101 protein-coding genes are annotated in these 114345 nt (G+C 69.2%); 47 read left to right on the top strand and 54 right to left on the bottom strand.

Features of this window, described 5'->3' with window-relative positions; all coding sequences use genetic code 11:
* Positions 1-161: 161 nt before the first annotated feature.
* Entirely contained in the window at positions 162-1973 is a 1812-nt protein-coding gene (gene mdoH, locus FHS55_RS05295; protein ID WP_183188673.1) for a glucans biosynthesis glucosyltransferase MdoH, read from the bottom strand.
* Positions 1974-2187: 214 nt separating this feature from the next.
* Here mdoH and FHS55_RS05300 point away from each other — a divergent pair, with 214 nt between their 5' ends.
* The 4 genes from FHS55_RS05300 to FHS55_RS05315 are packed head-to-tail and all read left to right on the top strand — an operon-like array spanning position 2188 to position 5454.
* Complete coding sequence (locus FHS55_RS05300) at positions 2188-3111, top strand: zinc-dependent alcohol dehydrogenase (RefSeq protein WP_246339885.1); 924 nt, start codon at positions 2188-2190, stop codon at positions 3109-3111.
* A gap of 8 nt (positions 3112-3119) precedes the next feature.
* A complete protein-coding gene (locus FHS55_RS05305; protein ID WP_183188675.1) occupies positions 3120-3521 on the top strand; it encodes a 6-pyruvoyl trahydropterin synthase family protein in 402 nt (133 codons plus the stop codon).
* Between the two features lie 8 nt (positions 3522-3529).
* Positions 3530-4621, top strand: a complete 1092-nt coding sequence (locus FHS55_RS05310; RefSeq protein ID WP_183188676.1) for a glycosyltransferase family 4 protein — start codon at positions 3530-3532, stop codon at positions 4619-4621.
* Complete coding sequence (locus FHS55_RS05315) at positions 4618-5454, top strand: class I SAM-dependent methyltransferase (RefSeq protein ID WP_183188677.1); 837 nt, start codon at positions 4618-4620, stop codon at positions 5452-5454. Before FHS55_RS05310 ends, FHS55_RS05315 begins: the two co-directional genes overlap by 4 nt.
* 34 nt (positions 5455-5488) lie before the next feature.
* Here the strand turns inward: FHS55_RS05315 and FHS55_RS05320 are convergent, their stop codons facing one another.
* From FHS55_RS05320 to FHS55_RS05335, 4 genes are all read right to left on the bottom strand, one after another.
* A complete protein-coding gene (locus FHS55_RS05320; protein ID WP_183188678.1) occupies positions 5489-6061 on the bottom strand; it encodes a cytochrome b in 573 nt (190 codons plus the stop codon).
* Positions 6048-6773 carry a RibD family protein gene (locus tag FHS55_RS05325; RefSeq protein WP_183188679.1) on the bottom strand — a complete coding sequence of 242 codons (726 nt, stop codon included), beginning with the start codon at positions 6771-6773 and terminating at the stop codon, positions 6048-6050. Before FHS55_RS05325 ends, FHS55_RS05320 begins: the two co-directional genes overlap by 14 nt.
* Before the next feature lie 315 nt (positions 6774-7088).
* On the bottom strand, positions 7089-7601 hold the full coding sequence (locus FHS55_RS05330; RefSeq protein WP_183188680.1) for a hypothetical protein: 513 nt from the start codon (positions 7599-7601) through the stop codon (positions 7089-7091).
* Between the two features lie 88 nt (positions 7602-7689).
* Positions 7690-8880, bottom strand: a complete 1191-nt coding sequence (locus tag FHS55_RS05335; RefSeq protein WP_183188681.1) for an MFS transporter — start codon at positions 8878-8880, stop codon at positions 7690-7692.
* Between the two features lie 155 nt (positions 8881-9035).
* Between FHS55_RS05335 and FHS55_RS05340 the strand changes: the two genes are divergently transcribed.
* The gene (locus FHS55_RS05340) at positions 9036-11930 is read left to right on the top strand and encodes an ATP-binding protein (RefSeq protein ID WP_183188682.1); all 2895 of its coding nucleotides are present in this window, start codon (positions 9036-9038) and stop codon (positions 11928-11930) included.
* Positions 11931-11951: 21 nt separating this feature from the next.
* Here FHS55_RS05340 and FHS55_RS05345 read toward each other — a convergent pair whose 3' ends face one another.
* The 9 genes from FHS55_RS05345 to FHS55_RS05385 all read right to left on the bottom strand — a co-directional run bounded on the left by FHS55_RS05345 (position 11952) and on the right by FHS55_RS05385 (position 21452).
* Positions 11952-12683, bottom strand: coding sequence for a DUF1028 domain-containing protein (locus tag FHS55_RS05345; protein ID WP_183188683.1), 732 nt, complete (start codon positions 12681-12683; stop codon positions 11952-11954).
* A 16-nt stretch (positions 12684-12699) separates the two neighbouring features.
* Complete coding sequence (locus FHS55_RS05350) at positions 12700-13428, bottom strand: ABC transporter ATP-binding protein (protein WP_183188684.1); 729 nt, start codon at positions 13426-13428, stop codon at positions 12700-12702.
* On the bottom strand, positions 13425-15269 hold the full coding sequence (locus FHS55_RS05355) for an ABC transporter permease subunit (RefSeq protein ID WP_183188685.1): 1845 nt from the start codon (positions 15267-15269) through the stop codon (positions 13425-13427). Before FHS55_RS05355 ends, FHS55_RS05350 begins: the two co-directional genes overlap by 4 nt.
* Positions 15262-16098, bottom strand: a complete 837-nt coding sequence (locus tag FHS55_RS05360; protein ID WP_183188686.1) for a branched-chain amino acid ABC transporter permease — start codon at positions 16096-16098, stop codon at positions 15262-15264. Before FHS55_RS05360 ends, FHS55_RS05355 begins: the two co-directional genes overlap by 8 nt.
* A 117-nt stretch (positions 16099-16215) precedes the next feature.
* Positions 16216-17349 carry a substrate-binding protein gene (locus FHS55_RS05365; protein WP_425485795.1) on the bottom strand — a complete coding sequence of 378 codons (1134 nt, stop codon included), beginning with the start codon at positions 17347-17349 and terminating at the stop codon, positions 16216-16218.
* A gap of 102 nt (positions 17350-17451) precedes the next feature.
* Positions 17452-18282, bottom strand: a complete 831-nt coding sequence (locus tag FHS55_RS05370; protein WP_246339932.1) for a nitrilase family protein — start codon at positions 18280-18282, stop codon at positions 17452-17454.
* Between the two features lie 270 nt (positions 18283-18552).
* Positions 18553-19164, bottom strand: a complete 612-nt coding sequence (locus tag FHS55_RS05375) for an ANTAR domain-containing protein (protein ID WP_183188689.1) — start codon at positions 19162-19164, stop codon at positions 18553-18555.
* A gap of 39 nt (positions 19165-19203) precedes the next feature.
* The gene (locus FHS55_RS05380) at positions 19204-20361 is read right to left on the bottom strand and encodes a transporter substrate-binding protein (RefSeq protein ID WP_183188690.1); all 1158 of its coding nucleotides are present in this window, start codon (positions 20359-20361) and stop codon (positions 19204-19206) included.
* A gap of 188 nt (positions 20362-20549) precedes the next feature.
* Complete coding sequence (locus FHS55_RS05385) at positions 20550-21452, bottom strand: LysR family transcriptional regulator (RefSeq protein WP_183188691.1); 903 nt, start codon at positions 21450-21452, stop codon at positions 20550-20552.
* A 117-nt stretch (positions 21453-21569) separates the two neighbouring features.
* Between FHS55_RS05385 and FHS55_RS05390 the strand changes: the two genes are divergently transcribed.
* Genes FHS55_RS05390 through FHS55_RS05405 form a run of 4 tightly spaced genes read left to right on the top strand, consistent with a single transcriptional unit; the run spans position 21570 to position 25711 of the window.
* The gene (locus FHS55_RS05390; RefSeq protein WP_183188692.1) at positions 21570-22769 is read left to right on the top strand and encodes an acyl-CoA dehydrogenase; all 1200 of its coding nucleotides are present in this window, start codon (positions 21570-21572) and stop codon (positions 22767-22769) included.
* Between the two features lie 29 nt (positions 22770-22798).
* Positions 22799-23977: a CoA transferase gene (locus FHS55_RS05395; protein WP_183188693.1), complete on the top strand. Its 1179-nt coding sequence runs from the start codon at positions 22799-22801 to the stop codon at positions 23975-23977.
* Positions 23978-24023: 46 nt separating this feature from the next.
* Positions 24024-24779, top strand: coding sequence for an electron transfer flavoprotein subunit beta/FixA family protein (locus FHS55_RS05400; protein WP_183188694.1), 756 nt, complete (start codon positions 24024-24026; stop codon positions 24777-24779).
* A gap of 2 nt (positions 24780-24781) precedes the next feature.
* Entirely contained in the window at positions 24782-25711 is a 930-nt protein-coding gene (locus tag FHS55_RS05405) for an electron transfer flavoprotein subunit alpha/FixB family protein (protein ID WP_183188695.1), read from the top strand.
* Positions 25712-25756: 45 nt separating this feature from the next.
* Here the strand turns inward: FHS55_RS05405 and FHS55_RS05410 are convergent, their stop codons facing one another.
* A complete protein-coding gene (locus FHS55_RS05410) occupies positions 25757-27139 on the bottom strand; it encodes a sigma-54-dependent transcriptional regulator (protein WP_183188696.1) in 1383 nt (460 codons plus the stop codon).
* Complete coding sequence (locus FHS55_RS05415) at positions 27136-28980, bottom strand: sensor histidine kinase (RefSeq protein ID WP_183188697.1); 1845 nt, start codon at positions 28978-28980, stop codon at positions 27136-27138. Before FHS55_RS05415 ends, FHS55_RS05410 begins: the two co-directional genes overlap by 4 nt.
* Positions 28981-29188: 208 nt before the next feature.
* Here FHS55_RS05415 and FHS55_RS05420 point away from each other — a divergent pair, with 208 nt between their 5' ends.
* A complete protein-coding gene (locus FHS55_RS05420; RefSeq protein ID WP_183188698.1) occupies positions 29189-30526 on the top strand; it encodes a dicarboxylate/amino acid:cation symporter in 1338 nt (445 codons plus the stop codon).
* Between the two features lie 145 nt (positions 30527-30671).
* Here the strand turns inward: FHS55_RS05420 and FHS55_RS05425 are convergent, their stop codons facing one another.
* A complete protein-coding gene (locus FHS55_RS05425; protein WP_183188699.1) occupies positions 30672-31844 on the bottom strand; it encodes a TDT family transporter in 1173 nt (390 codons plus the stop codon).
* Positions 31845-31991: 147 nt separating this feature from the next.
* On the opposite strand from FHS55_RS05425, the gene FHS55_RS05430 reads away from it, so the two are divergent.
* A complete protein-coding gene (locus tag FHS55_RS05430; RefSeq protein WP_183188700.1) occupies positions 31992-32870 on the top strand; it encodes a LysR family transcriptional regulator in 879 nt (292 codons plus the stop codon).
* Between the two features lie 30 nt (positions 32871-32900).
* On the opposite strand, the gene FHS55_RS05435 is transcribed toward FHS55_RS05430, so the two are convergent.
* The 3 genes from FHS55_RS05435 to FHS55_RS05445 all read right to left on the bottom strand — a co-directional run bounded on the left by FHS55_RS05435 (position 32901) and on the right by FHS55_RS05445 (position 36904).
* On the bottom strand, positions 32901-34610 hold the full coding sequence (locus FHS55_RS05435) for an ABC transporter permease subunit (protein ID WP_183188701.1): 1710 nt from the start codon (positions 34608-34610) through the stop codon (positions 32901-32903).
* Positions 34611-34632: 22 nt separating this feature from the next.
* Complete coding sequence (locus tag FHS55_RS05440; protein WP_183188702.1) at positions 34633-35640, bottom strand: ABC transporter substrate-binding protein; 1008 nt, start codon at positions 35638-35640, stop codon at positions 34633-34635.
* A gap of 172 nt (positions 35641-35812) precedes the next feature.
* Positions 35813-36904, bottom strand: a complete 1092-nt coding sequence (locus FHS55_RS05445; protein ID WP_183188703.1) for an ATP-binding cassette domain-containing protein — start codon at positions 36902-36904, stop codon at positions 35813-35815.
* A 215-nt stretch (positions 36905-37119) separates the two neighbouring features.
* On the opposite strand from FHS55_RS05445, the gene FHS55_RS05450 reads away from it, so the two are divergent.
* Complete coding sequence (locus FHS55_RS05450) at positions 37120-38148, top strand: SDR family oxidoreductase (protein WP_183188704.1); 1029 nt, start codon at positions 37120-37122, stop codon at positions 38146-38148.
* Between the two features lie 6 nt (positions 38149-38154).
* Here the strand turns inward: FHS55_RS05450 and aguA are convergent, their stop codons facing one another.
* From aguA to acnA, 5 genes are all read right to left on the bottom strand, one after another.
* The gene (gene aguA / locus FHS55_RS05455; RefSeq protein WP_183188705.1) at positions 38155-39246 is read right to left on the bottom strand and encodes an agmatine deiminase; all 1092 of its coding nucleotides are present in this window, start codon (positions 39244-39246) and stop codon (positions 38155-38157) included.
* Between the two features lie 21 nt (positions 39247-39267).
* Positions 39268-40158, bottom strand: coding sequence for an N-carbamoylputrescine amidase (gene aguB / locus FHS55_RS05460; protein WP_183188706.1), 891 nt, complete (start codon positions 40156-40158; stop codon positions 39268-39270).
* A 32-nt stretch (positions 40159-40190) separates the two neighbouring features.
* Complete coding sequence (locus FHS55_RS05465; RefSeq protein WP_183188707.1) at positions 40191-40532, bottom strand: DUF2794 domain-containing protein; 342 nt, start codon at positions 40530-40532, stop codon at positions 40191-40193.
* Positions 40533-41044: 512 nt separating this feature from the next.
* Positions 41045-41884 (bottom strand): DUF1223 domain-containing protein, encoded by an 840-nt coding sequence (locus FHS55_RS05470; RefSeq protein ID WP_183188708.1) that lies wholly within the window; start codon positions 41882-41884, stop codon positions 41045-41047.
* 175 nt (positions 41885-42059) lie between these two features.
* The gene (acnA, locus tag FHS55_RS05475; RefSeq protein ID WP_183188709.1) at positions 42060-44744 is read right to left on the bottom strand and encodes an aconitate hydratase AcnA; all 2685 of its coding nucleotides are present in this window, start codon (positions 44742-44744) and stop codon (positions 42060-42062) included.
* 215 nt (positions 44745-44959) lie between these two features.
* On the opposite strand from acnA, the gene ccmA reads away from it, so the two are divergent.
* The 9 genes from ccmA (at position 44960) to FHS55_RS05520 (ending at position 53464) form a co-directional block, all read left to right on the top strand.
* A complete protein-coding gene (ccmA, locus tag FHS55_RS05480; protein ID WP_183188710.1) occupies positions 44960-45586 on the top strand; it encodes a heme ABC exporter ATP-binding protein CcmA in 627 nt (208 codons plus the stop codon).
* 10 nt (positions 45587-45596) lie between these two features.
* Positions 45597-46268 (top strand): heme exporter protein CcmB, encoded by a 672-nt coding sequence (ccmB, locus tag FHS55_RS05485; RefSeq protein WP_183188711.1) that lies wholly within the window; start codon positions 45597-45599, stop codon positions 46266-46268.
* Positions 46269-46639: 371 nt separating this feature from the next.
* On the top strand, positions 46640-47194 hold the full coding sequence (locus tag FHS55_RS05490) for a F0F1 ATP synthase subunit delta (protein WP_183188712.1): 555 nt from the start codon (positions 46640-46642) through the stop codon (positions 47192-47194).
* Between the two features lies 1 nt (position 47195).
* The gene (gene atpA, locus FHS55_RS05495) at positions 47196-48725 is read left to right on the top strand and encodes a F0F1 ATP synthase subunit alpha (protein WP_183188713.1); all 1530 of its coding nucleotides are present in this window, start codon (positions 47196-47198) and stop codon (positions 48723-48725) included.
* A gap of 25 nt (positions 48726-48750) precedes the next feature.
* A complete protein-coding gene (locus FHS55_RS05500) occupies positions 48751-49632 on the top strand; it encodes a F0F1 ATP synthase subunit gamma (RefSeq protein ID WP_183188714.1) in 882 nt (293 codons plus the stop codon).
* Between the two features lie 35 nt (positions 49633-49667).
* A complete protein-coding gene (gene atpD / locus FHS55_RS05505; RefSeq protein ID WP_183189224.1) occupies positions 49668-51104 on the top strand; it encodes a F0F1 ATP synthase subunit beta in 1437 nt (478 codons plus the stop codon).
* Positions 51105-51228: 124 nt separating this feature from the next.
* A complete protein-coding gene (locus tag FHS55_RS05510; protein WP_183188715.1) occupies positions 51229-51645 on the top strand; it encodes a F0F1 ATP synthase subunit epsilon in 417 nt (138 codons plus the stop codon).
* A 295-nt stretch (positions 51646-51940) separates the two neighbouring features.
* The gene (gene tenA, locus FHS55_RS05515; protein ID WP_183188716.1) at positions 51941-52630 is read left to right on the top strand and encodes a thiaminase II; all 690 of its coding nucleotides are present in this window, start codon (positions 51941-51943) and stop codon (positions 52628-52630) included.
* An 87-nt stretch (positions 52631-52717) separates the two neighbouring features.
* Positions 52718-53464: a GntR family transcriptional regulator gene (locus FHS55_RS05520; RefSeq protein WP_183188717.1), complete on the top strand. Its 747-nt coding sequence runs from the start codon at positions 52718-52720 to the stop codon at positions 53462-53464.
* A 137-nt stretch (positions 53465-53601) separates the two neighbouring features.
* On the opposite strand, the gene infA is transcribed toward FHS55_RS05520, so the two are convergent.
* Positions 53602-53883, bottom strand: coding sequence for a translation initiation factor IF-1 (gene infA / locus FHS55_RS05525; RefSeq protein ID WP_183188718.1), 282 nt, complete (start codon positions 53881-53883; stop codon positions 53602-53604).
* A gap of 76 nt (positions 53884-53959) precedes the next feature.
* Positions 53960-55516, bottom strand: coding sequence for a DEAD/DEAH box helicase (locus tag FHS55_RS05530; RefSeq protein WP_183188719.1), 1557 nt, complete (start codon positions 55514-55516; stop codon positions 53960-53962).
* A gap of 241 nt (positions 55517-55757) precedes the next feature.
* Here FHS55_RS05530 and FHS55_RS05535 point away from each other — a divergent pair, with 241 nt between their 5' ends.
* Entirely contained in the window at positions 55758-56501 is a 744-nt protein-coding gene (locus tag FHS55_RS05535) for a class I SAM-dependent methyltransferase (RefSeq protein WP_183188720.1), read from the top strand.
* Between the two features lie 25 nt (positions 56502-56526).
* Here FHS55_RS05535 and metW read toward each other — a convergent pair whose 3' ends face one another.
* Both metW and metX read right to left on the bottom strand, forming a co-directional pair.
* On the bottom strand, positions 56527-57159 hold the full coding sequence (gene metW, locus FHS55_RS05540) for a methionine biosynthesis protein MetW (RefSeq protein WP_425485796.1): 633 nt from the start codon (positions 57157-57159) through the stop codon (positions 56527-56529).
* 35 nt (positions 57160-57194) lie between these two features.
* Entirely contained in the window at positions 57195-58385 is a 1191-nt protein-coding gene (gene metX / locus FHS55_RS05545) for a homoserine O-acetyltransferase MetX (protein WP_183188722.1), read from the bottom strand.
* Positions 58386-58519: 134 nt separating this feature from the next.
* Between metX and FHS55_RS05550 the strand changes: the two genes are divergently transcribed.
* From FHS55_RS05550 to FHS55_RS05560, 3 genes are read left to right on the top strand one after another with little or no spacing between them, the layout of a single operon-like run.
* Positions 58520-59482, top strand: coding sequence for a chorismate mutase (locus FHS55_RS05550; protein ID WP_183188723.1), 963 nt, complete (start codon positions 58520-58522; stop codon positions 59480-59482).
* Positions 59483-59520: 38 nt separating this feature from the next.
* Positions 59521-60660 carry a histidinol-phosphate transaminase gene (gene hisC, locus FHS55_RS05555; RefSeq protein WP_183188724.1) on the top strand — a complete coding sequence of 380 codons (1140 nt, stop codon included), beginning with the start codon at positions 59521-59523 and terminating at the stop codon, positions 60658-60660.
* Positions 60650-61585 carry a prephenate/arogenate dehydrogenase family protein gene (locus tag FHS55_RS05560; protein WP_183188725.1) on the top strand — a complete coding sequence of 312 codons (936 nt, stop codon included), beginning with the start codon at positions 60650-60652 and terminating at the stop codon, positions 61583-61585. The genes hisC and FHS55_RS05560 overlap by 11 nt, the downstream gene beginning before the upstream one ends.
* 46 nt (positions 61586-61631) lie before the next feature.
* Here FHS55_RS05560 and FHS55_RS05565 read toward each other — a convergent pair whose 3' ends face one another.
* From FHS55_RS05565 to FHS55_RS05575, 3 genes are all read right to left on the bottom strand, one after another.
* Positions 61632-62006, bottom strand: coding sequence for a VOC family protein (locus tag FHS55_RS05565; protein WP_183188726.1), 375 nt, complete (start codon positions 62004-62006; stop codon positions 61632-61634).
* Positions 62007-62065: 59 nt separating this feature from the next.
* Positions 62066-62764 (bottom strand): helix-turn-helix transcriptional regulator, encoded by a 699-nt coding sequence (locus tag FHS55_RS05570; protein WP_183188727.1) that lies wholly within the window; start codon positions 62762-62764, stop codon positions 62066-62068.
* Positions 62765-62886: 122 nt separating this feature from the next.
* Positions 62887-64380 (bottom strand): CoA-acylating methylmalonate-semialdehyde dehydrogenase, encoded by a 1494-nt coding sequence (locus FHS55_RS05575; protein ID WP_183188728.1) that lies wholly within the window; start codon positions 64378-64380, stop codon positions 62887-62889.
* Between the two features lie 139 nt (positions 64381-64519).
* Here FHS55_RS05575 and FHS55_RS05580 point away from each other — a divergent pair, with 139 nt between their 5' ends.
* Positions 64520-65482 (top strand): LysR family transcriptional regulator, encoded by a 963-nt coding sequence (locus FHS55_RS05580; RefSeq protein ID WP_246339935.1) that lies wholly within the window; start codon positions 64520-64522, stop codon positions 65480-65482.
* Here FHS55_RS05580 and FHS55_RS05585 read toward each other — a convergent pair.
* Positions 65460-66482: a Bug family tripartite tricarboxylate transporter substrate binding protein gene (locus FHS55_RS05585; protein ID WP_183188729.1), complete on the bottom strand. Its 1023-nt coding sequence runs from the start codon at positions 66480-66482 to the stop codon at positions 65460-65462. The two genes, FHS55_RS05580 and FHS55_RS05585, sit on opposite strands and share 23 nt — an antisense overlap.
* 185 nt (positions 66483-66667) lie before the next feature.
* The gene (locus tag FHS55_RS05590) at positions 66668-67357 is read right to left on the bottom strand and encodes a GntR family transcriptional regulator (protein ID WP_183188730.1); all 690 of its coding nucleotides are present in this window, start codon (positions 67355-67357) and stop codon (positions 66668-66670) included.
* Between the two features lie 112 nt (positions 67358-67469).
* On the opposite strand from FHS55_RS05590, the gene FHS55_RS05595 reads away from it, so the two are divergent.
* The 3 genes from FHS55_RS05595 to FHS55_RS05605 all read left to right on the top strand — a co-directional run bounded on the left by FHS55_RS05595 (position 67470) and on the right by FHS55_RS05605 (position 70948).
* Positions 67470-68366: a dihydrodipicolinate synthase family protein gene (locus FHS55_RS05595; protein ID WP_183188731.1), complete on the top strand. Its 897-nt coding sequence runs from the start codon at positions 67470-67472 to the stop codon at positions 68364-68366.
* A 239-nt stretch (positions 68367-68605) separates the two neighbouring features.
* Positions 68606-69919, top strand: a complete 1314-nt coding sequence (locus FHS55_RS05600) for an NAD(P)/FAD-dependent oxidoreductase (protein WP_183188732.1) — start codon at positions 68606-68608, stop codon at positions 69917-69919.
* Positions 69920-69946: 27 nt separating this feature from the next.
* Positions 69947-70948, top strand: a complete 1002-nt coding sequence (locus tag FHS55_RS05605) for a 4-hydroxyproline epimerase (RefSeq protein ID WP_183188733.1) — start codon at positions 69947-69949, stop codon at positions 70946-70948.
* Between the two features lie 69 nt (positions 70949-71017).
* Here FHS55_RS05605 and FHS55_RS05610 read toward each other — a convergent pair whose 3' ends face one another.
* Positions 71018-71485, bottom strand: a complete 468-nt coding sequence (locus tag FHS55_RS05610; protein WP_183188734.1) for a MerR family transcriptional regulator — start codon at positions 71483-71485, stop codon at positions 71018-71020.
* A gap of 68 nt (positions 71486-71553) precedes the next feature.
* Here FHS55_RS05610 and FHS55_RS05615 point away from each other — a divergent pair, with 68 nt between their 5' ends.
* A complete protein-coding gene (locus tag FHS55_RS05615) occupies positions 71554-73881 on the top strand; it encodes a heavy metal translocating P-type ATPase (protein WP_183188735.1) in 2328 nt (775 codons plus the stop codon).
* A gap of 31 nt (positions 73882-73912) precedes the next feature.
* On the opposite strand, the gene FHS55_RS05620 is transcribed toward FHS55_RS05615, so the two are convergent.
* The gene (locus tag FHS55_RS05620; protein ID WP_183188736.1) at positions 73913-75523 is read right to left on the bottom strand and encodes a bifunctional aminoglycoside phosphotransferase/ATP-binding protein; all 1611 of its coding nucleotides are present in this window, start codon (positions 75521-75523) and stop codon (positions 73913-73915) included.
* 130 nt (positions 75524-75653) lie between these two features.
* Between FHS55_RS05620 and FHS55_RS05625 the strand changes: the two genes are divergently transcribed.
* Positions 75654-76712: a threonine aldolase family protein gene (locus FHS55_RS05625; protein WP_343056005.1), complete on the top strand. Its 1059-nt coding sequence runs from the start codon at positions 75654-75656 to the stop codon at positions 76710-76712.
* On the opposite strand, the gene FHS55_RS05630 is transcribed toward FHS55_RS05625, so the two are convergent.
* Positions 76713-78098, bottom strand: a complete 1386-nt coding sequence (locus FHS55_RS05630; protein WP_183188738.1) for an aminotransferase-like domain-containing protein — start codon at positions 78096-78098, stop codon at positions 76713-76715.
* Between the two features lie 394 nt (positions 78099-78492).
* Here FHS55_RS05630 and FHS55_RS05635 point away from each other — a divergent pair, with 394 nt between their 5' ends.
* The 9 genes from FHS55_RS05635 to FHS55_RS05675 are packed head-to-tail and all read left to right on the top strand — an operon-like array spanning position 78493 to position 86381.
* The gene (locus FHS55_RS05635; protein ID WP_183188739.1) at positions 78493-78975 is read left to right on the top strand and encodes an MSMEG_0572/Sll0783 family nitrogen starvation response protein; all 483 of its coding nucleotides are present in this window, start codon (positions 78493-78495) and stop codon (positions 78973-78975) included.
* A 35-nt stretch (positions 78976-79010) separates the two neighbouring features.
* Positions 79011-80081: a Nit6803 family nitrilase gene (locus tag FHS55_RS05640; RefSeq protein WP_210286874.1), complete on the top strand. Its 1071-nt coding sequence runs from the start codon at positions 79011-79013 to the stop codon at positions 80079-80081.
* Positions 79999-81141 (top strand): MSMEG_0568 family radical SAM protein, encoded by a 1143-nt coding sequence (locus FHS55_RS05645; protein ID WP_183189225.1) that lies wholly within the window; start codon positions 79999-80001, stop codon positions 81139-81141. The genes FHS55_RS05640 and FHS55_RS05645 overlap by 83 nt, the downstream gene beginning before the upstream one ends.
* Positions 81138-81713: an MSMEG_0567/Sll0786 family nitrogen starvation N-acetyltransferase gene (locus FHS55_RS05650; RefSeq protein ID WP_183188740.1), complete on the top strand. Its 576-nt coding sequence runs from the start codon at positions 81138-81140 to the stop codon at positions 81711-81713. Before FHS55_RS05645 ends, FHS55_RS05650 begins: the two co-directional genes overlap by 4 nt.
* A 1-nt stretch (position 81714) precedes the next feature.
* A complete protein-coding gene (locus tag FHS55_RS05655; RefSeq protein WP_183188741.1) occupies positions 81715-82719 on the top strand; it encodes a sll0787 family AIR synthase-like protein in 1005 nt (334 codons plus the stop codon).
* Positions 82716-83885, top strand: coding sequence for an MSMEG_0565 family glycosyltransferase (locus FHS55_RS05660; RefSeq protein WP_183188742.1), 1170 nt, complete (start codon positions 82716-82718; stop codon positions 83883-83885). The genes FHS55_RS05655 and FHS55_RS05660 overlap by 4 nt, the downstream gene beginning before the upstream one ends.
* Entirely contained in the window at positions 83878-84165 is a 288-nt protein-coding gene (locus FHS55_RS05665; protein ID WP_183188743.1) for an MSMEG_0570 family nitrogen starvation response protein, read from the top strand. Before FHS55_RS05660 ends, FHS55_RS05665 begins: the two co-directional genes overlap by 8 nt.
* A 30-nt stretch (positions 84166-84195) precedes the next feature.
* Complete coding sequence (locus tag FHS55_RS05670) at positions 84196-85461, top strand: MSMEG_0569 family flavin-dependent oxidoreductase (protein ID WP_183188744.1); 1266 nt, start codon at positions 84196-84198, stop codon at positions 85459-85461.
* Positions 85458-86381 (top strand): Pnap_2097 family protein, encoded by a 924-nt coding sequence (locus tag FHS55_RS05675; protein WP_246339887.1) that lies wholly within the window; start codon positions 85458-85460, stop codon positions 86379-86381. Before FHS55_RS05670 ends, FHS55_RS05675 begins: the two co-directional genes overlap by 4 nt.
* 6 nt (positions 86382-86387) lie before the next feature.
* Here the strand turns inward: FHS55_RS05675 and FHS55_RS05680 are convergent, their stop codons facing one another.
* Complete coding sequence (locus FHS55_RS05680) at positions 86388-87959, bottom strand: DHA2 family efflux MFS transporter permease subunit (protein WP_183188745.1); 1572 nt, start codon at positions 87957-87959, stop codon at positions 86388-86390.
* Positions 87960-87966: 7 nt separating this feature from the next.
* Entirely contained in the window at positions 87967-89145 is a 1179-nt protein-coding gene (locus FHS55_RS05685) for an HlyD family secretion protein (protein WP_183188746.1), read from the bottom strand.
* Positions 89146-89355: 210 nt separating this feature from the next.
* On the opposite strand from FHS55_RS05685, the gene FHS55_RS05690 reads away from it, so the two are divergent.
* Positions 89356-90444 carry an MBL fold metallo-hydrolase gene (locus FHS55_RS05690; protein ID WP_183188747.1) on the top strand — a complete coding sequence of 363 codons (1089 nt, stop codon included), beginning with the start codon at positions 89356-89358 and terminating at the stop codon, positions 90442-90444.
* 62 nt (positions 90445-90506) lie between these two features.
* Here the strand turns inward: FHS55_RS05690 and yghU are convergent, their stop codons facing one another.
* The 5 genes from yghU to FHS55_RS05715 all read right to left on the bottom strand — a co-directional run bounded on the left by yghU (position 90507) and on the right by FHS55_RS05715 (position 94499).
* Positions 90507-91382 carry a glutathione-dependent disulfide-bond oxidoreductase gene (gene yghU, locus FHS55_RS05695; protein WP_183188748.1) on the bottom strand — a complete coding sequence of 292 codons (876 nt, stop codon included), beginning with the start codon at positions 91380-91382 and terminating at the stop codon, positions 90507-90509.
* A gap of 67 nt (positions 91383-91449) precedes the next feature.
* The gene (locus FHS55_RS05700) at positions 91450-92709 is read right to left on the bottom strand and encodes an FAD-dependent oxidoreductase (RefSeq protein WP_183188749.1); all 1260 of its coding nucleotides are present in this window, start codon (positions 92707-92709) and stop codon (positions 91450-91452) included.
* A 108-nt stretch (positions 92710-92817) separates the two neighbouring features.
* A complete protein-coding gene (arfB, locus tag FHS55_RS05705; RefSeq protein ID WP_183188750.1) occupies positions 92818-93252 on the bottom strand; it encodes an alternative ribosome rescue aminoacyl-tRNA hydrolase ArfB in 435 nt (144 codons plus the stop codon).
* An 11-nt stretch (positions 93253-93263) separates the two neighbouring features.
* Complete coding sequence (locus FHS55_RS05710; RefSeq protein ID WP_183188751.1) at positions 93264-93752, bottom strand: cyclic nucleotide-binding domain-containing protein; 489 nt, start codon at positions 93750-93752, stop codon at positions 93264-93266.
* A gap of 60 nt (positions 93753-93812) precedes the next feature.
* Entirely contained in the window at positions 93813-94499 is a 687-nt protein-coding gene (locus FHS55_RS05715; RefSeq protein WP_183188752.1) for a response regulator transcription factor, read from the bottom strand.
* A 243-nt stretch (positions 94500-94742) separates the two neighbouring features.
* Here FHS55_RS05715 and FHS55_RS05720 point away from each other — a divergent pair, with 243 nt between their 5' ends.
* On the top strand, positions 94743-95264 hold the full coding sequence (locus FHS55_RS05720) for a L,D-transpeptidase family protein (RefSeq protein WP_183188753.1): 522 nt from the start codon (positions 94743-94745) through the stop codon (positions 95262-95264).
* A gap of 7 nt (positions 95265-95271) precedes the next feature.
* On the opposite strand, the gene FHS55_RS05725 is transcribed toward FHS55_RS05720, so the two are convergent.
* Entirely contained in the window at positions 95272-95955 is a 684-nt protein-coding gene (locus FHS55_RS05725) for a YggS family pyridoxal phosphate-dependent enzyme (RefSeq protein WP_183188754.1), read from the bottom strand.
* 175 nt (positions 95956-96130) lie between these two features.
* On the opposite strand from FHS55_RS05725, the gene FHS55_RS23790 reads away from it, so the two are divergent.
* From FHS55_RS23790 to holA, 4 genes are all read left to right on the top strand, one after another.
* A complete protein-coding gene (locus tag FHS55_RS23790; protein WP_183188755.1) occupies positions 96131-97891 on the top strand; it encodes a diguanylate cyclase in 1761 nt (586 codons plus the stop codon).
* Between the two features lie 101 nt (positions 97892-97992).
* Positions 97993-100614 (top strand): leucine--tRNA ligase, encoded by a 2622-nt coding sequence (gene leuS, locus FHS55_RS05735; RefSeq protein ID WP_183188756.1) that lies wholly within the window; start codon positions 97993-97995, stop codon positions 100612-100614.
* Complete coding sequence (locus FHS55_RS05740; protein ID WP_183188757.1) at positions 100601-101209, top strand: hypothetical protein; 609 nt, start codon at positions 100601-100603, stop codon at positions 101207-101209. Before leuS ends, FHS55_RS05740 begins: the two co-directional genes overlap by 14 nt.
* Positions 101210-101214: 5 nt before the next feature.
* Positions 101215-102240 carry a DNA polymerase III subunit delta gene (holA, locus tag FHS55_RS05745; RefSeq protein ID WP_183188758.1) on the top strand — a complete coding sequence of 342 codons (1026 nt, stop codon included), beginning with the start codon at positions 101215-101217 and terminating at the stop codon, positions 102238-102240.
* Positions 102241-102243: 3 nt separating this feature from the next.
* Here holA and FHS55_RS05750 read toward each other — a convergent pair whose 3' ends face one another.
* The 5 genes from FHS55_RS05750 to mnmE all read right to left on the bottom strand — a co-directional run bounded on the left by FHS55_RS05750 (position 102244) and on the right by mnmE (position 108287).
* Entirely contained in the window at positions 102244-103158 is a 915-nt protein-coding gene (locus FHS55_RS05750) for a ParB/RepB/Spo0J family partition protein (protein WP_210286875.1), read from the bottom strand.
* 9 nt (positions 103159-103167) lie between these two features.
* Positions 103168-104037 carry a ParA family protein gene (locus FHS55_RS05755; RefSeq protein WP_281379556.1) on the bottom strand — a complete coding sequence of 290 codons (870 nt, stop codon included), beginning with the start codon at positions 104035-104037 and terminating at the stop codon, positions 103168-103170.
* A 39-nt stretch (positions 104038-104076) separates the two neighbouring features.
* Positions 104077-104775: a 16S rRNA (guanine(527)-N(7))-methyltransferase RsmG gene (rsmG, locus tag FHS55_RS05760; RefSeq protein ID WP_183188759.1), complete on the bottom strand. Its 699-nt coding sequence runs from the start codon at positions 104773-104775 to the stop codon at positions 104077-104079.
* 24 nt (positions 104776-104799) lie between these two features.
* Positions 104800-106659: a tRNA uridine-5-carboxymethylaminomethyl(34) synthesis enzyme MnmG gene (gene mnmG / locus FHS55_RS05765; RefSeq protein ID WP_183188760.1), complete on the bottom strand. Its 1860-nt coding sequence runs from the start codon at positions 106657-106659 to the stop codon at positions 104800-104802.
* Positions 106660-106913: 254 nt separating this feature from the next.
* Positions 106914-108287 (bottom strand): tRNA uridine-5-carboxymethylaminomethyl(34) synthesis GTPase MnmE, encoded by a 1374-nt coding sequence (gene mnmE / locus FHS55_RS05770; RefSeq protein WP_183188761.1) that lies wholly within the window; start codon positions 108285-108287, stop codon positions 106914-106916.
* A gap of 80 nt (positions 108288-108367) precedes the next feature.
* Here mnmE and FHS55_RS05775 point away from each other — a divergent pair, with 80 nt between their 5' ends.
* The gene (locus tag FHS55_RS05775; protein WP_183188762.1) at positions 108368-110386 is read left to right on the top strand and encodes a thioredoxin domain-containing protein; all 2019 of its coding nucleotides are present in this window, start codon (positions 108368-108370) and stop codon (positions 110384-110386) included.
* 387 nt (positions 110387-110773) lie between these two features.
* On the opposite strand, the gene FHS55_RS05780 is transcribed toward FHS55_RS05775, so the two are convergent.
* The 4 genes from FHS55_RS05780 to hemE form a co-directional block, all read right to left on the bottom strand.
* On the bottom strand, positions 110774-111136 hold the full coding sequence (locus FHS55_RS05780) for a hypothetical protein (RefSeq protein ID WP_183188763.1): 363 nt from the start codon (positions 111134-111136) through the stop codon (positions 110774-110776).
* A gap of 38 nt (positions 111137-111174) precedes the next feature.
* Positions 111175-112440, bottom strand: coding sequence for a transcription termination factor Rho (gene rho / locus FHS55_RS05785; protein WP_183188764.1), 1266 nt, complete (start codon positions 112438-112440; stop codon positions 111175-111177).
* Positions 112441-112681: 241 nt separating this feature from the next.
* The gene (gene hemJ, locus FHS55_RS05790; protein ID WP_183188765.1) at positions 112682-113107 is read right to left on the bottom strand and encodes a protoporphyrinogen oxidase HemJ; all 426 of its coding nucleotides are present in this window, start codon (positions 113105-113107) and stop codon (positions 112682-112684) included.
* 59 nt (positions 113108-113166) lie between these two features.
* Positions 113167-114180 (bottom strand): uroporphyrinogen decarboxylase, encoded by a 1014-nt coding sequence (hemE, locus tag FHS55_RS05795; RefSeq protein WP_425485786.1) that lies wholly within the window; start codon positions 114178-114180, stop codon positions 113167-113169.
* Positions 114181-114345: the final 165 nt, after the last annotated feature.

Genomic DNA, 114345 nt, shown 5'->3' on the forward strand with positions numbered 1-114345 from the left:
ATGCCCGCCTTCGGCAAGGCCTATTCCGACGCCGAAGTGGCCGCCGTCGCAAACTACGTCACCGAACGCTTCGGAAGCCAGACCTCGACACTGACGGCGGCGGACATCGCCCGGTTCCGGCACATGGAGTGAGCGCGCCCCCTGCTGCCGCGCACATCGGGTCACGGCGCCGGCTGACCCTCGAGCGCGGCAAGGCACGGGGACGGCGCCCCCTCCTCCGGCGTCGCGCAGAGGCCGAGACGCCCCAGCCAGCGCCCGAGCGCCGGCTCGGAGGTGAGCACCGCGAAGGGCACGGCACTCACGAGGCCGATCAGCACCGGCAACGCCCAGATGAGGGCGGCCGGCACGGCGGCGGCGAGGATGCCGGCTATGGCCGCGCCGAACACCAGCTGCGGCCATAGCCCGGCAAGGGCGGTGCGCCACGACAGCCGTACGGCATCGCGGGCCTGCGCGTCCCACGTCACCGTCCGGCCGAAGGCGAGGCCCACCATGAAGATCGCCACCCGCAGCGCGACGACGGGGCCCAGCAGAACGGAGAATACCAACTCCAGAAACGCGCCGCCGAGCAGACGGCCGGTGCCGCCATAGCGCCGTCGCTCGCCCGGCCGCAGCAGCACGTCGATCAGCCCGGCAATCTTCGGCGCAAGGCTCAGCAGGAAGGTTATCGCGAACAGGGTGAGCCCCAGCCCGGCCGGGAACGGCTCATCAAGCCGCTCGGTGTCGAACGCCTTCAGCGCCGCGAGAACCATGAAGGCGATCCAGGCCAGCGCGCCGACATACATCAGCATCGCCCAGGCGATCTGGAAGCGGCTCATCGGCAACAGCCCGGGCATGGCGATGAGGCGCCAGTACTGCATGTTGCCCTGGCACCAGCGCAGGTCGCGGCGGGTGAACTCGGTCAGGTGCGGCGGGTTTTCCTCATAGCTCTCGCTCTCCTCCGGCAGTACCCGCACCTCATAGCCGGCGCGGCGCATCAGCACCGCCTCGATCTGGTCATGCGAGAGCACGTCACCCGCGAGCGGGCCGCGCCCCGGCAGCACCGGCAAGGCGCAGTGCGCCTTGAACGGCGCGATGCGGATCACCGCATTGTGCCCCCAATAGGGTCCGCAATCCCCCGCCCACCACGACGCCCCCATCGTGTAGGAGCGCATGCCGTGGCGCATGCCGAACTGGAAGATGCGCGCGAAGGGCGAGGGCGAGGGCAGGCCCACGACGAGGCTCTGCAGGATGCCGAGCCGCGGGTTGACCTGCATGATCCGAACGAGCCGCAGGACGCTGGCGGCGCCCATCAGGCTGTCGGCATCCAGCACCAGCATCAGATCGTGATCATCGCCCCAGCGTTCGAGAAAATCGCGGATATTGCCCGCCTTGAAGCCTTGATTGTCGCTGCGGCGGCGGTAGTGCAGCGGCGCGCCCGCGCCGATCTCCGCACGCCAGGCCGCGACGATCGCTTCCTCCTGCGCGGCGATATCGGCGCGGGTCGTATCGGAGAGCACGAACCAGGCGAAATGGCCGCCGGCACCCGCGCGCGCAAGGTCCTCCCACATCACCCGCAGACGAGCGATGGCGCGCGCGGGATCCTCGTTGCGCAGGGTCATCACCACCGCGACGCGGGCGGTGATCGGCGCGTCCTTCGGCGCCTTGCCCGCATAGGGAAAGACCGAAAGGCGCGGATCGCCCGGTCCGTGCAGCAGCCAGAGGCCGATCGCCGCGTTCCAGAAGCCGAGGATGGTCCACGGGGTGGAGAGGCAGAAGGCCAGCAGCAGCAGCCCGTCCAGCAGGGTGAAGCCGCCATGGGCCAGCAAGCGGGTGAACAGCGCGAGGAGGGCGAAAAAGGTCGCCGCGTTGAGCACCGCGACCAGCCGGCGCCGACGGAAGAGCTGCCGGCGGGACTGCACGCCGGTCGGCGTCAGATCGCCGGCGGCGCCGGCACGGGCGAACAGGCGTTCTACGGGCTTTTCATTCACGCTCATGCCGGCCACTCTGATCCGTGCGGGCCGGTCCCTTGCGGGAGGCCTGTCGGTGCTTGTACGCAGCCGAACGCCGACGGTTCACGCCGTCTCGGATCAAACCGCCGTCCACCCCTGTCGGGAGGGACAGTGCGGCACGGGAGCAGGGTCCGCAATGCCACATCCGTCTGGGCCATCGGCACGCCAGCTCTGGTGCACGGCGCCCGGGCGCTATGAGATGAGGAGCGCGCGCCTCGACGACGCGGAACCCGACAGGCTGGTGGTGCGCACCCTCGCCTCCGCCGTCAGCCGCGGCACCGAGCGGCTGGTGCTGCGCGGCGGAATTCCCGCGAGCGAGCACCAGCGCATGCGCGCGCCGTTCCAGCAGGGCGATTTCCCGTTTCCCGTCCAGTACGGCTACCAGAGCGTGGGGAGGGTCGAGGCCGGTCCCGGCGAGTGGCTCGGCCGCACCGTCTTCGCCCTCTACCCGCATCAGGATGTCTATCTCCTGCCGCTCGCGGCGGCCATGCCGGTGCCGGAGGGCATCCCCCCGCAGCGCGCCACGCTGGCGGCGAACATGGAGACTGCCCTCAACGCCCTGTGGGATGCCGGCGCCGGCCCGGGTGATCGCATAACCATTGTCGGCGGCGGCGTGGTCGGCCTGTTGCTCACCGCCCTCGCCGCAGGCCTGCCCGGCGCGGACGTGACGCTGGTGGACGTCGAGCCCGGCCGGGCCGCGCTGGCGCATCTCTTCGGCGCCAGCTTCGCCACACCCGGGGAGGTGAACGACGATGCCGACATCGTGTTCCACACCAGCGCCAGCGCGGCCGGCCTCGCCACCGCGCTTTCGGCCGGCGGCTTCGAGGCGCGGATCGTCGAGGTGAGCTGGTATGGCGACCGCGCGCCATCCATTCCGCTGGGCGAAAGTTTCCACAGCCGGCGCCTGCAACTGATCGGCTCGCAGGTCGGCGCCGTATCTCCTGTGCGGCGGCCACGCTGGCCGCATGAACGCCGGCTGGCCAAGGCGCTCGCGCTGCTGGACGATGCGCGCCTCGACCATCTGGTCACGCATGTCGTCCCGTTCGCGCAGGCGCCCGCGCAGCTGCCGCACCTGCTGGCCGACGGGGAGGACGCGCTGGCGATCCTGCTCGATTACCGATGAGGAAAGCCATGTATTGTGTCGAAGTCCGCGATCGCATCATGATCGCCCATTCGCTGCCCGATCCGTTCTTCGGCCCGGCCCAGGGCCTGCACGGCGCGACCTTCGTGGTCGATGTCGCCTTCCTGCGCGAGAGGCTGACGACCAAGAACGTGGTGGTGGATATCGGCGCCGCGCTCGACGTGCTCAAGACCACGCTCAAGCCGCTCGCCTACCAGAATCTCGACACGCTGCCCGCCTTTGCCGGCCAGCTCACCACCACCGAGTTCCTCGCCAAGTACATTTTCGACGCCATGGCCGCCGCCGCCCGGGACGGCGCGCTGGGCGAGGACGGGCACGGCCTGTCGGCGATCCGCGTCACCCTGCACGAGACCGACCTCGCCAGCGCCAGCTTTGAGGCTGGCCTCGATTGAGGCCCGCGATGAGCGGCTTCGTCTTCGCCATTCCCGGCGCGCTCGATCTCCCCACCGGGGGCTATGCCTATGACCGCCGGGTGATCGACGAATGCCGGCGCGCCGGCGGCGCGGTGACGCATCTCGCTCTCCCCGGCGGGTTTCCCTTCCCCACGCCGGACGAGTTGCAGACGAGCGCGCGGATGCTGGCCGCCCTGCCGGCCGGGCAGCCCGTGCTGATCGACGGGCTCGCCCTGGGCGCACTGCCGGCCGACCTGCTGCGCGGCCTGCGCCACCCCATCGCCGCGCTGGTCCATCATCCGCTGGCGCTGGAAGCCGGGTTGGGCGAGGGGCAACGCGCCGCGCTTCACACCAGCGAGCGGGCGGCGCTGGCGCAGGCGAGCGCCGTCATCGCCACCAGCCCCGCGACCGCTCGCCGGCTGCAGCAGGACTATGGCGTCGCCCCCGACCGAATGGCCATCGCGCGGCCCGGCACCGACCCCGCGCCCCGCGCGCGCGGGACCTCTTCGCGGGGAACGGGCCAGCCGGTGCGGCTCCTCAGTGTCGGGGCGGTAATCCCGCGCAAGGCCCACGGCGTGCTGGTCGATGCGCTGGCCCGGCTGGCGGCGCGGGACTGGACCTGCCACATCGTCGGCGCCACCGACCGCGATGCCGAGGAGACGCGCGCCGTGCAGGCGCGCATTGCCGCGCAGGGGCTGGGCGGGCGCATCGAGTTGACTGGATCGATCCCGCCGGACGCGCTCGCCCGGCACTTCGACGCGGCCGACATCTTCATCTCGGCGTCGCTGTTCGAGGGCTATGGAATGGGCCTGAGCGAGGCGCTCGCCTGCGGCCTGCCGATCGTGGCGAGCCGCGCCGGGGCGATCCCGGACACCGTGCCGGCGGCGGCGGGACTACTGGTCACCCCCGGTGACAGCGAGGGCCTCGCCGGCGCGCTCGGGGCGCTGCTGGACGCGCCGGAGCGGCGGCGCCAGATGGCGGAGAGCGCGTGGCACCACGCGCAGACCCTCCCACGATGGCCACAGACGGCGGCAATCATCCTGGAAACCTTGCAGACATTATCGCGGCAGACTTTATCCCGACAGGAGAACTCCCGATGAGCGGCTTCTCGGCCGAATGGCTGGCGCTGCGCGAGCCGGTCGATGGTGCCTCGCGCAACCCGGAAATTGCCGCGCGGGTCCGCCAGTATTTCAACAGCCGTTCCTCGCTCACCGTGGTCGATCTGGGCTGCGGCACCGGCTCGAACCTGCGCGCGCTCTCACCCTCGCTGCCGCCCGGCCAGCGCTGGCACCTGATCGACGGCGATCGCGACCTGCTGCTTGCCGCGCGCCAATGCCTCACGGACTGGGCCGACCGCGCCCGCCCGAGCGGCAGCGGCCTCGCGCTGGAAAAGGATGGCCGCCGCATCGAGGTCCGTTTCGAATGCGCCAACCTGACCGTGCGCAGCCTGGATTTCGGCGCGGACGGGGCGGATCTGGTGACGGCGGCCGCGCTGTTCGACCTCGTCTCCCGCGCCTGGCTGAAGCGCCTCATGGCCGCCCTCGCCGGCCGGCGCGTGCCGCTCTATGGCGTGCTGAGCTATGACGGCGTGGCGGACTGGCAGCCGGCAAGTCCAATCGACACGGCGGTGACGGCCGCGTTCAACCGCCACCAGCGCGGCGACAAGGGGTTCGGCCCGGCGCTCGGCCCCGCGGCGGGCCCGACACTGATGCGGCTGGCGCCGCGGCACGGCTATGCCGCCTGGGCGGGCGACAGCCCCTGGCGGCTGACTCACGAGAACGCCTCGCTCATCGCCGCCCTCGCCAACGGCATGGCCGCGGCGGCAGGCGAAATCGAGCCGGCGCGGCAGGCGGCCTTCACGGCATGGGCCGAAGCGCAGGCGACAGCTGAGGCGGTCACGATCGGCCATCAGGACGTGTTCGCCCACCCCTGAGGCGGGCAATCCGAAAGCCGCTCGCCGACGCGCCTCAGCCCGGCGGCCACATGCGCGCCATCACGCCGTCCTGCTTGAGGAAGCGGTGGCGCAGGGCGGCGGCGATATGAACGAGGGCGATCGCCGCCAGAGCCAGCGCCAGCAGCTTGTGGACCCCGAGAATGCGGTTCGCCAGCGCCTCGTCGGGCGGCAGGATGGCCGGCAGGTTGAACAGGCCGAACACGTCGAGCGCGGGATAGGCGGAGACCCCGGCCCAGCCCAGCAGCGGCACGATGAGGAGGAGCAGATACAGCGCCCCATGCACCGCGTGCGAGGCGGTACGCTCGAACGGCGTCAGCGTCGCGACGGGCGGCGGCGCCCCCCGTCGCAGCCGCACCAGCACCCGCAGCACGATAAGCCAGAGCACGAGGAATCCGAGCAGCTTGTGCAGGCTGTAGAGCGAGCCGGTGACGGCATCGAAATTGGTCGCCTCGCCACGGGCGACCATGTAGAGCCCGAGAGGAACGAGGCACAGGATGAATGCGGCGATCAGCCAGTGCAGCCGCCGCGCGGCGGGGCTGTAGCGGGCCGGGCCGGGCCCGGCACTGGAGCCATCAGAGACCGACATGCGTCCCTCCTCGGGCAGCACTGCGCAGATCGCAATCGTAGAGGATGTTGCCGTCGTCGAGAAGATAGACATGGGCGCGCGGACGCAGCGCGTCGTCAAGTTCGTCGATGGGCCTGAGGTCGAGGCCCGGCCGGCCCGAGCCGAGGATGATCGGGGCGAGGCACACATGCAGGCGATCGACCAGCCCGGCATCGATGAACCGCGAGATGGTCGACGCCCCGCCCTCGACCAGAATGGTGTGATGACCGCGCGCCGTCAGCGCGGCGAGCAGCCGGGTCGGCTCGAACAGGTCGGGATCGTCCTGGGTGCCGATGCGCTCGACCTCTTCCGGCCATCCCACCGCATTTTCCGAGAACACAATGCGGTGACAACCATCGGCCTGCAGCCATTTGGAATCGCGCGGCGAGCGGCCGGTGCGGTCGATGACGGCGCGCACCGGGCTGCGGCCCGGAACCCGCCGCGTGGTGAGCTGGGGATCGTCGGCCAGCACGGTGCCGACGCCGACGACCACCACATCGACCAGCGCCCGCAGCCGGTGCAGATGATCGAGCCCCGAGCACCCGTTGATATCGCGCGACTTTCCCGTGGGCGTGGCGATGCGCCCATCCAGCGATTGCCCCAGCTGGGCGATGACGAAGGGCGATCTTTCATGCCGGAGGATCGGCTCGTAGAGAGCGGAAAGCGGATCGATCGGTACTTCGCGTCGATTCAAGGGAAGCTCCCGCAGCTCGATCTACAGCACATAGGCCCCGTCCCCGCGCCGGCAAGATGGACCGGTACGGGCGCGCCACCCGCACGCACTACGTACGAACCCTCGACTTGGTGCAATGAAAGACAACTTTAAGCGGCAAGGACGCGCCTCACGTCGCCGAAACCCGGCGCGGGCCCGGCAGATGCCCGGCGAAAACGCCTGGCGAAGACACCCGGCTCGCGGGAGCGGCACGGGCCTTGGCAGGCGGCGAGTTGGTGTGTGGGTCAGCCCGGCGATCGTCCCGGACGAATCCGGCCGCGCCCCGCGGGTGGCCGATTACGGAGCCAGAAGGGCGTGCTTGCGGCAGAAGCTTCCCACATGCCGCCAGGCGCGGTGCACATTGGCGAGGATATGATCGGCAGAATCGGCGATGTCGGGCGAGCGGCCACGGTCGGCATGCCGCTTGACGGCTTCCGCATGGAGCACGACGGCCGTCAGCGCGTTGATGGCTTCGACGGCCGCGCGGGCCAGACTCTCGCTCTCACCGAGAGGCACGTCCCCGCGATCCAGCCGCCAGTCGAGGACGGGGTCGCCGTCGCGCTCGACGACGATGCGCAGCGCCGTGATCGCGCCATCGCGCGCGCGCTCCGGCCGCGCCTGGATGCGCCGGCGCACCGGCAGCATGCCGCGCAGCCGCATCATCTGCTCGATCTCGCAATCGTCCTCGCTGGCGAGGGCGGAGGTGGCCGCCTGCCGGATCAGCTCGAACTCGCTGGGGTCGAGCAGGTTCGCCTGCGCGTCGCTGAGCGTCAGTCCGCCAGATAGTTCAGGTGCGATCGACCGGGGCATGACGCCCTCCCCTCGCCGTCACATGACGGACGACAGGAAGTAACCGATGCTGGGACGCAACCGGTGTTAAAAACTGTAAAATCTCCAGTCACGCCCGCCGCTCGCCTCTTTGCAGAACCAGCGACCAGCCGAACAGCACCGCCGCGGCCAGCACCGTGACGATGGCGGCCGCGATCAGCGCCCAGGCGCCATGCGCATAGATCAGCCCGCCGATCGCCGGCCCGGTGGAAAGGCCGAGCTTGGAGGCGAAGCCCGCCAGCACCGCCGAGCGCCCGCTCGCATCGCCCTCGGCGCAGAGCGCGAAGGCATAGGGCAGCGCCATCGCCATGGTGAAGAACACCGCCGCGATGGCGCCGGCAAACAGCGCCGGATCCTGCCCCAGCCCGATCAGCGCCTTGCTCAGCCCCGCGGCCAGCACCACCGCCACGAGGGGCCGCCATCCGAAGAGCCGGCTGAGCAGCAGCATCGCGAGGGCACCCGGCACGCCGGCCCAGAGGCCGAACCCGACGGCGCCACCGGAAAAGCTCGCCGCATGGCCGAAATCGGCGCCGATGCCGATCAGGAAGGCGCCGAGACCGAGATTGGCCGCCTGAAACAGGAACAGGCCGCCGATGCACAGGAGATTGCGCCGGGGGATGCGTGCGGGAATTCCCCCGCCCGCGTTCGCCGGCCGGGCGCCCGGCTGCGGCACGTCGAATGCCGGCAGCAACGGCACCACGGCGAGCGCCAGCACGCCGAAGGCGGCGAGCACCAGGAACACCATGCCGTGCGTCATGTAGGGGGCGAGGAAGGTGGAGGCGAAGACGCCAATGCCGCCAAAGCCGAAATGGAACAGGAACAGCACGCCGAAACCCTGGCGCGAATCGGCGCTGCGGGCGATCAGCCCATAGCATAGGCCGACCAGCAGGCCGCCGATCACCCCGTGCGCGGCCCGCACCATCACCAGCGCCTCGTAGCTGCGCACGCCGGTGGTGGCGACGTCGGCGGCGATCAGCCCGATCAGCAGGCCGACCGCCAGCGGCCGCCAGGGCAGGCGCGGCACGATGAACAGCGCGAGCAGCGCACCGAATGTCGAGCCATAGCCGTTGCTGGCGGCGACGAAGCCGGCCTGCATCGCATCGAGCCCGTATTCGGCCCGCAGCGCGGCCACGATCGAGGGCATGATGTCGATATACAAAGGCCCGGCCATGGCCAGCAGCGCCAGCAGCATCGCGATGCGCAGCCCGCCCGGCCGCTGCTCCGGCCGGGTCCCGGGTGCCGAGGAGGTAAAGTCCGTCAATGCCGCCATTCTCCGGATGTGCCCCAATCCATCGTCCCCGTCGATAAACCAGATCACCTCCGCTCCAAAGCCCGGTCGCGCGGTTTGTTTCCCGTTGATCCCGATACCAGTATGATAAGGATGCGGCGGCCGAACAGGCCTCCCCCGGATTGTTCATGAAACCTGTCTCCCGCGCCGCGCAGTTCGGTCCTTTCCGCCTCAACCTGTCCTCGAAGCAGCTGCACCGGGACGGCGTGCCCGTTCCCATGGGCGGGCGGGCGCTCGAACTGCTGGTGGCCTTGATCGAGCATGCCGGAGAGGTCGTCTCCAAGCAGGAACTTCTGGCCCGCGCCTGGCCGGACCTGTTCGTGGAAGAAGCCAATCTGCGGGTGCAGATGACCGCGCTCCGGCGCGTGCTCGGCGACGGCCAGGACGGGCGGCACTTCATCACCAACATCGCGCGCCGCGGCTACAGCTTCGTGGCCGATGTCACCTTCACGGACATTGCCTCCACCGACACCACCTCCACCAATGCCGGCGCGCGCGAGGCCACGGGCGATCCGGTCATCCGCCAGAACCTGCCGTTCAACCTGACGACGGTGCTGGGACGCGAGGCCACCGTGGCGGCGATCGGCGAGGAGCTTGCCCGATCACGGTTCGTGAGCGTGGTCGGTCCGGGCGGTGTCGGCAAGACCACGGTCGCGCTCGACGTGGCGCGGGCCGCGCTGGGGCGGGAGGGCGCGGAGGCGCTGGAGGCGGTCGTGCTGGTGGAGCTGGCGCCGATCACCGACCCGGCGCTGGTGGAAAACGCGGTGGCGTCCGCCATCGGCATGACTCTGGGAACCGTGCCGCTGCGGCTCGACGAGCCGCTGCCCTTCGAGCGCGGGCTGCTGATCCTCGACAATTGCGAGCATGTTGTGGCTGCGGCCGCCTCCCTGGCTGAACTGGCGCTCGCCGCCAATCCCGCGCTGAAGCTTCTCGTCACCAGCCGCGAGCCGCTCCGGGCGCGGGGCGAGCACGTCTACCGGCTGCAGGGACTGGAAGTGCCCCCGCGCGAGGCCGACGGCACGCGCGCCGACCTGCTGCGCTACCCCGCCGCGCGCCTGTTCGTGGAACGCGCGGCCGCCACGCTGGGCAGCTACATGCCGGCGCCGGACGAGATCGCCGATATTGTCGCGATCTGCCGTCGCCTGGACGGTCTGCCGCTCGCCATCGAACTGGCCGCGGGGCGGGTCGATGCCTTCGGCGTCAAGGGCCTGGCGCAGCGGCTGGACGATGTCTTCCGCCTGCTGGTGGCGGGTCGACGCACCGCGCTGCCCCGCCACCAGACGCTGCAGGCGATGCTGGGCTGGAGCTATGACCATCTGAGCCCGGGCGAGCAGATCACGCTGGGGCGGCTCGCCATCTTTGCCGGCCATTTCTCGCTCGATGCCGCCGGCAAGGTCGCCTCGATCGAGGAGGCGAGCTGGGAGACCATCGAGAACCTTACCAGCCTGGTGGCGAAATCGCTCGTCGCCGCCGATTTCTCGCAGCCGGTGCCGCGCTATCGCCTGCTCGAAATCACCCGCGCCTACGCACTGGAGCGGCTGAAGGAAGCGGGCGGCCTCGACCGGCTGAGCGGGCGCCACGCCGCCTACATGAAGGAACTGATCGCCACCGCCGAGCAGGAATGGCCGCGCGCGCAGCCTGCCCAGTGGCTCGCCACCTATGCCGGCCAGCTCGACAATGTGCGCGCCGCGCTGGACTGGAGCTTCGGACCGAAGGGCGACCGCGAGATCGGCACCGCGCTCATCATCTCTTCGGCGACGCTGTGGTTCCAGCTGTCGCTGCTGACCGAATGCCGCGCCCGCTTCGAGCACGCGCTCGCCAGCCTCGGCGACGGCCCGCCGCTCGATGCCCCCCGCGAGGTGGCGCTGCTCACCACACTCGGCACCGCTCTGGTCTACACGATCGGCCCCGGTCCGAAGGCGGAAGAGCCGTTGCAAAGGGCCTGCAGAATCGCGCGCGCGAATGGTAGCGTCGAGCTTCAGCTCCGGGCGGCCTGGGCGCTGTGGGCGCTGACATTCTGTTCCGCCCGCTACGCCGCCGCGCTGGAGATCGCACGCGATTTCGCCGCGCTCGCCGCCACCATCGGGGACATGACGCAAGCCGCCGACCTCATCATTGCCAACCGCCTCGCCGGCGTCTCGCTGCTGTTCCTCGGGCGTGTCGAGGAGGCGCGGGTGGCGCTGGAGGCGGCGCTGGGCGGCGGCACAGCGGCGAATGCGATCGTGCGCATGCAGTATGATCAGGAGATGAACGGGCGCGCCTTCTATTCGGCGAACCTTTATCTGCTCGGCCTGCAGGATCAGGCGTCGGCGCTCGCCAGCCGCAACACCACCGATGCCCGCGCGCGCGGGCACGCCACGACGCTGGCGCTCAACCTCGTGGATTCCGGCTGTCCCGTCGCCTTCTATTGCGGCGAGGCCGATGCCCTGGCGGAGCGGCTGGACCTCTTGGCCGACGTCTCCGGCCGGCATCCATTCGGCCCGTGGCGCGCCTGGTGGCGGTGCTATCGCGGCTCGCTTCATCTCCTGCATGGCGCATTTTCCCCGGCCGCCGAGGATCTGGCGGCGGGAATCGAGGCGCTGGAGCAGACCGGCTGGCCCATCCGCCGGGCGATGTTCCTCGGCCTTCATGCGCAGGCGCTGCACGGGCTCGGACGCGGTGCAGAGGCGCGGGTCCGCGCCGAGGAGGCGATCGGCTTCAGTCGGGCGACCGGCGAGGGCTGGATCCTGCCGGAACTGCTGCGCATCCGTGCCGGCATCGACGCCACCGAGCGGCCGCAGGCGGCGCTGGCGAGCCTCGACGAGGCCTGGGACCTCGCGCAGCGAACCGGCCTGCGCTCCTGGGCCTTGCGCGCCGCGACGGCGGCGGCACGGCTGGCACCCCATGAGCGCCGCCTCGGGCAGCGCCTGAGCGAGACCCTGGCCGAGTTCAGCGAGAGCCACGCCAAGCCCGACTATCGCATGGCCCAGCATGTCATGACCCGGCATGTGCTCGACGCGCTGGGCCAGCACCCGCCGGCGTGACCACGGCGATGCGCTCGCCCGCTATGCGGGACCGCTGCCGCCGCCACCGGGCCGGGCGGGTGGCGGCAGCGCGAGCATCGCGGTAACGGCTGCCGGAGCCGGGCCGGGCGAACCGCCGCGCCGCGGCATGCCGTCCACGAAGGGCACCAGCTGCAGCCGTGCGATCTCCAGCACCCGGCGCAGCTCGGCCACCGGCGCGGCATGCTCGTCGACCCTGACATCGAGGGCGGGATAGAACTCGGTGCTGTAAACGCACAGGCTGGCCGATTGCCGGCCGCGTCGGTCGCCGCCGGCGGCATCGCCCGCCTCCAGCGCGCGCATCAGCCGCTCGTCGAGCGGGGCGCCTTCCGAGGCGCGGTAGGCGGCGGCCATGGCGGCGATCACCTCCGGGCCGGTGAGCATGTTGCCCTGCACCGTGAACCCGTCGCCGACCTCATGCCCGAACCAGGGCGTGCATTCCGTCCCCGACCAGGCGGCGACCCGCCCCATGGCGTCGACCATGCCGATCTGCCGCAACTCCCGCCCGTCATCCTGCGCCATCACGGCGGCGAGCGCTTCGGGCGCGGATTGGCCTCGGGCAAGGCGCTCCAGCCCATCGAGGGCGAGATAGGGATTGACCCAGGATTGCGTGGAGACTGCGCCGACCCCGGCCCGCACGAACGGGCACATGGAGCCCACGGCCGGCACCGCGGTGGCGACAGCGACACCAAGGCGGAAGCTGGTGGGGCAGCGGGCGACGATGGAAAAGGTCATGCTCTCGCTCCCGCGCTCACACGCTCAGATGTTTCAGCACGCGCGCGCGGGCATCCGGCTCGCTCGACGCGCCGGCCTCGGCAATCTCGCCGCGGTCGAGCACCGCCCAGCGGTCGGCCACCGCCAGCGCGAAGGGCAGATGCTGCTCGACCAGGAGCATGGTCGTGCCGTGGCGCTCGCGGGCGCTGCGGATGACGCCGGCCAGCCGGTCGATCACCGAGGGCTGCAACCCCTCGGTGATCTCGTCCACCAGCAGCAGCCGGGCGCCCGTGGCCAGCGAGCGGGCCATGAGCAGCATTTTCTGCTCGCCGCCCGAGAGCGTGCCGGCGCGCTGCTTCAGCCGTTGCAGCAGGAAGGGGAAGGAGGCCTCCACCTCGGCCAGCGCGGCCGCGAAATCCGGCCCGCGCACGGCGAGCTTCAGGTTCTCCTCCACGGTGAGGTCCTGGAACAGCGCCTTTTCCTGCGCGACATAGCCGACCCCCAGCCGCGCCACCCGGTGCGGGGAGAGCCGCGTCGCCGCGGTGCCGGCGATGGTCACGCTGCCGGCCATCTTGGGCAGGAAACCCATCATCGCCTTGAGCAGGGTCGATTTGCCCATGCCGTTCTTGCCGAGCACCGCGAGGATCTCGCCCGCGCCGATGGCAAGGCTGACCTCCCGCACCACCACGGCGCCGGCATAGCCGCTGGAGAGGCCGGCGACCTCGAGCGCCGGAGCGTGATGCGTGTCCACGTGAGGCGTGATCATGCCGGCACCTCCTGCCCGCCCGTCTTCGGGGCGGTTTCATGCGCGATGCCGGCATGGCCGGAACCGGCATAGACCTGCTTCACCAGTTCGGAGGCGACCACCTCCTCCACCGAGCCGTCCAGCACGATGCGGCCCTGGTGCAGCACGATGACGCGCGAGGAAATCTCGCGCACGAAATCGAGATCATGCTCGACCAGCAGCACGCAAAGGCCCTGCTTCTTGGTGAGGTCGATGAGGATCGCGCCGATCTGCATGCGCTCGGTCTTGGTGAGGCCGGCGGTGGGCTCATCGAGCAGCAGCACGCGCGGCTCCAGCGCCAGCACCATGGATAGTTCCAGCGCCTGCTTCAGCCCGTGCGACAGCAGGTGCGCGGGGGTGGAGAGCTGCCTGTCCAGCCCGGTGGTGGCGATGACATGCATCGCCGCTTCCGGCAGCGGCAGAATGTTGGCGCGGCGCCAGAGCGAGGGGCGGGCATGGCGGGCGCGGGCGATCTGCAGGCATTCGGCAACGGTGAGCGTCTCGAACACGTTGGCCATCTGGAACTTGCGCCCCACGCCAAACGCGACGCAGGCCTCCGGCGGGCGGCTGCCGATATCGTGGCCGTTGACAATGATCGTTCCCGCGCTGCGCTCGGCGCCATCGGCGATGCAGCGCATCAGCGTGGTCTTGCCGGCGCCGTTGGGGCCGACCAGGCTCACCAGTTCGCCAGCACGGGCCTTGAAGTCGATGCCGTCCAGCACGGTGAGGCTGCCGAAGCGCTTGGCGACGCCGGTGACCGCCAGCGCCGGCCCGTTGCCGACCTCCGCGCCCTGCGTCTGCGCGGCATCGAGGGTGGCGAGGGTGGCGAGCGCCACGCGGGCCGGCCGCGCCACGTCGCCGCGCGGGCGCACCAGCCCCAGCAGCCGGCGCGGCAGGTCGAACACCATCGGCAACAGGCCGCGCGGAAAGGCGACGATGACCAGAACGAACACCGTGCCGATGATGAGCTGCCAGATGAAGGGGAAGTTGCCCGAGAGCTGCGCGCTCTCATAGTCGACGATCAGCGCGCCGAAGACCGGCCCCAGCAGCGTGCCGCGCCCGCCCAGCGCGGTCCAGATCACCAGCTCGGTGCCGAACACGAAGCCGGCGAGCTCGGGCGCGACCACCATCGCATAGGCGGCATAGATATAGCCGGCGACCGCGCCGATCACCGCGCAGGCGAGATAGACCCGGATCTTCAGCCGGGAGGTGTTCAGACCGAGATATTTGCAGCGCTGCTCGTTCTCGCGCACGGCGACCAGCAGCCGGCCGGCATCGCTCTGCACGAAGATATAGGCCAGCGTCGTCATGGCGACGAGGAAGCTGCCCGCCAGCCAGAACCAGGCCTCGGTGGACAGGTCGAAGCTGGTGAAGCCGGACAGCCCGCTCGACGAGCCGGTGAAGGTGCCGCCGGAATAGAGCAGCTGCGTCGCCACGATGGGCAGCACCAGCGTGATCACCGAGGCATAGAGCGCGGAGGCGCCGTGCCAGAAGGCCAGCCAGCCGACAATGGCGGCGGTGAAGACCGCGGCACCGATGCCCAGCGCCAGCGCCAGCGCCGCATTGCCGGGGGTGAAGTCCATATGGGTGAAGACGAGCCCGGCGGCATAGGCGCCGCAGGCGAAGAACACCGACTGGCCGAAGGTGAGGATGCCCAGATAGCCCCACAAGAGATCCACCGTGAGCGCCACCGCGGCATAGAGCAGCGAGCGGGTGAGCACGTTTACCGAGTAGGTGTCGAGCACATACGGCCCGGCGAAGATGGCGGCCAGCGCCAGCACGGCGGCGGCGAGGATAAGCGAGAGGCGGCGTGATTCAGTCACGGGCGAACCCCTTCGGGCGGATGCGCAGGATCACCGCGGCCAGCACGGCGATGGTGAGCCCGCCAAGCACCGGGCTGAAATGGGTGGCGACCAGAACCTGCGCCCCGCCCAGCACGAGGCAGGCGACCAGCAGGCTGAGCAGCGAGGCGCCGGACACCAGCACCAGCATGAAGGCGTTCACCAGCCAGGGCACGCCCATGTTCGGATCGACGCTGGACAGCGGTGTGATGAGCGCGCCCGCCACCCCGGCCAGCGCCGCGCCGAGCGTGAAGGTGAGAAAGCGCACCAGTGCGCTGTTGATGCCGAGGCCGCGCGCCAGATCCTCGTTCATGATGACGGCCCGCGTCTCCAGCCCCAGCCGCGTGCCCTGCAACAATGCGGTGAGCGCGAGGCCAAGCGCGGCGGCGATGCCCACCAGCGCGAGGCGATAGGCGGAATAGCTCTCGCCGAACAGATCCAGCGTGCCCGAGAGCGGCGCCTGCGTGAACTGCACGCCGCGCCCGAAGGCGATGGTGATGACCTGCCCGATGATGATCGACAGCCCCCAGGTGGCGAGGATGGCGTCGAGCGGGCGGGCATAGAGCGGGCGCACCACGAAGCGCTCGATGGCCATTCCCGCGACGCCGCCGAACAGCGCCGCGACGGGAATCGCGAGCCAGGGATTCCACCCCGCCTGGGTGGTGACGAGCGCGGCATAGCCGCCGAGCGTCATCAGCCCCCCATGGGCGAAGTTGATGATCTTCATCACCCCGAACACGAGCAGCAGCCCGGTCGCCACCGCATAGAGGATGGCCGCGGTGGTCACGATGTCGAGCGTCTGGGCAATCATCGGATGTCCTTGGGAGCCAAAGGCACGTCACCTCCGAGGCGGGCAGGCGCCGGGCCGGGGCGGATGAACCGCACCAGCCCGGCGGGCCGCGTCAGATCCGGCTAAACGTCAGCCGACTCACTTCAGCTTCGGGCACTGCTCGCCGGGATCGACGTCCTTGAAGCTGGACATGATCGCCACCGAGCCGTCGGCCTTCACCTGGCCGAGATACATGGTGAGCGGCGCATGGCGCTGCTTGTTCATGACGATGGTGCCCCGCGGGCCCTCCACCGCGACCTCGGCGAGCGCGGGGATCACCTTGGCGGCGTCCGTCGTGCCGGCCTTCTCGACCGCTGCCTTATAGGCATAGATGGCCTCGTATTCCGGCACCGACAGGTCGTTCGGGGTCTTCAGGTCCTTGCCGAACTTCGTCTCCATCGCCGCGAGGAAGGCCTTGTTGGCCGGCGTGTCGATATTGGTGAAGTAGGATCCGGCGATGTAGATGCCCTCGGCGTCGCTGCCCATGCTCTTGGCGGTGCCCTCATCGACGGCGAGGTTGCCGTAGAGCGCCTTGATGCCCGCCGCGCGCAGCTGCTTGGTCAGCGTCACGTTGGGAGCGCCGCCGGCGGTGGAGGTGATGATGGCATCGGGATTGGCCGCCTTCACCTTGGAGAGGATGGCGGTCCAGTCCGTGGCATCCATCGGCGCGTACTCGTCGCCGACGATCTTGCCGCCGGTCTTCTCGATATAGTCCTTGGTGAAGGCCAGCATGCCGCGACCGAAGGCGTAGTCCGAGCCGATCAGGAAATAGGTCTTGGCGCCTTCCTTCTTGAAGAAGTCGACGATGGGGGCGACCTGCTGGTCCGGCACCCAGGCATTGACATACATGAACGGCGAGCAGGAGCGGCCTTCATAGAAGGACGTGTAGATGTAGGGCACCTTGCCGCGATTGACGATCGGCAGGCCGGCATTGCGCGCCGCCGAGGTCTCCATCGAGATCAGCACGTCGACCTTCTTCTGGAAGATCAGCGAATCGAAGGCCTTCTGCGCGCCAGCGGCACCGGACGCGTCGTCCGCCACTTCCAGCACGACCTTCTTGCCGAGGATGCCGCCCTTGGCGTTGATTTCCTCGACCGCGAGTTCGGCCGACTGGACGACCGAGGGGGCCACCACCGAATTGGCGCCGGAAAGGCCGACCGGGATGCCGATGGTGACGGTGTCGGCGGCGAGCGCCGGGCCGCCGAGGAGGCCGGCCGCGAGAGCGCCGGCCATCAGCAGGCGACGATGCGGAATGCGCAGGGTGGAAATGGCTCTAGTGGACATGGCTCTGTTCTCCGGAAGGTTATCGTTATGGTGGAGGAAGCCGCGGCGGGGTCAGTACCAGCCGCGAGGGATGTCGGCGCCGAGCATCTCGGCGTAGACGTCGGTGCGGCGGTCGCGCAGCACCTGGTTGAAGGCGTTCCAGTTGCGGTCGCGCCGCGCGGCGCCGAGGTCGATCTCGGCGGAGACGATTTCCTCAGCGTCGCGGCTGGCGGGGCCGGCGGCGGGCCAGCCGGTATGTCCGACAATCAGGCTCTGGCCCTCGAAGGGCTGGCCGCGCTCGGTACCGATGCGGTCGGCGCAGGCGATGTAGAGCGAGTTGGAATGGGCGGCGGCCATGGCGAGAATGTTGGCCATCGCCTCGCGCCCCTCGGCCTGGCCGGGGATCGGCACCCAGTTGGTCGGCACGCAGACGATGTCGGCGCCCTGCAACGCCTGCAGGCGATAGGTCTCGGGGAACCAGCCGTCGTAGCAGATGGCGACGCCGATGCGCCCGAGCGCGGTCTGGAACACCGGGAAGCCGTTATTGCCCGGCTCGAAGAACAGGTGCTCGTTGCCCCACAGGTGCATCTTGCGATAGGTGCCGATATACCCCTCGGGACCGATCACCACGGCGCTGTTGTAGAGCGCGTTACCCTCACGCTCGGTGATGCCGGCCACGATGTGCAGGCCGCGCGCGGCGGCGATCTCGATCCACGCGGTGGAGGTCGGGCCGTCGGGAATGGTCTCGGCGAGGGCGAAGGCCTCCGCGCGGGTCTCGAACACGTAGCCGGTATTGGCGAGCTCGGGCAGCACGATGAGGGTAGCCCCGCCATCCGCCGCCTTCGCGATCAGGTCGAGGCTGTGCGCGACATTGGCGGCGGTGTCGCCGAGGCGCGGCTCCATCTGGATGCAGGCGACGCGGACAAGACTGGAACTCGGCATCTGGGCACACCTCTCCGGGCGCCGCGGTCGCCCGCGTCGCGAAACAAAAAGCCCCCGGCAGCGTCTTCCGACGCCATCGAGGGCTGCACAGCCTGAATGTGAAACGGCAACGCTGCCGCGCCGCTTCCCAGGGAAGCGATCAGCCATCATGGAAGCGCAGGGCGCCGGCCAAGTCAAGCGCGATCTGCCGAAGAGAATGGCAGCGCGTGGAGTGCCCATATTATGGGCGGATCAGCGGTCCTTCCCGTCGTCGCGGCCGAGCTCGGCCAGCATGGCGTGGGCGTTGATGATGGAACCGGCAATGGTGCCGATCGGCACGCGCTTGGCGGTCGCCTGCTTGCGGATGAACTGGTAGGCCTCGTCCTCGCTGAGATTGCGCAGGCTCATCAGGAGCCGCGTCGCCTTCTCCACGTCGCGACGGGTGCGCAGCGTGTCTTCCAGCTTGGTGATCTTGGCCAGAAGGCGGCTCTCATAGCCGCGCATGGACAGCGCGAGGACGAGATTGGCCAGCACGCCGGAGGCGCGGATCGGGCGCACCAGCACGCCGTGCGCGCTGGAATCCAGCAGCGCCTTCAGCACGGTCGGGTTCTCGTAGTCGACGATGGCGATGTGAGCGATGTTCAGATCCGCCATGCGCCAGGGCATCGAGCTGCGGGTGTCGCGGTCGAGCAGGAAGAACACGGCGTCGAGCGGCTGGGGCAGCTGCGCGGGCGGGGGCCACACGACCTGCACCTGGCAGCCGATACGCTGCAGCTGGCGCACGAGGTCGTCGCCATCCTGGTCGCGCGGGTGGACTACCGCGATGCGCGTGTTGCGCAGGTTCTGGATGAGCGCCGCGTTCACGACGCCGCCCCGGCCATGCTCACCCCCGCCCCGCCCGTTCTAGACATGGTCGTGAACATGGTCGACGAGATAGGGATCGGGCTTCACCGGCGCCTTGGCCTCCCACACCACGTCGAACGTGCCGTGCGCGTTGACCATGCCGATGCGCGCATGCAGCAGCGTGTGGTTATTGTCCGGGTCGATGCGGATGCGGCCCTGCGGCGCGTCATATTCCGTGCCCAGCGCGGCGTCGACCAGGCGCTGGGTGTCCAGCGAGCCGGCCCGTCGCAAGGCATCGGCAAAGACGTGGATCTGGAAATAGGCGGCCTCGGCATACATCGTCACCGGCGCCTCGCGGCCGAAGCGGGCGCGATAGGCCGCGACGAAGCGATGGTTCGCCAGCGTGTCGATGGTGGAGAAATAGGGCGCGGCGGTGATGTGGCCGGCGCACAATTCCGGGCCGATGGCCAGCACCTCGCCCTCCGCCATGGTGAGACTGGCGATCGGCATGGTGCGCGGGTCGAGCCCGGCCTCGCGGAAGATGCGGTAGAACGCCTGCCCGCCCGTCCCCACCACGGTGGAGAACACCACGTCCGGCGCCTTGCGGCGGATGTCTTCCACCACGCGCCGGATCTGGTCTTCGTGCGGGGCGACCGGCACATAGGCCTCGGCCACCACCTCCCCGCCCTCGCGGCCGACCACATCGCGCATGATGCGGTTGGATTCGCGCGGGTAGATATAATCCGAGCCGACAAGATAGAAACGCCGCCCATAGCCGGCAAAGAGATAGCGCGCGAGCTGCAGGCTGTTCTGGTTCGGCGCCGCGCCGGTATAGATCACGTTCGGCGAATATTCGAAGCCCTCATAGAGCGAGGGGTACCAGAGCAGCGCGTTGCGGCGCTCCACCGCGGCGAGGATCGCCTTGCGGCTGGAGGAGGCGCAGCAGCCGAAAATGGTGCTGATGCCGTCCTCGGTCAGCAGGCGCTCGGCATAGCGGCGATAGAGTTCGGAGCTCGATTCCGGATCGTAGCACACCGGCTCGATCGGCCGTCCGCGCACGCCACCCGCCAGGTTGATCTCCTCGACAGCCAGCGCCGTGCCACGGAAATGCTCGGTCTCGGGCATCTGCATGTGCCCCTTGCGGGAGAACAGCACGCCGATCCGCCAGGCCGATCCGCCCGCGCCCGCGCCGCTCTCCTCGTGATCGAGATCGCTCACCGCTCTTGCCTGCTGCTACCTGCCCTCGGTCCGCAGGGCGCGCGCCGGCGCCGCGGCCAAAGGCTTCCCCTTCTCGCCCGGCCTGCGCTCACGCCCGCCCGGCATCGCTTGTCTTTGGCGCGCCGCCCGGCAAAACGCAAGTTCGCCCGGCGAGGCCGTGTCGCGCTTCATCACGCGGCGCCGGCGCATCACCCGGGCGCGTGTGCCGCCAGTTCGCTCGCCAGCCAGTTGCGAAAAGCGGCCAGCGGCGGGTGGTTCGCCCGCGCGCTCGGCCAGACCAGCCAGTAGGAGCCGGTCCCGGCGACCGGGTGCTCCAGAACCGGCAGCAGCCGCCCCTCCGCCAGTTCGGGATCGGCCAGATATTCCGGCAGCAGGGCGACGCCGAGCCCGGCGATCGCCGCCTGCGTCATCGGCGCGAACTGGTCGAACAGCATGCCGCGCCCCTGCGGCGCGGTGCCGCCCTGCACCTCGAACCAGAGCTTCCAGGCGGTTGGCCGGGTTTCCAGCTGCAGCAGCGGCAGGCCGCGCATGTCCTCGATGGCCCGCACCGGATGCGTCGCCAGCAGGCCGGGCGCGATGCAGGCGGTGAGCCGCTCGTCGAACAGCTTCATATGGTCGGCCTCGCGCCAGTCGTCGGTGCCGAAATGAATGGCGGCGTCGAAGCCCTCCGCGTCGAAATTGAAGCGCTTCAGCCGTGTGGCGAGGTTGATGGCGATGCCCGGATGAGCGCCGGCGAAACGGCCGAGCCGGGGCGCCAGCCAGCGCGTGCCGAAGGCGGGCAGGATGGCCAGCGACAGCGCGCCGCCTTCCGGATTGGCGATCAGCTCCATCCCGGCGCGCTGGATGAGGTCGAGCGCGCGGCTGATGTCGCGGCCATAACTGCGCGCCGCCTCGGTGGGGATCAGGCGCTGGCGCTGGCGCTCGAACAGCTCGCGGCCGAGCTGCTCTTCCAGCATCTTGACCAGCCGGCTCACCGCCCCCTGCGAGAGGCTGAGCTCACGCGCCGCGGCGGCGGTCGAGCCGGTGCGCAGCACCGCCTCGAAGGCGGAGAGCAGGCTGATCGAGGGGGTGAAGCGGCGCGGGCGGGTCATAACCTATGCATAACACGCATCAACCTACGCCAAAAACGGGTTATCCGGGGGTTAAACCATTTGATATCGACATGAAGCCCTTTGGCAGCCATCCGGCTGCGAACCGTCGAGAGCCTCATGTCCGCCACCGCCGCCGCCAGCCGCGCGCCCTTCGCCTGGGCCGATCCGTTCCACCTCGAGGACCAGCTCGGCGAGGAGGAACGGCTGATCCGCGACACCGCCCAGGCCTATGCGCAGGAAAAGCTGCTGCCGCGCGTCATCGAGGCCTATCGCGAGGAGAAGACCGACCCGTCCATTTTCGCGGAAATGGGCGAACTGGGCCTCCTGGGCATCACCGTGCCCGAGACCTATGGCGGGGCGGGCGCGAGCTACGTGTCCTATGGGCTGGTCGCGCGCGAGGTGGAGCGGGTGGATTCCGGCTACCGCTCGATGATGAGCGTACAGTCCTCGCTCGTCATGTACCCGATCCACGCCTATGGCGACGAGACGCAGCGCCTGCGCTATCTGCCGAAGCTGGCGCGCGGCGAATGGATCGGCTGCTTCGGCCTCACCGAGCCGGATGCCGGCTCCGACCCCGCCGGCATGCGCACGCGGGCCGCGAAAATCGACGGCGGCTACCGGCTCACCGGCTCCAAGATGTGGATCTCCAACGCGCCCTTCGCCGACGTGTTCATCGTCTGGGCGAAGTCGGCCGCCCATGGCGACGAGATCCGCGGCTTCGTGCTGGAGAAGGGCACGAAGGGGCTTTCCGCCCCGAAGATCGGCGGCAAGCTCTCCCTGCGCGCCTCGCTGACCGGCGAGATCGTGCTCGACAATGTCGAGGTGCCGGAAAGCGCGATGCTGCCCAATGTCTCCGGGATCAAGGGCCCGTTCGGCTGCCTCAACCGCGCCCGCTACGGCATCGCCTGGGGGGTGATGGGCGCGGCCGAGGATTGCTGGCACCGCGCCCGCCAGTACACGCTCGACCGCAAGCAGTTCGGCCGCCCGCTGGCCGCCAACCAGCTGGTGCAGAAGAAGCTCGCCGACATGCAGAGCGAGATCGCGCTGGGGCTGCAGGCCGCGCTGCGCGTCGGGCGCCTGTTCGACGAGGGCCGCATGGCGCCGGAGATGATCTCCCTCATCAAGCGCAACAATTGCGGCAAGGCGCTGGACATCGCACGCCTCGCGCGCGACATGCACGGCGGCAACGGCATCAGCGAGGAATTCCACGTGATGCGCCACGCGCAGAACCTCGAGACGGTGAACACCTACGAGGGCACGCACGACATTCACACGCTGATCCTCGGCCGGGCGCAGACCGGGATCGCGGCATTCTGACCGCGCCCATCGCATAAGGATGCCGAGACGTGACGACGAACGCGCTGCCGCCGCTCCACGGGCTGAAGGTTGTCGAACTCGCCCGCATCCTGGCCGGCCCGTGGATCGGCCAGACCCTGGCCGATCTAGGGGCGCAGGTGATCAAGGTGGAAAGCCCCGAGGGTGACGACACCCGCACCTGGGGCCCCCCCTTCATCGAGCGGCCGATCGGGCGCGGCGGCACGGAGAAGGTCGCCGCCTATTTCCACGCCGCCAATCGCGGCAAGACCTCGGTGGTGTGCGATTTCACCGCCCCCGACGACCTCGCCCGGGTGAAGGCGCTGATCGCTGAGGCCGACGTCGTCATCGAGAATTTCAAGGTCGGCGGCCTCACCCGCTTCGGCCTCGACTATGCGAGCCTGGCAAGCGCCAATCCGCGCCTCGTCTATGTCTCCGTCACCGGCTTCGGGCAGACTGGCCCGCGCGCGCGCCAGCCGGGCTACGATTTCCTGATCCAGGGCATGGGCGGCATCATGGACCTGACCGGGGAGCCCTCGGGCGAACCGCAGAAGGTGGGCGTCGCCTGGATCGACATCTTCACCGGTCTCTACGGCGTCATCGGCATCCAGGCGGCGCTGGCCGAGCGGGCGGTGTCGGGGTGTGGCCAGCAGGTCGACCTGTCGCTGCTCGACACCAGCGTCGCGGTGCTGGCCAATCAGGCGATGAACTATCTGGCGGGCGGCACGGTGCCCCACCGCATGGGCAATGCCCATCCCAATATCGTGCCCTATCAGGTGTTTCCCGCCGCCGACGGCCATCTCATCATCGCCTGCGGCAATGACCGGCAGTTCGCCGCGCTGTGCGGCGTGCTGGGGCTGGAGGGCGTGGCGGTCGATCCCGCCTATGCCACCAACCCCGAGCGGGTGCGCAACCGCGCCGCGCTCGCCGCCCGCATCACGGAGCGCACAAGCACCCGCACCCGCGCCGATCTCATCGCCGCACTGGAAGCCGCCGGCGTTCCCGGCGGGCCGATCAACACGGTGGCGGAGGCGCTCATCGAGCCCCAGCTCGCCGCGCGCGGGCTGGTGATCCGGCCCGAGGGCATTCCGGGCCTGCGCACCCCGCTGGTCTTCTCGCGCAGCCCGCTGGCGCTCGACCGCGCCGGGCCGGCGCTGGGCACCGGCGACTGGCATTTTCGCGACGACCGGCCGGCCGGCGGCCCGCCATGACTCTCTCCCGCAAACCTCCGTTTTCACATCCTGGGATTGTCCGGCCATGAAGATACTCGTGCCCGTCAAGCGCGTGGTCGACTACAACGTGAAGATCCGCGTCCGCCCCGACGGCAGCGGGGTCGAGCTCGCCAATGTGAAGATGTCGATGAACCCGTTCGACGAGATCGCGCTCGAGGAAGCGATCCGCCTGAAGGAGAAGGGCGCGGCCTCGGAAGTGATCGCGCTGTCGATCGGCGCCGCCGCGTCGCAGGAGACTCTGCGCACCGCGCTCGCCATGGGCGCGGATCGCGCCATCCTCATCGAGACCGCGCCGGGTGCGGATATCGAGCCGCTGGCGGTCGCCAAGCTCATCGCCGCCGTCGCGCGGGAGGAAGAGGCCGGCCTCGTGCTGTGCGGCAAACAGGCGATCGACAACGACATGAACGCCACCGGCCAGATGCTGGCGGCCATCCTCGACTGGCCGCAGGCGACCTTCGCCAGCGAGATCCGCCTCGAGGGAGGCGCGGCGCAGGTGACGCGAGAGGTCGATGGCGGCCTGCAGGTCATCGGCGTCGCCCTGCCGGCGGTGATATCGGTGGACCTCAGGCTCAACGAGCCGCGCTATGCCTCGCTGCCCAACATCATGAAGGCGAAGAAGAAGCCGCTCGCCATCCGGCCGGCGGGCGAGTTCGGCCTCGACATCGCGCCCCGGCTCACCGTGGTGACGACCGTCGAGCCGCCGGCCCGCAAGGGCGGGGTCAAGGTCGGCTCGGTCGCCGAGCTGGTGGCGAAGCTCAAGGACGAAGCGGGAGTGCTCTGACCATGACGGTTCTTCTCATCGCCGAGATCAACGGCACCCGCCTTGAGGCCGACGCCACCGCCAAGGCGCTCGCCGCCGCCGCCAGGCTCGGCGCGGTCGATATCCTCGTCGCGGGCGAGGGCGTGAGCACCGCCGCGAACGAGGCCGCCGGGCTCGCCGGCGTCGCCCGCGTGCTCGTCGCCGACCACGCCGTGCTGGGCCGCCAGCTCGCCGAGCCGATGGCGGAGCTGATCGCCGGGCTCGCCGGGCGCTACACCCATGTGATCGGGCCGGCCACCGCCGGCCTGAAGAACATCCTGCCGCGTGTCGCCGGCCGGCTCGACGTGATGATCCTGTCGGATGTCATCGGTATCCTCGATGCGGAGACGTTCGAACGGCCGATCTATGCCGGCAACGCGATCCAGACCGTGCGCTCGGCCGATCCCATCAAGGTCGCCACCATCCGCACCGCCGCCTTCGCCCCCGCCCCGCGCGGCGGCAGCGCCCCCATCGAGGCGATCGAGGTGGCCCCCGCCGCCTCCGCCGCGTCGCACTGGGTGGAGGACCGGCTCAGCGTCGCCGACCGGCCGGAACTCTCCTCCGCGGGCGTGGTGGTCTCCGGCGGGCGCGGCGTCGGCTCGAAGGAGAACTTCGCGCTCATCGAGCAGCTAGCCGACAAGCTGGGCGCCGCGGTCGGCGCCTCGCGCGCGGCGGTGGATGCCGGCTACGCCCCGAATGACCGCCAGGTCGGCCAGACCGGCAAGGTGGTGGCGCCCGCGCTCTATGTCGCGGTGGGCATTTCCGGCGCCATCCAGCATCTGGCCGGCATGAAGGACTCCAAGCTCATCGTCGCCATCAACAAGGACGAGGACGCGCCGATCTTCGCGGTGGCCGATTACGGTCTGGTCGGCGACCTGTTCCAGGCGGTGCCGGAGCTGGTCGAGCGGCTGTGACCTGAGAGGACAGCGCCGGAGGGGCCGGGATGCCCCCTCCGGCGGCTACTTCCCCCGCTCATAGGCGGCCCGCTCGATGCCGTAGCGCGCGAGCTTGTCGTAGAAGGTCTTGCGGGGAATGCCGAGCGCCTGCACCGTGGCGCGCACATCCCCGTCATGGGCTTCCAGCGCCTCGCGGATGAGATTGGCCTCGATCGTGCCGAGCCGCTCCGGCAGGCTGGCGGGCACACCGTTCGCCGCCATGGCGCCGGTCGGCGCCGGCTCGGACAGGCCCAGCGCCACCCGCTCGGCAAAGTGCAGCAGCTCGCGCACATTGCCGCTCCAGTCGTTCTCCACCAGATGGCGCTCCACCGCACGGTCGAGCCGGGGGGGCGAACGGCCATATTTCTGCGCCGCGCGGGCGAGGAAATGGGTGAACAGCAGCGGGATGTCGCGCCGGCGCTCGCGCAGCGGAGGGATGCGCAGCGTCACCACGTTCAGCCGGTAATACAGGTCCTGGCGGAAATCGCCCCGCCCGGCCGGATCGCCGAGATCGATCTTGGTGGCGGCGACCACGCGCAGATCGACCCGCCGCAGGTCGTTCGAGCCGAGCGGGGCGATCTCCCGCGTCTCCAGCACCCGCAGCAGCTTGACCTGCGCGCTCAGCGGCATGCTCTCCAGTTCGTCGAGAAACAGCGTGCCGCCGCTGGAATACTCGATGCGCCCCACCCGCTTCTTCTGCGCCCCGGTGAAGGCGCCGGGCTCGTAGCCGAACAATTCGCTCTCGATGACGCTGTCGGGCAACGCGCCGCAATTGAGCGCCACGAAGGGCTTGGCCCGGCGCCGGCTGAGCGTGTGCAGAAGGCTCGCCACCACATCCTTGCCGCTGCCGGTCTCGCCGAGCACCAGCACGTCGACATCGATATCGGCGAGGTCGCGGATGGTCTGGCGCAGCCGCACCATGGCCGGCGTCACGCCGATCAGCGCGCTCTCCTCCTCCGCGCCGCCGGCCATGGCGCGCAGCCGGCGGTTCTCCAGGATGAGGGCGCGCTTCTCGCTGGCCCGGCGCAGCGTCTCGATGAGGCGGGCACCGGCATAGGGCTTGGCGAGGAAGTCATAGGCGCCCTCGCTCATCGCCTCCACCGCCATGGCGACGTCGGCATGGCCGGAGATCAGCACGACCGGAATATCGGCGTCGATCGCCTTCAGGCGGCGGAACAGCTCGATCCCGTCCATGCCCGGCATGCGCACATCGGTGACGACGATGCCGGGAAAATCCGGGCCGATCCGCTCCAGCAGCGCCGCCCCTCCGCCATAGGGCGTCGCCCGGAAGCCGGCCAGTTGCAGCGCCTGCACATTGGCGTCCCGGAGGTCGGCGTCGTCGTCGACGAAGGCGACCTCCAGAGCCGCGAGGTCGGCGGTCGTGGCACCGGGCGTGCGCGCGGTCATGGAGCCCTCTTCAGGACGATGGTGAAGGCGCAGCCCTCGCCCGGGCGGCAGGCGGGGCTCAGGGTACCGCCGAAGCGGCCGACGATGTCGTGGCAGATGACGAGCCCAAGGCCGAGGCCCTTGGGCTTGGAGGAGCGGAACGGGGTAAACAGCGCCGCGACCTCCGCCGCCGTCATGCCCGGCCCGCGATCGGCCACGGTGAGGGTGACGCTATCCGCGCCGGCGTCGATGCAAAGGCTCAGCGGCGGGCCCTCCGTGGCGGGCGGCGCGGTGCCCAGCGCCTCGATGGCGTTACGCATGAGGTTGACCAGCACCTGTTCCAGTTCAACCCGGCGCGCCATCACCTTCAGCCCCGGCGGCACCGGTTCCACGGCAAGGGTCAGCCCGGCCTGGCGCAGCGGCGCGTCGAGGATCATCAGCGCGCCGGCCACCGCGTCGGCCACGCTCACCGGCTCCAGCGCCCCGTCGCCACGGCGGGCGAAGCCGCGCAGCGTCTCGGTGATGAGGCCGATCCGCTCGGTGAGCGAAACCACCTTGTCGAGCGCCAGGTCGGTGGCGCCCTCATCGCGGCGCTTCAGCAGGGCGCGGGCATTTTCGGCATAGGTGCGGATGGCGGCGAGCGGCTGGTTGATCTCATGGGCGACGCCGGCCGTGACCTGCCCGAGCGTCGCCAGCCGGTTGGCCTTGCCCAGTTCCTCGCGCGCATCGGACAGGCGCTCCTGCGCCCGCCCGCGCTCGGCGATCTCCTCGATCAGCCGGGCATTGGCCCCGGCCAGCGCGGCGGTGCGCTCCTCGACGCGCCGTTCGAGCTCGGCCTTGATGCGTGCATCCGCCCGGCGCTGCGCGGCCGCCTGCCGGCGCCGGCGCAGCAGGAAACCGGCGAGCGCGATGGCAGGCATGAGCGCCAGCGCGGCGATGGCCTGCAGGTCGCCGCGCTCGCTGCGAATGGCGCGCTCGACCGGCAGCAGCAGATCCAGCTGCCAGTCCGTCGTCGGCACGCCGGTGCGCGTCACGAGATAGCGCCCCGCCGCGGCACCGCTGGACGTGACCATGTCGCCGTCACGCGTGAAGGGCAGAGGCTGCAGCGGCGCGTCGCCGAATTGCAGCGTGCGGCGCATCTCGGCGGCCGCGGCGGGCGCCAGCGGCTCTTCCACATGGAAGCGCCAGGCGGGCACGGTGGAGAGCAGGACCACGCCGCGCCGGTCGGTGACAAGGGTCTGCCCGCCAAGCGCGCGCCAGTCATCCTCCACCCGGTCGAACTCGACCTTGACGACGATGACGCCCAGCGCCCCGCCCGGCTCTCCCTCCGGCCCGTCGACGCGCCGGGTGATGTAGAGCCCCGGCCGATTGCTGACCGTGCCCAGCGCGAACTGCTCGGCGCTGCCGCGGGCCATCGCCTCGCGGTAATAGTCGCGGAAGGCATAGTCAGTGCCGATGAAGCTGGTCGGCTCGCGCCAGTTGCTGGCGGCGATCGCCCGGCCGGACCGATCGAGCAGATAGATCACCGCCGTGCGGGTCTCGCGGGCGATATCCTCCAGCTTGGCATCGAGCTCATGCGTATCGGCCCCGTCGAGCGCGGCCTCGACATCGGGATCGCGCACGAGGATCAGCGGCAGGGCGCGCTGCTTCTCCAGTTCCCCCCGCAGCACGGCAATGGCCAGGGTGGAGGCGCTATCCCCGGCCGCCCGCACCGAGGCGATGGCGTGGCTGCGGCCGAGATCGGCGGCCACCACGAAGGCCGCGACGGTCGCCAGCACCGAGACCAGCGCGAAGGCCAGCCAGAGGCGCCGCCCGGCCCGGTCGGGGGCACGCGTCTCGGCTGGGGAACTCGCAAAAGCCATGGCTCATATTGCGCGGAATTTCGCATGAGGCAACGATTTTTTGTGCGAAATTCCGCACGATCGAACGATGACATCGGATTGCCACTCCGCGTAACTCCTGTTTTTTCAATGACTTATTGCCCTTCACACGCCATGGCACGAGGCTTGCGAAAGCGCTGGCGCGATCTTGCCAAGACAAACAAGCCGACCAGTCCCTCGGAGGAAAGCCATGGCCACGATTACCGCGCCCGTGACGGGCGTGCCCGTTCGCCCCAAGAAATTCTACCAGCAGCTCTATGTCCAGGTGCTGGTGGCAATCGCCGCGGGCATCCTGATCGGCCATTACTGGCCGGATTTCGGCGCCTCGCTGAAGCCGCTGGGCGATGCCTTCATCAAGCTGGTGAAGATGATCATCGCGCCGGTGATCTTCCTCACCGTCGCCACCGGCATTGCCGGCATGAGCGACATGAAGAAGGTCGGGCGCGTCGCCGGCAAGGCGATGATCTACTTCCTCACCTTCTCCACCCTGGCGCTCATCGTCGGCCTCGTCATCGGCAATGTCGTCCAGCCCGGCACCGGGCTGCATATCGATCCCGCCAGCCTCGACGCCAAGGCGGTGCAGACCTATGCCACCAAGGCGCATGAGACGAGCATCATCGGCTTCCTGCAGAACATCATTCCCGACACCATTGTCGGCGCCTTCGCCTCGGGCGACATCCTGCAGGTGCTGTTCTTCTCGGTGCTGTTCGGCCTCTCGCTCTCCATTGTCGGCGAGCGCGCGCAGCCGGTTCTGGACTTCATGCAGGCGCTCTCCGCGCCCATCTTCAAGCTGGTCGCCATCCTGATGAAGGCGGCCCCGATCGGCGCCTTCGGCGCGATGGCCTTCACCATCGGCAAATACGGCATCGGCTCGGTAGCCAATCTCGCCATGCTGATCGCCACCTTCTACCTCACGGCGGCGGTATTCATCCTCGGCGTGCTGGGCGCGGTCTGCCGCTATAACGGCTTCTCGATCTTCGCGCTGATCCGCTACATCAAGGAAGAGATCCTGCTGGTGATCGGCACGTCTTCCTCGGAAGCGGCGCTGCCGAGCCTGATGGAGAAGCTGGAAGCCGCCGGCTGCAAGCGCTCGGTGGTGGGCCTGGTGGTTCCCACCGGCTACTCGTTCAATCTCGACGGTACCAATATCTACATGACGCTGGCCTCGCTGTTCATCGCGCAGGCCATGGACATCCACCTGTCGCTGGCCGATCAAGTCCTGCTGCTGCTGGTGGCGATGCTCAGTTCCAAGGGCGCGGCCGGCATCACCGGCGCCGGCTTCATCACGCTGGCGGCGACGCTCTCGGTGGTTCCCGCCGTCCCGGTGGCCGGCATGGCGCTGATCCTCGGCATTGATCGCTTCATGTCCGAATGCCGCGCCGTCACCAACTTCATCGGCAATGCCGTCGCCACGGTCGTCGTCGCCCGCTGGGAAGGCGAGCTCGACCCGGTTCAGCTGGAAGCCGCGCTTGGCGGCAAGCTGCCGGAAGACGTCTCCGACATCGCCGCCAGCGCCCCGGCCGAGTGACGGGCGCGCGCCGCCCGCGCGACACACGGCATTCGGCACACGACACGAGAGCCCCGGCGATGAACCCTGCGTTCACCGCCGGGGCTCTCGGTGTTTCAGGCCGCTTTCGTTCCGCGAAGCGGAACTCGCCCGGATAGCCCCGCCCTCACACCGCATCGGCCTCGAAACGGGCGGCCCTGTTCGGTCCCTTCAGGCACGGCGCGACGAATAGCGTCGTCATCCAGGCACCATGCAGCGTGCGGGCGGCGACGATGACCCAGAACGCGCTGAGGCAGACGGCGAGCCCGATGCCGCTCATGGCGAACAGGCCCAGCCCGGTCATCCGCCCCAGGGCGAGTGTCGCCAGCGTGTAGACCGCCAGCGGGAAGGTGAAGCCCCACCAGCCAAGATTGAACGGCAGCCCTTCGCGCAGATAGCGCTGCGTCTTCAGCACCGCGAGGGCCAGCCACCAGGCGCCATAGCCCCAGAACAGGATGCCGCCGATGATGCCGAGCCCGCGCGCCACCTCGCCGACGCTGGCCAGCCCGTTCGCGGCGAAGATGGACGGCGCGTCGTCCCCCAGCAGCAGCAGCCCCAGCGCACCGGTGCCGATCGGCCCGAGCGCCAGCCAGGCGGAAGCGCCCATGTCGCGGGGCGGCAGCTTGTGCAGCACAAGACGCAGCACCAGCAGCACCAGTAGGCTCATGGCGAGGGGAACCGAACAGGCCCACAGCACGTAGCCGAGCACGAGGACGAGGAAGCCCTCCGTAGCCGGCAGATGCGGCGCCAGCAGCCCGGCGCTGGCGGCGGCGACCTCGCAGGCGACGACCGGCAGCAGCCAGACCGCCGTCATCGTCTCGATGCTGTGCTCCTGCCGGGTGAACATGAGGTAGGGGATCGCCAGCCCGCAGGCCACCGCGAGCGCGGCATCGCACCACCACAGGCCATGGGCGATCGCCACCGCCTGCGGCCCGATCAGCGACGGGCCGAAGGCGAGGAAGCCGTTGACGATGGTCGCCAGACCCATCGGGATGGCGCCGAAGAACATCGACATGACGGGATGGTCGAAGATCCGCGCCGCCTCGACGGGAAACAGCACCCAGCGCGCGAGGTAGAGCAGGCTGAAGCCGGCGAACAGGCCGATATTCAGCATCCACAGCCCGCACGCCACGGCATGCAGTCCGGGCACTTCGATGGGAAGCTGGTTCAGCACCAGCGCCAGCGCGCCCGTTCCCATGGTCACGGTGAACCAGTTGGGCGTGAAGTTGCGCACGATGCCGGTGAGCGACTTCATCCCGGCAACGGCCGCCGGTTCAACGGGAGTGGGAGCATAGGCCATGACGATACCTCCTCGCACCGGGTCCGCGCCGGGTCACCACGGTCGATCCGTGGGATCGACGGCGGAAGCTAGGCCCTCGCTGACGATCACTCCAATAGATGATATGTCTCAATATGATCTAATATATAGATCGTTCATGAGATCCTGATGACCCTGGAACAGTTGCGCATCTTCATTGCCGTCGCCGAACGCCAGCATGTCACGCAGGCGGCGCGGGCGCTCAATCTCGCCCAGTCGGCGGCCAGCCATGCCATCGCCGCGCTGGAGATGCGCCACGATACCCGCCTGTTCGAGCGCGTCGGCCGGCGGGTGGAGCTGACCGAGGCCGGGCGCGCGCTGCTGGTCGATGCCCGCGCCATCCTCGCCGAGGTGGCTCATGCCGAGCGGGCCCTGAGCGCGTTCGGCACGCTGGAGCGCGGCACGCTGGCCGTCCATGCCAGCCAGACCATCGCCTCCTATTGGCTGCCGCGCCACCTCGTGGCGTTCCACCGCGCCCATCCCGGCATCGAGATCCAGCTCAGCGTCGGCAACACCGCGCAGGTCGCGGAAGCCGTCGAGAGCGGCGCGGTGGAGCTCGGCTTCGTCGAAGGTATCGTCGAGAGCGAGCTTCTTGCCAGCCGCCCGGTGGCGCGCGACCAGCTGGTGCTGCTGGTCGGGCCGGATCATCCCTGGGCGGGCGCGCCGGCCCTCGCCCCGGAACGTCTCGTCGAGAGCGATTGGGTGCTGCGCGAACCGGGCTCGGGCACGCGCTCGGCCTTCGAGCAGGCGCTGTCCGGGCACGGACTCTCGATGGGCGATCTGCGGGTCGCCCTCGCGCTTCCCTCCAACGAGGCGGTGCGCGCCGCCGTCGAGGCCGGTCTCGGCGCCACCGCGCTCTCCGCCTCGGTCGCCGCCACCAGCCTCGAGGCGGGGCTGCTGCGGCATGTGCCGTTCCCGCTGCCCGAACGGCATTTCCATGTGCTGCGCCACCGCCGGCGCGGTAGCAGCCGCATCGGCGATGCCTTGCTGGCGACGCTGAAGGGGTGAGCCGAATCGATCGCCGGCAGGTCCATTGGCCTAGTCCCGCCAGGGCAGCATGCCTTGCGGCAGCCAGCGCGCGAGCAGGGTGGCCAGCGCGCAGATCGCGAATACCATCGCCGCCGACAGCACCGCCACCGCCGCCGCCGCGGTCGAACTGCCCTCATATTGCAGGGCGAACACCATGACGCCGATGGTCTCGTGCCCCGACGACCAGAGCAGCGCCGAGAGGGTGAGTTCGTTGACCGCCGTCATCACCACGAGGATCGCGCCCGCCACCGCCGCCGGGAGCACGCCGGGCAGGAAGAGGACACCGAGCCGGCGCAGGAGCCCGGCGCCGACAATGCGGCCGGCCTCATCCAGCGCAGGATCGATCGCCGCCGCCGCCGCCGTCACCGGCCGCAGCACCAGCGGCAGGAAGCGCGCGAGATAGGCCACCATCAGGATCGCCATCGTGCCGTAGAGCGAGATGCCCACCAGCGGTAGCGGCGGCAGGAAGGCGAGGATCATCCCCAGCGCCACCACCGTGCCCGGCACGACCCAGGGCGCTTCCACCGCAACGTCGATCGCCCGCACCAGAAGGGTGCGGTGGTGGCGCGTGAGATAGGCGAAGGGCACCGCGACGATGACCGACACCAGCGCGCAGCCGACCGCGAGGAACAGCGAATTGGCGAAGGCACGGCGCACAGCGTCATTGGCGAGCACGCGCGAAAACGGATCGAGGCTCACCCTCTCCAGCCCGAAGGGAACGCCGATCGCCGGCAGCAGCGCGGTCATCACGAGGGCGACGAGCGGGGCGATGGAGATGGCGAGCACGACGAGCCAGAGGACGGTCTCCACCAGCGGCGCCCGGCGGGTCGGCTCGAACGGCCGGCCGGCCGGCAGCGGCACGGCGAGCCGCGCCAGCACCAGACCGCGCAGGATGAGCGCGCCCGCCGCGATGGCGGTCATCAGCATGGCGAGCACCGCAACCTGTCCGGCCGCCGCCGGGCCGAAGCCGTTGAGCCGCTGGTAGATCAGCGTGGTGAGCACCGAAACCCGCCCCGGTATGCCGAGCAGCGCCGGCACGCCGAAATTGCCGATCGCCGCGGTGAAGGCGAGCAGCCCGCCCGCCACCGCCGAGGGCAGGATGACCGGCAGGATGATGCCGGCGCCGATGCGGTGCGGGGGGATACCGAGAATGCGCGCCGCCTCGATGAGATCGGCCGGCAGTGTCCGCAGGGCCGCCCGGGTGGCGATGAACACCAGCGGCATGTGCTCGACACCCATGACCAGCGCGATGCCGCCGGCCGAGTAGAGCGGATTGGTCGTCCCGGCCGCCGGGGCGAGACCAAGCGGGGCGAGCAGCGGCGAGCCGGCGCCGAACAGTTCGATCCATGCCAGCGCCATCGTCTGCGACGGCACGATCAGCGGCATCAGGATGAGAAAGGTGAGGATCGCCCGGCTGCGCAGCCGGAACAGGCTCACCGCGAAGGCGAGCGCGATGCCGAGCCCGGCCGAAATAAGCACCGAGAGGCCGGACGTGGCGAGCGAGCCCCACAAGGCCCGGCCGGTGGCGCGGCTCGCCAGCGTCTCGCGCATCACGCCGAGAACCGTGCCGTCCTCGCCCGGCGCCAGCGCGGCGGAAAACAGTTCCGCCAGCGGCCAGAAGGTGGTGAACAGCACATAGGCGGCGGTGAGGCCGGCGAGCACGCGCTCGCCGCCTCCCAGGCTGCCTCCCAGGCCGCCGCCGGTCGTCGCCAATGCCACGCCGGTTTCCCCTGCAATGGCCTCAGCCGCCGAACAGGTCGGCGAAGGTCTCCTTGGTCGTCTTGTCGTCCTTCAGCATGGCGGCACTGTCGGCAGGCAGCACCTTGAGCGTCGCCGGGTCGGGATAGCCGGCAGGCGGGGCCACGCCCTCCAGAACCGGGAAATAGCCCTGCGCCGCGCCCTGCTGCTGCGCGGGGCGGGAAAGCTGCCAGCGCACGAAGGTCCTGGCGGCCTCCGGCGCGTCCGAATCCTTCAGCACCGCCACTGGCTGGGTGATGATGCTCACGCCTTCCTTCGGGAACACGAAATCGACCGGCGAACCCTTCGCCCGCGCGTTCAGCGCCATGTATTCGATGATGATGCCATAGGCCTTCTCGCCGCGCGCCACCGCCTCGATCACCGTGCCGTTGCCCTGGCCGGCAACGGCGCCGCGCTCGGCCAGGGTCTTGAAGTAGGACCAGCCAAAGGCGGGCTGCTGCACCATCGTGCCCACATGGATAACCGCCGCGCCGGAATAGAGCGGGCTCGGCAGGATGAGGCTTTTCGCCACCTCGGGCGCCAGCAGGTCCGCCCAGGAGGTCGGCGGGGTCGTCACCAGCTTGGTATTGTAGACGATGCCCGTGGTGATCAGCTTGGTGCCGACATAGGTCTTGTCCGGGTCGATCACGGCCGGGGCGATGCCGGTCGTGGGAATGTCGGTGAGCGGAAGCAGCCGGCCGTCATTCTTCAGCTGCGTCATGGCCACGGTGTCGGCGATCAGCACCACATCAGCCGGGCTCTTGCCGGCGGCCTGTTCGGCCTGCAGCTTGGCCATCACCTCGGTGGTGCCGGAGCGGAACAGCTCGACCTTGATGTCGGGATGGTCCTGGTTGAACGCCTTGATCACCGCCGCCATCTGATCCTGCGGCTGCGAGGTGTAGACGGTGATCGTCTCGGCGGTCGCCGGGGCGGCACCGCCGGAGATGGCGGCTCCGCCGAGAAGCGCGGCCGTGAACAGGGAGCGGACGAAGCAGGCGGGGAAGACGGACATCGGATCGCTGGCCTCATAAGCGGGGCGTGCAGGAACGACAGGGCTGGGAATTCCCGACCCCAGGCGTTGCAGGAAACGCCGCCGGGGATCGACGACGCTGCGCATCGACTACCCCCGCGCATCGACTACCCTTGCGTGACGCGCTGATGACAGGCGCCGGGGCGGCGGCCCTTCAGGCGTGCAGGTAGCGCGCGGCAAGGCCGGCGGAGGGCGCGGCATCGCGCGCGATGACCCAGCCCCCGCGCAGAGCGATCTCGACCAGCGCGCCGGGCGCCACTCTTTCCGGCAAGGCGAGGCTGATTGTCTCCACATCAATGCCGATCGGCACCAGCTGGGTCATGAAGGCGCCGTGCTGGAAGATCTGGTTGAGCACGCGCCCGCGCAGATGCCCGCCCTCGCCCCTCGCGGCAAGATCCGAGGCATGCAAGCAGAGCCAGCCGGGGCCCACCGGCGCGCTTCCCTCAAAGGCGAGCACCGTGCCGGCCAGGTTGATGCGGCAGCGCCCCTCGCCCGAGGCCAGCACCTCCACCGCCAGGGTCCGGCCGCGGCCGATGAATCGCGCGACCATCTCGCTTGCCGGGCGCCGGTAAAGCTCTTCCGGCGTGCCCACCTGCTCCAGCCGGCCCCGGCTCATCACCGCCACATGGGTGGCGACCGCCATCGCCTCCTCCTGGTCATGGGTGACAAAGACGAAGGTTGCCCCGCTGGCGGAATGGATTCGGCGAAATTCCGCGAGCATCGTCTCGCGCAGATGCGCGTCGAGATTGGCCAGCGGCTCGTCCAGCAGGATGAGGCCGGGACGCATGGCGAGCGAGCGGGCCAGCGCCACCCGCTGGCGCTGGCCACCGGAAAGCTCATGCGGCCGGCGGGCCTCCAGCCCGGTCAGCCCCACCACCTCCAGCACCTCGGCGATGCGGCGGCGGCGCGCCTCGGCGGAGAGCTTCTGCACTTTCAGGCCGAATTCGATATTGCCGCGCACGCTCATGTTCGGCCACAGCGCGTAGGACTGGAACACCATGCCCAGCCGGCGCGCCTCCGGCGGCAGCAGCACACCCGGCCCGGCAACAATCGTCCCATCGAAGGCGAGCGTGCCCGCGTCGGGCACCTCCAGACCGGCAATCATGCGCAGCAGCGTGGTCTTGCCGCAGCCGGAGGGGCCAAGCAGCGCGAGAAAGGCGCCGTCGGGAATGGAAAAGCTCACCGCATCGACCGCCGTCGCGCCGTCGAAGCTCTTGGTGAGACGGCTTGCCGTCAGTCGCGGCACGGGCTCATCCTTGCGCGGCCCGGCCAGCCATCTTCCGCCGGGCACGGTCCGCGCCTACGACGGATCCATGACGAAGCGATGACGGCCGGCGCCGCACGCCCTTCACCCCGAGCTCGCGCCATGACGTGTTCCACCGTGACTTGTCGCGCGCCATCGCGATGCCCACCTTCCCCCAAGGCGCCAGTGCACACGCGTCGCGGATCAGGGGAGGGCCGATGGCACGGGTGCTGGTCACGGGCGGAACGGGCTTCATTGCCGCTCACGTCATCCGGGTGCTGCTCGCCGCCGGCCACACGGTGCGCGCCAGCCTGCGCGATCGTGCGCGTGCGGGGGCGCTGCACGCGCTCCTCGCGGCGGCCGGCACCGAGCCGGGCGACCGGCTGACGTTCGCCATTGCCGATCTGGAGCGCGATGCCGGGTGGGCGGAGGCGAGTGCGGGCATGGATCATGTGCTGCATGTCGCCTCGCCCTTCCCCGCCGGCGTGCCGACCAACCCGGACGAATTGATCCGTCCCGCCGTCGATGGCACGCTCCGCGTGCTGCGGGCGGCGCGCGACGCCGGGGTGCGCCGGGTGGTCGTCACCTCCTCCTTCGCCGCCATCGGCTACGGGCAGGACCGGCGGAAGACCTATTTCGACGAACGGGACTGGACCCGCCCGGAAGGCCGCGACGTCCAGCCCTACATGAAATCGAAGACGCTGGCGGAGCGCGCCGCGTGGGACTTCATCGCCCATGCCGGCGGGACGATGGAACTGGTCACCGTGAACCCGGTCGGGGTGTTCGGCCCGGCGCTGGGACCGGACCTTTCCACCTCGGTCTCGCTGATCAAGGCGATGCTCGACGGGGCGATCCCGGCCTGCCCGCGACTTTATTTCGGCGTCGTCGATGTGCGCGATGTCGCCGAACTGCACCTGAAGGCGATGACCAATCCGGCCGCCGCGGGCGAGCGCTTCCTCGCCACGGCCGGCGATTGCCTGTCGATGCAGCAGGTGGCGCAGTGCCTGCGCGCCCATCTCGGCCACGAGGCCGCGCGGGTACCGCGATTCGAGCTGCCGGACCCGCTGGTGCGCCTCGCCGCGCTCGCCATGCCGATGGCGCGCGCCGCCGTGCCGCAGCTCGGCATCGTCCGCAATGCCAGCAGCGCCAAGGCACGGCGCCTCCTCGGCTGGACCCCGCGCCCCGCCGAGGAAGCCATCCTCGCCAGCGCCGAGAGCCTGATCCGCCTCGGGCTGGTGAAAGGCTGACGCCCCTCAGCCCGGCACGCCCACCGGCTGCTGCTGGGTGATGCAGTGGATGTTTCCACCGCCCAGGATGATCTCGTGTGTGGGCACGCCGACAATTTCCCGCGGCGGGAACAGCCGGGCGAGGATGTCGCGCGCCGCCTCGTCGTGCCGGGGATCCAGCAGCGGCATCAGGATGAACCCGTTGCCGATGTAGAAATTGGCGTAGGAGGCGCCCAGCCGCTCGCCAAATCCACGCGACATGGAGCCGGGCAGCGAGCCGATGTCGATCGCCTCGGCGGCACTGCGGAACAGCGGGCCGGGCAGCGGCAGCTTGACGATCTCCAGCGCCCGCCCGCGCGCATCGCGCGCCACGGAGAGCCGCTCGAAGGCGTCGCGCGAGATCGGGTATTGCGGATCGAGCGGATCCTCGCACCAGGTGAGCGCCACCACGCCGGGCCGCACGAAGCAGGCGAGGTTGTCGATATGGCCGGAGGTCTCGTCGTCGACCAGGCCCGCGCCCAGCCAGATGACGGTCGAGACGTTGAGATAGTCCTTCAGATGCCGCTCGATATCCGCGCGCGACAGGCCCGGATTGCGATTGGGATTAAGCAGGCATTCCTCTGTCGTGAGCACCGTGCCCTCGCCATCGACATGGATCGAGCCGCCCTCCAGCACGAGCGGGGCGGCGTAGCGCGGCGCGCGCTCCACCTCCAGCATCTTGGCGGCGATCAGTTCGTCCTGGTCGAAGGGCGTGTAGAGCCCGCCCCAGGCATTGAACCCCCAGTCGACGCCGCGCAGCCGGCCCCCCGCATCGGTGAGGAAGCTGGCGCCGCTGTCGCGGCACCAGGAATCATCGGACGTGGCCTCGACGAGGCGCACGGCCGGCGGCAGCATCGCCCGCGCATTGCGCCATTGCCGGGCGGAGACCAGCATGGTCAACGGCTCGAACCGGGCGATCGCCGCCGCCACGCGGGCGAAAGCCTCCTGCGCCGGCACCGCGCCCTCGCGCCAGTTGTCCGGCCGCTCCGGCCAGATCATCCAGGTGCCGGCATGCGGCTCCCACTCGGCCGGCATGCGGAAACCGTCAGCGGCGGGCAGGCTCGTCAGCGTCGGGGCCATGAGGGACTTTCAGCGCAGCTTTCAACGAAGGGGACGGGTCGGCGCGCGGCCGTCGAGGGAGAGCAGCGGGCCATAGAGCTCGGGCCGCCGGTCGCGGAACAGGCCCCAGCTGCGGCGCTGGTGGGCGATGGCGTCGAGATCGAAGGTGGCGGTGAGGATACCCTCCTCGTCGCGCCCCGCCTCGACCACCTTCTCGCCGGTCGGCCCGGCGATGAAGGAGGAGCCGTAGAAGGTGATGGCGGTGCCGGCGCGGCCCGGCTCGGTGCCGGTGCGGTTGGAGGCGATGAGCGGCATGAGGTTCGCCCCGGCATGGCCCTGCATCACGCGCTGCCAGTGGCCGGCGGAATCGAGCGCGGGATCCTGCGGCTCGGAGCCGATGGCGGTGGGATAGAGCAGCACTTCCGCGCCAAGCAGCGCCATGGTGCGCGCGCATTCGGGAAACCACTGGTCCCAGCAGATGCCGACGCCGATGCGCCCGACCGTGGTGTCCCACACGCGAAAGCCGGTATCTCCGGGGGAGAAGTAGAATTTCTCGGTATAGCCCGGCCCGTCGGGAATGTGGCTCTTGCGGTAGAGGCCGAGCACCTCGCCATCCGCGTCGATGATGGCGATGGAGTTGAACGCCGCCGGCCCCGCGCGCTCGAAGAAGCTGACGGGCAGCACCACGCCCAGTTCACGGGCCAGCGCGGCGAAGCGGGCGATCAGCCGGTTGCCTTCGAACGGCATGGCCAGTTCGAGAAACTCATGCCGCTGGTCCTGGCAGAAATAGGGGGTCTCGAACAGTTCCTGCAGCAGGATCAGCCCGGCGCCGCGATCGGCCGCTGCCCGCACCAGCGCCTCGGCGCGGTCCAGATTGCCGGGAATGTCCCAGTCGCACCGCATCTGGGTGGCGGCGACGGTCAGGCTGCGCATGTCGGTCTCCAGCGGATCGAGGCGGGCGCCGGTCAATTGACCGCGCGCAGCGGTTTTTCCAACACCGCGAGCACGCGCGCAAGCTCGTGGCCGCGCTTCAGGATGAGGCCGGTCTGCGACACCACCGTGTAGGCGCCCTGCCGGCGCGCCAGCCGGGGATCCTTCTCGATCCGGTAGATCGGGACCTCGGCCGCGCGGCGGAAGATGGAGAAGACGGCGCGATCGCGCGTGAAGTCGATGGCATAGTCGCGCCATTCGCCCAGCGCCACCATGCGCCCGTAAAGATCGAGGATCCGGTCGAGCTCGCGTCGGTCGAACGTGACGGGACCGACGCGCGAGCCGACCGGCAGGACTATGGGATCGGTTTCCGCCATGCGCGTCCTCCCGCTCGGATCCTGCTGGTTGGGGGTAGGAATTGGGTGAAATGGGGCTTCATGGAAGCGTCATGATCCTCCCGCGTGCGGCCGGCATCAAGCGCCTTTCTGGCGCCCGCTGCGGGATCGCCCGCCCGGCACGTGCCGCTGCGCGAGGCGCGCCGCGCCGTTCACGCCCTCGTCAACCGAAAACACATGCTCGCCCGATTTTGGCCGTTGCGTTGCCCAGCGGCCACAGCATCTTCACGTCATAGCGTCGGGCCGGTTCGCAGAGCGCATCGGTTTCCCAGCCCCCCAGCCCCCCGCGGCGTCATGTGGGCCGGCCTGGCGTTATGATCTAGGTTCAATCCCCAAATTACCCTTGAGGGTCGGCTGTTTCGCCGGCCCTTTTTCTTTGTCGGCAAATGGCAGCGATTTGGGCCGGGGATCCGGCAGCCGCCGCACCCGTCCGGGCGACGCTTCGCGTGACGAGAAATCGGTGAGGGAAATGCCGGCCCGAGCTTCCGGCGCGGTCAGCGCAGCGGCTGCAGCGCGGCGCCGACGATGCGGCCCGGCTCGCTGGCATTGCCCGACTGCACCAGCACCGCGACGGCATCGGCGTTGAAACCCGGCTGCGGGCGCAGCACGGTGTCGAAGCGTGCCTCGCCGCCGGTCCAGTCGCCGAGCTTGGTCCAGCCGCGCACCACATTGTGGTAGGTGATCTTGGTGCCCTCGTTCTCGCCGCGGCCGATATCGACCGTCATGGAACTGGCCACCGGGCAGAGCCACACTTCGCCCGACCCGGTGCCGGGCGGGCTGGCGCCCACGCGAACGGTGACGCGCCCGTCGCGCGTGTCGATCTCCACCGGCACGGGAAGCCGCTGGTCGCCGGCAATGGCCCGCTCCAGCGCGGCGCGGTCGGAACCCACCGTCATGAAGCTGCCATTCACCACCGCCTGCGGCGTGAACATCTGCCCGTCGCCGCGCAGCTTGGCATAGGCCTTCTGGCGCAGCGAATGGCCGTGCTTGGCGAGCGTGTCCTTCCAGCCGAGATAATCCCAGTAATCGACCGCCAGCGTCAGCGTCATCACGTCCGGCTGCTGCCCCAGTTCTCCCACCAGCCGGTCCGCCGGCGGGCAGGACGAGCAGCCCTGGCTGGTGAACAACTCGATCACCGCCCGTGGCGAGGGCACCGGCTTCACCCCGGCCTCCTCCGCCGCGGCGGGGCCCTGCAGGGCGAGGAGGCCCGCGAGACTCGCCCCGGCAAGAGCGAAAAAGGCGCGCAACGCCCGGCCCGCCCCCGTCCCGTCAGGCCACGCGGCGCGCGAGGGCGCGGGCAGGGTGCGGGGCGTGGCGGGGTATGACGCGAGCATTCGTGCGGATCGTCCGTTAGCGCGGGCTCGGAGGCCGGCGGCTAGGCAATAGGACGGCGGGCGCGGGCGTACCAGTCACATTCGGGTGTCGCCGCCGCACGGAAGGGTGATGCGGCGCCGACACAATCGGGCCGGCGGGCGGGGTCATCCCGCGCGCCGGCCCGGTCGGTTGGGGTCAAGCCGCGAGGTTGCGCAGCACGTAGGCGAGGATGCCGCCGTTGCGGAAATAATCCAGCTCGTCCAGCGTATCGATGCGGCAGGTGAGTGGCACGTGCTTCACCGTGCCATCGCTGAATTCCACCTCGGCGACCAGCGTCTGGCGCGGCTTGAGGTCACCCTCGATGCCCTTCAGGGTGACGATCTCGTCGCCCTTGATGCCGAGCGACTGCCACGAGTCCTCGTTCTGGAACACCAGCGGCACGATGCCCATGCCGACCAGGTTGGAGCGGTGGATGCGCTCGAAGCTCTGGGCGATGACGGCGCGGATTCCGAGCAGCTTGGTGCCCTTGGCCGCCCAGTCGCGCGAGGAGCCGGTGCCGTATTCCTTGCCGGCGAACACCACGGTCGGGACGCCTTCGCTCTTGTAGAGCATGGCGGCGTCGTAGATCGGCATTTCGGTGCCGTCCGGCCAATGCTTGGTGAAACCGCCTTCCTTGCCGCCCAGCATCTGGTTCTTGATGCGGATATTGGCGAAGGTGCCGCGCATCATCACCTGATGGTTGCCGCGCCGCGTGCCGTACTGGTTGAAGTCGGCCGGGCGGACCTGATGGTCGCGCAGATAATGGCCGGCGGGGCTGGCTTCCTTGATCGAGCCGGCGGGCGAGATGTGGTCGGTGGTGATCGAGTCGAGGAACAGGCCCATCACCCGCGCCTTGAGGATGTCCGTCACCGGCTCCGGCTCCATGCGCATGCCCTCGAAATAGGGCGGGTTCTGCACATAGGTGGAGCGATCGTCCCAGGCATAGGTCTCGCCCAGCGGGATGGCGATCTTCTGCCAGTTCTCGTCGCCCTTGAAGACGTCGGAATACTTCTCCTGGAACATCTTCTTGGTGACGTTCTCGCGGATGAAGGTCGCGATCTCCTGGTTGGTCGGCCAGATGTCCTTGAGGAACACCGGCTGGCCATCCGTGCCCGTGCCGAGCGGCTCGGTGGTGAGGTCGACCTGCAGCGAGCCGGCGATGGCATAGGCCACCACGAGCGGGGGCGAGGCGAGATAGTTCGCCTTCACGTCCGGGTTCACGCGGCCTTCGAAATTGCGGTTGCCGGAGATCACGGCGCCGGCCACGAGGTCGTTCTTGTTGATGGCTTCCGAAATCGGCTCGGGCAGCGGGCCCGAATTGCCGATGCAGGTGGTGCAGCCGAAGCCGACCAGGTTGAAGCCGAGCGCGTCGAGGTCCTTCTGCAGGCCGGCGGCGTTGAGATAGCCTTCGACCACCTGGGAGCCCGGCGCCAGCGAGGTCTTGACCCACGGCTTGGAGGTCAGCCCCTTGGCCACCGCGTTGCGCGCCAGCAGGCCGGCGGCGATCAGCACGCTCGGGTTCGAGGTGTTGGTGCAGGAGGTGATGGCGGCGATCGTCACGTCGCCATGGCCGAGCGTGTAGTCGGTGCCTTCCACCGGAACGCGCTTGGCGGCTTCGCCCGGCTTCTTGAACTCGCCTTCCAGCGCGGCGCGGAAGCCTTCCTTGGTGCCCGAGAGCAGCACGCGGTCCTGCGGGCGCTTAGGGCCGGCCAGCGAGGGCAGCACGCTGGTGAGATCGAGTTCCAGCACGTCGGTGAATACCGGGTCGGCGGTGCCCTCATGGCGCCACATGCCCTGTGCCTTGGAATAGGCCTCCACCAGCGCGATGCGCTCGTCCGTGCGGCCGGTCTCGTCGAGATAGGCGATGGTTTCGCTGTCGACCGGGAAGAAGCCGCAGGTCGCGCCATATTCCGGCGCCATGTTGCCGATGGTGGCGCGGTCGGCCAGCGAGAGGTGCGTGAGGCCCGGGCCGAAGAACTCGACGAACTTGCCCACCACGCCCTTCTTGCGCAGCATCTGGGTGACGGTGAGCACGAGATCGGTGGCGGTGATGCCTTCCTTCAGCTCGCCGGTGAGCTTGAAGCCGATCACCTCGGGGATGAGCATGGAGACCGGCTGGCCGAGCATGGCCGCCTCCGCCTCGATGCCGCCCACGCCCCAGCCCAGCACGCCGAGCCCGTTGACCATGGTGGTATGCGAATCGGTGCCGACGCAGGTGTCGGGATAGGCGACGGTGACGCCATCCTCATCCTTGGTCCACACGGTCTGGGCGAGATATTCGAGGTTCACCTGGTGGCAGATGCCGGTGCCGGGCGGCACCACGCGGAAATTGTCGAAGGCCGACTGGCCCCATTTCAGGAAGCGGTAGCGCTCCTGGTTCTGCTTGTATTCTTCCTCGACATTCTTGCCGAAGGCGGCCGCGTTGCCGAAGAAGTTGACGATCACCGAATGGTCGATGACGAGGTCGACCGGCACGAGCGGGTTGATCCGCTTGGGGTCGCCGCCGAGATTGACCATGGCGTCTCGCATCGCGGCGAGGTCGACCACGGCCGGCACGCCGGTGAAGTCCTGCATCAGCACGCGCGAGGGGCGATAGGCGATCTCGCGCTCATCCTTGCCGCGGCTGATCAGCCAGTCCTTGACGGAGATGATGTCGTTCTTCGTGACGGAGCGCCCGTCCTCGAAGCGCAGCAGGTTCTCCAGCAGCACCTTCATGGAGAAGGGAAGCGCGGAAACCCCGTCCAGGCCGTTCCTTTCGGCGTCCGGCAGGCTGTAATAGACGTAGGTCTTGTTTCCGACGGTGAGACTTTTCCGGCTTTTGAAGCTGTCGAGCGACGTCACGGCAGACTGATCCCCGCTGGTAGGTGGCACGGATGCGTGGGCCTTGGAGGGAGCCGGCCTTGCGGGCTATAGCTCGCGCGACCTTGCGCCGAGGCGAGGACGCATCGTTCAGTTTTCTATATAGAGCCATTTCAAACACCGATCCTAGTGGGCTCACGCGGCGCATCGAAAATTTGTGCGTCGCGATGGCGCCCGTAGCGGAAGGGGGACTGCAGATGCGGCTCGTGGCGGAGCGGCTCGGCTGCCGGCGCGGCGCGCGCCAGCTGTTCGAACGCCTTGATTTCGCGCTGGAGGCCGGCCGCGCGCTCATCGTCACCGGACCGAACGGCACCGGCAAATCCTCGCTCTTAAGACTTTTGGCGGGCCTCTCCCGGCCGAGCGCCGGCCGGGTGCGGCTGGAAGGCGTCGCCGAGCCCGATGATTTCGCCGAGAACGCGCATTATCTCGGCCATCTCGACGCCCACAAGGCGGCCCTGACGGCGCAGGAAAACCTCGCCTTCTGGCGCGCCGTGCTCGGCCGTCCCGCGCTCGCCGTGACGGACGCGCTGGAGGAAGTGGGCCTGGGAGGCCTCGGCGGGCTGCCGGTCGCCGTGCTCTCGGCCGGCCAGAAGCGACGGCTTGCGCTGGCGCGCCTGCTGGTCAGCGCCCGTCCGCTCTGGCTGCTCGACGAGCCGACCACGGCGCTCGACGTGTCGGCCCAGGCGCGATTCGGGGCGCTGGCCCGCGCGCATGTCGCAAAGGGCGGCATGATCGTCGCCGCCACCCATGCCCCGCTCGATTTCGGCCCCGGCGAGACGCTCGATCTCGACCGCTATCGGCCGGTGCGGCCGGTAGCCGCGTGAGGATGGCGCGATGACGCGTGCCTTCCTCGCCCTGCTTTCGCGCGATCTCGCGCTCGCCATCCGCGCCGGCGGCGGGGCGGGACTGGGCGTGGTGTTCTTCCTCGCCGTGGTGGTGGTGACGCCCTTCGCCATCGGCCCGGACCTCGCCCTGCTCGCCCGCATCGGCCCGGCCATCCTGTGGATCGGCGCCTTGCTCGCCTCGCTCATCGGGCTCGACCGGCTCTTCGCCGCCGATGCCGAGGACGGCGCGCTCGACGTGCTGTCCATGGTCGCGCTGCCGCTGGAACTGATCGCCGCCGCCAAGGGGCTGGCGCACTGGATCGCCACCGGACTGCCTTTGGTCGTGGCGGCACCCGTCCTCTCGCTGCTGCTCAATCTCCAGCCGGCCTCGATCGGCGCTCTCACCCTGACGCTGCTGGTGGGAACACCGGCCATCACCTTCCTCGGGCTGATCGGCGCCGCCTTCGCCAGCGCGTTCCGCCGCGGCGGGCTGCTGGTCGCCGTGCTGGTCATGCCGCTCACCATCCCGGTGCTGATCTTCGGCGTCGCGGCCACGGGCACGGCGCTCGGCGGCACGGTGCCGTTCGGCACGCCGTTCCGCATCCTCGCCGGCCTGTCGCTGGCGGCGCTGGTGCTGGGGCCGATCGCCGCCGCCGCCGCGCTGAGGGCGACGCGCGAATGAGCCGCGCTGGCATGCCAGCAGGACAACGCGGCGCGACATGCCCGCGCAGGGCGCGCGCCCACCCCGCGACATCCCGGCACGCCGCCGCGTCGCCGGCCCGGTGCAGCAATGCGCCGCAGCCCGCCCAAAGCCTTGCGGCAGCGGCGTCCTCGCCGATGTCCGCCGTTCCGGGGCCGCTACGTCATTTGCCCCGGTCGATCCCTCACGTCGTTGTGTTGCAGCATGCCAAGAGCCGTGTTAGGGAACCCGCCGACTTCATGGGCGGGTGAAGAAAACTCCATATCCCGCCTTGCGTTTGAACCCTTCCAGTCCGGAACCGAATCGGGCCCCTGCGGTCGGTGTCGTTCCGGACAAGCCCCGAGAGAGGCACAGTGGCCGAGACATACGTATCCGGAGTGGCAGGACGCTACGCGAAGGCTCTTTTCGAGCTCGCGCGAGACGCGGGTGTCATCGATGCGGTAAAGGCCGACCTCGACAGGTTCGGCGCCCTGCTCGCCGAGAGCGACGACCTCAAGCGCCTCGTGCGCAGCCCGGTCTTCTCGTCCGATGAGCAGGAAAAGGCCATCGCCGCCATTCTGGACAAGGTCGGTATCGGCGGCCTGGCCGGCAACTTCTTCAAGACCGTGGCCGCCAACCGCCGCCTGTTCACCGTCGAGTCGATCATCCGCGGCTTCGAGGCCCTGGCCGCCGCCGAGAAGGGCGAGGTCGTGGCCGAGGTCACGGTCGCGCAGCCGCTCTCGGACGCGCATGCCGCGACCCTGAAGGAAACGCTCGACACGCTGACCGGCAAGAACGTTCAGCTCGCCATCGAGGTCGACCCCTCGCTGCTCGGCGGCCTCAAGGTCAAGGTCGGCAGCAAGCTCGTCGATGCCTCGCTCAAGACCAAGCTCAATTCGATTCGAACTGCGATGAAAGAGGTTCGCTGATATGGATATCCGCGCCGCTGAAATTTCCGCGATCCTCAAGGAGCAGATCAAGAACTTCGGCCAGGAAGCCGAGGTTTCCGAGGTCGGCCAGGTTCTCTCCGTCGGTGACGGCATTGCCCGCGTCTACGGGCTCGACAACGTCCAGGCGGGCGAAATGGTCGAGTTCGAGAATGGCACGCGCGGCATGGCGCTCAACCTCGAAATCGACAATGTCGGCGTCGTGATCTTCGGCTCCGACCGCGAGATCAAGGAAGGCCAGACCGTCAAGCGCACCGGCGCCATCGTGGACGTGCCGGTCGGCCGCGGCCTGCTCGGCCGCGTCGTCGACGCGCTGGGCAACCCGATCGACGGCAAGGGCCCGATCGAATACACCGAGCGCCGCCGCGTCGACGTGAAGGCGCCGGGCATCATTCCGCGCAAGTCGGTGCACGAGCCGATGCAGACCGGCCTCAAGGCGATCGACGCCCTGATCCCGATCGGCCGCGGCCAGCGCGAGCTGATCATCGGCGATCGCCAGACCGGCAAGACCGCCGTCGCGCTCGACGCCATTCTCAACCAGAAGCCCATCAACCAGGGCACGGACGAGAAGGCCAAGCTGTATTGCGTCTATGTCGCGATCGGCCAGAAGCGTTCGACCGTCGCGCAGTTCGTGAAGGTGCTGGAGGAGCAGGGCGCGCTGGAATATTCCATCGTCGTCGCCGCCACCGCCTCGGACGCCGCCCCGATGCAGTTCCTGGCGCCGTTCTCCGGCACCGCGATGGGCGAGTTCTTCCGTGACAACGGCCTGCACGCGCTCATCATCCATGACGATCTGTCCAAGCAGGCCGTCGCCTACCGCCAGATGTCGCTGCTGCTGCGCCGCCCGCCGGGCCGCGAAGCCTATCCCGGCGACGTGTTCTATCTCCACTCGCGCCTGCTCGAGCGCGCCGCCAAGCTCAATGACGAGAACGGCGCCGGCTCGCTGACCGCCCTTCCGGTCATCGAGACCCAGGCGAACGACGTCTCGGCCTATATCCCGACCAACGTGATCTCGATCACCGACGGCCAGATCTTCCTCGAGTCCGACCTGTTCTTCCAGGGTATCCGCCCGGCGGTGAATGTCGGCCTCTCGGTGTCGCGCGTCGGCTCGTCGGCGCAGATCAAGGCGATGAAGCAGGTTGCCGGCAAGATCAAGGGCGAGCTCGCCCAGTATCGCGAGCTGGCCGCCTTCGCCCAGTTCGGCTCGGATCTCGACGCCTCGACGCAGAAGCTGCTGAACCGCGGCGCCCGCCTCACCGAGCTGCTCAAGCAGTCGCAGTTCGCGCCGCTGAAGGTCGAGGAGCAGGTGGTGGTGATCTATGCCGGCACCAACGGCTATCTGGACACGCTGCCGGTCTCCAAGGTCCGGGCGTTCGAGGACGGTCTGCTGCTGTTCCTGCGCGCCAAGCACCAGGACATCCTCGACACGATCCGCACGTCGAAGGAACTGTCGAAGGACACCACCGAAAAGCTCGTCAAGGCGCTCGACGCCTTCGCGAAGACGTTCGCCTGAGCGCATTAGCGGAGCATCGGGGCACATGGCCAGCCTTAAGGATCTGCGCAATCGCATCGCTTCGGTGAAGGCGACGCAGAAGATCACCAAGGCGATGCAGATGGTCGCCGCCGCCAAGCTTCGCCGCGCCCAGATGGCGGCGGAAGCGGCGCGGCCCTATGCGGACCGGCTGGAGAGCGTGCTCGGCAACATTGCCAGCGCGGTCGCCGGCGGTCCGGAGGCGCCGCTGCTGCTGACCGGCACCGGCAAGAACCAGACGCATCTGCTGATCGTGCTGACCGCCGAGCGCGGCCTGTGCGGCGCCTTCAACTCCTCGATCGTCCGCCTCACCCGCGAGCGCGCCCTTGCGCTGCAGGGCCAGGGCAAGACGGTCAAGATCTTCTGCGTCGGCCGCAAGGGCCACGAGGCGCTGCGCCGCCAGTTCGAGCGGCAGATCGTCGAGGTGGTCGAACTGCGCGCCAACAAGGGTGTGACCTTCGCCGACGCGCAGGCCATCGCCGAGAAGATCTCGTCGATGCTCGCCGCCGGCGAGTTCGATGTCGCCACGCAGTTCTTCAGCCGCTTCCATTCGGTGATCTCGCAGGTCCCGACCGCGCAGCAGCTGATCCCCGCCACCTTCCCGGAGGCGAAGGCCCCCGCGGCCGGTGCCGCAGCGGTGTATGAATACGAGCCCGAAGGGGCGGAGATCCTTGCCGACCTGCTGCCGCGCAATCTCGCGGTGCAGATCTTCAAGGCGCTGCTCGAAAACGGTGCGTCCGAACAGGGCGCCCGCATGAGCGCGATGGACAACGCGACCCGCAACGCGGGTGACATGATCAAGAAGCAGACGCTGGTCTACAACCGCACACGTCAGGCCCAGATCACCAAAGAACTGATCGAAATCATTTCCGGTGCCGAAGCGCTCTGACGGGCAGCGCGGTCAAGGACAAAGGACGCATGAAGATGGCGAACACGGACGGACGCATCACTCAGGTCATCGGCGCTGTTGTCGACGTGCAGTTCGACGGCCACCTGCCGGCGATTCTGAACGCACTGGAGACCACCAATAACGGGTCGCGCCTCGTACTCGAGGTCGCCCAGCATCTTGGTGAGAACACCGTGCGCACCATCGCCATGGATTCGACCGAGGGTCTGGTCCGCGGCCACGCGGTGTCCGATACCGGCTCCCCCATCATGGTGCCGGTCGGCGAGGCCACGCTCGGCCGCATCATGAACGTCATCGGCGAGCCGGTGGACGAACTCGGCCCGGTGGTCGGCGAGATGAAGCGCGCCATCCACCAGGAGGCGCCCTCCTATGCCGACCAGTCGACGGAAGCCGAGATCCTCGTCACCGGCATCAAGGTGGTGGACCTGCTGGCGCCCTATTCCAAGGGCGGCAAGATCGGCCTGTTCGGCGGCGCCGGCGTCGGCAAGACCGTGCTGATCATGGAGCTGATCAACAACATCGCGAAGGCGCATGGCGGCTATTCCGTGTTCGCCGGCGTGGGCGAGCGTACCCGCGAGGGCAACGACCTCTACCACGAGATGATCGAGTCGAAGGTGAACGTCGACCCGCACGAGCATAATGGCTCGTCGGCCGGCTCCAAGTGCGCCCTCGTCTACGGCCAGATGAACGAGCCCCCGGGTGCCCGCGCCCGCGTCGCGCTGACCGGCCTCACAGTGGCCGAGCATTTCCGCGACCAGGGCCAGGACGTGCTGTTCTTCGTCGACAACATCTTCCGCTTCACCCAGGCGGGTTCGGAAGTGTCGGCGCTGCTCGGCCGCATCCCCTCGGCGGTGGGCTATCAGCCGACGCTCGCCACCGACATGGGCGCGCTGCAGGAGCGCATCACCACCACCACCAAGGGCTCGATCACCTCGGTTCAGGCCATTTACGTGCCCGCCGACGACCTGACCGATCCGGCGCCCGCCGCCTCCTTCGCCCATCTCGACGCGACCACCGTTCTGTCGCGCTCGATCGCGGAAAAGGGCATCTACCCCGCGGTGGACCCGCTCGATTCGACCTCGCGCATTCTCTCGCCGCTGGTCATCGGCGAGGAGCACTACAACGTGGCGCGTCAGGTCCAGCAGACCCTGCAGCGCTACAAGTCGCTGCAGGACATCATCGCGATCCTGGGCATGGACGAGCTCTCGGAAGAGGACAAGCTCACCGTCGCCCGCGCCCGCAAGATCGAGCGTTTCCTCTCGCAGCCCTTCCACGTCGCCGAAGTGTTCACCGGCTCGCCCGGCAAGCTGGTCGACCTCGCCGACACCATCAAGGGCTTTAAGGGCCTGGTGGAAGGCAAGTACGACCACCTGCCCGAGCAGGCCTTCTACATGGTCGGCACCATCGAAGAGGCGATCGAGAAGGGCAAGAAGCTGGCGGCCGAGGCTGCGTGATCGCCCTTACCTGACGAACGTCGCCCGGCGCCGATCTCCGGTCCGGGCGACGAACTGCCCAAGCCGACGCCAAAGCTGACGCCCGAGCCGACGCCTCCGTGCCGACGCATCCTCTGGAGGATCCATGGCCACCTTCCCGTTCGAACTCGTCTCCCCGGAACGCCTCGTCTATTCCGGCCAGGTGACGGAAGTCGTGGTGCCCGGCAGCGAGGGCGAGTTCGGCATCCTCGCCGGTCACGCGCCCTTCGTGTCGACGCTGAAGCCCGGCATCCTGACCATCAAGGGCGATGGCGCCCCGCGCAAGCTGTTCGTGCGCGGCGGCTTCGCGGAGGCCAATCCGCAGGGCCTCACCGTGCTCGCCGAAACCGCGGTGCCGCTCGCCGAGCTGCGCGCCGACAATCTCCAGCAGATGATTCGCGACGCCCAGGAAGACGTCGAGGACGCCCGCGACGAGGCCACCAAGGCGCGCCGGCTTGTCGTGCTGGAGCAGCTAAAATCCGCGGCTTCCGCCATCGAAAGCGACGCTCGCGCCTCGCATTGACGCCGCGCGTGCTCCGCATCGACGCAAGAAAAAGGGCCGCTTCCACAGCGGCCCTTGTCGTATCCAGGTGTCGTGTCCAAGTGTCGTATTCAAGTGCAGTATCCAAGTCCTGGCGATGGCAAGTCCTGCCAATGGCAAGGCCCTGACCTTGGCCGGCGCTTGCCAGCCTCGCCGCCCTTGCCAATGGCGGCAGCCGCCGGACCGATGCCGCCGCCGCCACCCGCTGGAGACTGAACCGGCCGGGAACCGGCCGGTTGAACCCGCCAAGTTGGATCTCGCCCGAGTGGAGCCTGCCATGAGCGATGCCGCCCGTTCCGCCGCCCCGACCTTCAGCACGGAGGCCTGGAGCCGCAACGCGCCGCTCTACGAGGCCATCCGCACGCTGCCTTTCAACGATGCGCTGGCGGACGGCACCCTCTCGCAGGAGCGCTTCCAGCACTACATGGTGCAGGATGCGCATTACCTCATCGCCTTCGGCCGCGCTCTGGCCATTGCCGCCGGCAAGGCCGACGACCCCGACGGGCTGGTGCAGTTCGCCGAGGCCGCCAAGGTGGCGGTGGTCGTCGAGCGCTCGCTGCATACCGAGTTCTTCACCCGCTTCGGCATCGCGCCCGCGGATTTCGCGCGCACGCAGATGTCGCCCGTCTGCCATCACTATTCGAGCTTCCTCATCGGAACGGCGCACGCGGAGCCCTATCCGGTCGTGCTGGCGGCGCTGCTGCCCTGCTTCTGGATCTATGCCGAGATCGGCCGCGACATCCTCGGCCGCGCCGTGCGTCCGAATCCCTATGATGCCTGGATCGACACCTATGCCGGCGAGGATTTCCACGAGGCGGTGCGCGCGGTGATCGCCACCACGAATCGCGCAGCGGCCGCCGCCTCGGCAGACGAGCGGGCGCGCATGCACCATGCCTATACGCGCGCCTGCCAGCTGGAATGGATGTTCTGGGATTCGGCCTGGCGGCTGGCCGACTGGCCGGTGTGACGTTCCGCAGGCGGATCGTGTCACCACCGCCCGTGGCGTGAAGCGGCGGGAAATGCTTAAGTCCCCGGACCAGACGCCGGGACCCCCATGAACGACGAGACGACCGAACGGGCCGCGCCCGATGTGCCGGCCACCCGCCGGGGGCGTTCCGAGGCGGTGATTCGCGCGCGGCTGCTGCAGGCCATTTTCGAGCGCCGGCTGCCGCCCGGCGAGAAGCTCACCGAGGAGCGCCTCGCCGAATTGTTCGGCGTCAGCCGCACCGTCGTGCGCCAGGCCCTCGCCCGTCTCGCCCAGGACGGCATTGTCGAGCAGCACCCCAATCGCGGCGCCTTCGTCGCGGCGCCCAGCCGTGCCGATGCGCGCCATGTGCTGGAGGCGCGCGCGGTGGTGGAGCCGGAGGTCGCGCATGCCCTCGCCTGCCGCTGCGGCGCCGAGGCGCTGGCGCGGCTGCGCCGCCACGTGGCGCGCGAGAATGCGGCGCGCGCCGCGGGGGATCGCGGGACGCTGGTGCGGCTCACCGGCGAATTTCATGTCGCGCTGGCGGAAGAGGCGGGCAACCCGGTTTTCGTGCGCCTGCTCACCGAGCTGCACGCGCTGAGCTCGCTCGCCATCCTGCTCTACGCACGCGGCGAGCACGCCGCCTGCCCACCAAGCGAGCACGGCGACATTCTCGGGGCAATCGAGCGCGGCGATGCCGACCAAGCGACGCGGCTGATGCGCGAGCACATCGCGCATGTGGCGGCGGAGATGGATCTCAGCGAACCTGAGGACCGGCCCACGGATCTCGCGCAGGCGCTGGGCATCACGCCCCGCACGCGCCAGCGCTCACGCTGACACGCCGGGCGCGGTAACAGGCCGCTCGAACCGTTTCCGTGAACCAGGGTTCACGGAAACGCCCCGGGCCTGTCTCTCGACGGGTTTTCGTCGCGCAATCCGGTATCGAGCCCGCGCGCGGACGCCCTGCCAAGCGTTCAGCGACGCCGGCCCGGAGGCGGACGGCGCTGGCCGGAACCGATCGGCGGGGTCGGGCCACCGGTCTTGTGGCGGAAGTTGATGCGCCCACGCTCGAGGTCGTAGGGCGACATCTCCACCACCACCCGGTCGCCGACGATGGTGCGGATGCGGTTCTTCTTCATCTTGCCCGCCGCATAGGCGAGAATCTCGTGGTCATTGTCGAGTTTGACGCGGAAATTTCCGTCAGGCAGCACCTCGGTCACGGTGCCGTCGAACTCGAGCAGTTCCTCTTTGGCCATTCCTGGCTCTCCTCGTACAGGCTTATCGAGTGCTTGCCGTCAGGCACATATCCTGACGGCAGCGCTTTTGTCTCGTTCAACGCGCAGGACGGACCGAATTACGCGGTCCGCTGCGCTGCTGCTCGCGTGCCGGACCTTCGGCGCGCTGGCCGTCGCGGCGCGAACCCTCGTGACGGGCGCCCTCGTGACGGGCGCCTTCATGATGAGGACGCTCGTGACGCGGACGTTCCGGGCGCGCACCGCGCTCGTCGGCCCGGGCGGGCTGCATGAAGCGCACGCCCGTCATCTCGCCAGCGGGACGGGGCTCGCCCCGGCCTTCGGGACGCGCGTCCGTGCCGCGATATTCCGGGCGCGGGCCGCGCTGGAAGGGTCGCGCGCTGCGCTCGCCGTCACGACGCGGACCACGGTCGCCCTCACGGCGCGTCGCGCGGGGATCGCGCTCGCGCGGCGAATCGAAGCCTTCCGGCCGCACCGCGCCTTCGCGGCGCGATTCGCCGCGACGGTCCTCCGACGGGATGGTCAGCTTGATCAGGCGCTCGATGTCGCGCAGGAAGGCGCGCTCCTCACCGTCGCACAGCGAGATGGCGATGCCTTCCTTGCCGGCGCGCGCGGTGCGGCCGATGCGGTGGACATAGCTCTCGGGCACGTTGGGCAGGTCGTAGTTCACGACATGGCTGACGCCCGGCACGTCGATGCCGCGGGCGGCGATATCCGTCGCCACCAGCACCTTGACCGTGCCCTGCCGGAAGGCGGCAAGGGCGCGCTCGCGCTGGGGCTGCGACTTGTTGCCGTGGATCGCCTCGGCGGCGATGCCCGCGACGTTCAGGCCCTTCACCACACGGTCGGCGCCGTGCTTGGTGCGGGAGAACACCAGCGCGCGGTCGAGCGCGGTGTCGGAGAGCAGTTCGACCAGCAGGCCCGGCTTGCCGGCGCGATCGGTGAAGATCACCTTCTGCTCGACGCGGTCGGCGGTCTTGGCGACCGGGGTCACGGCGACACGCACCGGATCCTTCAGCAGGGCCTCGGCCAGCTTCTCGATCTCGCGCGGCATGGTGGCCGAGAAGAACAGGTTGCGGCGCTTGGCCGGCAGCTTGGCGACGATGGCGCGGATGGCGTGGATGAAGCCCATGTCCAGCATCTGGTCGGCTTCGTCGAGCACGAACACCTCGACCATGTCGAGCCGCACGGCATCGTTCTGCATCAGGTCGACGAGGCGGCCGGGCGTGGCCACCAGCACATCGACGCCGCCGGCGAGCGAGCGGGCCTGCCGGCCGATCGGCACGCCGCCAATGGCGAGCGCGGTGGAGGGGCGCAGGTGCTTGCCATAGAGGCGGAAGCTCTCGAGGATCTGGCCGGAGAGTTCGCGGGTCGGGCTCAGCACCAGCGCGCGGGCCGAGCGGCGCTCGGGGCGAAAGCGGTTGGTGGCGAGATGGTGGAGAATGGGCAGCGCGAAGGCTGCGGTCTTGCCGGTGCCGGTCTGGGCGATGCCGACGAGGTCGCGGCCCGCCATCACCTGGGGCACGGCTTGCGCCTGGATCGGCGTGGGAATCGTGTGGTTGGCTTCCGCGAGGGCCTTGAGGATCGGTTCGGCAAGGCCAAGTTCGGAGAAAGTGGTCAAGTAGCGTTCTTTCATGGGCGATCGGCTTCGCAGGCATCGGGCCTTGCGAACGCGAACGCGGGGGTCTGAGACACCCCGCGTGGCCTGGGACGTCGGCGATATGTGATGATGAGGGGCTGAAGACTGCTGCGGCTGAACCGAAGCGGACGTCGCGCAACGCGGCCCCGATACGGGCAAACCACCCGTACACCGTGCCTATGTGGCGTAAATACGTGGTGATTTCAAGTCGTCACTGGCCGGGATATAAGCTCGGCCCATGTTTCCCGACGTCGTCGACCTCCGCAGCTTCTATGCCCAGCCCCTCGGCGTGGTCACCCGCCGCCTGATCGGGCGGTCCATCCGCGCGCGCTTTTCCGATGTGCGCGGCCTCGCCGTGCTCGGCATCGGCTATGCCACGCCTTATCTCGGCGTGTTCCGCGAGGAATGCGAGCGCACGCTCGCCTTCATGCCCGGCGCGCAGGGCGTGACCCGCTGGCCCTCCGCCGCGCCGACGCTGGCGGCGCTGGTCGACGAGACCGAGCTGCCGCTGCGCGACGGCATGGTCGACCGCGTCATCGCCGTGCACCTGCTGGAAATGACCCCCGCCGCCGAGGACGTGCTGCGCGAAGTCTGGCGCGTGCTGGCCCCGGGCGGGCGGGTGCTGTGCGTCGTGCCCAACCGGCGCGGCGTCTGGGCGCGGGTCGACAATAACCCGTTCGGCCATGGCCGGCCCTACTCGCGCGGGCAGATCACCGACCTCCTGCGCGAGGCGCTGTTCACGCCGGTCGCCTGGGGCGAGGCGCTCTACATGCCGCCCGTCGCGCATAATTGGCTGCTGCGATCGGCCGTGGCGTGGGAGCGCGCGGGTGCCTCCCTCTCCCTCCCCTTCGCCGGCGTGCATGTGGTGGAAGCGACCAAGCAGGTCTACAAGCCGGTGGTCACCAAACGCCGCGCCGCGCAGCTGCGCGTGCTGCGGCCGGTGCTCGAACCCGTTCTGTCCCCCCGCCCGCTGGGCGGCTGAGGACGGCCCGGCGGGCGCGCGCGGCTCAGTCCTTGCGCGAGAGCAGGAACACCGCCTGCTCGCCGAGCAGGTTCCACACCGCCCAGGGCAGGTTGACGCGCACCGGATGGCCGGACGCGTTGAGCGCCGTGGCGCGCTCGATCTTTGCATCGACCTCCCCCACCAGATCGACAAAGTCGCGAATGGTGCAGAAATGGATGTTCGGCGTGTCGTGCCAGCTATAGGGCAGGTTGTCGGAACTGGGCATCCGGCCATTGACCAGCAGGTCGAGCCGCAGGCGCCAGAAGCCGAAATTCGGGAAGGAGACGATGGCGCGCCGGCCCACGCGCAGCATCTGCTCCAGCACCCATTTCGGCCGCCGCGTCGCCTGGATGGTCTGCGACAGGATCACGTAGTCGAAGGCGCCGTCGGGATAATCGGCGAGGTCGAGATCGGCGTCGCCCTGGATGATGGCGAGACCGCGCGCCACCCCGGCATTGACCCCCTCGCGCGAGAGTTCGATGCCGCGCGCATCGCAGCCGCGCGTGGTGGCGAGCAGCTCCAGCAACTCGCCATCGCCCGAACCGACATCGAGCACGCGCGAGCCGGGCGCCACCATGTCGGCGATCAGCAAGAGGTCGACACGCTTGCCGGAGGCGGCGCGGGCGGCCTCCTTCATGGTGAGGTCGTGGATGGCAATATCGCGCGGCGACATCACGCGACCCCCACCGCGCGGGCCGCGGCATCGATGAAGCCGCGGGTGATGGCGGAGAATTCCGGCTCCTCCAGCAGGAACGCGTCGTGGCCCTTGTCGCTGTCGATCTCGGCAAAGGAAACCTGCGCGCCGGCCGCGTTCAGCGCATGCACCACCGCGCGCGAATCGGCCGTGGTGAACAGCCAGTCGGAGGTGAAGGAGACGAGGCAGAAGCGCGTCCGGCTACCCTTGAACGCATGGGCCAGCACCCCGCCATAATCCGCCGCGAGGTCGAAATAATCCATGGCGCGGGTCACGTAGAGATAGGAATTGGCGTCGAACCGGTCGACGAAGGCCTCGCCCTGGTGGCGCAGATAGGATTCCACCTGGAAATCCGCGTCGAACGAGAAGGTGTGCCCGTCGCGGTCCTGCAGCCGGCGGCCGAACTTCCGGTGCAGCGAACTGTCGGACATATAGGTGATGTGCGCCGCCATGCGCGCGACCGCGAGGCCCCGCCGCGGGCTGGTGCCCTCGACCAGGTAGCGCCCGGCGCGCCAGTCGGGATCGGCCATGACCGCCTGGCGGCCGACCTCGTGAAAGGCGATGTTCTGCGCCGAGTGGCGCGCCGCCGTGGCGATCGGCATCGCCGCGAAGACCCGCTCGGGATAGCTCGCCGCCCATTGCAGCACCTGCATGCCGCCCATGGAGCCGCCCACAACGGCCAGCAGCCGCTGGATGCCGAGATGGTCGACCAGCATGGACTGCGCGCGCACCATGTCGCGGATGGTCACGACCGGCAGGTCGAGCCCATAGGGCCGGCCGGTCGCCGGATTGGTGGAGGACGGCCCCGTGGTGCCGAGGCACCCGCCGAGCACGTTGGAAGCGATGACGAAGAAGCGGTCGGTGTCGATCGGCTTGCCCGGCCCCACCAGCGTCTCCCACCAGCCGGGCTTGCCGGTGACGGGATGCACGTTGGCGGCGTGCTGGTCGCCCGACAGCGCGTGGCACAGCAGGATGGCGTTGCTGCGCGCGGCGTTGAGCGTGCCATAGGTCTGGTAGGCGATCTGGAACGGGCTCAGCATGCCGCCGGCGTCGAGCGGCAGCGGCGCATCGGCACCGAAGCGCGCCACCAGCGAATGCGGATGGTCCGCCTCGCCGCGCGCGGCCTCATAAAACGGCCTTTCCAGGGTGGTCGTGTCGCCTTCGGCCATGATCAACCGTCCAACCGGACAAACAGTTCGTTATACCGGACGCACGGATGATCCCACAGCACCGGCTTGTCAATATCGGGCACGGTGAGATTTTGTTTTGCGCCGCGCGCGCACGGCGCTAGGAACATCGGCCGATGAACGAGAACCCTCGCCCCCTCGCCACGCCCGACGACGCCTCGGTTCTGAACGCCGGCAGCGCCCCCCCCGCTCCCGCGCCAGACCTCGCGGTGCTGCGTTCGGAAATCGACCGCATCGACGCGGCGATGCACGCGCTTTTGATCGAGCGCGGCCAGATCATCGACCGGCTGGTGGCGGTGAAGCGGGCGCGCGGCGCCGAGGGCGGCTCCGCCTTTCGCCCGGCGCGCGAGGCCTCGATGATGCGCCAGCTGGTGGACCGCCACCGGGGCATCCTGCCGCTCGATACGGTGGAAGGCATCTGGCGGGTGATCATCTCCACTTTCACCTATGTGCAGGCGCCCTATGCCGTGCATGCGGACCTGGCCGCCGGCGAGGCCGCGATGCGCGATACCTCGCGCTTCCATTTCGGCTTCACCGTGCCCTTCGTCGCGCATATGGGCCCCGCGGGCGTGGTGGCGGCGGTGGCTGCCTCGCGCGGCGACCTCGGCCTCGTCCCCGCCTTCGCCCCGCCCGGCGCCAGCGCCTGGTGGACCGCGCTCGAAGGCGCGCACGCGCCCAAGATCATCGCCCGGCTGCCCTTTGTGGAGCGCGCCGACCACCCCGCCGGCCTGCCCGTCTTCTGCATCGCCCACCCGGTGACGGATGGCGCGGTGACGGAGGTGGAGACCTGGAGCCTGCATGTCGGCGGCTGGTCCGCCCAGGCCGCCCGCGCGCTCGCCCCGCTGGCCGATGTCATCGCCGTGCCCGATCGCGGGCTCGATGGCGCGGCGCTGCTGGTGTCGATCCCGGTCGGCGGTGCGGTCGCGCTCGATGCCGTGCTCGCGACGCTGCGGGCGGCCGGCGCCTCGGTGCGTGCAGTGGCCCTCGTGGGTAGCCATGCGCGCCGCCATACCCATTCGCCGCACCCCGCGCTGCCGCCGGGCGCCGCCCCCATCGACGCCCGCGCCGGAAACCCCTGACGCGCGCCCTCCCTTTCCGCCCCTTCGGAGTGCCTGCCATGTCGTCCGCCACCCTCCCGAGCCGTCCCGTCCCGCGCCCCGGCGTGCTGGCGATCGAGGCCTATGTGCCCGGCAAGGCGAGCGCGGGGCCGGGCACAAGGGTGTTCAAGCTCTCGGCCAACGAGAACCCGCTCGGCGCCAGCCCGAAGGCGCTGGAGGCCTACCGCTCCCTCGACGCGCTGGAACTCTACCCCGACGGCTCCTCGCTCAAGCTGCGCGAGGCGATCGGCGCCGCCTACGGGCTCGACCCCGCGCGCATCGTCTGCGGCACCGGCTCGGACGAGCTGCTCATGCTCACGGCTCTGGCCTTCGCGGGCCCGGGCGACGAGGTGCTCTATTCGCAATATGGCTTCCTGGTCTACCGCATCGCCACGCTGGCGGCCGGAGCGACGCCGGTGGTGGCGCCGGAGACGGACCATCATTCCGACGTCGACGCGCTGCTGGCGGCGGTGACGGATCGCACGCGCGTGGTCTTCCTCGCCAATCCCAACAACCCGACCGGCACCTACCTGCCCTTCGACGAGATCAAGCGCCTGCAGCGCGGCCTGCCGCCGAACGTGCTGCTCGCGCTCGACGCGGCCTATGCGGAATATGTGCGCCGCAACGATTATGAATCCGGCATCGAGCTGGTCGCCACCACGCAGAACGTGCTGATGCTGCGCACCTTCTCCAAGATCCACGGGCTTGCCGCCCTGCGCGTCGGCTGGGCCTATGGCTCGGCCGAGGTGATCGACGCGCTCAACCGCATCCGCGGCGCCTTCAACGTCTCCGCGCCCGGCATCGCCGCCGCCATCGCGGCGATCCAGGACACGGGCCACACCGAGGCGGCGGTCGCGCATAACGAGCAATGGCTGCCCTGGCTGACGCACGAACTGACCGCGCTGGGGCTGACGGTCACGCCGAGCGTCACCAATTTCCTGCTGGTGCATTTCCCCGACGCGCCGGGCAAGACCGCGAAGGAGGCCGACGCCTTCCTGATGCAGCGCGGGCTGATCCTGCGGCGGGTGGATTCCTATGGCCTGCCGGGCGCGCTGCGCCTGACCATCGGCACCGAGGAGGCGAACCGCCTGCTGGTCGCCGCGCTGGCGGAATTCCTCGGAAAGACGGGCGAACGGGCGGGCACGGGTCATGGTGCTTGATCCCCCGCTGGCGCAGCCGCTGGTCGGCCGGCTCGCCGTCATCGGCATCGGGCTGATCGGCTCCTCCATCCTGCGCGCGGCAGCGGCGCGCAAGCTGGCGGGCACGCTCATCGCCTATGACGGCGATGCGGCGGTGCGCGCCCGCGCGGCCACGCTCGGCCTCGCGGACCTCATTGCCGCCACACCCGCCGAAGCCGTGGCGGGCGCCGACATCGTCATCCTGTGCGTGCCGGTCGGCGCCATGGGCGCGGTGGCGCAAGCCATCGCCCCGCATGTGGCGCCGGGCGCCATCGTCTCCGATGTCGGCTCGGTGAAGGGCGCGGTGCTGAACGCGCTGCGGGCGCATCTGCCCGAGGGCGTGCACGTCATTCCCGGCCATCCGGTGGCGGGAACGGAGTATTCCGGCCCGGATGCCGGCTTTGCCACGCTGTTCCAGAACCGCTGGTCGATCCTCACCCCGCCAGAGGGCGCGGATGCGGATGCGGTGGCCAGGCTCTCGGGGCTGTGGAGCGCGATGGGCGCCAATGTCGAGATCATGACGCCCGAGCACCACGATCTGGTGCTGGCCATCACCTCGCATGTGCCGCACCTCATCGCCTACAACATCGTCGGCACGGCGGCGGACCTCGAAAACGTCACCCAGTCGGAAGTGATCAAGTACTCGGCCGGCGGCTTCCGCGACTTCACCCGCATCGCGGCGTCCGACCCCACCATGTGGCGCGACGTGTTCCTCAACAATCGCGCGGCGGTGATCGAGGTGCTGGGCCGCTTCACCGAGGACCTGATCGCACTGCAGCGGGCGATCCGCTGGGCCGAGGGGGACAAGCTGTTCGACCTGTTCACCCGCACCCGCGCCATCCGCCGCTCGATCATCGAGATCGGCCAGGAGACGGCGGAGCCCGATTTCGGCCGCGAGCGGGGGTGAGACGGCGGGCGACCCCCGCCGCCTCCCGCCCCTCATCCCACGTCGCCTAAATCGCCGCGCCCAGCGCATAGACCCGCAGCCGATGACCATCGGGATCAAGGGCAACGAAGCTGCGGCCGAAATCGAGATCGGTCGGCTTCAGGGCGATGGCGACGCCCTGCGCGGCCCAGCTTTCATAGGCGGCATCGACGGCGGCGGCATCCGCGACCTTGAAGCCGATCTCGCCGCCGCCGGCGCGCAGCTGCGGCGCCGGCTGCACGTCGTCGCGCCGCCACAGGCCCAGCGCCACGCCCGCCGCCAGCGGGAACAGGGCGAAACCGGGGCTCTGCTCGATCGGGTCACGCTCCAGCAGGCGGGTGTAGAAGCGGGCGCTGGCAGCGGGATCGTTGACATAGAGAAGGATATTGCTGGCGTCGGTCATGGTGGGCCCCATCGGTGGATCGAGGACACCCATCTATCGCCCCCTGCTGCCAGTTTCCGTCAGCAGCCAGCGCCGCCCGCCAGCTTTTGCTGCTGGCGCCACGCGGTCATCAGCGCGGCGCGACGCTGCGGGTAGCGCTGCTCGGTGATGTCGGCGCGGATGATGCGATCGGTGCGGAAAGAGCGGAAATCGCCGCGCAGTTCGCACCAGCCCAGCAGCAGCCGCACCTGGTCGAAGAAGGCGAGCGCGAAGGGCCAGACCGTGCGCGAGCTCGCCGCGCCCTGCGCATCGCGATAGGCGAGGACCAGCTTGCGCTCGGTGCGTATCGCCTTGCGCAGCAGCGCCGGGTCGACGATATCGACCGGGATCGGCGCGCCGGGCGCGACAATGAGCGAGGACGCGTCCATTTCCGCGCGCAGCGTCGCCGTCAGCACCGCTCCGATGCGCGCCAGCGCCGAGCGCGCCGCTTCGGCGAGGTGCCCGTCGAGCCGCTCGGCCACCCAGCGCGAGCCGAGCACCAGCGCCTCCAGCTCCTCGGGCGAAAACATCAGCGGCGGCAGCAGGAAGCCGGGCTTGAGCACATAGCCCACCCCCGCCTCGCCCTCGATGGTCGCCCCCTGCGCCTGCAGCGTGGCGATGTCGCGATAGAGCGTGCGCAGGCTCACGCCCAGCTCGTGCGCCAACACCTTGCCGCTCACCGGCCGTCGATGGCGGCGCAGCAGCTGCAGCAGATCGAGAAGCCGTTCGGAGCGCGACATGCGGGGATGATAGCAGGCCTGCTGCCGCAAACTGGCAGCAGGGAATGTCCCTCAAACGAAAATGCCCGGCTCCTCGCCGGGCATTCCATAGTGCTTGACCGCGTCCGAACCCTGGCCGGACCTCAGTTCCCGGTCGTCGGCATGACGAACTGGGCGCCCTCGCGGATGCCGGTGGGCCAGCGGGCGGTGGTGGTCTTCATCTTGGTGTAGAAGCCCACGCCTTCCATGCCGTAGACGTTGCGGTCGCCGAATACCGAGCGCTTCCAGCCGCCGAAGGAGTGGAACGCCACCGGCACCGGGATCGGCACGTTGATGCCGATCATGCCCGCCTTGGCGTCGCGGTCGAAGGTGCGGGCGCTGTCGCCGTCGCGGGTGAAGATGGCGGCGCCATTGCCGTATTCGTGGTCGTTCACCAGCTGGAGCGCCTCGGCGAAACTATCCACCCGCACGACGGAGAGCACCGGGCCGAAGATCTCGTCCTTGTAGATCTTCATGTCGGGGGTGACGTCGTCGAACAGGCAGCCGCCGATGAAATAGCCGTCCTCATAGCCCTGCAGCTTCAGGCCGCGCCCGTCGACCACGAGCTTCGCGCCTTCCGCGACGCCGGCATCGACATAGCCGGAGACCTTGGCGAGGTGCTCCTTCGTGACCAGCGGGCCCATCTCGCTGTCGCGATCGAGGCCGGGGCCCACTTTCAGCGCGCGCACCTTCGGCACCAGCTTGTCGAGCAGCGCATCGCCCACGCCGCCCACCGCCACGGCGACCGACACCGCCATGCAGCGCTCGCCGGCCGAGCCATAGCCCGCGCCCATCAGCGCATCGACCGTCTTGTCGAGGTCGGCGTCGGGCATGACGACGAGGTGGTTCTTGGCGCCGCACAGCGCCTGCGCGCGCTTACCGTGTGCGGCGGCGGTCTTGTAGACATACTCACCGATGGCCGTGGAGCCGACGAAGCTGACCGCGGCGACGTCGGGATGGGTCAGCAGCGCGTCGACCGCTTCCTTGTCGCCCTGCACCACGTTGAACACGCCGGCCGGCAGGCCGGCTTCCGCCAGCAGTTCGGCCAGCATCAGCGAGGGGGTCGGGTCCTTCTCGGAGGGCTTCAGCACGAAGCTGTTGCCGCAGGCGATCGCCACCGGGAACATCCACATCGGCACCATGACGGGGAAGTTGAACGGGGTGATGCCGGCCACCACGCCGAGCGGGTGGCGGGCCGAGAACACGTCGACGCCGCGCGCCACCTGCTCGGTGAAATCGCCGCGCAGCAGATGCGGGATGCCGCAGGCGAACTCGACCACCTCGATGCCGCGGGTCACCTCGCCCTTGGCATCCTCGAAGGTCTTGCCGTGCTCGCGGGTGATGGCCTCGGCCAGCGCGTCGATGTCGCGCTCCAGCAGCGCCTTGAACTTGAACATCACGCGGGCGCGGGTCAGCGTGGGGGTATCGGCCCAGCCCGGGAAGGCCGCGGCCGCCGCGGCCACCGCCTCGCCCACCGTCGCGGTGGAGGCGAGCAGCGCCTCGCCGGTCTGCGCGCCGGTCGCGGGATCGAAGACCGGCGCCGTCCGTCCGGCAGTGGTGACGCTCTTGCCGCCGATGTAATGCCCGATGACCGCCATGACGATCTCCCCTGTTTGTGTGACCCTCGTTGTGCTTGCCGAAACAGCTCACTTCAACGACGATGTTCCCGCATCCGTTGTGCGTAAACGGGCTAACAAGAACAGACAATCAAGAATAAGCGCGACGGAGGCGACCATGATGGACTGGGATCACCTGCGGATTTTCCTCGCCGTGGCGCGGGCCGGCCAGATGCTGGCGGCGGCGCGCCAGCTCGGGCTCGACCATGCCACGGTGGGCCGCCGGCTTGCGGCGCTGGAGGCCGGCCTGGGGTCCAAGCTCATCGAGCGCCGCACCACGGGCAGCGAACTCACTCCGGCGGGCGAGCGCCTGCTCGCCCATGCCGAGCGTATCGAGACCGAAATGCTGCAGGCGCAGGCCGCGCTCGGCAATGTCGATCTCGCGCTGGCCGGCACCGTGCGGATCGGCGCACCGGACGGCTTCGGCACCTATTTCCTGGCCCCCCGGCTCGGCCGGCTCGCGGATGAACATCCCAGCCTCACCATCCAGCTCGCGCCGCTGCCGCGCAGCTTCTCGCTGCCCAAGCGCGAGGTGGACATCGCGGTGACGCTGCAGCGCCCGGGCGAGGGGCGGCTCGTCGCCCGCAAGCTCACCGATTACAGCCTCGGCGTCTACGCCACGCGCGACTATCTGGAGCGCACCGGGCCGGTCGCGCGGCTCGCCGATCTCGCCGGACGCCTGCTGGTGACCTATGTGCCCGATCTCGTCTATTCGCCGGCCCTCGACTATTTCGAGGCGTTTCGCGAAGTGGAGGCCCGGCGGCTCGAATGCGCCAGCGTGGTCGGGCAGATGGAGGCGGTGCGCGCCGGGGCGGGCATCGGCATCTTGCACGACTACGCCGCCCGCGCGCATGGCGAACTGGTGCGGCTATTGCCGGAACTGAGTTTCCGCCGTGCCTACTGGCTCGTCACCCATGCCGATATTCACGGGCTGCGGCGCATCCGCGAAGTCGAGGATTTCATCGCCGGCGCGGTGCGCGAGGCGCGCGGCAGCTTCATCGCGGCGGATCTGCCCCGGCCCGCCCTCGTGCCGGCGGACGGAGTGGGCAGCGCCGGGGGCGTCAGATCAGACCGAGCGCGCTGATCTGGCTGCGCACGCGGTTGGTCTCCTCGCGCACGAAGCGTGCGAAATCCTCGCCCGTCCTCAGGCTGCTCTGCCAATTGTACTGGAACAGCCGCGCCCGCCATGCCTGGCCCGCGACCATACGCTCCATCAGCCCGACCAGATCGGCCTGACTGTCGACGCCGATCCCCGGCGGGGCGAACACGCCGCGCCAGTTGGCCAGCCGGATATCGACGCCTTGTTCGGCAAAGGTCGGCACGGCCACGCCTGGCAGGCGCTGCGAGGACGAGATGGCCAGCGCCCGCAGCCGCCCGACATTCACCTCCGGCAGAATATCGCCGAGGCTGCAAACGACGCCGACCGCCGCCCCGCGCACCGCGGCATCCGCCGCGCCAACGCCGCCGACATAGGGATGATAGCCGACGAGACGCCCGGAAATGCCGACATGGCGTGCCAGCATGCCGACCAGCAGATGATCCGTGCTGCCGAGCGAGGAACCCACGAAGGATACCGCGTCAGGCTGCTGCCGCATCGCCGAGAGCAGGTCGCCCAGCGACCGGAACGGCGAATCGACGCTGACCGCGAGGATGAGGTTCTCCGTGATGAGACAGGCAATCGGCGTCAGGTCGGACAGGCTGACGGCGAGATGCTGCATGACGGCGACGCCCGCCATGCCGATACCGCACACCATCAGCAGATCGGTACGCCCGCGCTCGCGGTCGACGAACTGCACGAGACCACCCGCCGCGGTGCCGGGATGATAGGCCGTTACGGGATCGGCGACGAGGCCGGTCTCGCGCAGGCTCATGTCGATCGCCTGGGCGAGGCGCTCCAGCCCCCCGCCCCCGCCCCCGCCGGCCGGCACGAACAAGGCGAGCGGCCCGGTTTCGCGCGCGGAGGGCTGCAACTGTGCTTGTGTCGATGGCTGGGCCTGCGCCCACGCCACCGACCCGGCCGGGCCCGCGGCGGGCAGGGCGACAAGGACACCGGCTACACCGGTGATGAAGCGGCGTCGGTTCATGGGCGCGAGGGTCCCTGCCGGCTGCCTATGACGGCACCGTGAAGGTTCCCGCATAACGCTTCGTCACCCGGCTCGAAAGTCTTAAGTGGCAAGCTTCGATGCCCAGCCGGATGTTTTTTGAGGCGGGAACATGGCCGTTCATGCAAAGCGGTATATAAATACCCCGAACATTGTCGCCGCGTATCCTAGCCGGCGAGGACCGCTTTCTCACCGGCACGGCTGCGACTGAGAAAATCCACCAGCGAGCGGCCCGCCGCCAGAATATGCTCGCGGGTCAGCGCCGCCGCCTGGTCGGCATCGCGCGCCACCACGGCCGCCAGGATCTGCTCGTGCTCACGCTGCGCCCGCGCCATGCCGTCGGTCAGCACCAGCTGGGCGCGCGAGTAGCGGTCCACCCGGTCGAGCGCGGCGTTGATGGTGGAGAGGTAATAGGGCCGCGCCGAATCCTCATACAGCGCATAGTGGAAGCGCCGGTTGAGCTCTCCCCAGCGCGCGCTGTCCGGCTCGCTGGCGAAGGACGCGGCGAAGTCGCCGGCCCGCGCGAGCGCCGCCTCCGACATGCGCGGAATCGCCAGCCGCAGCACCTCCGGCTCGATCAGCGCGCGAAACTCGAACACTTCCTCGATTTCCGCGATGGAGAGGCTGGAGACCACCGCGCCCCGATAGCGCTGTGTCGAGACCAGGCCCTGCTCCTCCAGCCGGGTCAGCGCCTCGCGCACCGGGATGCGGCTGACATTGAACATGCGGGCGATGCGGTCCTGGCGCAGGGCCTCGCCCTCCTTCACCTCGCCCTGGGTGATGGCCTCGCGCAGCGCCTCGAAGATCACCTCGGAAGCCGAGGCCATCTGGCCGATATCGGTCGCCTTCACCTTCATGTCGCATTCCCTCGACGAACGAAAAAAGGATATTGCAAATTGGATCCAAAAAATAGATGCTCCCGACGAATTCCTTGCAGCCCAATTCCGTCACGCATCAGGAGCGCGAGCCATGTGGACAGGTGTCTTCCCCGCCGTTACCGCCAAGTTCACCGAGGCTGGCGCTCTTGACGCCCGCGAAATGGAGCGTTGCTTCGCCCTCCAGATCGATGCCGGCGTCGACGGCATCATCGTCAACGGCTCGCTCGGCGAAGGCCCCATGCTCTCGCATGACGAGCGCCTCGAGGTGCTCGCCATCGCCAAGTCGGTGGCCGGCCGCAAGCCGGTGCTGATGACCATTGCCGACGCGGCGACCCGCGATTGCGCCGCCCTCGCCTCCCGCGCCCACACGGCCGGCGCGGACGGGCTGATGGTGGTGCCGAGCCTCGTCTACCACACCAACCCGAAGGAAACGGTCGCGACCCTCAACGCGGTGGCGCAGGCCGGCGACCTGCCGGTGATGATCTATTCCAACCGCGTCGCCTACCGGGTCGACGTCACCATCGAGATCATGGCCGAACTGGCCCGGGATTCCCGCTTCGTGGCGATCAAGGAATCCTCCGACGATATCCGCCGCAGCACCGAGATCATCAACGCGCTGGGCAGCCGCTTCGACGTCTTCACCGGCGTCGACAATCTCGCCTATGAGGCGCTCGCCGTCGGCGCGGTCGGCTGGGTGGCAGGCCTCGTGGTCGCCTTCCCGGAAGAGACGGTCGCCATCTATCGGCTGATGAAGGCCAAGCGCTATGACGAGGCGCTGGCGATCTATCGCTGGTTCCGTCCGCTGCTCGACCTCGACGTGTCGACCTATCTCGTGCAGAATCTGAAGCTGGTCGAGGCGCTGGTGACCGGCACCACCGAACATGTGCGCGCGCCCCGGCTGCCGCTGGAAGGCGCGCAGCGCGCCAAGGTCGAGACGATCGTCGCCGAAGCGCTGGCCACCCGCCCGACTCTCGCCAGGGCTGCCTGAAGCCGGCCTGAAGCGGCGGGCCGGAAGGCCTCTCGGAGGGCCGCATGGGAGCATCTGCCGCGGGCGATGTCGGTCCTACCGCGGCCATGGCGGGCATCATGAGACCAAAGACCCCGCCGCCCGGGCTTGACCCGGGAGGTGGAAAGGCCGAGGTGCCCGGCCGGAGCGTCAGGACGGCGTCGATTCCCGGGGATCGGACCCGGCCGTGAAGGTCGCGACAGAGATCTCAGCAGGGCAGAATGAACAGCCACTCGGTTGCCGCCAACGCCGTCCGCGCCGCTGCCGGTGACGGCCAGCCCCCGGCACACAACGACGCGGCCAGCGACATCATCGTCATCGGCGCCGGTATTGTCGGCCTCGCCGCCGCCTTCCACCTCATCGGCGAGGGCCGGCGGGTGCGCCTGCTGGAGCGCAACGGCGTGGCGGAAGGGGCGAGCTATGGCAATGCCGGCGCCTTCGCCTTCACCGACATCCTGCCTCTGGCCTCGCCCGGCATCCTGCGCAAGGCGCCGACCTGGCTGCTGGATCCGCTCGGGCCCCTGTCGGTTCCCCCGTCCTACCTGCCGCGCATCCTGCCGTGGCTGATCCGCTTCGGCCGCGCCGGCCTGCCCGATCGCTACCGCCATTCGCTGCTGGTGCAGGCGCGGCTCATGCGGCTCGCCGCCACCGCGATGGACGCCATGGTCGACGCCGCCGGGCTGCGCCCGCTGGTGCGGCGCGACGGCAATCTCCAGCTTTACGAGAGCGAGGCGGAATGGCAGGCCGCGCTGCCCGGCTGGGAAGCGCGCGCGAGCGAGGGTATCCGCTTCGAGCACGCGCGCGGCGAGCGCCTGGCGGAACTCCAGCCCGGCCTCTCGCCGCGCTTCACGGTCGGCACCTTCACCCCGCACTGGCAGACGGTGGCCGACCCCTACCGCTTCGCGATGACGCTGTTCGATACCGTGATCGCGCGCGGCGGCACCATCACCCATGGCGAGGCGGTGCGCCTCGAACCGGGGCCGGATGGCGTGCGTGTCCACCTCGCCGACGGCTCCCGGCTGCTCGCCGGCCAGGTCGTGCTGGCGGGCGGCGCCTGGTCGCGCCCGCTGGCGAAAGGGCTGGGCGATGCCGTTCCGCTGGAGACCGAGCGCGGCTACAACACGACGCTGCCGGGAACCGCCTTCGACCTCCGGCGCCAGCTCACCTTCGGCGGCCACGGCTTCGTGGTTTCGCCGCTCGTCACCGGCATCCGCGTCGGCGGCGCGGTGGAACTGGGCGGGCTCACCGCACCTCCCAATTTCAGGCGCTCCGAAGCGATGCTGAAAAAGGCCGCCACCTTCCTGCCGGGCCTCAGGACCGAAGGCGGGCGGCAATGGATGGGCTTTCGCCCCTCGATGCCCGATTCGCTCCCCGTCATCGGCCCCTCGACCGCCGACCCACGCGTGTTCTATGCCTTCGGCCACGGCCATCTCGGCCTGACACAGAGCGCGGCGACCGGCCGGCTCATCGCCGAGCTGGCCGGCGGGCGCCCGCCCTCGATCCCGATCGATTCCTTCCGTCCCGACCGCTTCTGACGCCCCCATCTGCAACGAGTAGCCCCCATGGCGCGACACAGCTTCTTCTGCATAGACGGCCACACCTGCGGCAATCCGGTGCGCCTGGTCGCCGGCGGCGGGCCGAACCTTCAGGGTTCGACCATGCTGGAAAAGCGCGCGCATTTCCTGCGCGAATTCGACTGGATCCGCACCGGGCTGATGTTCGAGCCGCGCGGCCACGACATGATGTCGGGCTCCATCCTCTATCCCCCGACCCGGCCGGATTGCGACGTCGCCATCCTGTTCATCGAAACCTCGGGCTGCCTGCCCATGTGCGGGCACGGCACCATCGGCACGGTGACCATGGCCATCGAGCACGGGCTTATCACCCCGAAGACGCCGGGCGTCCTGATGCTCGATACTCCCGCCGGCGTGGTGAAGGCCGAGTACCGGCAGGAAGGGCAATATGTGGAGGAGGTGCGCATCACCAACGTGCCCGCCTTCCTCTATGAGCGCGGCCTCACCGCCGAGTGCCCCGGCCTCGGCGAGATCGCCGTCGACGTCGCCTATGGCGGGAATTTCTACGCCATCGTCTCGCCGCAGGAGAATTTCCGCGACATGGCGGACTTCACCGCCGGCGAACTGATCGGCATGAGCGGCGCGCTGCGCCGCGCGCTGAACGAGAAATACGCGTTCGTGCACCCGGAAAAGCCGGAGATCCGCGGCCTCTCGCACATTCTCTGGACCGGCGCGCCGCAGCACCCGGAAGCACACGCGCGCAACGCCGTGTTCTATGGCGACAAGGCCATCGACCGCTCGCCCTGCGGCACCGGCACCTCCTCGCGCATGGCCCATCTCGCCGCGCTCGGCGAACTCAAGGTCGGCGACACGTTCATCCACGAGAGCATCATCGGCTCGCTGTTCAAGGGCCGGGTCGAGGCGCAGGTGAAGGTGGGGGACCGCGACGCCATCATTCCCTCCATCGGCGGCTGGGCCCGCATGACCGGCTACAACACCATCTTCATCGACGACCGCGACCCCTTCGCCCACGGCTTCGTGGTGGTGTGAGCGGACTGCGGCTGAATCCGCAGGACGCCGACGCCCATGACCGCGGTGCCGGCCCGGGAGCGAGCGGGTTCAGCGCCCGATCCCGCCCGGCTCGGCGGGGCCGTGATGGTGGCGGCACTCGCCGTGATCGGCGAGGATCTCGATCACCCGGCATGCCGCGACATGGCCGTGCGAGCAGCCTTCCACCATGCGCTGCAGTTCCGCCTTCAGCGCGGTGAGGCTGGCGATGCGCCGCTCCACCTCGATCAGCCGGTCGCGGGCGATGGCATCCGCCGCCGCGCAGGGCTGCTCCGGCTGGTCCTGCAATTGCAGCAAGGTGCGGATCGCCTCGATCTCGAAGCCGAGCTCGCGCGCATGGCGGATGAAGGCGAGCCGGCGCATGTCGGCCGCGCCATAGGAGCGGCGTCCCCCTTCCGTGCGCGGCGGCGCCGGGAGAAGGCCGATTTCCTCGTAATAGCGAATGGTCGGCACCTTCACGCCGCTCGATCGCGCCGCCTCGCCGATGGTGAACGTTCCGGCCGGCTCAGTCCTGCTCATTTCCCGCTTGCTCCTCTAGTCGCTAGAGGAGCTAGGGTCGTGCCGGCCGTGAGACAAGAGGTGACACCATGTCCGCCGTGAAAACCCGCTACCGTATCGCCGGGATGGATTGCGCCTCCTGCGCGACGAAGATCGACACCGCGGTGCGCCGGGTGGCGGGCGTCGCGGAGGTGTCGGTCTCGGTCACGGCCGGCACCCTGACCGTGGATCACGAGGGCGCCGACCTCGCGCTGGTGGAAAAGCGCGTCGCCGGCCTCGGCTATGGCATCGTGCCGCTTCCAGTCGCGAGCCACCCGGCCGCAGCGGCGCCGGCTGGCGATCACGGCCATGAGCACGACAGCCATGCCCATGGCGCGTGCTGCGGGCACGATCATGATCCCACCCATGATGATGGCCATGACCATGGCCATCACGATCACGAAGCCCACGATCATCAAGGTCACGGCCATCAGGACCACCCGGGCCTGGTCGCCGCCGCGCCGGCGCCCCGCGCGGCGGCCGAGAGCCATGGGCACGACCACACGCATATCGACGGCGACGGGCCGTGGTGGAAAAGCCGCAAGGCGCGGCTGACCCTCGTCTGCGGTGCGGCGCTGGCCGGCGCCTACGCGGTCGGCCATTTCCTGCCATGGCTCGATCCCTGGATCTTCATCGCGGCGCTGCTGATCGGCCTCGTGCCGATCGCCCGGCGCGCCGTCATGGCCGCGCTGTCGGGCACGCCCTTTTCCATCGAGATGCTGATGACCATCGCCGCCGTCGGCGCGGTGATCATCGGCGCGTCGGAGGAGGCGGCGGCCGTCGTATTCCTGTTTCTGGTCGGCGAATTGCTGGAAGGCGTCGCCGCCGGCCGGGCGCGCGACAGCATCCGCGCGCTGACCCGGCTGGTGCCCAAGACCGCGCGCCTCCTCGAGAACGGCACCACCCGCGAGGTGCCGGCCGAGAGCCTCACGGTCGGCGCCGTCATTCTGGTGCGGCCGGGCGAGCGCATCCCCGCCGATGGCGAGGTACTGGAGGGAAGCGGCGCGGTGAACGAGGCGCCGGTGACCGGCGAGAGCGTGCCGGTGGCCAAGCGGCCGGGCGATGGCGTCTATGCCGGCACGGTGAATTTCGACGCGGCACTCACCATTCGCGCCACCACCGCGCCCTCCGACAACACCATCGCCCGCGTCGTGCGGCTGGTGGAGGAGGCGCAGGAGAGCAAGGCCCCGACCGAGCGCTTCATCGACCGGTTCTCGCGCTGGTACACTCCCTTCGTCGTGGGACTGGCGGCGCTGGTCGCCGTGGTGCCGCCGCTCGTCTTTGGCGCCGCATGGGATGCGTGGATCTACAAGGGCCTCGCCATCCTGCTCATCGGCTGCCCCTGTGCGCTGGTCATCTCGACCCCCGCGGCCATCGCGGCCGGGCTCGCCGCCGGCGCACGGCGCGGCCTGCTCATCAAGGGCGGCGCGGTGCTGGAAGTGCTGCGCAACATCGACACGGTGGCGCTCGACAAGACCGGCACGCTCACGGCAGGAAAGCCGAAAGTGACGGACGCGATCGCTTTCACCGGCGATGAGAACGCGCTGCTCGCCCGCGCCGCCGCGCTGGAGGCCGGCTCCACCCATCCGCTCGCCAGCGCCATTCTGGCGGAGGCCGCCATTCGCGACCTCGAGGTGCCCGGCGTCCAGAACGCCGGCGCGGCGAGCGGCGAGGGCGTCACCGGCACGGTGGAGGGCGTGACGCTGTTCCTCGGCTCGCCCCGGGCGGCGGGCGCGCGCGCGCCCCTCACCACTGAGCAGAGCGCGACCATCGACACGCTGAACGATGCCGGCAAGACGGTCTCCGTGCTGCTGGCGGATGGGGCGGCCGAAGGGCTGATCGCCATGCGCGACGAACCGCGCCCCGATGCCGCCGCCGGCCTTGCCGCGCTGAAGGCGGCGGGCATCCGCACCCTCATGCTCACCGGCGACAATGAGCGCACCGCACGGGCGATCGGCGCCGATCTCGGCATCGAGGTGCGGGCCGGGCTGATGCCGGCCGACAAGCAGCGCATCATCGTCGAGTTGCAGCGCGAGGGGCGGAAGGTCGCCAAGGTCGGCGACGGCATCAACGACGCCCCCGCGCTTGCCAGCGCCAATGTCGGCATCGCCATGGGCGGGGGTACCGATGTCGCGCTGGAGACGGCGGATGCCGCCGTGCTGCACGGGCGGGTGGGCGATGTCGCCGCCATGATCGACCTGTCCAAGGCGACGATGGGCAATATCCACCAGAACATCACCCTCGCGCTCGGGCTCAAGGCGGTGTTCCTCGTCACCACCATTGCCGGCATTACCGGGCTGTGGCCGGCCATCCTCGCCGATACCGGGGCCACCGTGCTGGTGACGGCCAACGCGCTGCGACTGCTGCGCAGACGCTGAGCCGGCAAATCACTTCGCCCGGATGGCGCGCCTATCGGTGTACGGCGCGCCCCAGCGCGGCTTGCGCCCGCGCCAGCAGTTCCTCCGGCGTGCCGGCGGCGCTGAGACGGATCCAGTCCAGCTTGCCGACCTCGCGCTCCGCCTGCTGCTTCAGCACCTCCACAGTGGCGTCGGAGGCATCGCCCCGCCGCGCCTCGACGCGGGCGGCCAGCGCATCCACCGGCGCCTCCAGCCAGAGGCCGGAAAAGCCGAGGCCGGCCTGCTGCGCGACCGCCGCGAGGGCGTCGCGCTCCTCGGGCCGCTGGTGCACGGCATCGACCACCACGCCATGGCCGCTCGCCAGCACGGCCGCGGCCCGCGCGCGCAGCGTCGCATAGACCTCTTCCGTCGCCTCCCTCGTATAGGCGGCCGGCGGCAGCCGGTCGAACTCGCCGACCCCGGCGAGGCGCTTCCGCTCGACATCGCTGCGCAGATGCACCGCGCCCGGCAGCGGGCCGATGGCGGGGGCGAGATGGGCGGCCAGCGTGCTCTTGCCGGTGCCGGACAGCCCGCCAATGGCAAGGAGGCGCGCCGGCACCGGCGTCAGTGCCACTTCGGCGAAGGCGAGATAGGACAGCGCTTCCGCCCGCCCCGCCTCCAGCGCCGCGCCGGTGCGATGGGCCAGCGCCGCCGCGCTCACCTGCGCCCTTATCCCCGCCCGCAAGGCGAGGAACAGCGGCAGCGCCGCGAGCCCGTCATAGGGCGGGGCGGCGCCGCGAGCCTTGAGATAGGCGTTGAGCAGGCGATTGGCGGCCAACGCCTCGCCGCGCGAGCCGAGATCCATCAGCAGGAAAGCGAGGTCGTAGAGAAGGTCGATCGTGGCGAGGCCCTCGTCGAATTCCAGCGCGTCGAACAGCACCGGCGCGCCGGCGATCCGCGCGATGTTTCGCAGATGCAGGTCGCCATGGCAGCGCCGCACCTCCCCTTGGCCGGCCCGAGCCGCGAGAAGCGGCGCCAGCCGGCCGAGCGCGGACCCCAGCATGGCCTCCAGCGCGGCGACGCGGGCCGGGGCGAACAGTTCCGGCCTCTCCCGCAGCCCATCCACGACCCCGGCGGCAACGCCGGCGAGCGCGCCCGGCACGTCCCATTCCGGGTGCCGCGGGGCGCGCTCATGCGCGGCCGCCACCGCCTGCGCCAGCGCGTCGATCAGTTGATTATCGAGCCCACCCCGTGCGGCGACATGATCGAGCGTCGCCTCCTCATCGAAGCGGCGCATGTGCACCGCCCACTCGACGATATCGCCGGCCCCACCCAGATGAAGCCCGCCGGCCCGCGCCACGATGGGCACCAGGCCGAGATAGTGGCCGGGCGCATTGTCGCGGTTCACCTCCAGCTCGCGCCGGCAGGCGGCGTGCCGACGCTCCAGCGTGGAGAGGTCCATGAACGGGAAACGCACGGCGCGCTTCACCTTGTAGACGTCCTTTCCCGCCAGAAAGACCACCGCGCCATGCGTATCGATCCGCCGCACCGGCCCGCTCATGCCATGCGTCGCCGGATCGGCGAGCCGCGCGAAGACCCGCTGCTGGTCGGCGACGACAGGATCGGCGGGCGAGATGGCTGGGGGCGAGATGGCTGGGGGCGAGATGGCTGGGGGCGTGTTCATCGCCCCAGTCTAGAACGCCGCGCCCGCCCCGGCATCCGGCGTTATGCGAGCGGCGCGGACGGGCATCCCGGTTGCGCGGCGAACGGCTATAAGGGAGGTTCCGTGCGACCGACCTTTCAGGAATCCTCCCGTGACCGATGAGACCCGTTCCCTGCCGCGCCAGCCCGGCTTCGGCAGCGATAATGTGGCGGGCCTTTCGCCCGCCATCCTCCAGGCCCTCGCCGCCGCCAATGAGGGGCCGATGCCCTCCTATGGCGCCGACCCGATTTCGCGCCGCGTCGAGGAAAAGCTCTGCGCCCTGTTCGAGCGCGAGGTGGCCGTGCTGCTGGTTTCCACCGGCACGGCGGCCAATGCGCTGTCGCTCGCCCTGTTCAGCCCACCCTGGGGCGCGGTGCTGTGCCATGCCGGCAGCCATATCGAGAATGACGAGTGCGGCGCGCCGGAATTCTTCACTAGCGGCGCCAAGCTGGTGCATGTGGCGGGCACGGATGCGCGGATCGACCCGGAGGCGCTGCGCGCCGCCACCCGGCTGAACAAGGGCGACGTGCACGGCGTGCAGCCCGCGGTGGTCTCCATCACCCAGGCGAGCGAACTCGGCACGCTCTATTCGCTGGAACACACCCGCGCCATCGGCGCCGTCTGCCGCGAGGCGGGGCTGCCGCTGCACATGGACGGCTCGCGCTTCGCCAATGCGGTCGCAGCGCTCGGGGCGAGCCCGGCGGAACTGACCTGGAAGGCGGGCGTCGACATCCTGTCCTTCGGCGCCACCAAGAACGGGGCGATGGGGGTCGAGGCGATCGTGCTGTTCGATCCCGCCCGCGCCGGCGAACTGGCCTTCCGCCGCAAGCGCGGCGGGCACCTCTCCTCCAAGATGCGCTTCCTCGCCGCGCAGATGGACGCCTATCTCGACGACGACCTGTGGCTCGCCAATGCCCGCCAGGCCAACGCGATGGCCGCGCGGCTCGATGCCGGCCTGCGCGTCATCCCGGGCGTCGACGTCAATGGCACGGTCGAGGCCAACATGCTGTTCGCGCGGCTGCCGCAGCCGATGATCGACGGGCTTCTGGCCCAGGGCTTCCGCTTCTACACCGACCGATGGGGCGCCGGCGTGGTGCGGCTCGTCACCTCCTTCGCCACCCGCGAGGACGATGTCGACGCCCTGCTGGCGGCCGCGCGCGTGCTCGCCTGATCACATCACCGAGGACACGGCCTCGGGCGACTGTTCCAGCGCATGGGCGATGTAGTCGAGCGCGGAGCGGATCTGCGCCCGGCTCGCCGGCCCGCCGAGGCACACGCGCACCGCCTCGCGCGCCGGCCCGCCGGCGGTGAAGGCATCGCTCGCCACCACGCCGATGCCGGTGCTGCGCATGTGGCCGACAAAGGCCGAGCGGGTCCACGCCGCCGGCAACTCGATCCAGAGATTGAAGGCCAGCGGGTCGGCGCGGAACGAGCCCGCCGGCAGGATCTCGGCGGCCAGCGCCTGCCGCGCCTGCGTCTCCGCGCGGATGAAACGCAGCAGAGTGTCGGCCGTGCCGTCCTCGATCCAGCGCGTGGCCAGCGCGGCGGTGAGCGGGGAGGCCATCACGCTCGCCGTGCGCAGCGCCGCCGCGAAGGGATAGCCGGCGCGCGTATCGGGCACCACGACATAGGCCGTGCGCAGCCCCGCGCCGATGCATTTGGCCAGCCCCGCCACATGCCAGGTGAGATCGGGCGCGATGGCGGCGAGCGGCGGCGGCCCATGCGGCGGGATGAAGCCATAGGCGTCATCCTCGACGATCGGCACGCCGAAGCGCCGCGCCACCTGGGCGATGGCCGCGCGCCGCGCCTCCGGAATGGTCAGCGTGGTCGGGTTCTGCAGCGTCGGGTTGAGATAGAGCGCCTTGGGCGCCAGCGTGCGACAGGCCTGCGCAAAGGCATCGGGGTCGATACCCTCAAGGTCCATCGGCAATCCGTGCAGCTTGAGCCCCAGTTGCGCGGCGATGGCGCGCGCGCCGGGATAGGTGATCGCCTCGCACAGCACACATTCGCCCGGCCGGGCGAGATGTCCGAGAATGCCGAGCAGGGCGGGATGCGCGCCCGGCGTGACGAAGATGCGCTCCTGCGAGGGCACCATGGCGCGCCGCCCCAGCCAGGCGGAAGCTGCGTCCTTGTCCGCCCGCGTGCCGCCGAAGCCCTGATAGCGCAGCAGCGCCACCAGATCGCGCGCGACCTCGGCGAGCCCCTCCTGCATGCGCGCGATGAGGGCCGGATCGTCCGGCTCGGGCGGCAGGTTCATCGAGAGGTCGACGGCGGTGGACCGCGCGGGGGTGGCGGCGCGCGTCTTTGGGCGCGGCGCACCCACCACGAACGTGCCCTGACCCACCCGCGATTCGACGAGGCCTCGCTTCTGCGCCTCGACATAGCCGCGCGCCACGGTGGTGAAATCGATATCCAGCCGGCTCGCCAGCTTGCGCTGCGGCGGCAGCCGGTCGCCGATGGCGAGGCGGCCGCTGCGGATATCCTCGCCGATCAGGTCGGCGATGGCGAGATAGCGCGGCTTGTCGGAACGGGAGAGGTCGGGTGTCCAGTCGGCCATCTCAGTCGGTCTTCCTGTCTTGGTCGCGGCAACGGCGGCCGCGCTTCGGCGTGGCGTTCCGGTCCCGCGCAATCCATGCACGGCATAATTGACTGTATAATGTTGCAGAGGTGGCCTGTCACCCCTGGTCCAACAATTGCTGCGTCCGGAAGAGTACGAAGCTATTCCTGACAGCTGCCCGCAAACCAAGCAAAACCCTGCCTGTTCGCTGCGCGCACGCCCAGAGTTTCAACAGCCCGGAATCGGCGGCCGAGCCCAGATTGAATGTATAATTGAATGTAATTTGACTGTTTTGCTGATTCTTTTTGCATTCCATCAATTGGCACATTGATTGCAATTCCAGATGGCGTGGCCCGGCAGCGCTGCCGGCCCCGTTTCACTTGAGGAGAGCGACATGGCCACCATCACCGTCCCCGCCCATCAGAAGGGCGACGTTCTGGTCGATTTCGAGGACAAGAAGTTCGAGGACGTCAAAGCCGCCCCCGGCGAGAAGGCGCTCATCACCTTTCACACCGTCGCCTTCGAGGGCTCGATCGGCCTCGTCAACCTGCTGCAGGCCTCGCGCCTGATCCAGAAGGGGTTCGAGACCTCGGTTCTGCTCTATGGCCCCGGTGTCACGCTCGGCGTGCAGCGCGGCTTCCCCAAGCTCGGCGACGAGGCCTTTCCCGGCCACCTGAACTTCAACAACCGCATCGAGAAGATCCTCAATGACGGCGGCAAGGTCTATGCCTGCCGCTTCGCCCTGCAGGCGCTGTACGGGCATGGCGAGGGCGCGCTGATCCCCGGCATCATCCCGGTCAGCCCGCTCGACGTGCTCGACATCATCCTCCTGCACCGCCGCGACAACGCCTTCATCCTCGATACCTGGACGCTCTGAGCGTCCGGGTCCCCACCGCATCCGAGGAGACTGCAATGGCCGGAAAGAGAATCGCGGAAAAACGGGTCGTGCGCGTCGGCGCGGTGCAGATCGCGCCCGACCTCGATAGCCTGGAGGGCACGCTCACCCGCGTGCTCGCCGCGCTGGACGAGGCGGCGGGCAAGGGCGCGGAGCTCGTGGTGTTTCCCGAGACCTTCGTGCCCTGGTACCCCTATTTCTCCTTTGTCCTGCCCCCGGTTCTCACCGGCGCGGAACATCTTCGGCTCTATGAGAATGCGGTGGTCGTGCCCGGCCCGGTGACCGAGGCGGTGGCGGCCAGCGCCCGCCGCCTCGGCGTCGTGGTGGTGCTGGGGGTGAACGAGCGCGACCATGGCTCGCTCTACAACACCCAGCTGGTGTTCGACGCCGACGGCACGCTGGCCCTCAAGCGCCGCAAGCTCACCCCGACCTTCCATGAGCGGATGATCTGGGGCCAGGGCGACGGCGCGGGGCTGAAGGTGGTCGACACCGCGGTCGGCCGGGTCGGCGCGCTGGCCTGCTGGGAGCACTACAATCCCCTCGCCCGCTACGCCCTGATGGCGCAGCACGAGGAAATCCACGTCGCGCAGTTTCCCGGCTCGCTGGTCGGGCCGATCTTCGCCGAGCAGATCGAGGTGACGATCCGCCACCACGCGCTGGAATCGGGCTGCTTCGTGGTGAATTCCACCGGCTGGCTCACCGACGAGCAGATCGCCCGCATCTCCCCCGACGAAAAGCTGCGCCGCGCCCTGACCGGCGGCTGCATGAGCGCGATCATCTCGCCCGAGGGCAGCCATGTGGTGCCCCCGCTGACCTCCGGCGAGGGCATCCTCCTCGCCGATCTCGACATGGCGCTGATCACCAAGCGCAAGCGGATGATGGATTCGGTCGGCCATTACGCCCGGCCGGAACTGCTCAGCCTCAATCTCGACAACCGGCCGGCTGTGCCCATGCAGCAGGCCGCTCCCTCCTTCACCAGCTACGGGAGTGCGACCGATGAAACCGATGGATCCGGCGACCGATCTTCAGCCGATGCCGACCGAGCATCTGATCAACGAGTTGCAGTCCTACGGGGTGCGGCTCGTTGATCCGGCGGCCGGCGCGCCCTCGCGACGCGGCGGTGCCGGCCCGTCGGACCACAAGGCGATCACCCTCGACGGCATGACCGTCATGGTGCCGGTGCACACCGCGCCGGCCTTCGAGAGCCCGTATCTGGTGGAAAAGCCGGATGCCTTCGGCCGCAGCCGCATCAGCCGCGACGGACTGGTGCTGGGCGAGGTATCGTTTCCGCTGCAGCCGAAATTCTACGGGCTGAGCACCGCCGAGGGCATCCCCTATTCCAGGATCGCCGTGCTGCATGGCCGCGATGTGCTGGCGACCACGGTGCTGCAGACCTGCATCCGCTACCAGAGCCGCACCAAGACCTGCCAGTTCTGCGCCATCGGCCAGTCGCTGGCGGCGGGCCGCACCATCGAACGCAAGACCCCGGCCCAGCTGGCGGAAGTGGCGAAAGCCGCCGTGGAGCTGGACGGCGTCAAGCACATGGTGATGACCACCGGCACGCCGCCGGGCAAGGACCGCGGCGCAGCCCTCCTCACCGAGAGCGCGGCGGCGGTGAAGGCGGCGGTGAACCTGCCCATCCAGGTGCAGTGCGAGCCCCCGGACGACGATGCGTGGTTCGCCCGCATGTTCGACGCCGGCGCCGACGCGCTCGGCATGCATCTGGAAGCCTGCACCGAGGAGGTGCGCCATGCCATCATGCCAGGCAAGGCGCAGGTCTCGGTGGAGCGCTATTTCGAGGCTTTCGCGGCGGCCGTGCCGGTGTTCGGGCGGGGCCAGGTCTCCACCTACATCCTCGCCGGCCTCGGCGACACGCGCGAGGATATTCTCGGCGTGTGCGACCGGCTGACGCGGATGGGCGTCTACCCCTTCGTGGTGCCCTTCGTGCCGATCTCCGGCACGCCGCTGGAGAGCCACCCGACGCCCTCCCCCGCCTTCATGAATTCCATCCTCGGTCCGCTCGCCGGCATGCTGCTGGCCACCGGGCTCAAATCCATCGATGCCAAGGCGGGCTGCGCCAAATGCGGCGCCTGCTCGGCACTCGCGACCTATGAGCGGCGGGGAGTCGCGCCAGGGGCCTGTTCATGATGTTCGAACCCGTCCGTCCCTTCATCGCCGCCGACTTCCAGGTGAAATTCGCCACCGCGACCTGGGAGCGGCGCTGCGCCGCGCAACTGCGCCGACAGGTGTTCTGCGCCGAGCAGGGCCTGTTCGGCGGCCGGGACGACCGCGACAGCCTCGATGACGTCGCCATCCCCATCGTCGCGCTGTCCATGCTCGGGGTGATGGCGGACGATGTGGTCGGCACGGTGCGCATCCATGAAGCCGAACCCGGCACCTGGTGGGGCTCGCGCCTCGCGGTGGCCGAGGACTATCGCAAGGTCGGAGCGTTGGGGGCGGCGCTCATCCGCCTCGCCGTCTCCTCCGCCCATGCGCGCGGCTGCACCCGCTTCCTCGCCCATGTGCAGAGCCAGAACAGCCTGCTGTTCCGACGGCTGCACTGGAACATCCTCGAGGAGACGGAGCTGCACGGCCGCGCGCATGTCCTCATGCAGGCGGACCTTGCCTTCTATCCCCCGATCGCCGACGCGGAGACCGGCTTCCACGCGCAGGCCCGCTCGGCGCTGGCCGGTTCGGCTTCGATGCGGAGGGCGGCCTGACATGAGCGGCTCGCCCTTTTCTGCCACCGCCTTCGAGGCCCTCGCCGCCGCGCTGCGCGGCTCGGCCGGCCTGATGGCCAAGGCCGATATCGGCCTTGCCGCTGCCCGGCTTGGCCTTGGCGAGGGGTCCGCGATCCGGGTCGGCGACGATTGTGCGGCGATCCCCGACGGCGACGGCTTCCTGCTCCTCGCGATCGAGGGCTTCATGAACCGTTTCGTCGCCGGCGACCCGTGGTTTGCCGGCTGGTGCGGGATGATGGTCAACATTTCCGACATCGCCGCCATGGGCGGACGCCCGCTCGCCGTGGTCGACGCGGTGTGGGCGGATGGCGAGGAGGGGGCCGCACCGGTGCTGGACGGGCTGCGCGCCGCCTCCCAGCGCTTCGGCGTGCCGATTGTCGGCGGCCATACCAATCTCTCCACCGATCGCGGCCAGCTCTCGGTGGCCATTCTCGGCCGCGCGAAAAAGCTGCTCACCTCCTTCGACGCCCGCCCGGGCGAGACGCTGATCGCCGCCATCGACCTGCGCGGGCGCTACCGCGAACCCTTCTCCAACTGGGAAGCCGCCACCGAGGCCCCCGCCGAGCGGCTGCGCGGCGATCTGGAACTGCTGCCCTTCATCGCGGAAAGCGGGCTCTCCCGCGCCGCCAAGGATATCAGCCAGGGCGGCGTGGTCGGCACGAGCGCCATGCTGGCGGAAGCCTCCGGCGTCGGCGTCGAGATCGAGCTTTCCCGCGTGCCCGCGCCGGAGGGGGTGGACCCGGCCCGCTGGCTGATGAGCTTCCCCAGCTACGGCTACCTCATCTGCGCCCAGCCGGCCCATGTGCCGGCCATCCTCGCCGCCTTCGAGGCGCGCGGTATCGCCAGCGCCGCCATCGGCACCCTCACCGCCGATCGCCGCGTCACCGTGGTGAATGGCGGGGCGCGCGAGACCATCTGGGATTTCGCCACCCGCCCGCTCATCGGCTGCGGGCCGACCACCGCGCCGCGGGAGGATGCGGCATGAGACGCGATCCCAGCCCGAATCTGCGCATCGCCATCCTCGCCCATTCCACCAATCCGCGCGGCGGCGTGGTGCACGCGCTGGAACTCGCCGACGCGCTGACCCGCCTCGGCCATGAAGCGGTTGTGCATGCACCGGACGCCAAGGGCGCCGGCTTCTTCCGCCCCACCCGGTGCGGCACGGTGAGCGTGCCGGCTTCGCCCGTCGGGACGGATATCGCCGAGATGGTGAGCATTCGAATAGCCGACTATGTAAATTACTTCGAAACTCCGGCCCACCGCCGCTTCGACGTGTTTCACGCGCAGGACGGCATTTCCGGCAACGCGCTGGCTGTACTGAAGGCGCGCGGGCGGATCTCCGGCTTCGCGCGCACCGTGCACCATGTCGATACCTTCGCCGATCCCGCTTTGATGGCCCTGCAGCGGCAGGCGATCATCGCCGCCGACCGGCACTTCGTGGTCAGCCGGCTCTGGCAGGATCTGCTGTTCGAGACGTTCGAGGCGCGCCCGACGCTGGTCGGCAATGGCGTGGACCGGCAGCGTTTCTCCCCCCTGCCGGATGGAAGGGAAACCGCGCTCGCCGCCGGGCTCGGCGTCGGGACCGGGCCGATCGTGCTCAGCGTCGGCGGTGTGGAGGCGCGCAAGAACACGCTGCGTATCCTTGAGGCCTTCGTCGCGCTGCGGGCGCTGCACCCGAGCGCGCAGCTGGTCATCGCCGGCGGCGCCTCGGTGCTCGACCACCAATCCTATCAGCAGCTTTTCGCCGCCGCACTGCAGACGAGCGGGCTGCCCGACGGGGCGGTGGTCATCACCGGGCCGCTGCCGCAGGCCGACATGCCCGCGCTGTATCGGCTCGCCCATGCGCTCGCCTTCCCCTCGGTGACGGAAGGCTTCGGCCTCGTCGCGCTGGAGGCGATGGCCTGCGGGGTGCCGGTGGTGGTCTCGCACATCCTGCCCTTCACCGAGCATATCGGCGCGGACGAGGCGGTGTGGTGTGATCCGACGAATTCCGGCTCGATCGCCAACGCGCTTGCCGCCGCGCTCGATCCCTCCCTCGCGGCGCGCCTTGCCGCGCAGGGCCCGGTGGTCGCCGCCCGTCATGACTGGACGGCCACCGCCCGCGCCCATCTCGCCGTCTATGAAAGCCTCGCGGAGCCCCTCCATGCCTGAAATGACCTTCACCATTCGCTGGCCGGACGGAACGCGGGAGCACTGCTATTCGCCCTCGCTGGTCATCAAGGACTATCTCTCCCCCGGCGCCAGCTACTCCTTAGCCGACTTCCTTGGTCGCAGCCGCGAAGCCTTGACCATCGCCAGTGATCGGGTCGCGGCGCGCTATGGCTTTGCCTGCTCGCGCGCGCTCGGCCAGCTCGCCCGGCTGGAAGCGGCCGGCGGCACCTTTTCCACCCATCCCGATGCGCGCGTCGTCGTCGAATCCTTCGACGCGTGATCGCGCGCGCCCGACACCGGAGCGCAAGTCATGAACGAGAACCAGATCCAGCATTACCCGGTCGTGATCGTCGGCGGCGGTCAGGCCGGCCTGTCGACCAGCCATTTCCTGCAGCAGCAGGGCATCGATCACCTCGTCTTCGAGAAGCACACGGCCATGCATGCCTGGAGCACGCAGCGCTGGGACAATTTCTGCCTGGTCACGCCGAACTGGCAATGCGCCCTGCCCGGCCATTCCTATGCCGGCAACGATCCGCACGGCTTCATGAAGAAGGACGAGATCCTCGACTACCTCAAAGGCTTCCGCGCCAAGGTCGAGCCACCCATCCGCGAGGGCGTCGCGGTGCGCCGCGTCAGCCCACGCGCCGCGGGCGGCTTCCTCGTCTCCACCACGGCGGGCGAGGTGAGCGCCGATAATGTGGTGGTCGCCTCGGGCGGCTATCACGAACCGATCGTGCCGCGCATGGCCGAGCGGCTGCCGGCCTCGATCACGCAGATCCATTCCGCGCAGTACCGCCATGCCGGCCAGCTGCCCGAGGGCGCGGTGCTGGTGGTGGGGTCCGGCCAGTCTGGCGCGCAGATCGCCGAGGACCTGCATCTGGAAGGGCGCAAGGTGTTCCTCGCGGTGGGCAACGCGCCGCGCTGCGCCCGCTTCTATCGCGGCCGCGACGTCGTCACCTGGCTGGCCGACATGGGCTATTACGACATGGCGGTCGAACAGCACCCGCTGCGCGAGGGCGTTCGCGACAACACCAACCACTACGTCACCGGCCGCGACGGCGGGCGCGACATCGACCTGCGCAAATTCGCCCGCGAGGGCATGGAACTGTTCGGCGTGCTGCGCGACTATGACGGCGCCGGGCTGATCTTCGACACCAACCTCGCCCAGACGCTCGACGACGCCGACCGGACCTATAACGGCATCAACGCGGCGATCGACAAATACATTGCCGAGAACGCCATCGACGCGCCGCCACCCTCGGTCTACGAGCCCGTCTGGCAGCCGGCCGGCGAGCGCGGCACGCTCGATCTTGCTGCCTCCGGCATTACCTCCATCGTCTGGTGCATCGGCTTCAAGCCGGATTTCCGCTGGCTCGACGCGCCGGTGTTCAACGGCGCCGGCCATCCCCAGCACCGGCGCGGCATCACCCAGCGCGAGGGCGTCTATTTCATTGGGCTGCCCTGGCTGCACACCTGGGGCTCCGGCCGCTTCGGCAGCGTCGGGCGCGACGCGGAATTCATCGTCGACCACATCGCCACGCGGGCGGCGCGCGGGCGCGAGGACAGCGCGGCATGAACGCGATTATCCCCCCGCCCCTCACCATGCCGTTCCCCCTTCCGCACACACGCGGCGTGCCTCACGGCGAGCCGCGTCTGCTGGAGGAGACCGTGCGGCTCGGCATGCCGCAGCTGGCACTCGGCGGCCTGTCGGAGGGCTGGCTGCTGAAGGATCTCGGGCACCGCCACTGGATGATGCTGGCGGCGATGGCCGGGCGGACGGTTCCCGATTTTCGCGACATCGACGGCGCGCCGGTCTATGCCGCCTTCTCGGCGCTGGCGATCCGCGATGCGCGCTTCGCGGAGCTTGGCGAGAATGACGTGCTCGCCATCCGCTCGTCCATCGCCCGGATCTCGCGGACGCAATGCGCCAGCCGCCATGTCCTGAGCCGCGCCGGCGAGGCGATGGGCACGGTGGAGCTGGTCTCCGCCTTCGTGCGGCGCGGCGCGGGCGGGGGCAACCACCAGGTGGCTCGGGTGGCGCTGGAGGGCTTCCCGCCCCCCGCCGCCGCATCCTCCGCCCCATCCACCGCGACGCCCGCCAACAGCCTCGCGGATCGGGCGGCCGCCCTGCGCGCGCGTCGGCTCGAGCACTATTTCGGCTTCGACCTCGCGGCCGCGGCGGGTGAGGCCGACCCGTTCATCGAGATAGACCCCTGCCCGGCGCAGGATTTCAACGGCGCCGGCTTTCTTTACTTTGCCAGCTTCGTTTCCTTCATCGATCGCGCCGAATGGCACTTTGACGGAAGGCAGGCACCGCGCGCGGCAACACTGCGGCGGGACGTGTTCTTTCATGCCAATGCCGATCCGGGCGAGCGGGTGCGGGTGCGCTGGCTCGGACAGCGGCGCGGCGACGGGCGGCTCGCCCATCATTGCCGGCTGGAGCGGATGAGCGACGGCACCCGCCTCGCCGAGGCCTTCACCCTGCGCGCGGTGTAAGCCACCTCACGCCAGCCGGCGGGTGAAGGCGACCGCCACCACGGCGAGCAGCAGCAGCGCGCCGAGCACGGCGAACGTGTCGGAAAAGCCCATGATCCGCGATTGCTGCGCCACCATCTGGCCCAGCAGGATCTCAGCCTGGTGATAGGCCCGCGTGGCATCGGAGCCATGCTGCATGAAGTAGTGCTGCATGCGGTCGAGGAATTCGCGCACGTTCTCGCCATAGGGCGTGACCGACTGCCCGATGATGTTGGAATGGAACTGCTCGCGCTTGGTGATCAGCGTCGCCAGCGCCGCCGTGCCGATGGCGCCGCCAAGGCTGCGCATCATGTTGAACAGGCCCGACGCCTGGCCCGACAGCACCGGCGGCATGCCGATCATGGTGATGCTGGCCAGTGGGGAGAGCACGATCGCCTGCCCGAGCGCCCGCACGATATTGGTCAGCATCAGCTGGTCGCCGCCGACATGATAGCTCAGATGCGTGTTCATGAAGCAGCTCGCCGCGAAGATGGCGAGGCCGATGCCCACCAGCACGCGCGGGTCGATCCGCTTCATCAGCATCGGCACGAACGGGATGACGATGAGCTGCGGCAGCCCGACCCAGGCCAGCACCATGCCGATCTGCTGCGCGTCATAGCCCTGCACCTCGTCGAGATAGGTCGGCAGCACATAGACCGAGCCGAACAGCGCGAAGCCGACAATGACGTTGGCGAGGGTGCCGAGCGCGAAATTGCGCCGCGTGAACAGCCGCAGGTTCACCGCCGGCTTCTCGACCTTCAGCTCGATGGCGACGAAGATGGCAAGGCAGATCGCCGCGAGGATGGACAGCCGCACGATGAACGGCGAGCCGAACCAGTCATCCTTGTTGCCCTCGTCGAGCACCGTCTGCAGGCAGGCGAGGCCAATCGCTATGAAGCCGATGCCCCACCAGTCGCCCTCCCTCAACAGGCGAAGGTTCAGCGGGCTCTTTTCCAGCGTCGGAACCAGCATGCCCAGCATGACGGCGCCGGGAATGAGATTGATGAAGAAAATATAGGGCCAGCCGAACTGATCGGTGAGCCAGCCGCCAATGGTCGGGCCGATCGCCGGGCCGAAGGTCGCGGTCATGGCGAAGATGGCGATGCCGATCGGCTGCTGGCGGCGCGGCAGCTTGGTCAGCACCACGGTGAAAGCGAGCGGGATCAGGCAGCCGCCGAAGAAGCCCTGCAGCCCGCGCATCGCGATCATCTGCGAAAGATTGGTGGCGAAGGCGCAGCCCATCGAGAAAACGAGGAACAGCACCAGCGCCGAGAGGAGGAAGCGCCGGAAGCCGAATACCCGGCTCAGGTAATCGGTCAGCGGGATCATGATGATCTCGCCGATCAGGTAGGAAGTGGAAATCCACGTCCCGTTATCCGAGCCGGTGCCGATGCCGCCCTCGATATAGGGCAGCGAGGCATTGGTGATCTGGATGTCGAGCACGGCGATCAGCGCGCCGAGCATGCAGCCGATCACGGCGATCCAGGTGACGAGGCTGGCGCCGGGCTCCACCGCCGGCATCCCGGCCGGCGGCGCGAAGGTAGACGTGGCGGCGGCCATGACACCCTCACTCGCTGGGCGGGATATAGGCGTTGCGCCTCACGTCGGCCGGGATCGTCGCATCGGTTCGGATGGTCGTTTCCACCGACATGCCGGGCCGCAGCTGCCGGGCCAGCGGATCGGTGCGGTCGATGTCGATGCGCACGGGAATGCGCTGGACGATCTTGGTGAAGTTGCCGGTGGCGTTGTCGGGCGGCAGCAGGGCGAATTCCTGCCCGCTGGCCGGGGCGAGGCTGGAGACGAAGCCCCGCACATGAAGATCGGGATAGGTATCGACCGAGATCGTCACCTTCTGGTCGGGCTTCACGTCGGTGAGCTGGGTTTCCTTGTAGTTGGCGACCACATAGGTCGCCTGCAGCGGCACCACCGCCAGCAGCGCGGTGCCGGGCTCGACATACTGGCCGACGCGCAAGGTTCGCGCGCCCACGACGCCGTCCACCGGCGCGACCAGCCTCGTATAGCCGAGATTCAGCGTCGCCGTGTCGAGCGCCGCCTGGTTGTGGGCAAGGTTCGCCCGCGCCTCGGCAAGCTGGGCGGTCAGGGTGGCGACCTGCTTCTGCGCCGCGTCGAGCGCCGCCCGGTCGCGGGTCACCTGCGCCTGCGTCTGGCCGATCTGCGAGGTGGTCTGCTCGGCAGTCTCGACCGGGCCGAAACCGTCCTGGGCGAGCTTGGTGAAGCGCCGGTTGTTCTGCTCGGCGAAGGTCTCGGCGGCCGCATCCGCGGCGATCTGCGCCTTGGCCTCCTCGATCAGCGCCTGCTGCTCGTTGAGCTGCGCCGCGTGATCGTCGATCGATGCCCGTGCCGCGTCGACATCGGCCACGGCCTGATCGACCGCCGCCTGATACGGGCGCGGGTCGATGATGGCGAGCACCTCGCCCTGCTTCACCGGCTGGTTGTCGGTCACGTTGACCGTCACGAGATAGCCGGCGACCTGCGGGGCGATGGTGACGATGTCGGCCTGCACATAGGCATCGTCCGTGCTGGTCTCGAAGCGCCACTGCGTCCAGTATTCGGTGCCCGCATAGGCAAGGGCGCCGACCAGAAGCAATACCCCCGCCACTCCCAGCCCACGCTTCAGGCCGCCATGGGAGGACGGCGCGTCCGGGAGAACGGACGGCGTCGGGGCGACAGACGCATCGACGATCGGCGTGGCCTTCAGCGAGGCCGGATTGGTGGCCATGTTCATCGCGGCCTCCGTGAGAGGGGGATCAATGGATCATGGGCACCACCCTGCTCCTTCCCGGTCGGGCGATATTCCCTATATCCACGCGGCTTGCGGGATCGCATCCGCGTGCACGCCCGGCGGACGAGGCCCGCCCCACATCGCCCGGCTGCGTCACGCATTCGTCATCGCACCCGCTTAAACGCTCGCCGCAACACCCTTTTTCGAGCTTTCATGATGAACCGACTGACCGCGCTGTCCGGTGCCGGCATCAAGGGGCCGGCCTGCTTCCTGCTGGAAACCGCTGGCCGGCGCCTCATTCTCGATCTCGGCGAAGGCCCGGATGCCGGCCGGCGGCCGGACCTCGCCGGGGTCGGCCGCGTCGACGCCATCCTGCTGTCGCACGGTCATCACGACCATGTCGGCGCGCTTGATCTCGCCGGGCAGCTCGGCGACCCGCCCCTCTACGCCACCGCCGCGGTGCGGGCCCTGGCCGGCGAGACGCGCCTGCGCAACGCGCACGACCTTCCTTTTGAGGGAACAGCCGGGATTCTCGGCCTGGAAATCGCGACCGGCCCGGCGGGCCATGCGCCCGGCGCCGTGTGGATGCGCATCGGTGGCGAGGCCGGGCTGCTCTATACCGGCGACTATTCCGCCGAGAGCCGACTGTACCGCTCCACCATGCCTCTGCGCGCGGCCGCTCTCGTCGTCGATGCCAGCTATGGCGAGGGGGATCAGACGCTCGCCTTTCAGGCCGACGCTCTGATCGCCCGCGCCCGCCACCGCCCGCTTCTCCTGCCGGCCCCGGCGGCCGGGCGGGCGCTGGAAATGGCGCTCACCTTCCTCGAAGCCGGCCTCGCGGTGAGCCTCTGCCCAGTGACGCGGGGCGTCGTGGAGGTGCTGGCGCGCCATCCCGAGGTGCTCGCAGTGGGCGAGGCGGATGCCCCGGCCCGGCTTCTCGCCAGAGGGCTCCTCACGGCCGACAGCCCGGCACGCGGCGTCATGATCGTCGCCGGGCCACAGGCCGATCACGGCCTTTCCGCTGCGCTGACGGACCGGTTCGCGCGGAGCGGCGAGGCCGATATCGTCTTCACCGGCCATGTCGCCGAAGGCTCGAATGCCAGCCGGCGGATCGCGGCCGCGCAGGCCCACCATGCGCGCTGGAACGTGCACCCGAGCTTCAGCGCCCTGCAGGCTCTCGTGACGGCCGTGGCGCCGCGCGTGCTGCTGCCCGCCTTCCTGCCGCGTGCACGAATGGCCGGACTGGCGGCGCGCCTGCCCGGCGTAGGCGTGGTGGCGGAAGGCGCCAGCTTCTGCTGGTAGCCCGGCCGTCCGGTTGATCCGGCGATTCTCGCGAACCGGACTTCGCGTCGCCGGCAAACGCTCTAATCGGCGCTCGCCAGCTTGTCCTGCGTGCGTGTGTCGAAGTCGCTGGCATCGTGGCGCTCGCGCAGCTGTTCGGAAGGCTCGCCGGACATGCGGTTGACCATGCGTCCGCGCGCCACCGCCGGCCGCGCCAGAACCGCGTCGGCCCAGCGCTGCACATGCGTGTAGTCGGCAACCGAGAGAAATTCGGCCGCGCCGTACAGCCAGCCCTTCGCCAGCCCGCCATACCAGGGGAAGATGGCGATGTCGGCGATGGTGTAGTCGGGGCCCGCCACATAGGCGCTCTCGGCGAGCCGCCGGTCGAGCACATCGAGCTGGCGCTTCACCTCCATGGCGAAACGGTCGATGGCATATTCGATCTTGGTCGGCGCGTAGGCATAGAAATGCCCGAAGCCACCGCCGAGATAGGGTGCCGACCCCATCTGCCAGAACAGCCAGGACAGGCATTCCACCCGCGCGCCGGCTTCCACCGGCAGGAAGGCGCCAAACTTCTCGGCGAGATAGACAAGGATGGCGCCGGATTCGAATACCCGGATCGGCGTCTGCCCCGATCGGTCGAGCAAGGCGGGGATCTTCGAATTGGGATTCACCTCGACGAAGCCCGAGCCGAACTGGTCGCCCTGGCTGATGTCGATGAGCCAGGCATCATATTCCGCATCCGCATGCCCCAGCGCCAGCAGTTCCTCCAAGAGGATGGTGACCTTCTGCCCGTTGGGCGTGCCCAGCGAATAGAGCTGCAGCGGATGTTCGCCGACCGGCAGCGCCTTCTCATGGGTCGCCCCGGCCACTGGCCGGTTGATGTTGGCAAAGCGCCCGCCGCTGGCCTTGTTCCAGACCCAGACGCTGGGCGGCGTGTAATCGGAGGAGGTGGTCATGCGATGCTCTCGAGCCAGATGAAAACCGTGTCGCCTTGCATAGGGGCGGCGGAGGCCGGTCGTCACATCAAATCGCCGCTGCCGACCCGCTGTTCCGTTCTCGCGCCCCCCGCACGTCCTCGGGGCGAAAGCCGAGCCCGACCAGCCGGCCGGCCAGATGCGCGAGCAGCGGCCAACGGGCGATGCTGCGCAGGAAGCCGGGAGGACCGCCTGCCCTTTCCTCCCCGCTCGCCTCACGCTGGCGCCGGCCACGCCGCATCATCAGCTGCAGCTTCTGCGTCGCCCAGGTGGGAAAGCGCCGGCGCGCCTCCACCGCCGCCAGATCGCGTGCCGCGAGGCGGCCTTCCTTCAGCGGGCGGGTGAGGATGTTCGCCGCCGCCACGGCATCCTGGATGGCGAGGTTCACCCCGAATCCGCCGATCGGCGACATGGCATGCGCGGCATCGCCGATGCAGATCAGCCCCGGCCGCCACCAGCGCTTGAGCCGGTCGATCCGCACGCTGAGAAGCTGCACGTCGTCCCAGCTGGCAATCTCCTCCATGCGCGATGCCGGTAGCGGCGAGACCGCCGCCACCTGCGCGCGGAACGCCTCCAGCCCGGCGGCTTTCACGTCCGCGAAGGAGCCCTTGCGCACGACATAGCCGCATTGCCAGTAGTCGCCGCGATCGACCATGACGAAGCCCTGGCGCGGCCCGCCATGGCCCATCACATAGGGCGGATCGCCCGGCTGGTGGGACAGCTTCATCCACAGCACGTCGCTCGGGCTGCCGAAGCTCTCCACTTCCAGCCCCGCCTTCTGCCGCACCACCGAGTTGCGCCCGTCGGCGCCCACGACCAGCGCCGCGCGCAGCGTGAGCGCTCCCCGCGGGGTCGTCGCCCGCAGGCCGGCGATCCGTCCCTCCGCCTCGATCAGCCCGTCGACCTGTGCCGGCATCACGAGGTGAAAGTTCGGCCGGCGCGCGGCCTCGCGGGCGAGAAAGTCGAGAAAGTCCCATTGCGGCATGAAGGCGATGAAGCGGCAGCGCGTCGGCAGGCGCGAGAAATCGGCCAAGGTGACGTCGCGGCCGCCGATCTCGGCGTGAAGGCGCGACGCCTGCGTGTGCGGCAGCTTCAGCAGCTCGTCGAGCAGGCCAAGCTCGTGCATCACGTCCAGTGTCGAGGGATGGATGGTGTCGCCGCGGAAATCGCGCAGGAAGTCGCCATGCTTCTCCATCACGGTGACGTCGAGCCCGGCGCGCGCCAGCAGCAGGCCGAGCATCAGCCCGGCCGGGCCAGCGCCGACAATGGCGCAATCGGTGGTGATGTCGGGGAGATCGGGCTGGGTCATGCGCCGAGCCTAGCGCATCGGGCCGGACGCTTCGAGCGGGCGCTTCGAGCCGAACGACCGCACGGATGTCATTTCGCTACCGAAATAGCGCGCGGATCACGCGCCGCCTCAATCCTCGCCACCGCCACCGCCCGGCCGGTCGCGGCGGATGGCCTTGACGCCCGAGCGCCGGGCCTTGCCCTCCAGCCGGCGGATCTTCGAGCCGAGCGTCGGGCGGGTGGGACGGCGGATGATCGGCGCCACCGTTGCCTCGCGCACCATCTCAACGAGGCGGGCAACGGCATCCTCGCGGTTGCGCTCCTGGGTGCGGAAGCGCTGCGCCACCAGCACGATCACGCCGTCATTGGTGAGCCGGCGGCCGGCAATGCGCTCCAGCCGCGCCTTGACCGCCTCGGGCAGTGTCGCGGAGTGGCGCACGTCGAAGCGCAGCTGCACGGCGGTGGAGACCTTGTTGACGTTCTGCCCACCGGGGCCCGAGGCGCGCACGAAGGTTTCCTCGATCTCCCGCTCGTCGAGCCAGACCCGCGGGGTAACGGGGATCATGAGAGCAGCTCTCAGCTCAGACGCCGCGGCGGCTCGATCGCTTCAAGCCTCGCGCGCACCGCCTCGAGCCCGCTTACGGTCTCCTGCAATTCCTCGCTCAGCGCCTGCATCAGCGCCAGCGCTGCCTGCGGATAGCTCTCGATGGTCCGCATGAAGATCACCCGCGGGATGCGCAGCACCACCGAGGGCGTGATCGCGGTGGCCGTGGCCGGCCGCTTGCCGTCGGTGATCAGCGCCAGCTCGCCCAGCAGCGCCCCGCGCCCGACCTCGATGCGCTGCCCCGGTCGCCGCGCCAGCGCGGCATTCTCCCGCGAGATCGCCAGCGTCCCCTCGACCACCACATAGGCGGCCTCGGCGAACTGGCCCTCGCGGTACAGAACCTGCCCACGGTTGAGCGAGCGGCTGTCGGCGCTGATGGCGACGACGCGCAATGCGTCGGGCCCGAGCAGCCGCAGCATCGGGACGCTTTCCAGCAAGGCGATGTCCTCCTCGATCGGCATGCGGCGGGCCGGTTCTCCTGCCAGGGCTGGCCCCGTCGGGACGAATCGCTTCGCCCCGTGTCAGGGTAGCAGTTTGTAGCCGCCCGCCTCCGTGGCGAGCAGATTGGGATGCGACGGGTCTTTCTCGATCTTCTGGCGCAGGCGGTAGATATGGGTTTCCAGCGTATGGGTGGTCACGCCGGAATTGTAGCCCCACACTTCCTGCAGCAGGATCTCGCGCGCCACCGGCTTCTTGCCGGCGCGGTAGAGGTAGCGCAGGATCGCCGTTTCCTTCTCGGTCAGGCGGATCTTGGAATTGCGCTCCGTCACCAGCAGCTTGGCGCCGGGGCGGAACGTGTAGGGCCCGATGGTGAACACCGCGTCCTCGCTCGCCTCATGCGAGCGCATCTGCGCCCGGATGCGCGCCAGCAGCACGGCGAAGCGGAACGGCTTGGCGACATAGTCGTTGGCGCCGGCCTCCAGCCCCATGATGGTGTCGCTGTCGGTGTCGTGGCCGGTCAGCATGATGACGGGCGCCTTGAAGCCGTTCTCGCGCATCCGCCGTACCGCCTCGCGCCCGTCGAGATCCGGCAGGCCGACATCCATCAGAACCAGGTCCACCCGGCCGGTCTCGACCTGGCCGATCGCGGCCTGGGCGGATTCCACGGCGACCACCTCGAACTCGTCATAAAGCGCGAGCTGTTCGACCAGCGCGTCGCGCAGATCCTTGTCGTCTTCGACCACCAGGATTCGTTGAGCATTCGCCATAACCGATCCCCCGAAGTCCGCTTCCCCGAACCTCTTGTCCGCGCCGCGCCACGCGGTAAAGCTCGCGCGCTCGGCAGGATTGCCGTTGAGTCCCGAGTAGGCAGGCCTGACGCATTCGGCAAGAGTCGGCGAACCCGCACTACCGGTTGCTGTCGGGTACGTGACGTGATCGTGAACGGAAAACGCGTGAATAAGAAGGCCCCCCGCACCGAAACCCTCAGGAAATCCACGTCAAAACGCAAAATGACGTGCATGGAGCTTCGCGTCGTCGCCCGGCCGGGCCTGCCGACCCGCGGATGGCTGTTCGCCGGCGGCCCGCCAATGCCGGTCGCTCTCGGGCGCACGGGCATCCGCCGGGACAAGCGCGAGGGCGACGGCGCCACGCCGGCCGGGATCTGGCACCCGCGCGAACTGCGCTACCGCGCCGATCACGGCCAGCGCCCCCTCACCCGAATACCGGCGCGGCCGACCCGGCGCGAGGACGGCTGGTGCGACGACCCCACGGACGGGCGCTACAACCGGCCGGTGCGCCTGCCCTTCGCACCCTCGCATGAGGACATGTGGCGCGCCGACGCGCTCTATGACCTCGTCATCGTGCTCGACCACAATGAGCGCCCGCGCGCCCGGCGGCGCGGCTCGGCGGTGTTCCTGCATCTGGCGCGCGAGGGATTCGAGCCGACCGCCGGCTGCATCGCCTTCCGCCGGGCGGATCTCACCCGGCTTCTGGCGCGCCTCTCGCCCCGCACGGCGATCCGCGTGGGGTGATGCCCCTCTAACGCCCGCCGAAAATGGCGCTGCCGACCCGCACATGGGTCGCGCCCAGCAGGATCGCCGTCTCGAAATCCCCGCTCATGCCCATGGAGAGGGTCTTGAGCCCGTTGCGCGCGGCGATCCGGCCCAGCAGCGCGAAATGCGCGGCGGCGGGTTCGTCCGCCGGGGGAATGCACATCAGCCCCTCAATGGTCAGCCCGTGCTCCTCGCGGCAGGCATCGAGGAAGGCATCCGCCGCGCCCGGAGCGATGCCGGCCTTCTGCGGCTCCTCGCCGGTATTCACCTGCACCAGCAGGCGCGGCGCCGGCCGCCCTTCCAGCCGCGCGATCTCCCTGGACAGCGCCTCCGCCAGCGAGGGCCGGTCGAGCGTGTGGATCACGTCGAACAGCGCGAGCGCCTCGCGCACCTTGTTGCTCTGCAGCGGACCGATGAGATGCAGTTCGACATCGGGATGGCGCTCCTTGAGGGAAGGCCATTTCCCCTTGGCCTCCTGCACCCGGTTCTCGCCGAACAGCCGCTGGCCTGCCGCCAGAACCGGCAGGATATGCTCGGCGTCGAAGGTCTTGGAAACGGCGATCAGCTGCACCGTCGCCTCGGCCCGGCCGGCATCGCGACAGGCCTGGGCGATCCGCCCGCGCACCTGCGCAAGGCGCTCGCTCACGCCGTTCTCACCCGTCACGTCCATCACCCGGATCCCCGCTGCCTGGCGCAGGCATGCGAAGCCCCCGCCACCTTGTCAAGCAGGCTGTCCATTCGCGTGCGGGCCGGCAAACTTGGCGCCCGACGGCAGGACTTATCCTTGCGGCACTCCGGGGAGGCCCGTAAGTCTATGCCAGGCTGGGGCGGTCGGGATCGTGAGCGTGGCGAACGAAGTCCGGAAGGTTCAACGCGATCGGCGATCCACAACCCGTCCGAGCGGCCCGCGCCCGCGCACGGTGCGTCTGCGCCTGCGGCTGTTCCTCTTCGCCGCCGTCGCCATGACGCTCGTCATCGCCGAACGAACCATCAGCCTCATCCACCTCCACGCCGACAATCTCGCGGCGGCCGAGAGCCATGTGATGGATCTGGCGGAGCGCAGCGTCGGCCATTACCGGCAGACCATCGCCGTCGCCCAGGCGGTGCTGCTGACCCTCGCGTCCGACAGGCATGTGATCGCCGGCGCCGAAACCGGCCTCCCGCCGATCGCGGCCGATGAGCCGTCCGGCGCGCCCAGTTCCAGCGCGTGCGCGGCACTCACGCCGGTGAGCGATGCCTTCGCCGAGATCGATTCGCTTTCCCTCGTCACGCGCGACGGCATCATACGCTGTTCGACGGTACCGAGCGCCGTCGGCCTCGATATCTCGAGCCGCAGCTACACACGGATCGCCCTGCGCGGCATTGCCAATATCGAATCGGTCCGGCGCAGCCTCGTCATCGATCGGCCGGCGATCTATGCGGCGCAACCGATTGCGGCCGGGAACGACACCGGCGTGCTCGCCGTGATCCTCGCCCGCGTCAGCATGGCGGAGCTGTTTCCGGGCGGCACGTTCGCCGAACTCGGGCCGGGCGGGCAGGCCATGGTCGTGGGCCCGGATGGAACGCTGCTCACCGCCTATCCCGAAGGCACCTATGGCATGGGGCTCGACCTCAGCCACACGGCGCCGGTGGCGAAGGCGATGATGTACACGAGGGGCACGGTTCTCGCGGCCGGGCCCGACGGGGCGCAGCGCATTTATGCCTATGCCCGGCTACCCGGCACCAACATGCATCTGCTGGTGGGGGTCGACCAGAACTCGGCGCTCGGCCCTGCCGAGCGCGCCGCCTGGCACGCGGGACTGACCATGCTGGCCATCGGGCTCGCGGTGCTCATTGGGCTGGCGATGATCGGCGAGCGGCTGATCGTGGTGCCGATCCGATCCCTGGCCGCCCGCCTGGTCCGCTTCGGCCATGGCGATGCCAACGCGTTGCAGGTCCGGGAGCGGGTCGCCGAACTGCAGCCGCTCGCGGTCGCGTTCGAGACGATGGCAAACGAACTCTCCGCGCGCGAGACGGCCCTGCGCAATGCGAACCGCCACCTCAACTCGCTTGCCAGCCTCGATGCGCTTACCGGCATCCCCAACCGGCGCAGCTTCGACGCCGTGCTGCCGCTGCAATGGAACAAAGCCCCGCAGCTCGCGCTGCTGATGATCGATATCGACAACTTCAAGCTGTACAATGATCATTACGGCCACAAGGAGGGCGATCGCTGCATTCGCTCGGTGGCGCAGGCGCTGGCGACGACGGTGCGTGGAAGCGATGTGATTGCCCGCATCGGCGGCGAGGAATTCGCGGTGCTGATGCCCGATGCCGATATCGGCACGGCCGCCGATGTCGCGGACCGGCTGCGCCGCGCCGTCGAAGCTCTCGCCATTCCGCACGCGAACGCGGCCGGGGTCGTGACGGTCAGCGTGGGCGCGGCCGCCTGCCAGCCGGCACCCAGCCTGTCGCCCTCGGAACTCTTCGTCGCCGCCGATCAAGCACTCTATGCCGCCAAGCGCGCGGGGCGTAACGGGGTGCGGCGGGCGGACGCCCCGGCGCTGCACGGCGTCGCGTCCAGCCCCGAGGAGGGCCGACCGGGCGGCGGCACGGATGCTGGCGGTTGACCCGACGCATCAAACCGTGCCTAGTCGCGCGCCGTCGGTGCTTTTCGCCACCTTGCGCCTGACGACATCCACCGAAGACCAAGCCTGCCCGAGACCCGAGCATGAACACCGAGCGCTACAACGCCCGCGAGGCTGAACCCCGCTGGCAGAAGATCTGGGACGAACGCGGAATCTACCGCACCCGCAATGACGACCCGCGTCCCAAATACTACGTGCTCGAGATGTTCCCCTACCCGTCCGGGCGCATCCATATCGGCCATGGGCGCAATTATGTCATGGGCGACGTGGTGGCGCGCTTCAAGCGGATGAAGGGCTTCAATGTCCTGCATCCCATGGGCTGGGACGCCTTCGGCCTGCCGGCCGAGAATGCGGCTATCGAGCGCAACACCCATCCCGGCATCTGGACCTACGAGAACATCGCCACCATGCGCGAGCAGCTCAAGCTGCTCGGCCTGTCACTGGACTGGTCCCGCGAGATCGCCACCTGCGATCCCTCCTATTATGGCGAGCAGCAGCGCATCTTCCTTGAGTTTCTCCAGGGCGGGTTCGTCTATCGCCGCGAGAGCGAAGTGAACTGGGACCCGGTCGACAATACCGTGCTCGCCAACGAGCAGGTGATCGACGGACGTGGCTGGCGCTCGGGCGCCCTTGTCGAGCGGCGCAAGCTCGCCCAGTGGTTCTTCCGCATCTCCGACGCCTCCGAGGAACTGCTGGCGGGCCTCGATACGCTGGAGCGCTGGCCCGACAAGGTGCGCCTGATGCAGCGCAACTGGATCGGCCGTTCCGAAGGGCTGCATGTCCGCTTCGCGCTGGAGAACGCGCCTGCCGGTCTGCCGCAGGAGATCAAGGTCTACACCACCCGGCCGGACACGCTGTTCGGCGCCTCCTTCCTCGCCCTCTCGCCCGGCCACCCGCTGACCGAGGCACTGGCAGCGGCGGATCCCTCGCTCAAGGTGTTTGTCGAGGAATGCCGTCGCGGCGGCACCTCCACCGCCGAGATCGAGACGCAGGAGAAGATGGGCTACGATACCGGCCTCACCGTGCGCCACCCGCTGGGCGGCGCGGCGGTGCCGGTCTACGTCGCCAATTTCGTGCTGATGGAATATGGCACCGGCGCCATTTTCGGCTGCCCGGCCCATGACCAGCGCGACCATGACTTCGCCCGCAAATACGGCCTGCCCATCACCCCCGTGGTGCTGCCGCCCGATGTCGACCCCGCCACTTTCTCGGTCGCGGATGCGCCGTATGATGGCGACGGCACGCTGTTCAACTCGCGTTTCCTCGACGGCCTCGCCGTGCCGGCCGCGAAGGAAGCGATAGCGCTCCGGCTGGAAAACGAGATCCTCGGCAATGCGCCGGTCGGCGAGCGCGCGGTGAATTACCGCCTGCGCGACTGGGGCATCTCGCGCCAGCGCTACTGGGGCTGCCCGATCCCCATCATCCATTGCGACAGCTGCGGCCCGGTGCCGGTGCCGCAGGACCAGCTGCCGGTGCGGCTGCCGGAGGATGTCACCTTCGACCAGCCGGGCAACCCGCTCGACCGCCACCCGACCTGGAAGCATGTCGACTGCCCGCACTGCGGCGCCCCGGCACGGCGCGAAACCGACACCATGGACACGTTCGTCGATTCGTCCTGGTATTTCGCCCGCTTCGCCGCCGAACCCGGCACCGCGCCGCTGCAGAAGGCGGCGGCCGACCACTGGCTGCCGGTGGACCAGTATATTGGCGGCATCGAGCACGCGATCCTGCACCTGCTCTATTCGCGCTTCTTCACCCGCACCCTGGCGAAGATCGGCCGGGTCTCGGTGAAGGAGCCCTTTGCCGGCCTGTTCACGCAAGGCATGATCGTTCACGAGACCTACAAGGACACGGCCGGCAAGTGGCTGTTCCCCGAGGAGGTCGAGAAACGCGCCGACGGCAGCGCCGTGCGCGTGGGCACCGACGAGCCTGTGACGGTCGGTCCGCCGGAGAAAATGTCGAAGTCCAAGCGCAACGTGGTGCCGCCGGAAGTGGTGGCCGACACGTATGGCGTCGACTGCGCCCGCTGGTTCATGCTCTCCGATACGCCTCCCGAGCGCGACAGCGAATGGACCAGCGCCGGCATCGAGGGCGCGTGGCGCTTTGCCCAGCGCATCTGGCGGATGGTCGGCGACGCCGCCGAACTCACGGCGCCCGACCTCGTCGCTCCCGAAAGTTTCGGGTCCGAATCGACTTCGCTGCGCCAAGCCTCTCATCGTCTGGCCGCGCTGGTCGAGGAGGATGTCGAGCGCCTGCGCTTCAATGTCGCGGTCGCACGCGTGCACAGCTTTACCAACCAGTTCGGCGACGCCATCGCGGCCGCGCGCAAGGGCGCGGCGGGAGAGCCAGTTCCGGCCGATCTCGCCTTCGCGCTGCGCGAGGCGGCGCAGTTCCTCGTTGCGGTGGTCGCCCCGATGGTGCCCCATCTTGCGGAGGAATGCTGGATCGTGCTCGGGTTGGACGGACTGGCCGCCACTGCGTCATGGCCGGTGGTCAATCCGGCGCTGCTGGTGGACAATACCGTTACGCTGCCGATTCAGATAAATGGCAAGCGCCGCGGCGAGATCGCCGTCTCGACCGACGCGAGCCCCGCCGAGGTCGAGAAAGCGGTGCTGGCGCTCGATCTTGTAAGGCAGGCTCTCGACGGACGGCCGCCGAAGCGTATCATCGTGGTGCCGCAGAGGATCGTGAATGTCGTCGCTTGACCAGATGAAACGCACGCCGTCCCGTCGCCTGTTCGGCCTTGCCGCTGCCGGCCTGCTGGCCTTCGCCGTGGCGGGCTGCTTCAAGCCCATGTACGCGCAGGATACCGCCGACGGTGGCAATCTCACCGAGCGGCTGGGCGACATCCAGGTGGTGTTCGCCTCCGGTCGCATCGGCAATGAGGTGCGCAACGACTTGATCTTCGCCCTCACCGGCGGCGCGGGAAACCCGGCAAATGCTCCCTACCGGCTCGAACTGGCGGTGACGGACAGTTCGACTTCGACCGCGGTGGATTCACTCTCCGGCCTGCCCGAGGTCGAGATGGTGTCGGTGGACGTCAAGTGGCTGCTGTTCGACACCACTCGTACACCAGGTCCCGATGGCAAGCCTGTGCCGCCCGTGGCGCATGGCAACGCCTTCGGCAAGGCCTCGCTCTATAGCGGCTACCAGCGCTTCGCTCGCGCCCGCGCCATTCGCGACGCGCAGAACCGCGCCGCCGGTGTCGCTTCGGAAACCATCAAGGGGCAACTCGCCGCCTATTTCATCGCGCCGCCCCCGGCTGCGCCCGCCACGACCGCTTCCACCCCCAAGAGCTGAACCGCATGGTTGCGGTGCGTCCGGCCGAGGTGGAAGCGACGCTCACGCGCATCGATCCGCTCCGGCCGATCCTGCTGCTGTTCGGTCCGGATAGCGGGTTGGTGCGCGAGCGTGCCCGTGCCTATCTCGCGCGCGCCGCCGCCAATTCGACCGATCCCTTTGGCATCACGCGCCTCGACGGCGACGAGATTTCCGGTGATCCCGGGCGGCTGGTCGACGAGGCCGGCACGGTGGCGCTGTTCGGCGGGCGCCGGGTCGTCTCGCTGCGCGTGGGCTCGCGCAATGTCGTACCGGCGGTGGAGGCGCTCCTCGCCGTCCCGCCGAGCGACGCCATCGTCGTGATCGAGGCCGGCGACCTCAAGCGCGGCACCGGGCTGCGCGCGCTGTGCGAGGCCTCCCCGCACGCCCTTGCCATCGCCTGCTATGCCGACACCGACCGCGACCTGTCGCGCCTCATCGATACGATGACAGCCGAGGCGGGCATCGCGATCGACCGCGACGCCCGCGCCGAATTGATGGGCCTGTTGGGGAGCGACCGGCTCGCCTCGCGCGGCGAGATCGGCAAGCTGCTGCTCTATGCCGCCGGCGAGCCGCGCATCACTGCCGAGCATGTACGAGCCATCGTCGGCGACGCCTCCAGCCTCGCGCTCGACGAGATCGTCGATTCCGCCTTTGCCGGCATGAGCGCGGAAATGTCGTCGGCCTTCGTCAAGGCGACGCAGGAGGGCATGCGGGCCGACATCGTGCTCGGCGCCGTCTGCCGGGGCGCGCAGTCACTGCACCAGCTGCGGCTCGCGGTGGAGGGCGGCGCCAGTGTCGAGCGGGCGATGGATGGGGCCCGGCCGGCGCTTCACTTCCGGCGCAAGCCGCTGATCGAGAAGGCCCTGCGCAGCTGGAGCGCAGCCCGGCTACAGGCCGCGCTGCTCACGCTGGACGATGCGCTTCTGGCCGCGCGGCGCAGCGCCGCTCTCGGCCCGGCCTTGGCCGAGCGCGCGCTGTTCCAGCTCGCCGCGGCGGCGCGGCGGGGCTGAGGCTCAGCCGGCGGCGAGCCGGCGGCAGACCTCGTCCAGCTGGTCGAGCGACGTATAACGAATGCGCAGCTCGCCGGCTTCGCCGTCATGGCGCAGCGTCACCTTGAGCCCGAGCGCGTCGGACAGTCGGCGCTGCAGCGCGGCCGTATCAGCATCCAGCTCCGCAACGGCCCGCGCCTTGCGTGCCGGCTTTCCGGCCGCTTCCGCCTTGGCGACGTTCAACTCCTGCGCCAGCGCCTCGATGGCACGCACATTCATGCCACGCTCGACAATCGCGCGGGCCAGCCCTTCCGGGTCGTCCTGCGTCAGCAGCGCGCGCGCGTGCCCCGCCGACAGCCGACCGTCGGCGAGATATTCCTTCACGGTCTCCGGCAGCCGCAGCAGCCGCATCGTATTCGCGACATGACTGCGGCTCTTGCCGATCACCCGCGCCAGGTCGTTCTGCGAATAGCCGAACTGGTCGGACAGCGACTGGTAGCCGGCCGCCTCCTCCAGCGGGTTGAGATCGGCGCGCTGGACATTCTCGATGATGGCGATTTCCAGCGCCTCGCGATCGTCCACCTCGACGACGACGATCGGCACCTCGTGCACGCCCGCGCGCTGCGAGGCCCGCCAGCGCCGCTCGCCGGCCACGATCTCATAGGCATCGCGCTGGCCCGCCACCGCCCGCACCACGATGGGCTGAATGACCCCGCGCTCGCGGATGGAGGCGGACAGATCCTCGAGATCCTCCTCGCCGAAGGTCCGGCGCGGGTTGTGCGGGTTCGGCCGCAGGAAGGCGAGCGGCACCTTGCGCGCACCTCCCGGCGTGCCGGGCTGGCGCTCGCCCACCCGGTCATTGCCGTCGGACATGTCGCCGATCAGCGCCGCGAGCCCACGCCCCAGCCGCGAACGGCCACCATCTTCCGGCATTGCCATGGCGTTCTCCTACGCTGCCGCTGTCGCGCGCAGGGCGCGCTCCCTCTGGATTATTTCGGATGCGAGACGAAGATAGGCCTGCGATCCCACGCATTTCAGATCGTAGAGCAGCACCGGCTTGCCGTAGGACGGTGCCTCGGACACCCGCACATTGCGCGGAATGATCGTCTCATAGACCTTGTCGCCCATGAACTGACGCACATCCTGAACCACCTGGGCGGAGAGGTTGTTGCGCGAATCGAACATGGTCAGCACGATGCCATGGATGGTGAGCTGCGGGTTGAGCGTGGTGCGCACCTGCTCCACCGTCTTCAGCAGCTGCGACAGCCCTTCCAGCGCGAAGAACTCGCATTGCAGCGGCACCAGGATGGCATTGGCCGCCGCCATCGCATTGACCGTGATCAGGTTCAGCGAGGGCGGGCAGTCGATCAGCACGTAGCTGTAGGGCGTTTCGTTTCGGCTGTCTAACGATCCGCTGTCCCGCCCGCCATTGAGGCCACGGATGGCATCGCGCAGGCGATAGGCACGGTCACGCTGGCTGGCCAGTTCGAGTTCGAGGCCTGAGAGATCCATGGTCGACGGCGCGATATGCAGCCGGGGCACCGCCGTCTCCAGCACCGCCTCGCGCAGGCTGACATCGCCGGTCAGCACGTCATAGGTGGAGACACGGCGGCTGCGCCGGTCGATACCGAGCCCGGTGGACGCATTGCCCTGCGGATCGAGATCGACGATCAGCACGCTCTCGCCGATCGCCGCCAGCGCCGTGCCGAGATTGATCGCCGTCGTCGTCTTGCCCACCCCGCCCTTCTGGTTGGCGAGGGCGAGAACCCGTGGCAGCCCATAGGGCGCAGCAGGCACGAGCGGAAACTCGTCGGTCATGTCAGCGATCCCGATGCGAATGCGGCCTTGGACAAGCCATCACGGTGCCGATTTCAGCGGCGTCGCGGCGTCGACAATCAGGATACGCCCGCCGCGATCGGTCAGACTCTCCTGAATTCTGCTGTTGATTCTCCAAGATTTAGCTGACTCGGTCAATTCGTTATCAACATCTTGACCTTTCAGAAACAGACCCACCGCTCCTTGCGCAAGGAAAGGATGCGCAAGCTCCAGCAGGCGCGGCAATGGTGCAAGCGCGCGGGCCGAGACAATCTCGACGCCGGCAGCGATCCGGGCCGCCACCTGCTCGATGCGGGCCGGCAGCACCGTCACCGGCAGTTCGGCGATCCGCGCCGCCTCGCGCAGGAAGGCCGCCTTGCGTGTGTCGCTCTCCACCAGCGTCACATCCGCGCCCGCCCGCTCCGCCAGCACGGCGGCGACGACCAGGCCGGGAAACCCGCCGCCGGAGCCGAGATCGACCCAGCGCCGCGCCTCCCCCGCGAGCGGCACGAGCTGCAGCGAGTCGGCGACATGGCGGGTCCACACCCGCGGTAGGCTCGCCGGCGCGACCAGGTTGATAGTGCGCTGCCACTTCTCCAGCAGCGCGACGATGGCGGCGAGCCGGTCCTCTGTTTCACGTGAAACAGGGGTCAGTCGCAGCGCCTGGGCGCGGTCGGAGAGAGCGGCGTCGGTGGAGGAAGGGCCGGACGGGTCAGGCGCTTTCGAATCATTCGCGTTCATGGGGCAACTATAGCGCGCCCGGCCCTATCGCGCCCGCCGCGCATGCGCCGCCAGCAGCGCCAGCGCCGCCGGCGTCATCCCGTCGATCCGGCCCGCCTGACCAATGGTACGGGGCCGAATCGAATCCAGCTTGGCCTTGATCTCATTGGAGAGACCCGCGACGGAGCGATAATCGAGTTCCGGCAAGGCTGCGGCCTCGTCACGCCGGAAGGTCGCGATATCCGCCTCCTGGCGGTGGAGATAGACCGCATATTTGGCATCGATCTCCAGCTGCTCGCCGATGCGCGGATCCTCGCCCGCAGCCTCGGGCCAGATGCGGCAGATGTCGGCCCACGCCACATGCGGGTAGGACAGCAGGTCGAAGGCGCTGCGCCGCTGACCGTCGCGGTTGAGGGCCAGTCCGTGCCGGTCGCCCTCCCCCGGCGTCAGCGAGACCGAGCCGCTCCATTCCCGCACCCGCGCGAGCGCGCCGCTCTTGATCGCGAAGTGGGTCCGCCGCGCGACACCGACCAGCCCGAGCGTCTCGCCGCGCCCGGTCAGGCGCTGGTCGGCATTATCGGCGCGTAGCGACAGGCGATATTCCGCTCGCGAGGTGAACATGCGATAGGGTTCGCTCACACCCCGCGTCACCAGATCATCGATCATCACGCCGATATAGGCCTCGGCGCGGTCGAAGGTGACACCATCCGCGCCATCGGCGCGACGGGCGGCGTTCAGCCCCGCCACCAGCCCCTGGGCGGCCGCCTCCTCATAGCCCGTCGTGCCGTTGATCTGGCCAGCGAGGAACAGTCCCCGCGCCTTGCGGGCCTCCAGCGTCGGCTCCAGCTCGCGCGGATCGACATGATCATATTCGATGGCATAGCCGGGCCGCAGCATGCGCACCCGCTCGAGCCCCGGAATCGTTGCGAGCAAGGCGAGCTGCGCGTCCTCCGGCAACGAGGTGGAAATGCCGTTGGGATAGACGGTCGGGTCGTCCAGACCCTCCGGCTCCAGGAAGATCTGGTGCCCGTCACGCTCGCCGAAGCGGACGATCTTGTCCTCGATCGAGGGGCAATAGCGCGGGCCAACGCTCTGGATGTTCCCCGAATACATCGCCGACCGCGCGATGTTGGCGCGGATGACCTCATGCGTCGCCGGCGTGGTGCGGGTGATGCCGCACTGAATCTGCGGGTTGGTGATGGCCGCCGTGAGCGTCGAGAACGGTTCGGGCGGCGTATCGCCGTCCTGCATGTCCAGCCCCGCCCAATCAATGGTGCGGCCATCGAGGCGCGGCGGCGTGCCGGTCTTCAGTCGGCCGAGCGCCAGGCCCAGACGCGCGAGCGAGCCCGAGAGACCGCGCGCCGGGGCCTCGCCCATGCGCCCCGCCGGCATCTGCCGGTCGCCGATATGGATGAGCCCGTTGAGGAAGGTGCCGGTCGTCACCACCACGGCGCCGGCCGACATCGTCCGACCGTCGAGCAGCCGGAGGCCGGCAACGCGGCCTTCGCGCAGCAGGAGTTCATTCGCCTCCCCTTCCACAACAGATAGGTTCGGCTGCGAATCGATCTCGCGCTGCATCGCCTGCGCGTAAAGCTTGCGGTCGGCCTGGGCCCGCGGGCCGCGCACGGCCGGGCCCTTGCGCCGGTTCAGCACCCGAAACTGAATGCCGCCCTGGTCGGCCACGCGGCCCATCAGCCCGTCCAGCGCATCGATTTCGCGCACCAGATGGCCCTTGCCGAGCCCACCAATCGCCGGGTTGCACGACATCGTGCCGATCGTGGCGCGCGAATGCGTGACCAGCGCCGTGCGCGCCCCCAGCCTCGCGGCGGCGGCGGCGGCTTCCGTACCAGCGTGACCGCCGCCGATGACGACGACGTCGAAGGAAAGATCAGCCTGATGCGTCATGGGTCCGGCGATGTCTGGCAATGTCTGGGATGACGGGCGGCGGCTCCTGGCGAGCTGCGGCGATGGCGGCACAAAGCCCTGTCCCCGCCCCCGCGTCAAGCGCCACGGGGTTGAGGTTCGGTCACGGGCTCGGAACGCGGTTTCACGTGAAACATTCCGTCGGCGAATCGAGTGGGATGAAGGGCCTCTGTTTCACGTGAAACGCGGCGCGATCCCATCCGGGTCTGCGGGCGCGCCCGGCCACCGGCCTCGCATCACTTGCCGATGCAGAATTCCCGGAACACGACGTCGAGCACATCCTCAACTCCGATGACACCAGTCATCCGCCCGAGCGCGCGGGCGGCCAGCCGCAACTCTTCCGCCAGCAGTTCATCGCTCAAGGCATCCCAGCCGCTCATGGCGGCCCGCACATGTGAAGCCGCCTCCGCCGCGTCCTGCCGGTGCCGCTCGCGGATCAGCGCGGGATGATCGGCGCCTGCGGCGTGCGTTCCGACGAAACCGGCCAGCGCATCGACCAGCCCGTCAACACCCGCGCCGGTCGCGGCCGACAGCGCCAGCCGGCGTTCGGCCCAGCCCGGCACCGTATCGTCGCCCCCAGCCGTCGCGTCGATCTTGTTGGCGACCAGCCACAGCGCCCCTGCGGCGGCCGCGTCGATATCCGGTCGGTCGAACGGAGGCCGGCCGGCGGCGGCGTCATGCACCCACAGCACGAGATCGGCCTGCGCGATGCGATGGCGGGCGCGACGGATGCCCTCTGCCTCCACCTTGCCTTCGGCCTCGCGCAAGCCCGCCGTGTCGAGCAGCGTGACCTTGTGGCCGCCGAGGTCGAGCGACACCTCCAGCACATCGCGCGTGGTGCCCGGCTCATCGGAGACGATGGCGACCTCGCGCGCCGCCAGCGCGTTGATGAGCGAGGACTTGCCGGCATTGGGCAGGCCGGCGATCGCCACCACGGCACCCTCGCGCAGCATCGCGCCGCGCCGATCGGCCAGGGCGGCCTCCAATTCGCCGAGCAGCGCCACCAACTCGGGCCGGGCCAGCGCCCGCGCCTCGGCCGGAACATCGTCCTCGTCCGCGAAGTCGATGCCCGCCTCGATCAACGCCATGGCGCGAATGAGACGTAAACGCCACGCCTCCACCCGCTGGCCGAGATGGCCGAACGCATGGGCGAAGGCGAGGCGGCGTTGCCCCTCGGTCTCCGCCGAAATGAGGTCGGCCAGTCCCTCGGCCTCGGTGAGGTCCATCCGGCCGTTGAGAAAGGCGCGGCGCGAGAACTCCCCGCGCTCGGCTGGGCGGAGGCCCTCCTGAGTGAACAGCGCATTGAGGACCGCCGCCACCACGGCCGGCCCGCCATGGACCTGCAGTTCGGCCAGATCCTCGCCGGTCGCGCTGCGCGGGCCGGGAAACCACAGCACCAGTCCCTTATCGAGCGCCGTGCCATCACCGGGGTGGCGCAGCGTGGCCAACCGGGCCCGGCGCGGCTCCGGCAACCCGCCGGCCAGCGCCCGCAACGCGGGCCCCGCCTGCGGCCCGGAAATCCGGAGCACCGCGACCGCCGACGCCCCCGTGCCGGAGGACACCGCCGCGATGGTCTCGGCCCGATTTGCGCTTTCCTGCTGCACACTCACCCGCTACGCCCTATCTCTGTGAACGGAACCGCCTGCGCGATCCGCTGCCCCACACCCTTCCCCGATGCCGGAGAGACGCCTTGCCGAACCGTCTTGAGCATGCCGCGAGCCCCTATCTCCTGCAGCACAAGGACAATCCTGTCGACTGGTGGCAATGGCAGCCCGAGGCCTTTGCGGAGGCCCGGCGCAGCGGCCGGCCCGTGCTGCTCTCCATCGGCTATGCGGCTTGCCACTGGTGCCATGTCATGGCGCATGAAAGCTTCGAGGATGCGGCCACCGCCAGCGTGATGAACGAGCTGTTCGTGAACATCAAGGTGGATCGCGAGGAACGCCCGGAGGTCGACCAGATCTACATGTCGGCCCTGCAACAGCTGGGCGTGCAAGGCGGCTGGCCGATGACCATGTTCCTCGATGCCGAAGGCGCCCCCTTCTGGGGCGGCACCTATTTCCCCCGGGAGGCAAAATACGGACAGCCGGCCTTTGTCGAGGTGCTCCGGACCATGGCGGGCGCCTATGCCTCGGGAGACCCGCGCATTGCGTCCAACCGTGAGGCGCTGCTCGGGCGGCTGCGGCAGAAGGCGCGGCCGGCGGGCCAGGTGGTGATCGGCGTCAATGAGCTCGATGACGTCGCCGGGCAGATCCTCGGCATCATGGATCCCGAGCATGGCGGCCTGCAGGGTTCACCGAAATTTCCCAACACGCCGTTCATCGAGCTGCTCTGGCGCGCCTATGAGCGCACCGGGCGCGAGCGGCTGCGCAATGCCGCGCTGCACGCGCTGGACGGCATGAGCGAGGGCGGCATCTACGATCATATCGGCGGCGGCTATGCCCGCTACAGCGTCGACGAGCGCTGGCTGGTGCCGCATTTCGAGAAGATGCTCTACGACAATGCGCAGATCCTCGAACTGCTCGCCCTCGCCTATTCCGAGACGCTGGCCGACCTGTTCCGCGCCCGCGCGGAAGAGACGGTGGGCTGGCTTCAGCGCGAGATGCTGACGCAAGACGGTGCCTTCGCCGCCAGCCTGGATGCGGATTCGGAAGGCCATGAGGGGCGCTATTATGTGTGGACCCTTCGCCAAGTGCTGGATGCGCTGGGCGCCGAGGATGCCGAGTTCTTCGCCCGGCACTACGACATTGTGCCCTTCGGCAACTGGGAAGGCGTTTCGATCCCGAACCGGCTGAAGGAGGTGGAGCGCTCGGGCAGCGATGATCTGCGCCTCGCCCTGCTGCGCGACAAGCTGCTGAAGCTGCGCGAAACCCGCGTCCCGCCCGGCCGCGACGACAAGGTGCTGGCCGACTGGAACGGGCTGATGATCGCCGCGCTGGCCGATGCCGCCCATCGCCTCGGCCGGCCGGAATGGATCGATCTGGCGGCGACGGCCTTTCGTTTCATCGCCGAATCGATGACGCGCGGCGAGCGGCTTGGCCATAGCTGGCGGCAGGGCCAGCTGGTGTTCCCCGGCCTCTCCTCCGACTATGCGGCCATGGTGCGGGCCGCGCTGGCGCTGCATCAGGCCACCGGCGAGCCCGGTTATCGCGCGCAAGCCATCGCCTGGCAGGCGGCGCTGGAGGCGCATCACGGCGCGGAGGATGGCGGCTATTACCTCACCGCCGACGATGCCGAGGGCCTGCTGCTGCGCCCCGAGGCGACGGCCGATGACGCCGTCACCAACCCCAACGCGCTGATCGCCCGCAATCTCCTCCGCCTCGCCGCCCTCACCGGGGATGAGGCCTATCGCGCCCGCGCCGACCGCCTGTTCGAGGGATTGCTGCCGCGCGCCGCGCCGTCGCTCTATAGCCATGCCGGCCTGCTCAACGCGCTCGACACCCGGCTGCGGGGGCCGGAAATCGTCATCGTCGGCAGCGGGGAGCGCGCCGATGCGCTGGCGCAGGCAGCGTTCCGGCTGCCGCGTGTCGACATCGTGATCCAGCGCGTGAGCGATGCTACCGCCCTGCCCGCCGATCATCCCGCCCGCGCCAAGGCCGAGGCTGGCTCGCCCGCCGCGTTCTACTGCGCCGGAGCGAGCTGCTCGCTACCGGTGACGGAGACGTCTCAACTGGTGGATCTGGTGATGAGAGAACGGGTGGCGGAGGCCTGAAGAGGTCTCGGCCGTCCTCCGGCAAAAGCGGATGGTGGCGCGCGGCGTCTGAACAGTGGGGATGCGACGGGTGGATCGCCCGATGGTCCGGGCGAAAGCTTCGAGACTCTCAGAAATTCCGCGACGGACTCCGCAGATACCGGAGCGCCCGTCATCTGCCCCGCCTGTGGGGAGGTCTGTGGATAAGATGGGGAGAAAAACACCCCCACCCCGCCAGATCGCCAGAAATGACCGCTGGCGGCGACGAGCCTTCTCACGATGAATGGATCGGAGCGGAGCCGAAACGGCCGTCCTGAGTCATCTGCGCGAGGCATCGTTTCGGCAGCGATTTAAAATCCTGGATCGTATCCAGAGCATCCAACACGTTTCACGTGTGGGATGGCAGGTTCACTCCCGGCGGGTGAACCACATATTGGCGACCATCAGCGGCAGCACGAGAACCAGCGCCCCGGCGAGGTCGAGCTGCAGGATGTAGCCGAGCCCCAGTTCCTCCCGCAGCGCCGGCCCGATCACCGGGTCGGCGACATCGGCGATGAGGCTGGAGATGAACAGCGCGGCCGGTACCCAGATCGCCAGTGGTAGCCACCAGCGGCGGCAAGCCATCACCCAACTCAGCGCCGCAATGCCGATGACGAGCAGCCACAATACGGCGGAAGGCGGCTCTCGCTCGGCGACGCCGGCCAGAGCGACCGAACCGCCCGGCAGCGCCAGCAGAGGGAGAGCGGCGAGAGTCTCGATGAGACGCTTCATCCTGCCGCCCTCCCCGCTCACGCGCTGTTCGATGTGCCTCAGGTATTCATGGAGTCGAAGAAGTCGGCATTGGTCTTGGTCTGGCGCAGCTTGTCGAGCAGGAACTCGATGGCGTCGACCGTGCCCATCGGGTTGAGAATGCGCCGGAGAACATACATCTTCTTCAGCACGTCGCTCGGCACGAGCAGTTCTTCCTTGCGGGTGCCCGAGCGGGTGATGTCGAGCGCCGGGAAGACGCGCTTGTCCGACACCTTGCGGTCGAGGATGACCTCGGAATTGCCGGTGCCCTTGAACTCTTCGAAGATCACCTCGTCCATGCGCGACCCGGTCTCGATCAGCGCCGTGGCGATGATGGTCAGCGAGCCGCCCTCCTCGATGTTGCGCGCCGCGCCGAAGAAGCGCTTGGGGCGCTGCAGGGCATTGGCGTCGACACCGCCGGTCAGCACCTTGCCCGAGGACGGCACGACGGTGTTGTAGGCGCGCCCGAGGCGGGTGATCGAATCGAGCAGGATGACGACGTCGCGCTTGTGCTCGACAAGGCGCTTGGCCTTCTCGATCACCATCTCGGCGACCTGTACATGACGCTGCGCCGGCTCGTCGAAGGTGGAGGACACTACCTCGCCGCGCACGGAGCGCTGCATGTCGGTGACTTCCTCCGGCCGCTCGTCGATGAGCAGCACGATGAGGTAGCACTCGGGATGGTTGGTGGTGATCGACTGCGCGATGTTCTGCAGCAGCACGGTCTTGCCGGTGCGCGGCGGTGCCACGATGAGCGCGCGCTGGCCCTTGCCGATGGGGGCCACCACATCGATGATGCGGGCCGAGAAATCCTTGCGGGTCGGATCCTCGATCTCGAGCTTGAAGCGCTCGTCCGGGTAGAGCGGCGTCAGATTGTCGAAATTGATCTTGTGCCGGATCTTCTCGGGGTCTTCGAAATTGATCGTGTTGACCTTGAGAAGCGCGAAATAGCGCTCGCCATCCTTCGGCGAACGAATCTGCCCCTCCACCGTATCGCCGGTGCGCAGGCCAAAACGACGGATCTGGCTGGGCGAGACATAGATATCGTCCGGCCCGGGCAGGTAGTTGGCATCCGGCGAGCGCAGGAAGCCGAAGCCGTCGGAGAGAATCTCGACGACGCCTTCGCCGATGATATCGGTGTCCTTGGCGGCCAGCTGCTTGAGAATGGCGAACATCAGCTCCTGCTTGCGCAGCGTGCTGGCATTCTCGACCTCCAGCTCTTCCGCGAAGACGAGCAGTTCGGCCGGATTTTTGGACTTGAGGTCCTGGAGCTTCATTTCCCCCATGGGAAAAGGCCTCGGAAGTTGGAATTATCCCGTCCGAGCCTGAACAAGCCGACGGGACGAAAAGGATGAGAAGCGCTGGTCTGAGGACACGGCCGGCATCAGATCCGGCCTCCTGTCCGACACACCATCGACACCGGGGAGGTGCCGAGCAAAGCGGAGCGTCAGCCAGCTTCGTGGAAGTGAAGGCAACATAGGCAAAGCCACGATTCGGCGCAAGCCTGCCTGTGCTGCTTCAAGCCGATCAAAATGGCTTTACGATGACCAGAATGACGATGGCGATCATCAGCAGCGTCGGAATCTCGTTGGCGATCCGGTAGAACCGTGCCGACCTCACATTGGCATCGCTGGCAAACTCCCGCACCCGCGCCGACAGGAACCCGTGAAAGGCGCTCATCGCGAGCACGGCCGCAAATTTCGCGTGGAACCAGCCGACGCGATACCAGCCGCCCTCCCAGGCGAGATAGAGGCCGGCGAGCCAGGCGACGATCATGGCCGGGTTCATGATCGCCTTGAGCAGGCGCCGCTCCATGACCTTGAAGGTTTCCGACTGGGCCGAACCCGCCGGCGCGGCGCAGTGATAGACCATGAGCCGCGGCAGATAGAGCAGGCCCGCCATCCAGGAAATGATGGCGATGACGTGCAGCGCCTTGATCCAGTCGTAGAGCATCGCCCTGTCCCTTGCGACCCGTCTCTGGCGGCCCGTCGCCTGCCCGCCCTTCGCCGGCCTCAGCCGCGCAGCCGGGCGATCATCCGTTCCACATGGGCGATCGGCGTCTCCGGGCGGATGCCATGCCCGAGATTGAAGATATGCGCCGCGCCGTGGAAATCCTCCACCAGCGCGTCGACGGCCGCATCGAGCGCCGTCCCGCCGGCGATCAGCACCAGCGGGTCGAGATTGCCCTGCAACGCCACGCGACCGCCCACCGCCAGGCGGGTTTGCCGCCGTTCCACCGTCCAGTCCAGCCCCACGGCATTGACGCCGGTGGCAAGCACCAGTTCGGTGAGCCCGGCCAGCGTCGCCCCCTTGGGGAAGGCGATGATGCGCGCATCCGGCACTTGCGCGCGAACCAGCGCCACGATGCGGCGGATCGGCTCGATGCTCCAGCGGCGGAAGGATTCCGGGTCAAGCACCCCCGCCCAGCTGTCGAAGATCTGCACCGCGTCCGCCCCGGCCTTGAGCTGGCCGATGAGATAGCGCGCGGAGGTCTCGACCAGCCGGTCGATCAGCGCCTCGAAGAATGCCGGGTCGGTGAGAGACGCCAGCCGGGCCGGCCCCTGGTCCGGCGTTCCTCGCCCGGCCACCATATAGGTCGCCACGGTCCAGGGAGCCCCGCAGAAGCCGAGCAGCGTGGTTTCGCGGGGCAGTTCCTCCCGGATGCGCCCCACGGCCTCCAGCACGCGTTCTATGCGGCTGGGATCGAGATCGTCCCGCAGCGCGTTGAGTTCCGTGTGATTGGTGGTCCGGCTGAGCCTTGGCCCCTCGCCCGCCTCGAAGCTGAGATCGACGCCGAGCGCATGTGGCACGACTAGGATGTCGGAAAACAGGATCGCGGCGTCGAAGCCGAAGCGGCGGATCGGCTGCAGGGTGACCTCGACCGCGTGGTTGGGTGTGTAGCAGAGGGTGAGAAAATCGCCGGCCTTCTCGCGCACCGCCCGGTATTCCGGCAGGTAGCGTCCCGCCTGGCGCATCATCCAGATCGGAGTGCGAGCCGCGACATGCCCGTCGAGCACTCGCTTCACGACCCGTTCACCCGCTTCGCTTTTCCCCTGCCCATTCATACTTAATTAATCTCTTTGACTAAGAGTTGTCTGTGTTTAGGTGAGGGCATTAGACAGGTTCCTGCCGCACCACAAGCCGTCCCCAGGCCGACCCGCTCGCGCCGCGCCGCGCCGCCGGGCGAATCC

The sequence above is a fragment of the Ancylobacter tetraedralis genome (assembly GCF_014195655.1).
Lineage (GTDB): Bacteria > Pseudomonadota > Alphaproteobacteria > Rhizobiales > Xanthobacteraceae > Ancylobacter > Ancylobacter tetraedralis.

Coding starts and splice junctions, on each gene's coding strand:
- mdoH (WP_183188673.1), bottom strand. CDS start 1,973: ATGAGCGTGAATGAAAAGCCCGTAGAACGCCTGTTCGCCCGTGCCGGC.
- FHS55_RS05300 (WP_246339885.1), top strand. CDS start 2,188: ATGAGGAGCGCGCGCCTCGACGACGCGGAACCCGACAGGCTGGTGGTG.
- FHS55_RS05305 (WP_183188675.1), top strand. CDS start 3,120: ATGTATTGTGTCGAAGTCCGCGATCGCATCATGATCGCCCATTCGCTG.
- FHS55_RS05310 (WP_183188676.1), top strand. CDS start 3,530: ATGAGCGGCTTCGTCTTCGCCATTCCCGGCGCGCTCGATCTCCCCACC.
- FHS55_RS05315 (WP_183188677.1), top strand. CDS start 4,618: ATGAGCGGCTTCTCGGCCGAATGGCTGGCGCTGCGCGAGCCGGTCGAT.
- FHS55_RS05320 (WP_183188678.1), bottom strand. CDS start 6,061: ATGTCGGTCTCTGATGGCTCCAGTGCCGGGCCCGGCCCGGCCCGCTAC.
- FHS55_RS05330 (WP_183188680.1), bottom strand. CDS start 7,601: ATGCCCCGGTCGATCGCACCTGAACTATCTGGCGGACTGACGCTCAGC.
- FHS55_RS05340 (WP_183188682.1), top strand. CDS start 9,036: ATGAAACCTGTCTCCCGCGCCGCGCAGTTCGGTCCTTTCCGCCTCAAC.
- FHS55_RS05345 (WP_183188683.1), bottom strand. CDS start 12,683: ATGACCTTTTCCATCGTCGCCCGCTGCCCCACCAGCTTCCGCCTTGGT.
- FHS55_RS05350 (WP_183188684.1), bottom strand. CDS start 13,428: ATGATCACGCCTCACGTGGACACGCATCACGCTCCGGCGCTCGAGGTC.
- FHS55_RS05360 (WP_183188686.1), bottom strand. CDS start 16,098: ATGATTGCCCAGACGCTCGACATCGTGACCACCGCGGCCATCCTCTAT.
- FHS55_RS05365 (WP_425485795.1), bottom strand. CDS start 17,349: ATGGCCGGCGCTCTCGCGGCCGGCCTCCTCGGCGGCCCGGCGCTCGCC.
- FHS55_RS05370 (WP_246339932.1), bottom strand. CDS start 18,282: ATGGAGCCGCGCCTCGGCGACACCGCCGCCAATGTCGCGCACAGCCTC.
- FHS55_RS05385 (WP_183188691.1), bottom strand. CDS start 21,452: ATGACCCGCCCGCGCCGCTTCACCCCCTCGATCAGCCTGCTCTCCGCC.
- FHS55_RS05390 (WP_183188692.1), top strand. CDS start 21,570: ATGTCCGCCACCGCCGCCGCCAGCCGCGCGCCCTTCGCCTGGGCCGAT.
- FHS55_RS05400 (WP_183188694.1), top strand. CDS start 24,024: ATGAAGATACTCGTGCCCGTCAAGCGCGTGGTCGACTACAACGTGAAG.
- FHS55_RS05405 (WP_183188695.1), top strand. CDS start 24,782: ATGACGGTTCTTCTCATCGCCGAGATCAACGGCACCCGCCTTGAGGCC.
- FHS55_RS05410 (WP_183188696.1), bottom strand. CDS start 27,139: ATGACCGCGCGCACGCCCGGTGCCACGACCGCCGACCTCGCGGCTCTG.
- FHS55_RS05415 (WP_183188697.1), bottom strand. CDS start 28,980: ATGGCTTTTGCGAGTTCCCCAGCCGAGACGCGTGCCCCCGACCGGGCC.
- FHS55_RS05420 (WP_183188698.1), top strand. CDS start 29,189: ATGGCCACGATTACCGCGCCCGTGACGGGCGTGCCCGTTCGCCCCAAG.
- FHS55_RS05425 (WP_183188699.1), bottom strand. CDS start 31,844: ATGGCCTATGCTCCCACTCCCGTTGAACCGGCGGCCGTTGCCGGGATG.
- FHS55_RS05430 (WP_183188700.1), top strand. CDS start 31,992: ATGACCCTGGAACAGTTGCGCATCTTCATTGCCGTCGCCGAACGCCAG.
- FHS55_RS05440 (WP_183188702.1), bottom strand. CDS start 35,640: ATGTCCGTCTTCCCCGCCTGCTTCGTCCGCTCCCTGTTCACGGCCGCG.
- FHS55_RS05450 (WP_183188704.1), top strand. CDS start 37,120: ATGGCACGGGTGCTGGTCACGGGCGGAACGGGCTTCATTGCCGCTCAC.
- aguA (WP_183188705.1), bottom strand. CDS start 39,246: ATGGCCCCGACGCTGACGAGCCTGCCCGCCGCTGACGGTTTCCGCATG.
- aguB (WP_183188706.1), bottom strand. CDS start 40,158: ATGCGCAGCCTGACCGTCGCCGCCACCCAGATGCGGTGCGACTGGGAC.
- FHS55_RS05465 (WP_183188707.1), bottom strand. CDS start 40,532: ATGGCGGAAACCGATCCCATAGTCCTGCCGGTCGGCTCGCGCGTCGGT.
- FHS55_RS05470 (WP_183188708.1), bottom strand. CDS start 41,884: ATGCTCGCGTCATACCCCGCCACGCCCCGCACCCTGCCCGCGCCCTCG.
- ccmA (WP_183188710.1), top strand. CDS start 44,960: ATGCGGCTCGTGGCGGAGCGGCTCGGCTGCCGGCGCGGCGCGCGCCAG.
- ccmB (WP_183188711.1), top strand. CDS start 45,597: ATGACGCGTGCCTTCCTCGCCCTGCTTTCGCGCGATCTCGCGCTCGCC.
- atpA (WP_183188713.1), top strand. CDS start 47,196: ATGGATATCCGCGCCGCTGAAATTTCCGCGATCCTCAAGGAGCAGATC.
- FHS55_RS05500 (WP_183188714.1), top strand. CDS start 48,751: ATGGCCAGCCTTAAGGATCTGCGCAATCGCATCGCTTCGGTGAAGGCG.
- atpD (WP_183189224.1), top strand. CDS start 49,668: ATGGCGAACACGGACGGACGCATCACTCAGGTCATCGGCGCTGTTGTC.
- FHS55_RS05510 (WP_183188715.1), top strand. CDS start 51,229: ATGGCCACCTTCCCGTTCGAACTCGTCTCCCCGGAACGCCTCGTCTAT.
- tenA (WP_183188716.1), top strand. CDS start 51,941: ATGAGCGATGCCGCCCGTTCCGCCGCCCCGACCTTCAGCACGGAGGCC.
- FHS55_RS05520 (WP_183188717.1), top strand. CDS start 52,718: ATGAACGACGAGACGACCGAACGGGCCGCGCCCGATGTGCCGGCCACC.
- infA (WP_183188718.1), bottom strand. CDS start 53,883: ATGGCCAAAGAGGAACTGCTCGAGTTCGACGGCACCGTGACCGAGGTG.
- FHS55_RS05530 (WP_183188719.1), bottom strand. CDS start 55,516: ATGAAAGAACGCTACTTGACCACTTTCTCCGAACTTGGCCTTGCCGAA.
- FHS55_RS05535 (WP_183188720.1), top strand. CDS start 55,758: ATGTTTCCCGACGTCGTCGACCTCCGCAGCTTCTATGCCCAGCCCCTC.
- metW (WP_425485796.1), bottom strand. CDS start 57,159: ATGAAGGAGGCCGCCCGCGCCGCCTCCGGCAAGCGTGTCGACCTCTTG.
- metX (WP_183188722.1), bottom strand. CDS start 58,385: ATGGCCGAAGGCGACACGACCACCCTGGAAAGGCCGTTTTATGAGGCC.
- FHS55_RS05550 (WP_183188723.1), top strand. CDS start 58,520: ATGAACGAGAACCCTCGCCCCCTCGCCACGCCCGACGACGCCTCGGTT.
- hisC (WP_183188724.1), top strand. CDS start 59,521: ATGTCGTCCGCCACCCTCCCGAGCCGTCCCGTCCCGCGCCCCGGCGTG.
- FHS55_RS05560 (WP_183188725.1), top strand. CDS start 60,650: ATGGTGCTTGATCCCCCGCTGGCGCAGCCGCTGGTCGGCCGGCTCGCC.
- FHS55_RS05565 (WP_183188726.1), bottom strand. CDS start 62,006: ATGACCGACGCCAGCAATATCCTTCTCTATGTCAACGATCCCGCTGCC.
- FHS55_RS05570 (WP_183188727.1), bottom strand. CDS start 62,764: ATGTCGCGCTCCGAACGGCTTCTCGATCTGCTGCAGCTGCTGCGCCGC.
- FHS55_RS05575 (WP_183188728.1), bottom strand. CDS start 64,380: ATGGCGGTCATCGGGCATTACATCGGCGGCAAGAGCGTCACCACTGCC.
- FHS55_RS05580 (WP_246339935.1), top strand. CDS start 64,520: ATGGACTGGGATCACCTGCGGATTTTCCTCGCCGTGGCGCGGGCCGGC.
- FHS55_RS05585 (WP_183188729.1), bottom strand. CDS start 66,482: ATGAACCGACGCCGCTTCATCACCGGTGTAGCCGGTGTCCTTGTCGCC.
- FHS55_RS05590 (WP_183188730.1), bottom strand. CDS start 67,357: ATGAAGGTGAAGGCGACCGATATCGGCCAGATGGCCTCGGCTTCCGAG.
- FHS55_RS05595 (WP_183188731.1), top strand. CDS start 67,470: ATGTGGACAGGTGTCTTCCCCGCCGTTACCGCCAAGTTCACCGAGGCT.
- FHS55_RS05600 (WP_183188732.1), top strand. CDS start 68,606: ATGAACAGCCACTCGGTTGCCGCCAACGCCGTCCGCGCCGCTGCCGGT.
- FHS55_RS05605 (WP_183188733.1), top strand. CDS start 69,947: ATGGCGCGACACAGCTTCTTCTGCATAGACGGCCACACCTGCGGCAAT.
- FHS55_RS05610 (WP_183188734.1), bottom strand. CDS start 71,485: ATGAGCAGGACTGAGCCGGCCGGAACGTTCACCATCGGCGAGGCGGCG.
- FHS55_RS05615 (WP_183188735.1), top strand. CDS start 71,554: ATGTCCGCCGTGAAAACCCGCTACCGTATCGCCGGGATGGATTGCGCC.
- FHS55_RS05620 (WP_183188736.1), bottom strand. CDS start 75,523: ATGAACACGCCCCCAGCCATCTCGCCCCCAGCCATCTCGCCCCCAGCC.
- FHS55_RS05630 (WP_183188738.1), bottom strand. CDS start 78,098: ATGGCCGACTGGACACCCGACCTCTCCCGTTCCGACAAGCCGCGCTAT.
- FHS55_RS05635 (WP_183188739.1), top strand. CDS start 78,493: ATGGCCACCATCACCGTCCCCGCCCATCAGAAGGGCGACGTTCTGGTC.
- FHS55_RS05640 (WP_210286874.1), top strand. CDS start 79,011: ATGGCCGGAAAGAGAATCGCGGAAAAACGGGTCGTGCGCGTCGGCGCG.
- FHS55_RS05645 (WP_183189225.1), top strand. CDS start 79,999: ATGGATCCGGCGACCGATCTTCAGCCGATGCCGACCGAGCATCTGATC.
- FHS55_RS05650 (WP_183188740.1), top strand. CDS start 81,138: ATGATGTTCGAACCCGTCCGTCCCTTCATCGCCGCCGACTTCCAGGTG.
- FHS55_RS05655 (WP_183188741.1), top strand. CDS start 81,715: ATGAGCGGCTCGCCCTTTTCTGCCACCGCCTTCGAGGCCCTCGCCGCC.
- FHS55_RS05660 (WP_183188742.1), top strand. CDS start 82,716: ATGAGACGCGATCCCAGCCCGAATCTGCGCATCGCCATCCTCGCCCAT.
- FHS55_RS05665 (WP_183188743.1), top strand. CDS start 83,878: ATGCCTGAAATGACCTTCACCATTCGCTGGCCGGACGGAACGCGGGAG.
- FHS55_RS05670 (WP_183188744.1), top strand. CDS start 84,196: ATGAACGAGAACCAGATCCAGCATTACCCGGTCGTGATCGTCGGCGGC.
- FHS55_RS05675 (WP_246339887.1), top strand. CDS start 85,458: ATGAACGCGATTATCCCCCCGCCCCTCACCATGCCGTTCCCCCTTCCG.
- FHS55_RS05680 (WP_183188745.1), bottom strand. CDS start 87,959: ATGGCCGCCGCCACGTCTACCTTCGCGCCGCCGGCCGGGATGCCGGCG.
- FHS55_RS05685 (WP_183188746.1), bottom strand. CDS start 89,145: ATGAACATGGCCACCAATCCGGCCTCGCTGAAGGCCACGCCGATCGTC.
- FHS55_RS05690 (WP_183188747.1), top strand. CDS start 89,356: ATGATGAACCGACTGACCGCGCTGTCCGGTGCCGGCATCAAGGGGCCG.
- yghU (WP_183188748.1), bottom strand. CDS start 91,382: ATGACCACCTCCTCCGATTACACGCCGCCCAGCGTCTGGGTCTGGAAC.
- FHS55_RS05700 (WP_183188749.1), bottom strand. CDS start 92,709: ATGACCCAGCCCGATCTCCCCGACATCACCACCGATTGCGCCATTGTC.
- arfB (WP_183188750.1), bottom strand. CDS start 93,252: ATGATCCCCGTTACCCCGCGGGTCTGGCTCGACGAGCGGGAGATCGAG.
- FHS55_RS05710 (WP_183188751.1), bottom strand. CDS start 93,752: ATGCCGATCGAGGAGGACATCGCCTTGCTGGAAAGCGTCCCGATGCTG.
- FHS55_RS05715 (WP_183188752.1), bottom strand. CDS start 94,499: ATGGCGAATGCTCAACGAATCCTGGTGGTCGAAGACGACAAGGATCTG.
- FHS55_RS05720 (WP_183188753.1), top strand. CDS start 94,743: ATGACGTGCATGGAGCTTCGCGTCGTCGCCCGGCCGGGCCTGCCGACC.
- FHS55_RS05725 (WP_183188754.1), bottom strand. CDS start 95,955: ATGGACGTGACGGGTGAGAACGGCGTGAGCGAGCGCCTTGCGCAGGTG.
- leuS (WP_183188756.1), top strand. CDS start 97,993: ATGAACACCGAGCGCTACAACGCCCGCGAGGCTGAACCCCGCTGGCAG.
- FHS55_RS05740 (WP_183188757.1), top strand. CDS start 100,601: ATGTCGTCGCTTGACCAGATGAAACGCACGCCGTCCCGTCGCCTGTTC.
- holA (WP_183188758.1), top strand. CDS start 101,215: ATGGTTGCGGTGCGTCCGGCCGAGGTGGAAGCGACGCTCACGCGCATC.
- FHS55_RS05750 (WP_210286875.1), bottom strand. CDS start 103,158: ATGGCAATGCCGGAAGATGGTGGCCGTTCGCGGCTGGGGCGTGGGCTC.
- FHS55_RS05755 (WP_281379556.1), bottom strand. CDS start 104,037: ATGACCGACGAGTTTCCGCTCGTGCCTGCTGCGCCCTATGGGCTGCCA.
- rsmG (WP_183188759.1), bottom strand. CDS start 104,775: ATGAACGCGAATGATTCGAAAGCGCCTGACCCGTCCGGCCCTTCCTCC.
- mnmG (WP_183188760.1), bottom strand. CDS start 106,659: ATGACGCATCAGGCTGATCTTTCCTTCGACGTCGTCGTCATCGGCGGC.
- FHS55_RS05780 (WP_183188763.1), bottom strand. CDS start 111,136: ATGAAGCGTCTCATCGAGACTCTCGCCGCTCTCCCTCTGCTGGCGCTG.
- rho (WP_183188764.1), bottom strand. CDS start 112,440: ATGGGGGAAATGAAGCTCCAGGACCTCAAGTCCAAAAATCCGGCCGAA.
- hemJ (WP_183188765.1), bottom strand. CDS start 113,107: ATGCTCTACGACTGGATCAAGGCGCTGCACGTCATCGCCATCATTTCC.